The sequence below is a fragment of the Mesorhizobium sp. M0563 genome, assembly GCF_040321065.1.
In the GTDB taxonomy this organism is placed as follows: domain Bacteria; phylum Pseudomonadota; class Alphaproteobacteria; order Rhizobiales; family Rhizobiaceae; genus Mesorhizobium.
The window spans coordinates 1-111,436 of record NZ_JAMYQV010000021.1; the positions used below are offsets into that span (position 1 = coordinate 1).

Sequence of the window (111,436 nt, forward strand, 5' to 3'; positions counted from 1 at the left end):
ACGTCAAATCCCCCGCAAACAAGCGAACAACCGCCGCAACCCCGCCGCCGCAAGCTTTTGCTCATGACTGCGCAACAGGTCCACAGCGGGAGGGTAAGGCGTCCTAATGCCGGAAGTGCCTCACTCCGGTGAAGACCATGGCAATGCCGTGAGCGTCGGCGGCGGCGATGACGTCGTCGTCGCGCATCGAGCCGCCCGGCTGGATGACGGCGGTGGCGCCGGCTTCGATTGCCGACAAAAGCCCATCCGCGAACGGGAAAAAGGCATCCGAGGCGACGACCGAGCCCTTGGTCAAAGGCTCCGTCAGACCGGCGGCCTCGGTCGCGTCGAGCGCCTTGCGCGCGGCGATGCGCGAGGAATCGACCCGGCTCATCTGGCCGGCGCCGATGCCGACGGTGGCGCCGTCCCTGGCATAGACGATGGCGTTCGACTTGACGTGCTTTGCCACGCGAAAGGCGAATTTCAGATTGGCCATTTCGGCCGGCGTCGGCGCGCGCCGGGTCACCACTTTCAGCTCGAGGTCATCCACCACCGCATTGTCGCGGCCCTGGATGAGCAAGCCGCCAGCGACCGATTTTAAGCCAAAGCCCGCGGCGCGCGGGTCGGGCAGGCCGCCGGTGACCAGCAGGCGTAAATTCTTCTTGGCGCCAATGATGCGGATTGCATCATCGGACGCCTCCGGTGTGATGATCACTTCGGTAAAGGTCTTGACGATCTCTTCGGCGGTTGCGGCATCGAGGATGCGGTTCATGGCGACGATGCCGCCGTAGGCCGAGACCGGGTCGCAGGCCAGCGCCTTGGCATAGGCCGCTTGCAGCGAAGCGCCTTCGGCGACGCCGCACGGGTTGGCGTGCTTGATGATGGCTACCGCTGCGGAGCGGGTCGGATCGAACTCGCCGACCAGCTCGAAGGCGGCGTCGGTATCGTTGATGTTGTTGTAGGAAAGCTGCTTGCCCTGGAGCTGGCGTGCCGTGGCGACGCCCGGCCGCCTGTCACCATTGACATAGAAGCCGGCGCCCTGATGCGGGTTTTCGCCATAGCGCATCACCGATTGCAGCTTGCCGCCGAAGGCGCGCCATGTCGGATGCTCGATCTCAAGCGCCTCGGCGAACCATCCCGAGATCGCCGCATCGTAGCTGGCGGTGCGGGCAAAGGCCTTGGCTGCGAGCTTCTTGCGGAAATCCAGCGACAACGAGCCGAAATTCATCTCCAGCGCGTTGAGCACCGAGGCATAGTCGTCAGGGTCGGTGACGATGCCGACGTATGCGTGGTTCTTGGCCGAGGCACGGATCATCGCCGGGCCGCCGATGTCGATGTTTTCGACGATCGCGGCGTAGTCGGCGCCGGAGCGGCGCACCTCCTCGAATGGATAGAGATTGGAGACGACGAGATCGATCGGCTCAATGCCGTGGTCGCGCATCGCCGCGGCGTGCTCTGGATCGTCGCGCACGCCGAGCAGTGCACCATGCACCGACGGGTGCAGCGTCTTGACGCGCCCGTCCATGATCTCGGGAAAGCCAGTGAGCTCGGATACGTCGCGCACTGCCATGCCCGCATCGGCGAGGGCCTTTGCCGTGCCGCCGGTCGAGACCAGCTCGACGCCGGCCGAAGCCAGCGCCCTGGCGAAATCGATCAGGCCGGTCTTGTCGAAGACGGAGAGCAGCGCGCGACGGATGGGTACAAGGTCGGGCGCGGGAATATTCTTGGCGGCGACGGCCATGGGCTGGCGGCCTTTCCACGTGTGGTTGGAGAGCGTCCGCGGGCCGTAGCATATGAGGCCCGGAAATCAAGCCGCAAGGCTTGATCAGTGTCTGCCGTTGCCACCGGCATCAGCTTTGTCCTGACTGCCGGCGATAATTGTCCGCGTCAGTTGCCAATGGACCTCGGGAATCTCCGAGGCCTTGAAGGCAAGCACAATCTGGCGGCTGCGGCGTGGGCCGCCAAGCCCGGCGAAATAGATCGATTCCTCGACCTCGGGTGCCACTTCGGTGGAGGTAAACACCCAGGTGTCGGCGTGGTCGGCGGTCAGCACCAGACGGTCATGCTCATCCTGGAGCACGTTTATGTCGGGATGGACATGGAAACGCACTGTAACGAAATCACGGCCATTGTTGCGGATAGAAGCGCCGCCCGGCCGCAGGAAGCGGTCCCTGCCGGCAAGCACATTGCCCTCGGTCGACAATTTCAGCTCGCGCTCATGCAGGAAGCCGAAGCGCGCCACATAGCCGTCATGGCGGGCGATGAAGCCCTGGCTGCCCTTCTGGTCGGTGCGCTTGCAAGGCACATGCTGCGGCCCGCCTATCAAAGGCGTGCCGAGCAGGTCGTTGACGCGCAAGGAGTGGTTGAAGCGCGCCGACGACGTGTCGTTGATGGTAGCGGTGGAGTGGGCGGCGGTGGCGCGGGCAAGCGGCCGGAACTCGGCGGCACCATAGGTGTCTATGCCCGCATTGACGATATAATGCTGGCGGCCCGACGACAATTCGAAGGCGAGGCATCCGGCGTGAGCGGCATTGGACACGTCGACGGGCGGCGGCGGGCCGGTATCGGCGATCACCGTGACACCACCCATCGACAGGCGCTCATAACCCGAATGCGGCGCGTGCAGCAGTGGTGCGCCGGCGGTGTCGTCGTGATGCAGGATGCTGGCGATGCGGTCGTGGATGGTGGCGCCCATGCCGTTGAAGCGGGCAAGGCTGCCATCCTGATGGCGAAAGAAGCGCAGCGCCGGCAGCATCCGGTCGATGGCGCCGATCAGCGCGGCCGGCGGCGTCTCGGCCTGATTGGCGTATGTCTGGCGCAACGGCAGAAGGTCGGCGAGTATTTCAAGCACTGCCATCGGATTGCGCGAGATATGACCGCCGTCAGGCAGGATCTGGCGGTCGAGCTCCTCGGCGAGATTGCGGGTGGCACCGCGCAGCGCCGAGGCCGGCGCCGGCAGCGACAAAGCGGCAAAGGCCAGCGCAATGCGCGCGCGCAGCCTGTCCTTACCGTCCGGCATCTCGCGCGCCATGGCGCGCAAATAGCGGATCTGGACGGCAAGCGATTTCAGGAACGCGCGGTAGAACGGAAACTCGGCGCCCTGCAACACAATCGAGGAATGCTGCAGCCAGGCAATGGCGCGCTTGGCCGTCGTGCCGGGCTCCCAGGCGACGCCGGAAATATGGCTGCCATGGATTGCAATCCAGTCGGAAACCAACGCCCGCGCGTTGGCGGCGGCGAGTTCCGTACCCGCGGCACGCATATGGCGCAGCCAGCGAAAGCCGTGCAGCGTCTTTTGCCAGCCGGGGTTGGGCACGTCGATCTGGAAGGGCGATTTGCCGCCGGTCTCGACCAGATGCCCCGAAAGCGGATAGCGGCCGTAATAGATCTCGAGTGCGATCTGAGGATCGGCGAGTCGCAGGTCCGGCGGGGCAATCAGGACGCGCTCCGGCGTGCGGCCGGAGTAGCGCCAGCGATAGAGTGGCCCGGCACGCAAGCGCCGGCGCGTCTTGCGCCAGAACTCCCTCGCGACAAGCGTCCACAGACGCGTCGTGTTACCGGCAGCGATTGCCAAAACCCCTCCTGATCGTCCTCACCCAAGCACAAGTTTATATGATTCAAGAACTTGTGCGAAGGCGAATTCCGCGGCAGTGGGGCCGTTCAGCCTGTTTTCCATGCCTCCTCGCCCCAAGAAGTCGGATGGCGCTTCAAGATCGGCCCTTAGCCGGCTCTGCGCATGCGGGCGGCAAAGAAACCGTCCAGCCCGGAACGCGCCGGTGAGCCAAGCTCCAGATCGGCCGGCGTGGTGCGCAACGTGCCTTGCGGCGTCAGGAATGGGTCGATGCCGGCAATCTCGCCTGGCCGAAGCGGGTCGTCGATGATCTCCGCATTGCCGGCGAGAAAGTCGCGATAGAGCTCTTCGCCTTCCAGCGGATCGAGCGAACAGTTGGAAAAGACGATGCGACCGCCAGGCTTGACCAAGGTGACGGCGCGGGCAAGCAGCCGGCGTTGCAGGTCGGCCAATTTTTCGACGTCGGCCGCCGTCTTCGTCCAGGGAACGTCGGGATGCCGCCGCACCGTGCCGGTCGAAGAGCAAGGTGCGTCGAGGAGGACGGCGTCGAAGCGGTCCTTCGGCTCGTATTTGAGCAGATCGGCCTCGACGATCTCCGCAGCCAAGCCGAGCCGTTCAAGGTTCTGCGTCAGCCGTGTCAGCCGCGTTCTGGACATGTCGAGCGCGGTGACGTGGGCGCCAGCGAGGATCAGCTGGGCGGTCTTGCCGCCAGGGGCGGCACAGAGATCGGCGATTCGCAAACCATTGATGTCGCGGAACAGCCGGGCCGGCAGGCTGGCCGCTGCATCCTGAACCCACCAGGCGCCTTCCCCAAAGCCGGGCAGTTCGGTCACGGAAGCGCTGAGCTTTTCGACCCGCACCGTGCCGGTCGACAAGACGAAGCCGCCGAGCCGTTCGGCCCACAGCGCCGGGTCCGACTTGACCGAGAAGTCGACCGGCGCCTCATGGCGATGGGCGAGCAGTATCTGGCTGGCCTTGTCGGGGCCGTAGATCGTTTTCAAACGGTCGGAAAACCATTTCGGCGCCTCGTCGGTGGCGGCAAGTGCTGCCGCGAGCTCGTCCTGCTTGGACCGCGCCAGCGTACGCAGCACGCCGTTGACGAGGCCGGAAAAGCGCGCCGTGCGCGGATCGGACTTGGCGTGGGTGACGGCGAGGTCGACGGCGGCGCTGTCGGGAACATCGAGGAACAGGATCTGTGCCGCCGCCACGTGCAGGATGTGCGAAAGCGCCGTAGCGTTGGGCGGCAGCGGCTTTTCCAGGCGGCGGGCCAAAAGGCCTGATATGGTCATGCGGTAGCGCAGGGCGGTGACCAGAATGGCGCGCACCAGGGCGCGGTCGCGCAAGTCGAGCGCCTTGTATTGCGGATGGCCGTTCTGATGGTCGGTCAGCCCGTCGAGTGGCGTTCTCGCGTCGATGACTGCGGCAAGCAGGCGCGCGGCTGCCTTGCGCGCGGCGAGACCGGCTACGGCCTCGCTGCCCGAATTGTGCTCGCGATCACCTGGAATTGCGTGCCGGCGTTGTGCTGCGCTCACGACCACGGACCTTTGGGTCCGGTCGGATTGCGTCCCCAGGGATTGGGTCTCGGCTTGGCCGGCTCAACCGGCCCCTCGGGCCGGGCGGTCCTGTCCCACGGACCTGACGGCTGCTGCCCGGTCTCTTTCGGCGCCGGCTTTGGCGTCGCGGCCGCTTCGGGTGCGCCGGCCATCTCGCTCGCGATCCTCTGCAATGCGGCGATGCGGTTTTCTGTGCTCGGGTGAGTGGAAAACAAACTGTCCATGCGCTCGCCGGAAAGAGGATTGATGATGAAGAGATGGGCGGTTGCCGGATTGCGCTCGGCATCCGGGTTGCGGATGCGTTCGGCGCCCCGCGCGATCTTGTCAAGTGCCGAGGCGAGCCACAGCGGGTGTCCACAGATTTCGGCCCCGCGCCGGTCGGCCTCGTATTCGCGGGTGCGGCTCACCGCCATCTGCACGATCATGGCGGCCAGGGGCGCGACGATCATCGCCACCAGCACCCCGACGATGCCGAAGGAATTGTTGTTGTCGCGGTTGCCGCCGAAGAAGAAAGCGAAATTGCCGAGCATCGAAATTGCGCCGGCAAAGGTCGCGACGATCGTCATGGTCAGCGTGTCGCGGTGCTGCACATGGGCAAGCTCATGCGCCATCACCGCCGCGACTTCTTCATGTGAGAGCTGCTCGAGCAGGCCGGTGCTGGCGGCGACAGCGGCATTTTGCGGATTGCGGCCGGTGGCGAAGGCATTGGGCTGAGGATTGTCGATGAGATAGGTTCTCGGCATCGGCAGGCCGGCGCGTTGCGCGAGACCCTTCACGATGGCGTAATATTCGGGCGCGTTGCTTTCGTTGACCTCGATCGCACGGTGCATCGACAGCACCATCTTGTCGGCGTTCCAATAGCTGAACAAATTGGTGCCGGCGGCGATCAGCAAGGCGATCATCATGCCGCCGGATCCGCCGACCAGATAGCCGACACCCATGAACAGGGCCGTCATTGCGGCCAAAAGCATGGCGGTGCGAAGGGTGTTCATCGTCTGCTCCGTTCTGGCCCAACAAAGGGGTCGATCCTTGTGGGCCCATCGCTATATGATGGGAAACAGCGGTTCCCGTTTCAATCGGGGCCTGTTTCAATCTAGCGGAAGATCGCATGATCGACAAAACCAGCCAAACGCATGCTAACGGCTCGCCGCACAAGCCACTGACGCCGGCAGCCCGGCGCGCCTTGGCCGAGGCCGAGGCCCGGCGGGAGCAATATCGCGAGAAGGAAGCCACGCTGCCGAGGGAGATCGGTGGGCGCGGCGGCAAGGAACCCGGCCGCTACGGTGACTGGGAGGTCAAGGGCCTGACCAGCGACTTTTAGCCCAGGCAGGGTGCTGGCTAAGCAGGGTACCAGCTAAGCAGGCTGGGCGGCCCGCTCCGCTTCGATGGCAATCCAGCCGCTGGCATCGACGGCGACGCCGATCGCGTCATAGCCGGCGATGGCGGCATGCGGCGTCTCCAACGGATGCCGGTGCGTGGCGCTGATCACGACGACCGCGGCGCCCGCGGCCTCGGCTGCTGCTATGCCTGCCGGTGCGTCTTCGAAGACGAGGCAATCGCGCACGTCGACGCCGAGCCGTTCGGCCGCCAGCCGGAAGCAGTCGGGCGCCGGCTTGCCGCGGGAGACATCCTCTGCCGCAACGATCACGGCGGGAGCCGGAATGCCGGCGGCCTGCAGGCGCAGCAGAGCGAGTTCACGGGGCGCCGAAGTGGCGATCGCCCAGCTCCCGGGCGGCAGCGACGCCAGGAATGCCGCGGCGCCGGTAATCGGGTGGATGCCTTCGACGTCGGCTGCTTCGGCCTGCAAAAGCGCATCGGCTTCGCGGGCAGGATCGATCCCTGGGAGCGCCAGCCGGCCGATGGTCTCGATCGCCCGCACGCCGTGGATGGTCGGCAGGAATGCAGCGACGTCAAGACCTTGCCGGTGCGCCCAGGCTGCCCAGACCCTTTCCGCCGCGGCAATCGAATTGAGAATCGTGCCGTCCATATCGAACAGGAAGGCCGCGAATTTTCTGCCTGCAAACATCGGTTTTCCCGGGGTCATCTTGGAAGGATTATTTCGAAGGGAGCATATCGATCGACCGTAACGTTGCCGCGTCCGTATGGGAAGCCGCGAGACCTCGTTTTCGACGTTCGCAAGGAACCGCGCGCACTCTCCTGCGTTGACCAGCACTATCTTCCATGACGATCGCAGGGGAGGGCGATGCTGATTCGGCTCGGCTATGAAATTGGCATTGAATGCGTTGCACCAACGCCGGTCGTTTCATTGCTCGACATCCACGGGGATCGTCAGGCCGACATCAAGCGGCAGACGCGCGTACTGACGTCGCCATCCGTGCCGACCAGGGTCTACCACGATCTTTTCGGCAATAGCTGCCGCCGCTTCACGGCGCCGGCAGGAAGCTTTCGCATCCTCTATGACGCGGTGATCGAGGACGGTGGCGAGACGGACGAGGTCAACACGCTGGCCGGGGAAGTCCCGGTCGCGGAATTGCCGGACGAGGTGCTCGGCTATCTGCTTGGCAGCCGTTACTGCGAGACCGATCATCTCAGCGATCTCGCCTGGCAACTTTTCGGCCAGCTTCCGCCGGGTTGGGCGCGGGTGCAGGCGATCGTCGACTATGTCCACAACCGCCTGTCCTTTGGCTACGGCTATGCGCGCCCGACCCGCACGGCGGCGCAGGCGCATGAGGAGCGCGTCGGCGTCTGCCGCGACTTTGCCCATCTGGCGATCACGCTCTGCCGCTGCATGAATATCCCGGCCCGTTACGTGAACGGCTATCTTGGCGATATCGGCGTACCCGCCGATCCGGCGCCGATGGATTTCTCGGCGTGGGTGGAAGTGTTCCTCGACGGCAGATGGTACACGTTCGATCCTCGCCACAATGTGCCGAGGATCGGCCGCGTCGTCATAGCGCGCGGCCGCGATGCCACCGACGTGCCGCTGCTGCACAGTTTCGGCCCGCATCGGCTCAGCCGATTCAAGGTCTGGACGCACGAGCAGGAAGGCAATCTCTTCAAGCCGCCTTATCGCGGCGTCGACAAGACCATCAGCGCACGGATGCTGGCATAGTCCTTTCACAGTCAAGATTTCCATCTCCCGCCACCGCGTCGTGCTGATCCGGTTCGATACATCTCGTCTGTACCGGATTGGGACGCAGTCCAGCCGTCCTGAATTGCGAGCCTGATCGTGGTAAGCGCTTTGTCAACAATGCCGCGCTGACGCGGCTTTTATTTACCGGCTGTTTACCTTGCCGTCGCTCGAAACCGTTTGGAAACAATGGCCTGAGCGGGAGCCGCTCGCTTTCCCGCGCCTGGCGGCGCGATCCGGCCGGATTCCTGCAATGCGCCTTCGGACAGCTGCAGGCTGTGGCGAATGGAGGCGGAAGGAATGCAGCGTTTCGGGGGTCTTGTTCAGGCGATCGGCGGCTTTGCCGGGGATCGCAGCGGAAATTTCGCGGTGCTGTTTGGTATAATCGGCTCGGTGCTGGCGCTGAGTGTCGGCTTTGCCGTCAACGTGTCCCAACTCTACAATGTGAAATCGAGCCTGCAGGGCGTCGTCGACGCTGCGGTCACCTCGACGGCGCGGGACCTGACAACCGGCGTCATCAGCGAGGCCGACGCCAGCAAATCAGTGCAGGCCTTTCTCGATGCCAACAGCACGGCGGGTATCCTGCAGGACAACCAGATCGTTCTCGACAAGCTGACCGTCGACCGGACTGCAAACACGGTCCAGGCGGATGTCCATGTCAATGTCAGCTACTATTTCCCGCTTTTCGGCACGAGTGGCATGCAAAGCGTTCCCGCATCGACGATGGCGCTCTATTCGGACAAGCAGATCGAAGTCGCAATGATGCTCGATGTGACCGGGTCGATGGCCGGCCAGAAAATCATCGATCTGCGGACGGCTGCGGCGAATGCCGTCGACAGTTTCCTGGGCGGTCAGGACCCCTCCAAGCCACGAGTGCGGGTTGCCATCGTGCCTTACGCAAATTCGGTGAATGCGGGTACACTTGCGCCCAGCAGCGTCTATGTGGAAACCAGCACCAGCCAACGCAAACAGGCGCCGGCCAATGACGCCGTCCAATATATCTCGGGCTTCATCCGTCCGGACAATTGCGCCACCGAACGCAAGGGGATCTATCAATATTCGGACGCGGGCCCCGACGCCAGCATGGTCAACCGCGACTACCTGCTGTCGTCCTTCGCTTGGCAAACCGGCACCGCCGCCTGCCCGGCCGCCACGCTGATGCCGCTGACGGCGGATGCGACGGCGCTCAAGACGGTCATCAAGAATTTCGTCGCATCCGGCGGCACCGCCGGCCATATCGGCGTGCAGTGGACCTGGTACATGCTGTCGGAGAACTGGGGGAGCATCATGAGGACTTCGCAACGGCCGGCCAAGATGGATCCAAAAAAGGTCGCCAAAATCGCGATCCTGATGACCGACGGCGAATTCAACCTATCCTACTTCGATGCGAGCACGGTGAGCGACGTTTACAATGACGCCGGCAAGGAGCCGACCCGCACGGCCGCCAAGACACTCTGCGCTGCCATGCGCAACAAGGGCATTGAGGTCTTCACCATTGGGTTTGACCTAAACGAAACGAATGCCAAGGCGACGCTCCAGGATTGCGCCAGCCCGGACACCGCCAAGATCAAGCACTTTTATCAGGCGGCCAATGGAACCGAACTCAACCAGGCTTTCCAGGATATAGCGCGCAACGTCGAGATGTTGACCGTAACCAGATAGGGGACAACAGCCCAAAGGAAAAGGCCGCCGCTTCTTGCGAAGTCGGCGGCCTTCCGTGTTTCCGTCCATGGCGCGGCTCCTGGCGGCGACACTGGTCGCCAGCCGCGCATCTCGCGCCTTAACGGGAAGACTGCTTCCCGAAAGTGCAATCCGCTGAGGCCACGTTCTGGAAAACGAAATCACTCGACATCGGATCACCTCCTTTCGATTTGTTGAACACTCCCCCATGATGGGGTGTCACCCGGGAAATGGCAAGGCGCGGCATCCAAAAATCCTGAACAAGCGTGCTTGCGCACCCAGGCGGCTTGCGGCCGGCCGATCTGGCAGGCAAGATCGGGCCGCTATTGTTCCGGGCCACTATTTTGCCGGGTAAGGGAGGACGGGGATGGAGGCAGCCGAGAGAGCGGCCCGGATTGTTCGGACGGTCATCGAAACGATGAAGCCGGGTTTTGCGGTGAGGCTGTGGACGGGCGAGCGGATCGGCCCGGCTGCCGGCCCGGTGCTCACCATCAACGACCAGGACATCGTCTGGCAGATCGTACGTCGGCCCTCTTTATCGACGCTGATCGAGATGTGGATTGCCAAGGCGGTCGACGTCGCAGACGGATCGCTGTTCGATTTCTATGCCTTGCCCACGCACGGCAAGCTCAGGACGAAGCTCAAGACACTGCCGAAGCTGGCGATCCTGCGCGACCTGCCGGCGGTGCTGTTTTCGCGAAAACAGATGACGGCGCGAACCGATCTTTCCGGCCGCAATCCTTACGTCAGCGGTTCGAGCAAGGAGGCGATCCAGCATCACTACGACATTTCCAACGCATTCTACCGGCTCTTCCTCGACGAGCGCATGGTCTATAGCTGCGGCTACTTCAAGGACTTCGCCAACGATATCGATCAGGCGCAGAGAGACAAGCTCGACCATATCTGCCGCAAGCTTCGGCTGAAGCCCGGCGACAGATTGCTCGACATCGGCTGCGGCTGGGGAGCGATGCTCATCCATGCCGTGAAGAATTATGGCGTCGTCGGCCACGGCGTTTCGCTATCGGAGGCACAGACCGAGTTCGCCCGCGAACGCATCCGCGCTGAGGGGCTGGAGGATCGCATCACCATCGAGATAAAGTCCTATGCCGAGCTGTCCGGTTCCTTCGACAAGATCTCGTCGATCGGCATGTTCGAACATCTGGGGCTTGCCAACCATGCCGCCTATTTTTCGACCATCCATCGCCTGCTCAAACCCGGCGGCATCTATCTGCACCATGCCATCACCCGCCGCGACAAGGGCAGCATGAAGAAGACGCTGCGCAAAGGGCCGGAATTCAAAGCGCTGATCAAATACATTTTTCCGGGCGGCGAACTCGATACGATCGGCATGACGCTCGGCAATCTCGAGGCGCACGGCTTCCTCATCTATGACGTCGAAAACTTGCGCGAGCACTATGCGCGCACCTGCCGGCTATGGGCCGAGCGCCTCCACGCACGCTTTGACGAGGCCATCGCCGAGGTCGGCGAATCCAAGGCGCGGCTCTGGCTGCTTTATCTCACCGGCTGCTCGATTACCTTCGAACGCGCCTCGGCGCAGATTTTCCAGACCGTCGCCACCAGGCGCGCGCGCGGCCCAAGCGGCCTGCCGCCGACGCGGGCGGATTTATACTAATAGCTACAGACGCATCGTGGCGCCGATCTCGACGCGGGCCGGTCGATCGACAGTGCAGTAGACGCCGAAATTATGGGCGTTGTGGCGAACCAGGCTGCGCAGGATTGCCGGGTCGTGGTCGAACCCGTCCTGGCCAATGATGGTGAAGCCGCAGCGGCGGCACGGCTCGGAGATGGTCAGGAGCAGGTCGCCGATCGCCAGCTTGCGCCCGATCCATTCGGTTTCGGGGAATGACCCCTCGATCTTCGGCATGTCGACGACGATGTTGGGGCGGAAGCGGCGCGGGTCGGCGGTGCCGTCTGGATGCAGCAACTTCAACTGCGCCAGCGAAGCGGTGGTCAGCAGATGAATGGGGGCTTTGACATAGCGTTCCGTCAGCAGGGGACCGGCGTATCCCGGTGTAGTATTCTCGCGGCGGAACGGCCGGATGGAGGCCGCAAAGCCGAGATAGGCGGAAATGGCGCGGTCGCTATCAGCGCCCGGTGCGGCTAGCCAGTCGCCATCCGGGACCGCAACCTCCAGTGCGCCGGCCGGCGACAGCCGGGTTCGGATGCGGGGCACCTTGTGCCATTTCACTTCGCGGTCCGGCCGTGCGATTTCATTGTTCGACGTGTCGATAAGACCAAACAGGCGGTCGCCTTCAACGGTATGCCGGGCGACCGAGATCGCCTGCTGGCGCTCGCCGGCGAGCGAGCTCGCGGGATAGCGCCAAAGCTCGGTGACGGCACCCAATATGGCTTGCATCAGCTCTTCTTGTTCTGCCGATTGGCGATCAGGTCGTCGACGACCGCCGGATCGGCCAGCGTCGAGGTGTCGCCGAGCGCGGCAAAATCGTCCTCGGCGATCTTGCGCAGAATGCGCCGCATGATCTTGCCGGAACGGGTCTTCGGCAGGCCGGGCGCGAACTGGATCTTGTCGGGCGAAGCGATGGCGCCGATCTCCTTGCGGACATGGGCGACGAGCTCCTGGCGCAATTCCTCGCTTGGCGTCTCGCCGGCCATCAGCGTGACATAGCAGTAGATGCCCTGGCCCTTGATATCGTGCGGGTAGCCGACGACGGCCGCTTCCGAGACCTTCTCATGCGAAACCAGCGCCGATTCGACCTCGGCGGTGCCCATGCGGTGGCCGGAGACGTTGATGACGTCGTCGACGCGGCCGGTGATCCAGTAGTAGCCGTCAGCATCGCGGCGGCAGCCGTCGCCGGTGAAGTACCTGCCCTTGTAGGTCGAGAAATAGGTCTGCACGAAGCGGTCGTGATCGCCATAGACGGTGCGCATCTGGCCCGGCCATGAGTCGGCAATACAAAGATTGCCGCTGGCTTCACCCTCCAGCACCTTGCCGTCACCATCAACCAGCTGCGGGTTGACGCCAAAGAAGGGCCGCGTCGCCGAGCCCGCCTTGAGGTGGGTGGCGCCCGGAACCGGCGTGATCATGATGCCGCCGGTCTCGGTCTGCCACCAGGTATCGACGATCGGCACCTTGCCGTTGCCGACAACGTTGAAATACCATTCCCAGGCTTCTGGATTGATTGGCTCGCCGACGGTGCCGAGCACGCGCAGCGACTTGCGCGACGTCTTGGTGACATGGGCGTCGCCGGCGCCCATCAGCGCGCGCAGCGCCGTCGGCGCGGTGTAGAAGATGTTGACCTTGTGCTTGTCGATCACGTCCCAGAAACGCGACTGCGACGGGTAGTTCGGCACGCCTTCGAACATCAGCGTGGTGGCGCCGTTGGCGAGCGGCCCGTAGACGATGTAGCTGTGGCCGGTGACCCAGCCGACATCGGCGGTGCACCAGTAGACGTCCCCGTCGTGATAGTCGAAGACATATTGGTGGGTCATCGAGACATAGACGAGATAGCCGGCGGTGGTGTGCAGCACGCCTTTCGGCTTGCCGGTCGAGCCCGACGTGTAGAGGATGAACAGCGGATCCTCGGCGTTCATCTTCTCGGGCTTGCATTCGGCCTTAACCGTCGCGACCTCGTCATGGTACCAGACGTCGCGCCCGGCGGCCCAGCCGGTCTTGCCGCCGGTGCGGCGTATTACCAAGACCTTTTCGACTTTCGTTCCGGCCTTGGCGGCGATCTCGATCGCCTTGTCGGTGTTCTCCTTCAGCGGGATCGGCTTGCCGCCGCGCAGGCCTTCGTCGGCGGTGATGAGGAAGGTCGACTTGCAGTCGTCGATGCGTCCGGCCAGCGCGTCCGGCGAAAAGCCGCCGAAGACCACCGAATGAATGGCGCCGATGCGCGTGCAGGCGAGCATCGCATAGGCGGCCTCCGGGATCATCGGCATGTAGATGGTGACGCGGTCGCCCTTCTTGACGCCGTGCTTCTTCATCACATTGGCGAGGCGGCAGACATGTCCGTAAAGCTCGTTATAGGTGATCTTCCTGTCGTCGTAGGGATTGTCGCCTTCCCAGATGATGGCGGTCTGTTCGCCGCGCTTCTTCAGATGCCGGTCGATGCAGTTCCAGGAAACGTTGGTCTGGCCATCCTCGAACCATTTGATTGAGACCTTGCCGTCGAAGGACGTGTTCTTGACCTTGCTGTACGGCTTGAACCAGTCGATGCGCCTGCCGTGCTTGCCCCAGAACTTGTCCGGGCTCTTGACGCTGTCGGCGTACCATTTCAGGTAGGTGTCATTGTCGATCAGCGCGTTCTTCTTCCACGCCGGCTGGACGCGATGGACATGAACATCGGACATTTCTTCGCCTTCCTCCCGAAACCAAACCGCCGGCTTGACTGCCGGCAGGATCGCAGCGTTGCGGCCGCGAATTCGCGCGCATTATTAACAGTTCGGCGATGACGGCAACATTAGACGTTGGATTTGCGCGGCGGGATGCCGCAGGTCCCTTCCCGGGTGGTGTCAGCACTCTAGCGAGACGGCTGCTAACCGCATGTTTTTGCGGCAGAAATCTGGCTCGACCGCAGAAATATCAATAGACGATTAAGCAAATGGGGTGCACAATTTCAGGCTGGGAGGAAAGAGAATCAACCAGGGGACCGCAATGCGCGACCATTCCGAAATGGACCTGATGCTCAAGGGCTATGGCTTGACCACGGCCAAGATTCTTTATCACTTTCCCGATCATCCGCATCTGCTGCAGAGCTTCATCTGGCAGGATTACGACATCGCCCCGAAATTTCCGGTGCTTATCCGCTTCATCGAGTTCTGGCAGGCCAAGCTCGAAGGCCCGCTGCATTCAGTCAGCTACACGCACCAGAAGCTGATCGCGCCGAACGAATGGCGCAAGGTCGACGGCGAGTTCGTGCTGCATTAAAGCACGCGGGCGGCAGCCTGGGAGCCGCCGCCCAGCTTTTGGAGCGTCAGACGGCGGGCGGGTTCAGCCGGGCAAAACCCTCCTGCCGGCGATAGGGAAAATACGGGTAGGGTGCGGTGACCTCGCTTGCCGTGTCCAAGATTTTCATCTGATCCGGGGTCAGTGACCATCCGACGGCGCCGAGATTCTGGCGCAACTGCTCCTCGTTGCGCGCGCCGATGATGACGGAGGCGACAGTCGGCCGCTGCAGCAGCCAATTGATGGCGATCTGCGGTATGGTCTTCCCGGTTTCCTCGGCGACAACATCAAGCGCGTCGACGACCCGATGGAGATGCTCGTCGTCGACGGGCGGTCCGAAGCTTGCCGTGTCGTGCAGCCGGCTTTTCTCGGGCAGCTTCTGGCCACGGCGGATCTTGCCGGTCAGGCGGCCCCAGCCGAGCGGGCTCCACACCAGCGCACCGACGCCCTGGTCGAGGCCGAGCGGCATCAACTCCCATTCATAATCGCGCCCGACCAGCGAGTAATAGACCTGGTGGGCGACGTATCGGGGATAGCCGTATCTGTCCGCCAGGCCGAGCGACTTCATCACTTGCCAGCCGGAAAAATTGGAAACGCCGACATAACGCAGCTTTCCGGCGCGCACGAGCCTATCCAGCGTCGATAGCACCTCCTCGATCGGTGTTGCGGCGTCGAACGCGTGCAGCTGCAGCAGGTCGATGTAGTCGGTGCCAAGACGCCTCAGTGCGTCCTCGACGGCCTTGATGAGGCGCGAGCGGGACGAGCCGGCGTCGTTGGGACCGTCGCCCATCGGCAGCGAGGTCTTTGTCGAGATCAGTACGGCATCGCGGCGGCCCTTCATCGCTTCGCCGAGCACCTGTTCGGAAGCGCCATTCGAATAGACGTCGGCGGTGTCGAACAGGTTGACACCCGCCTCCAGGCAGATGTCGACCAGCCGCCGGGCTTCCGTCGCATCGCTGTTGCCCCAGGCGCCGAACAGCGGCCCTGACCCGCCGAAGGTTCCAGCGCCGAACGAGAGCGCCGGGACTTTCAGGCCCGATGCGCCAAGATTTCGATAATCCATCTGTTTCTCCTATGGTGTACAAGGGTTCTTCGAGTTGCTACGAGCGGGCGGGTGCCGGTTCACCGAGCGTTGGGCGATCGAGGCGTAGCGCCAGCGCTGCCACGGAAAGCGCCGAGAGCGGCAGCAGGGCCGCGACCCAGGTGACGGCGCCGAGGCCGGGGCCATGGGCGATGACCACGCCGCCGAGCCAGGCGCCGGCCGCATTGCCGAGATTGAAGGCGGCGATGTTGAAGGACGAGGCGAGGCTCTGGCCGGCGCCTTGTGCCTTTTCCAGTACCCACATCTGCAGCGGCGCCACGGTGGCGAAGGCGGCGGCGCCGAGCAGGCCGACATAGATGACGGCCATAACCTGGCTGTGCAGGGCGAAGGTCATGGTGCCGAGCACCAGCGCCAGCACGACGAGACTGCCGAGAACGGAAGGCACCAGCCAGCGGTCGGCGAACTTGCCGCCAGCGAGGTTGCCGGCGATGAGGCCGCCGCCGAAGACCAGCAGGATCGGCGACACCGCTGCTTCCTCAAAACCGGTGATCTCGGTCAGCAACGGGGCGATGTAGGTGAAGACGGCGAAGACGCCGGCATAGCCGAGCACGGTGGTGGCAAAGCCAAGCAGGACGGGCGTGCGGCCGAGCACGGCGAGATCGGCGCGCAAATTGCTTTGCTCAGGCGCTGTCTGGCTGCGCGGCACCAGCAGCAGGATGATGGCGAAAGCGACCATGCCGACCAGGGTCACCGCCCAGAAGGTCGCGCGCCAGCCGAAGGCCTGGCCGAGCCATGTTCCGAAGGGGACGCCGAGGATGTTGGCGATGGTCAGGCCGGTGAACATCAGGGCGATCGCCGATGCCTTCTTGTTGGGCGCCACCAGCCCGGTCGCCACGACCGAGCCGACGCCGAAGAAGGTGCCGTGGGCGAAGGCGGTGAGCACGCGCGCACCCATCAGCGTCCAGTAGTCTGGGGCCAGCGCGCACGCGAGGTTGCCTAGCGTGAAGATTGCCATCAGCGCCAGAAGCACGGTCTTGCGCGGCCACCGGCCGGTGGCGATCGTCAGCAGCGGCGCGCCGATGACGACGCCCAGCGCATAGCCGGAAATCAGTTGACCGGCAGCTGAGATCGAGACGCCGAGATCGGTGCTGACGTCGAGCAGCAGGCCCATGATGACGAATTCGGTGACGCCAATACCGAAGGCGCCGGCGGCAAGAGCGTAGAGAGCAAGAGGCATGGCGGTTCCCACTTCGATGACGGCCAGTTTCGACGACGGGCGCCGTGTCCTCTCACGCCCGGCCCGAAAGATCGTGATGCACCGAACTGTGAACCAGCCTTGCCTAGGGCACATTGCCTGTGAAATAGATTCACCAATGGCCAGGCCCGACATCAACCGCTCCGGCGAGATCGAAGTGTTCGTCCGCGTCGTCGAGGCCGGCAGCTTTTCGGCCGCTGCACGTGCGCTGCGCATGAGCCCGTCGGCGGTTAGCAAGCTGATCGCGCGGCTGGAGGGGCGTCTTGGCGCCCGGCTGGTCATCCGCTCGACGCGCAAGCTGCGACTGACCCCGGAAGGGGCGGCCTTCTTCGACAGCGGCGTGCGCATCCTGGCCGACATGGCGGTAGCCGAGCGCGAGGCAGCGGCGGGTGCCGCGCCGCGTGGCCGGCTGCGGATCAATAGCTACGTGCCTTTCGGGCAGCACCGGCTGATCCCGCTTTTGCCGCGTTTTCTAGAACGATACCCCGAAATCTCGGTCGATCTGGTGTTGACCGACAGTGTTATCGACCTGATGGAGGAGCGCGCCGACGTCGCCATACGTGCCGGCCCGCTCGGCGAATCACGGCTAGTGGCGCGCAAGCTCGGGCAGAGCCGGGTGGTCGTCGTTGCCGCGCCATCGTATCTCGAAGCGCGTGGCACACCCAAGACGCCCGCCGATCTCGATCGTCACAACCGGATGGGCTTCTGTTTCGTGCGCCACGTCGAGGGCTGGCCTTTTGTCGACGCGGCCGGCAAGCCGATCACCATATCGATCGTTGGAAACACGCTGGTCAGCGACGGCGAGGCGATGCGGTTGATGGCGCTCTCAGGGGCGGGCATCGCCCGGCTGGCACGCTGGCACGTGGAGGCCGACATTGCCGCCGGCCGGCTGCTGCCGCTGCTGGAAGAGTTCAACCCCGGCGACGAGGAACTGACCCATGCGGTTTATGTCGGCCAAGGCAAGCATTTGCCGGCGCGGGTACGGGCCATTTTAGATTTCCTGGCCGAAACCGCGCGGCTGGGCTGAAGCGGAAGGCATTCGGGAGCCACTTGGCTCCCGAATTTGGCTGCCGAAATGTCACGTCGACAAGGAACTACTTCTTTGGCGTGAACGGCGCCGGCCTGCGGCCCGCCGCCTGGCGTTCGAGCATCCAGCCCGGATATTCGGGCGGGAGCGCGCTGACTTCGTCGAGACGAGCAAGATCGTCGGCATCGAGCTTCAACTCGGTCGCCGCAAGGTTCTGTTCCAACTGGTCCATGCGGCTGGCGCCGATGATGACGCTCATCACGAACGGTTTGGCCAGGACAAAGCCGAGCGCCACCGTGGCGACGCTGACGCCGTGCTGGGCGGCGATCTCGCGCATGACGGCGACCGCTGCCCAGGCACGGTCCTCATTGACCGGCGGGAAATTGAAGCTGGCGCGGCGACCTTCGCCATTGCCGGGGGCACCGGGTCCGTACTTGCCCGAGAGCAGGCCGCCCGCCATCGGTGACCAGACCATCAGCCCGAGCTTCTCCTCGTTGAGCAGCGGCACGATCTCGCGCTCGAGATCGCGGCCAGCGATCGAGTAATACGATTGGACGGTTTCGAAACGGGCAAAGCCCTTGCGCTCGGCAATACCCAACGCCTTGGCGATGCGCCAGGCCTGCCAGTTCGAGACGCCGACATAGCGGACCTTGCCAGCGGCAACCAGGTCGTCGAGCGCCCGCAGCGTTTCGTCTATCGGCGTGACCGTGTCGGTGCCGTGCAGCTGATAGAGATCGATATGGTCCAGCTGCAGCCGTTCGAGGCTACCTTCGACCGAATCCATGATATGGCCGCGCGAAGAACCGCGCTGGTTCGGGCCGCCGCCCATGGCGCCGTGAACCTTGGTGGCGATGATCACGTCCTGCCGATTAACGCCGAGATTTCTCAGCGACTGGCCGAGAAGCCGTTCCGAGGCGCCGAAGGAATAGACATCCGCCGTGTCGAAGAAATTGACGCCGGCGGCGAGCGAGCGGGCGACGATCTCGTCGACGCCATCCTGGTCGAGGCTGGCGATCAGGCCCCATTGGGCATTCTCGCCGGCGGCGCCGAATGTCATCGTACCGAGGCAAAGTTCGGAGACGAACATCCCCGTATTTCCAAGTTGATTGTAACGCATGGTGGCTCCAGAGGCTTTGGGATAACTCGAACCATATAGGAACGAAACGTTCCGTTTCTATTGCTGGCATAGTCAGCGTCAGCCTGTGGCCTAAGGCCGGCTGCGCCTCATCTGGCGCCGAAAATCGCCGATCCAACCCTGACACTTGTCGCGCCGAAGGCGATCGCCGTTTCGTAGTCGCCGGACATGCCCATAGAGAGCTTGTCAACGCCGGCCTCAAGCCCAAGCTTTTCTAGCAGCGCGAAATGCGGACCGGGGTTCTCGTCCGCCGGCGGAATGCACATCAGCCCTTCGATGGCGAGGGCGTGAACCGAGCGGCAGCGGGCCACGAAGGCGACGGCCTCGCGCGGCTCGATGCCGGCCTTTTGCGGCTCCGAGCCGGTGTTGACCTGGACGTAGAGCCTTGGCGTCCTGCCCTGCCTGGCGATTTCCTTGCCGAGTTCGGCGGCGATCTTTTCACGGTCGACGGTTTCGATGACGTCGAACAGCGCCACCGCTTCCTTTGCCTTGTTCGATTGCAACGGCCCGATCAGGTGCAGCTCGATGTCGGGGAAAGCTTCCTTCAGCGCCGGCCACTTGGCTTGCGCCTCCTGGACGCGGTTCTCGCCGAAGACGCGCTGGCCGGCCTCGATAACCGGACGGATATCGGTGGCATCGAAGGTTTTCGAGACCGCAACCAGCGTCACCGCCCCGGCCTCGCGTCCGGCCTCGCGCTCGGCAGTGGCGATCCTTGCCTTGACGGTGAAAAGCTGTTCGACGGCGCTCGCCATGCCTATATCCTGCCTGTGTTTGGCTTTTCGCCGGATCGCCGCAGTTGACGGGTCCGGTAATCCATGGTGAACACCGCGACGACATTTCCTGAGCCGCCCGGGCATTGTCCGGCGGCTCGCGCATGCTTTTAAGTGAAAAACACCCGATGGCAACCGAACGATACAATCCGCGCGCGTCAGAGCTCAAATGGCAGAACGCCTGGGACGCCAAGAAGCTGTTCGAAGCCGACAACGATGACCCGCGCCCGAAATACTACGTGCTGGAGATGTTCCCCTATCCATCGGGGCGCATCCATATCGGCCATACCCGCAACTATACGATGGGCGACGTGGTGGCGCGCTACAAGCGGGCCAAGGGTTTCAACGTGCTGCACCCGATGGGCTGGGACGCCTTTGGCATGCCAGCCGAAAACGCAGCAATGCAGAGCAAGGTCCATCCCAAGGACTGGACCTATCAGAACATCGCTGCCATGCGCGAGCAACTCAAGGTCATGGGCCTGTCGCTCGATTGGGCACGCGAGTTCGCTACCTGCGATGTCGATTATTACCACCGCCAGCAGATGCTGTTCCTCGATTTCGTCGAGAAGGGCCTGGTGACGCGCAAATCCTCCAAGGTCAACTGGGATCCGGAGGACATGACGGTGCTTGCCAACGAGCAGGTCATCGACGGGCGCGGCTGGCGCTCGGGCGCGCTGGTGGAACAGCGCGAGCTGACGCAATGGTTCTTCAAGATCACCGACTATGCGCAGGATCTGCTGGATTCGCTCGACCAGCTCGACGACTGGCCGGAAAAAGTGAAGCTGATGCAGGCGAACTGGATCGGCCGTTCTGAAGGCCTGCTGATCCGCTGGCCGCTGGCCAAGCCAGTCGCCGGCGAGCATGAGCTCGAAGTCTATACGACAAGGCCCGACACCATCTTCGGCGCCTCCTTCATGGCGATTGCGGCCGACCATCCGCTGGCCAAAAAGGCGGCCGAAGACAATCCGGCGCTGGCAAAGTTCATCGACGAGGTCCGCCACATGGGCACGTCGGTGGCGGCCCTGGAGACGGCCGAGAAGAAGGGCTTCGATACCGGCATCCGCGTCGTCCATCCGTTCGACGAGAAGTGGACGCTGCCCGTCTACGTCGCCAATTTCGTGCTGATGGACTACGGCACCGGCGCCGTTTTCGGCTGCCCGTCCGGTGACCAGCGCGACCTCGACTTCGCCAACAAATACGGCCTGCCGGTCATTCCAGTGGTGATGCCGGAAGGCGAGAATCAAGGAAGCTTCCAGATCATCGACGAGGCCTATGTCGGCGACGGCGTGATGATCAATTCGCGCTTCCTCGACGGCATGAAGCCGGATCAGGCATTCGACGAGGTGGCGAAGCTGCTCGAACAGAAGACCATCGGCAACCGGCCGATGGCCGAGCGCAAGGTGAATTTCCGCCTGCGCGACTGGGGCATTTCGCGCCAGCGCTATTGGGGCTGCCCGATCCCGATGATCCATTGCGAGGATTGCGGCGTTGTGCCGGTGCCGAAAGCCGACCTGCCGGTCAGGCTGCCTGACGATATCGAGTTCGACCGGCCGGGCAATCCGCTCGACCGTCATTCGACATGGCGGCACGTCAAATGCCCGCGTTGCGGCAAGGATGCGCGGCGCGAAACCGACACGATGGACACGTTCGTCGATTCGTCGTGGTATTTCGCGCGCTTCACCGCGCCCTGGGCCAACGATCCGACCGATCCCAAGGCCGCGACTGAATGGCTGCCGGTCGACCAGTATATTGGCGGCATCGAGCACGCCATTTTGCACCTGCTCTATTCGCGCTTCTTCACCCGCGCCATGCGCGAGACCGGCCATGTCGATCTCGCCGAGCCGTTCAGGGGCCTGTTCACGCAAGGCATGGTGGTGCACGAGACGTATCGGGTTGGCGGCGCCTCGAACGGCCGCTGGCTTGCGCCCAGCGAGGTCAGGCTGGAGGACGCCGACGGCAAGCGCCGCGCCTTCGAAATCGCCACTGGCGAAGAGGCGGTGATCGGTCCGCTCGAAAAAATGTCGAAGTCGAAGAAGAATACCGTTAGCCCGGAAGAGATCACCGACGGCTACGGCGCCGATACGGCGCGCTGGTTCATGCTGTCGGACTCGCCGCCCGAACGCGATGTCGAATGGACCGACGAGGGTGCGGCCGGCGCGCATCGCTTCATCCAGCGCATCTGGCGGCTGGTGTTGACGGCTGCCGATTCGCTCGCCGGAGTTCGGCCAGAGGCGGCGAAGGACGGCGAGGCCGGAACAGTGTCCAAGGCCGCGCACAAGATCCTCAAGTCTGTCGGCGAGGATATTGAAAAGCTCGCCTTCAACCGTGCCATCGCCCGTATCTATGAGCTCGCCAATGCCTTGACCGTACCGCTCAACGAGGCAGCCGAAGGCAAGGCCGGTCCGGCGCTCCAAGCGGCCTGCCGTGAAGCCGTCGAGATCCTGGTGCACCTGATCGCGCCGGTCATGCCGCATCTGGCCGAGGAGTGCTGGCAGACGCTCGGCGGCACCGACCTTGTCGCCGAACGGCCCTGGCCGGACTACGATCCCTCGCTTGTCGTCGACGCCGAGATCGTGCTGCCGGTCCAGGTCAACGGCAAGAAGCGCGGCGATTTGACAATTGCCCGCGACGCGGACCAAGGTGCGGTCGAAAAAGCGGTTCTGGCTCTCGACTTCGTGCAGAAAGCGCTCGAAGGTAAGGCACCGCGCAAGGTGATCATCGTGCCGCAGAGGATCGTCAATGTTGTTGCCTGATCCGAAAAAAGCGGAGCTGACGCCGCGCCGTATCATGCTCTACGGGCTGCTCGCTTCGGTGGCGCTGGTTTCCGCCTGCACGGTGCGGCCGCTCTATTCAAGCGCGCCGCTGATCGCCGGCTCTCAGGTCGGCGCTGCTGCCGAACTGGCATCGATCTCGGTCAAGCCGGTCAAGACCCGCTACGCCCAGCAGGTCCGCAACAATCTGATCTTCGCGCTCGGCCAGGGCGCCGGCGAGCCTGCTTCGCCGGTCTATTCGCTTGATCTCGGCGTCTCCGAACTCGTCGAATCGGCGGCAATCGAGCAGGTCACGACCGACGAGGACGAGCCGACCGCCGGCACAGTGACGCTGACCGCCAACTATGTGCTGAGCGATGCCAAGACCGGCACGGTCATAGCGAGGGGCAAGCGCTCTATCCCGTCCTCATACGATAGGCCGCGCCAGGAATTCGCGTCGTATCGGGCGCAGATCGACGCCGAGAACCGCGCGGCGCGCGAACTGGCGGATGTGCTGCGGCTGTCGATCGCCCAAGATCTGATCAAGCACGGCAAGCCGGCGGCAAGCTAGGTCTCTCCATCCTGGATTGAAGCGCTCCGTCTGTGGCGGATTGCGCTGTCAGCAAGAGGCCGATTGCTCGGCCTTTTTTGTTCGACGTAGGATATTTCGCTTCAGCCGATCTTCTGGCCGGTCTTTGCCCAGTCGGCGAGAAACTGCTCCAGGCCCTTGTCGGTCAGCGGGTGCTTGACCAGCGCCTTGAGCGTCGCCGGCGGGGCGGTGATGACGTCGGCGCCGATCAGTGCCGCCTGTTTGACATGGTTCACCGTGCGCACAGAAGCGGTCAGGATTTCGGTCTGGAAATCATAATTGTCGTAGATGGTGCGGATATCGGCAATCAGTTCCATGCCGTCCCAACCGCTGTCGTCGATGCGGCCGACGAAGGGCGAGATGAAGGAGGCGCCGGCCTTGGCGGCGAGCAGCGCCTGGGTGGCCGAGAAGCACAGCGTGACGTTGACCATGCGGCCGTCCGACCGGATGTCCTTGCAGGCTCTCAGGCCGTCGAGCGTCAGCGGCACCTTGATGCAGACATTGTCGGCGATCCTGGCCAGGATCTTGGCCTCCGTCATCATATCCTTGTACTCGGTGGCAACGACTTCGGCTGAGACCGGTCCCTTGACGATCTCGCAGATCTCTCTGGTGACGTCGGCGATCTTGCCGCCCGATTTCAGGATCAGCGACGGATTGGTGGTTACGCCGTCGAGCAGCCCCAAATCGTTCAGCTCACGGATTTCCTTGACATCGGCGGTGTCGACAAAAAATTTCATGGCGGTCTCCTGAAGATTTTTCATGTGCAGGTCATGCACATTCGGGGTCGGACTTTGATCTAGACCAAAGTCGGGGCAAGGTCACGCCTCATGATCGAAGATTCGCCCTTTGTCGCGGCCGCACCGGTGCTGGTCCCAATGCCTGCTGAGCGCCCCTACACCTATGCTGTGCCGGCTGGCATGCGCGTGGTGCCGGGCTCGATCGTGCGCGTTCCGCTTGGGCCCCGCCAGGTCGCCGGCATCGTCTGGGACGGCGCCGTCGAAAAGGTCGACGCGAAGAAATTGCGGCCGATCGAGCAGGTTTTCGACTGCCCGCCGATCGACCGCGCGATGCGGCGTTTTGTCGATTGGGTGGCGCAGTACACGCTGTCGCCGCCCGGCATGGTGGCGCGCATGCTGCTCAGGGCGCCGGAGGCGTTCGATCAGGAGCCGTGGATCGAAGGGCTGCAGCGCACCTTCGCCAAGCCCGACCGGATGACGGAGGCGAGGACGCGCGTGCTGGAAACGGCCGAAGGTGGGCTCGCCTGGACGCGGTCGGGCCTGGCGCATGCGGCAGGCGTGTCGTCGACGGTGGTGGACGGGCTGAGGGCGCAGGGGGTATTCGAGACGGTGATGATCCCGCCGCGGCCGGTGGTCGCAGCACCCGATCCCGGCTACGCCGTGCCGGCACTGATGCCCGACCAGAGCGATGCCGCCGAGATGCTGCGCGCCAATGTCGCGGCCGGCATATTCGGCGTCACTCTGCTTGACGGTGTAACCGGATCCGGCAAGACGGAGGTCTATTTCGAGGCGGTTGCGGCCGCGCTCGATCGCGGCACGCAAGTGTTGATCCTGCTGCCGGAAATCGCGCTGACCCACGCCTTCCTCGAGCGCTTTCAGGAGCGGTTCGGCGCCAAGCCGGCTGAGTGGCACTCGGACCTGCCGCCAAGAATGCGCGAAAAGGTCTGGCGGCAGGTGGCGGAAGGCGGCGTGCGGGTGGTCGCAGGCGCGCGCTCGGCGCTGTTCCTGCCGTTCAGGGAGCTTGGGCTGATCGTCGTCGACGAAGAGCACGACCCCGCCTACAAGCAGGAGGATCGCGTCTTTTACAACGCGCGCGACATGGCCGTGGTGCGCGGCCATATCGGCGGGTTTCCGGTCGTGCTCGCCTCGGCGACACCGTCGGTCGAAAGCCGGGTCAATGCCAGCCAGGGCCGCTACAGCAGGGCGGTGCTTTCGGCGCGCTTTGCCGAGGCGGCACTTCCCGATCTCAAGACGATCGACATGCGCCGTGCGCCGCCTGCACGCGGCGGCTTCCTGTCGCCTGTACTGCTCGGCCATATACGGCAGACGCTGGAAAGAAAGGAACAGTCGCTGCTGTTTCTCAACCGGCGCGGCTATGCGCCGCTGACGCTCTGCCGGGTCTGTGGCCACCGCTTCGGCTGTCCGGTCTGCTCGGCCTGGCTGGTCGAGCACCGCTTTCGCGGTCAGCTCGTCTGCCACCATTGCGGGCACAATGAACGCCGGCCCGAGGCCTGCCCGGAATGTGGCACGCTCGATCATCTGGTCGCCTGCGGGCCGGGCGTAGAGCGCATCGCCGAGGAGGTCGTCGCGCATTTCCCTGATGCCCGCACCATCGTACTGTCGTCCGACCTGATGGGCGGCGTGCGGCGGCTGCGGCTCGAGCTCGAAGCCATAGCCAATGGCGAGGCCGACATCGTCATCGGCACGCAACTCGTCGCCAAGGGCCACAATTTCCCCAACATGACGCTCGTCGGTGTCGTCGATGCCGATCTCGGCCTGGCCAATGGCGACCCACGCGCCGCCGAGCGCACCTTCCAACTGCTCAGCCAGGTGACCGGCCGCGCCGGCCGCACCGGCAAGAAGAGCCTTGGCCTGCTGCAGACCTTCCAACCCGACCACCCGGTGATGCGGGCGATCGTCTCCGGCGATGCCGAGGCCTTCTACGAGCGCGAGATCGCCGAACGCGAGCGGGCGGGGCTGCCGCCCTTCGGCCGGCTCGCCGGCGTCATCGTCAGCGCGGCGACCCGGGCGGAAGCCGAAGGGCACGCCCGCGGCCTGCGCCGTGCCGCGCCGCAAGCCATCGATCTGTTCGTCCTCGGTCCGGCCGAGGCGCCGCTGTCATTGATCGGCGGCCGCCATCGCTTTCGCCTACTGATCCAGGGCGAGCGGCGCGCCGACATGCAAGGGTTCATCCGCACCATGCTGGCCGAGGGACCGAAGATAAGGGCCTCGGTGCGGGTCCAGGTCGATATCGACCCGCAAAGCTTTTTGTAAGGTGTCGATTACCCTTTCGAGACGCGTTCGGTGAATGGGTTCAGGTAAGGCACGTCGAGAATCGCAAAATGCCGGGTGTTGGCCGTCAAAACTGACAGGCCGTGCAAACGGGCGGTAGCTGCGATCAGAACGTCCGCCAGTCCCGGATTGGCGCCTCTGGCGATAGTGGCGTCTTCCAGTTTTCCGGCTTCTCGCGCGATTGCTAAATCGATGGGAAGGATGCGCTGGTTGAACTCTAGAAGCAACCTTTCGAACCACTCATTGATGCGCTCCGCCTTCATATGCCCGCCCGCCCGCTTCAGTTTCGCGATTCCTCGTTCCACCTCCAAGATGACGATCGACGAGAGCTGCCAAGAGCCGCGTTCTCCTTGTACAGCAACCCAGTTCTGCACGTGTGACGGAAGCAGAGGCCTACCAGGTGCAAATGCCGAGAGAAAAGACGTATCAAGCAGATAGCCGGTCAAAACTCCACTTCCCGCGACGGCGATTCGTTTCGCTCAAGCTCGATGCCGCCTGGATACCGAAGCAGGAAATCCACGAAGTCTTTTTGGCTGTTCTGCGGATAAAGTTTCCGTCCCTCACCGATTGGCACCACCATGACTGCGGGCTTGCCGTGCTTGGTGATAACCGTGGGCTCACCGTTCTCAGCGGCCTCCACGAGCGCGGAAAGGCTGGCCTTTGCCTCTCGCAGTTGCATCGTCTTCATGCGCGGAACCCCTTGTGGTCTCATGTAGTCACAATATAGGAATTGTGCAGAAAAAAACAGCCCATTGTTTAACGTCCTGTTAGCCCGGTCGAGACAACGGTCGCGCTCGCGTTGAGCTGACGCGCCCTGCAAATTGCCGACGGCCCATCTGGCGCATGTCAGTTGCTTCGCTAGAATGCCCGAAATTTTGAATATCCATTTACGAGGGGACAAGGATGGAATTTGCGTTTCCATGGCCGATGAGCCAGGGCGAGTGGCTGGCATGGTCGAGCGCGGTCGCGACTCTATTGCTCGGCCTGTTGCTATTCCTGGCTCCACAGCTGGCGTTCCGCATCCTGCGGCTGCAGGTCAGACCGGAGAAGGCAGCGGCGATCGCCGAGGGGCGCGGCCGGATGTCGGGCTTCTATCTCGGCGTCAGCCTGTGCTGCATCCTCTTGGCGCAGCCGCTGCTCTACATGGCGCTCGGCTTCTCCTGGCTATTCACCGCCTTCGGCCGGCTGCTGTCGATGATGTCGGACGGCGCCAATACGCCGTTCAACTGGGCATCCATCGTCGTCGAGCTGGTGCTGGCGGCGCTGCCGCTCGCGTTCGCCTTCGGCTTTTTGCCCTGAATCACAGAGCAATCCGGGGTTGGTTGCTGAACTCGGCGAGCGGATGCGACAATAGTGCCTGAAAACCATGCCGGACGACGCATTGCGGTCTGAAAATGCCTGTGCTAGACGGCAATCGACTTTCGACCGGGGATAGCGGAAGCCGCGCCTCCGTGCTTGGAAAAATGCAGTAAGGTCAAAGATTTAGCCAGAGTTTTTGCTCGCGCCAACAATCTGCGGCCTGTCAGACAAGAGAAAAGACGGTCCGTGGTCCAATCGTCATCGCCAATCTCAGGTGTCGCAGAACGCTATGCGGGTTCGCTGTTCGAACTCGCGCTGCAGGCCAATTCGGTGGCCAGCGTCGAGACCGACCTCAACAGTTTCGAAGCGATGCTCGAAGGCAGCGCTGACCTTTCGAGGCTGATCAGGAGCCCGGTTTTCTCCAGCGAAGACCAGGCCAAGGCGATCGCCGCGATCGCCGACAGAGCGGGGATCACGGGCCTCACTGGCAATTTCCTGCGCGTCGTTGCCCAGAACCGCCGGCTTTTCGCCGTGCCAGGAATGATCAAGGCGTTCCGCCAGATCGCCGCCGAACACCGCGGCGAGACCGCCGCCGAGGTCACCTCGGCGCATGCGCTGACGCCTGCCCAGGAAACCGAGCTGAAAGCGGCGCTGAAAAGCGTCGCCGGCAAGGATGTGGCGATCACCGTCACCGTCGATCCGTCGCTGCTCGGCGGGCTGGTGGTCAGGATCGGCTCGCGCCAGATCGATACGTCGCTCAAAACCAAACTCAATTCGCTCAAGCTTGCACTGAAAGAGGTCGGCTGATGGACATCCGCGCCGCGGAAATTTCCGCAATTCTGAAAGACCAGATCAAGAATTTCGGCAAGGAGGCCGAGGTCTCCGAAGTCGGCCAGGTGCTGTCCGTCGGTGACGGCATCGCCCGCGTCTATGGCCTCGACAATGTCCAGGCCGGCGAGATGGTCGAGTTCCCCGGCGGCATCCGCGGCATGGCCCTCAACCTCGAAGCCGACAATGTCGGCGTCGTTATCTTCGGCGCCGACCGTGACATCAAGGAAGGCGATACCGTCAAGCGCACCGGCGCCATCGTCGACGCGCCTGTCGGCATGGGCCTGCTCGGCCGCGTCGTCGATGCGCTCGGCAACCCGATCGACGGCAAGGGCCCGATCCAGGCCACCGAACGCAAGCGCGTCGACGTCAAGGCGCCCGGCATCATCCCGCGCAAATCGGTGAACGAGCCGATGTCGACCGGCCTCAAGGCCATCGACGCGCTGATCCCGGTCGGCCGCGGCCAGCGCGAGCTGGTCATCGGCGACCGCCAGACCGGCAAGACCGCGATCATCCTCGACACCATGCTCAACCAGAAATCGGTGCACGACAACGGCCCGGAGAAGGAAAAGCTGTACTGCGTCTATGTCGCCGTCGGCCAGAAGCGCTCGACCGTGGCGCAGTTCGTCAAGGTGCTGGAAGAGCGCGGCGCGCTCGACTATTCGATCATCATCGCTGCGACCGCATCTGATCCGGCGCCGATGCAGTTCCTGGCGCCGTTCACCGCCTGCACCATGGGCGAATATTTCCGCGACAACGGCATGCACGCGCTGATCAGCTATGACGATCTGTCGAAGCAGGCCGTCGCCTATCGCCAGATGTCGCTGCTGCTGCGCCGTCCTCCGGGCCGCGAGGCCTATCCGGGCGACGTTTTCTACCTGCACTCGCGCCTGCTCGAGCGCGCCGCCAAGCTCAACGACGACAATGGCGGCGGGTCGCTGACGGCGCTGCCGATCATCGAGACGCAGGCCAACGACGTGTCGGCCTATATCCCGACCAACGTCATCTCGATCACCGACGGCCAGATCTTCCTGGAAACCAATCTGTTCTTCCAGGGCGTCCGTCCTGCGGTCAATGTCGGTCTGTCGGTGTCGCGCGTCGGCTCTTCGGCGCAGATCAAGGCGATGAAGCAGGTTGCCGGGTCGATCAAGGGCGAGCTCGCGCAGTACCGCGAAATGGCTGCTTTCGCGCAGTTCGGCTCCGATCTCGACGCCGCCACGCAGCGCCTGCTCAATCGCGGCTCGCGCCTGACCGAGCTTTTGAAGCAGCCGCAATTCTCGCCGCTCAAGGTCGAGGAGCAGGTCGCGGTGATCTTCGCCGGCGTCAACGGCTATCTCGACAAGCTGGCGATCAACCAGGTCGGCAAGTTCGAGCAGGGGCTGTTGTCGCACATGCGCTCGGCCGGCAAGGACGTGCTCGACGGCATCCGCAAGGAGAAGGCGCTGTCCGACGATCTGCGCGCCAGGCTGAAGGCAGAGATCGACGCCTTCGCCAAGACCTTTGCTTGAGTGGACCGGACGGGATCAGGTTTGAAGCATGCCTTCGTTAAAAGACCTTCGTAACCGTATCGCCTCGGTCAAGGCGACGCAGAAGATCACCAAGGCGATGCAGATGGTCGCCGCGGCGAAGCTGCGCCGCGCGCAGGAAGCGGCTGAAGCGGCGCGTCCCTATTCGGAGCGCATGGGCGCGGTGCTGGCCAACATTACCCAGGCGATCGGCGGTGGCGGCGATGCCCCGGCGCTGATGACCGGCACCGGCAAGGACGACGTGCATCTGCTTGTCGTCTGCACGGCCGAACGCGGCCTGTGCGGTGGCTTCAATTCGCAGATCGCCCGCTTTGCCCGCGACCACATCCGCAAGCTTCTGGCCGACGGCAAGCAGGTCAAGATCATCTGCGTCGGCAAGAAGGGGTTCGACATATTGCGCCGCGACTACGGGGCGCTGATCATCGAGCGTGTCGATCTGCGCGAGGTCAAGACGCTGGGCTTCGTCAATGCCGATGCCATCGCCAAGAAGGTGATCCATCTGTTCAACGAAGGCGGCTTCGACATCTGCACGCTGTTCTATTCGCAGTTCAAGTCGGTGATCAGCCAGATCCCGACAGCGCAGCAAATTATCCCGGCGGGCGTGGTTTCGGATGCTGCTGAAGCGAAGGATGGTGGCAGCGCTGTCTACGAATACGAGCCGGAGCCGGGCGAAATCCTCTCCGATCTCATCCCGCGCAACATCTCCGTGCAGGTCTTCCGCGCGCTGCTCGAGAATGCGGCCGGCGAGATGGGCGCCAAGATGAGCGCCATGGACAATGCGACGCGCAATGCCGGCGACATGATCAACAAATTGTCGATCACCTACAACCGCCAGCGGCAGGCGCAGATCACCAAGGAATTGATCGAAATCATTTCGGGCGCCGAGGCGCTCTAGGCACGCTCCCAAGGAGGTCATCGACCTCAAGCGTGTGAGAAACAAAGAGACGAAAAGGGTAAAGACGATGGCGAAAGCAGCGACCCCGAAGACGGCAGCCCCTAAGGCCGCGGCACCAGCAAAGGCTCCGGCGGCAGCAAAGGCCGCTCCGGCCAAGAAGGCGGCAGCAATCAAGGCCGCCGCCGTGAATACGCCGGCCGCTACCATCAAGAAAACCGGCTTGGCGGGCAAGGTTCGCCAGGTCATCGGCGCTGTTGTCGACGTGCAGTTCGGCGAACATCTGCCGGCGATCCTGAACGCGATTGAGACGATCAATGTCGGCAATCGCCTGGTGCTCGAAGTGGCCCAGCATCTCGGCGAAAACACCGTACGCTGCATCGCCATGGACTCCACCGAAGGTCTGGTTCGCGGCCAGGACGTCTATGACACCGGCGCGCCGATCACCGTGCCGGTCGGCCCTGGCATGCTCGGTCGCATCATCAACGTCATCGGCGAGCCGATCGACGAGGCAGGCCCGGTCGACGGCATCGAGATGCGCTCGATCCACCAGCCGGCGCCGACCTATGTCGAGCAGTCGACGGAAGCGCAGATCCTGGTCACCGGCATCAAGGTGCTCGACCTGCTGGCCCCCTATGCCCGCGGCGGCAAGATCGGCCTGTTCGGCGGCGCCGGCGTCGGCAAGACGGTGCTGATCCAGGAACTGATCAACAACGTCGCCAAGGCGCATGGCGGCTTCTCGGTGTTCGCCGGCGTCGGCGAGCGCACCCGCGAAGGCAACGACCTCTATCACGAGTTCATCGAGTCCGGCGTCAACAAGAAGGGCGGCGGCGAAGGCTCCAAGGCCGCGCTCGTCTATGGCCAGATGAACGAGCCGCCGGGCGCGCGCGCGCGCGTCGGCCTGACCGGCCTGACGGTTGCCGAATACTTCCGCGACCAGGGCCAGGACGTGCTGTTCTTCGTCGACAACATCTTCCGCTTCACGCAGGCGGGCTCGGAAGTGTCGGCGCTGCTCGGCCGCATTCCTTCGGCCGTGGGCTACCAGCCGACGCTGGCCACCGACATGGGCGCGCTGCAGGAGCGTATCACCACGACGACCAAGGGTTCGATCACCTCGGTGCAGGCGATCTATGTGCCGGCCGACGATTTGACCGACCCGGCACCGGCGACTTCATTCGCCCACCTCGACGCGACGACCGTGCTCAACCGCGCGATTTCGGAAAAGGGCATCTATCCGGCGGTCGATCCGCTCGATTCGACTTCGCGCATGCTCGACCCGATGGTTGTCGGCGAGGAGCACTACCAGGTCGCGCGCCAGGTGCAGTCGATCCTTCAGCGTTACAAGTCGCTGCAGGACATCATCGCCATCCTGGGCATGGACGAGCTGTCGGAAGAGGACAAGCAGACGGTTGCCCGCGCCCGCAAGATCGAGCGCTTCCTGTCGCAGCCCTTCTTCGTCGCCGAAGTGTTCACCGGCGCGCCGGGCAAGTTGGTCGACCTCGCCGACACCATCAAGGGCTTCAAGGGCCTTTGCAACGGCGATTATGACCACCTGCCGGAGGCCGCCTTCTACATGGTCGGCGGCATCGAGGAAGCGGTCGAGAAGGCACAGCGCCTGGCGGCTGAAGCGGCGTAAGCCAAAGCGAATAGCGAATAGGGAGTAGCGAATAGGGGTTTATGAGCCGGACGAGTTTCTTCACTACTCGCTACTCACTATTCCCTATTCGCTAAATTGATCATGCCTGAAGCTTTCAAGTTCGAACTGGTCTCGCCGGAGCGCCTCTTGGTTTCCGAGCAGGTCGAATCCGTCGTCATCCCAGGCGCCGAGGGCGAAATGACCGTGATGGCGCATCACGCACCGGTCATGACCACGATCAAGCCGGGCGTCGTCACGTTGAAGACCGCTTCCGGCAAGGAAGAACGCTACGTGGTGTTCGGCGGCTTTGCCGACATCGTTCCGGCCGGCTGCACGCTGCTGGCGGAATCGGCTGTGGCCGTCGGCGACATCGACCGCGCCGAGCTTGCCCGCCGCATCCAGGAGGCGAGGGAAGACGCCGCCGACGCCAAGGACGACCAGACCCGCAGCAAGGCCGAGCAGTTCCTTAACCAGCTCACCACGCTTGAAGGCGCCATCCTGCCGGCTTAACGCGAAGGATCAGTTCGGCGTCGAGAAAGCGAGGCTTGCCTCGCTTTTTTATTTGGTGAACAGTCAGGCTGCCTTGGCGTGGGGGGCCGATGACAGAACAAACAGTGCAACAAGAAACAGTCTCGCGATCCAGATGGTCGACGGCCCTGGTGTCGGCCCTTGGCGGCCCGTTTGGCGGATTTCTATGGATTGGCGCTGGCAAACTGGCTGTCATAAGCCTGTTTGTGATCAGTGCTGTCAGCATCGCGCTTTGCTACATCGGAATTCCGGTGGTGCCGGGCATGGATCTTGCGGCGGCGGGCAACTTTTCAGGTATCGGCTTGATGATCCTGTGGGCGACGCTCGTTGTTCCCTTTGCGCATCGGTTCAAGCCGGACAAATGGTATGCGCAAGGGGTGTCGGTGTTCGTGTTGGCGTTTTACGCCTCCATCGTGGCTGCGTTTGTAATCCGCTCGTTGGTGTTCCAATCGTTTTCGATCTCGTCTGGCAGCATGACGCCGACGTTGCGGGAGGGCGACTATCTCTTCGTGTCCAAATCCGCATACGGCTACAGTCGCTACAGCGTGCCCTTCAACGTGCTCTCATTTGACGGGCGCCTATTGGGCGCGGAACCCAAAAGGGGAGATGTGGTGGCATTCAAGTTCCCGCCCGATCCGAGCGTGAACTACATCCAGCGGATCGTCGGCTTTCCGGGCGAAAAGATCCAGATCATCGACGGGATGCTTTACATCAACGAGGTAGCGGTGGGGCTCGAGGATATCGGCTCTTTTTCGTCCGAAGAGTTCCCCGATCCAGTCAAACTTCAACGTGAAACTTTGCCAGAGGGCGTGTCCTACACCGTTCTCAACCTGACAGATTCATCCATCGGGGACAACACGAACTCGTGGATCGTGCCCGCAGGCCACTATTTTGCACTTGGCGACAATCGGGACAATTCCTCCGACAGCCGATTCAGCGTCGGGTTTATTCCCAGTGAAAATCTGGTCGGCAAGGCCGTGCGGCTGTTCTGGAATTCTAAAGGCGTCGACTATTCTTCCCGGCAAGTATTGGATCCGTCAGGCAAATAGCTCACACCGTCAGCGCTTCCACGGCGCGCATGACGCCGCGCAGTTCGGCGAGGCCCTTCAGGCGGCCGATGCAGGAATAGCCGGGGTTCACCTTCTTGCCGATGTCGTCGACAATGGCATGGCCATGGTCCGGACGCATCGGAATCTGCCAGTCCGCCCTGCCTGCCGCCTTGCGCCGCCGCTCCTCGCCAATCAGCGCCGACACGACCGCCACCATGTCGGTGTCGCCGTCGAGGTGCTCGGCTTCGTGGAAGGAGCCGTCGGGCTCCTTGGTGACATTGCGCAGATGGGCGAAATGGATGTTCTCGGCGAAAGCCTTCGCCATTGCCGGCAGATCGTTCTGCGCGCTCGCGCCGTAGGAGCCGGTACACAGTGTCAGTCCGTTAGCCGGCGAAGCGACGGCGTCGAGCAGCGCGCGGGCATCGGCTGCCTTGGAAACGATGCGCGGCAGGCCGAACAACGAAAAAGGCGGATCGTCGGGGTGGATCGCCATCCTGACGCCGGCCTCTTCGGCAACCGGCACGATCTCGCGCAGGAAGGCAAACAGGTTTTCGCGCAGTCCTTCGGTAGAGACGTCCTTGTAGAGGTCGAGGGCGCGGCGGAAGCTCGCTCGATCGAAGATGAATTCGCGCGCCGGCACCCAGCCGATCAGGTTGAGCTCCAGTCTCGCCTTGTCGCTTTCGCTCATGCCTTGCAGCCGCACACGCGCCGCCTCGACACGGGCCGGCGGGTGATCGGCCTCCGCCCGTTTTCGCTCGAGGATGAAGACGTCATAGGCGCAGAGCTCGACGACATCGAAGCGCAGCGCAGTGCCGCCATGCGGCATCGGATAGTCGAGGTCGGTGCGCGTCCAGTCGGTGATCGCCATGAAATTATAGCAGATGGTGTTGATGCCGGCGGCAGCGACGGCGCGGATCGAGGCCTTATAATTGTCGATCAGGGTGCGCCAGTCGCCACTGCGGGTCTTGATGTCCTCATGGACGACGATGCTCTCGACCACGTCCCAGGTCAGGCCTGCTGCCTGGATCTCTGCCTTGCGCCTGGCGATCTCGTCCGCCGGCCAGGCGCGGCCGTCATTGAGGTGATGCAGCGCGCTGACGATGCCGACGGCGCCGGCCTGACGGACATGGGCAAGCGTCACCGGGTCGTCGGGCCCGAACCAGCGCCAAGTCTGTCTCATGGCTTCTCACTCCCTATGCCAAGCGCCGCCAAGGCAGCGGCAGGCCCGCCCCGCCGCAGGCGCTCGAGATGGGCTGTCGTCAGATCAATCAGTGTCATGCGCTGGGAATGGTCCCTGGCGAAGCCGGCGAGATCGAACATCGCTGTCACAGCTTCATCAGCCGGCCGGCTGCCGAGCGCCGTAAGCCGAGTGTCGATCGGGTCGGTGAAATGGGCTTCGGGCAAGGTCTTGCCGCGCGCCTCGCAAGCGGCCATCCAGGCGGCCACCACCAGCATCAGATGGGCTGGGGGATCACCGGCACTCAGCCGCTCGACGGCCGAGGCGACGATGCGCTGTGGCAGTTTCTGGCTGCCGTCATTGGCGATCTGCGCCGTGCGATGGGCCAGCGCCGTGTTCGAGTAACGTTCGGCGAGCTGGGCCGTGTAGCCGGCCGTATCGAGCCCGGCGTCCGGCGGCAGCGTCGGGATCGCCTCGGCCCACAAGCCGTCGACGAATTGCCGGATCGCCGGATCGGCAAAGGCGCGGTCGACCGTGTCGTAGCCGCTGAGCAGGCCGAGATAGGCGATTGCCGAATGCGAGCCGTTGAGCAGCCGCAGCTTCATGTCCTCGAACGGCCCGACGTCGCCGACCATGGTGACGCCGAACTTTTCCCAGGCCGGCCTGCCCGCCGGAAAGTCGTCCTCGACCACCCATTGGCAGAACGGCTCGGTCATCACCGGCCAGGCATCCTCGACGCCGAGCTCGACGGCGATACGCGCCCGGTCGGCATCGGTGGTCGCCGGCACGATGCGGTCGACCATGCTCGACGGAAAGGCGACGCCGTCGGCGATGTGTGCGGCGAGCCTGGCATCGCCTGAAGTGGCGAGCCTGGCATCGCGCAGTGCGGCGAATTCGACCAGCAGGCGGTGCAGCGTGGCGCCATTGGCCGGAAGGTTGTCGCAGCAGAGCACGGTGAAAGGCTGGATGCCGGTGGCACGGCGGCGCGACAGCGCCTCCGTCAGGAAACCATGCGCCGTTCGTGGCATTTGCGGGTTAGCCAGATCATGGACGATGTCGGGGTGGGTATTGTCCAGTCCGCCGCCGGCTGCCCTCAGATAGGCCTTTTCGGTGATCGTCAGCGTGACGATACGGGTGAGCGGATCGGTCAGAGCGGCGAGCACCGCAGCCGGATCTTCCGGCGCCACCAGCAGCGACAGGATCGAACCGACGACGCGCAGCTCTTCTTCGACGCTGCTCCTGATCGCCAGTGTGTAGAGGCCATCCTGCGGCGCCAGTGCGTCGCGCGTGTCTGGACTGCGCAAGGACACGCCGACAATGCCCCAGCCTGTCTCTCCAGCCGCCAGACAGTCGTCGACATAGGCCGCCTGGTGGGCGCGGTGGAACGCGCCGACGCCGAGATGGACGATGCCTGGCGCAATAGCGCCGCGGTCGTAGCGGGGAACCGCGACCGAAGCCGGCAGTGCCTTCAGCGTGCTGTTGGAAAGGCGTCTATTGGTCATTGCGCGGCGTGTCTGATCGAGGTTGCTGGGTCACTGTTGGCAGGCGGCGTAACACCCGTTGCCGTCACGCACAATGGGCAATGGCCGACGAAAAGTCATCATACAACAACCCATTTTTTGTATGTTGACATTATTTCTTTCCAACCCTACCGATGTCCGGATTGGGAGGATTTACGTGGCCGCATTGACGGATCCGGACTTGCTGTTTGCCGCCGAGGCGCGCCCGCTTTCGCTGGCCCGCGATCTCTACGCCGCGGTCAAGGACCTGCCGATCGTCAGCCCGCACGGCCACACCGATCCCCGCTGGTATGCGCTCAACGAGGCGTTTCCCGATCCGGCGCAGTTGCTGATCGTACCGGACCACTACATTTTCCGCATGCTGTTCAGCCAGGGCGTTCGGCTTGAGGAGCTTGGCGTGCCGACACTTGACGGTTCGCCGGTGGAAACCGACGGCAGAACGATCTGGCGGCGCTTCGCCGAGCATTATTACCTGTTCCGCGGCACGCCGACCCGGCTGTGGTTCGACCATGTGCTTGCCCATCTGTTCGGCATCGACGAGCCGCTGAATGCCAAGACGGCCGACCGCCACTACGACACGATCGCGACGCTGCTGCAGTGGGAGAATTTTCGCCCGCGAGCGCTGTTCGAGCGCTTCAACATTGAGGTCATCGCGACGACCGAAGGCGCGCTCGACGATCTCAGATGGCACCAGATGATCCGCGACAGCGGCTGGGACGGCCGCGTCGTCACCGCCTATCGGCCGGATGCGATCGTCGATCCCGACTTCGAAGGCTTTTCGGCCAATCTCGACCGGCTTGGCGAGATCACCGGCTGCGACACCGGCAATTGGGCCGGCTATCTCGATGCGCATCGCCAGCGGCGCGCCTTCTTCAAGAGCTTTGGCGCGACTTCCTCCGATCACGGCCATCCGACGGCCGAAACCGCCAATCTCTCGGATGCCGCCGCCGAGGAGCTGTTCAACCGCATCCGCCGGGGCTCGAACGACGAGCGCGAGCGAAAGCTGTTTCGCGCCCAGATGCTGACCGAGATGGCCAAGATGAGCCGTGACGACGGGCTGGTCCTGCAAATCCATCCCGGCTCCTGGCGCAATCATTCGCCGGCTGTCTTTCAGAAGTTCGGCAGGGACAAAGGCTTCGATATCCCGACTCGAACCGATTATGTGACGGCGTTGAAGCCGCTGCTCGACTGTGTCGGGCTGGAGCGCGATCTCACCATCATCCTGTTCACCCTCGACGAGACCAGCTATGCGCGCGAGCTGGCGCCGCTCGCCGGTGTCTACCCGGCATTGAAGCTCGGGCCGGCCTGGTGGTTCCACGACAGCCCCGAAGGCATGCGCCGGTTCCGCGAGATGACCACCGAAACGGCCGGTTTCTACAACACCGTCGGTTTCAACGACGACACCCGCGCCTTTCCATCCATACCGGCCCGCCATGATGTGGCGCGCCGGGTCGATTGCGCATATCTGGCGCGTCTCGTCGCCGAGCATCGGCTCGGCGAGGACGAGGCGCACGAGCTGGCGCAGGAACTTGCCTATACGCTCGCGAAAAAGGCGTACCGGCTCTAACGGCGCTTGCCGCCATCGTTCAAACGGGAGGAAACCAATGCTGCATTTTTCAAGACGGGCGGGAGCTACGCTACTTGCCGCCGCACTGCTGGCCGGAACGGCAAGCGCCCAGACGGTCCTGCGCTCGTCTGACACACACCCGGACGGCTATCCGACGGTCGAGGCGGTCAAATATTTCGGCGAGCTCGTGAAAGAGCGCACGGCCGGCCGCTATGTGGTCGAACTCTATCCTTCCGCGCAACTCGGCGAGGAAAAGGACACGATCGAGCAGGTGCGCACCGGCGTGATCGATCTCAACCGCGTCTCGATGGCGCCGTTCAACGGGCTCATCCCGGAGACCACCGTACCCTCGCTGCCCTACATCTTCCGTTCGGAAGACCATATGCACAAGGTCATGGACGGGGCGATCGGCGACCAGATCGCGGCGGCGTTCGACCAGGTCGGGCTGGTGCTGCTCGCCTTTTACGATGGCGGCTCGCGCTCCTTCTACAATTCGAAGAAGCCGATCAACACTGTAGCCGACATGGCCGGCATGAAGTTCCGCGTCATCCAGTCCGACATCTTCGTCGATATGGTGGCGGCACTCGGCGCCAACGCGACGCCGATGCCGTATGGCGAGGTGTATTCGGCGATCGAGACCGGGGTGATCGACGGTGCGGAGAACAATTTTCCGAGCTACGACACCGCCAAGCACGCGGAAGTCGCCAAATACTATTCGCTCGACGAGCACACGATGGTGCCGGAAGCCTTCGTCATGGCGAAGTCGAGCTGGGACAAGCTGACGCCGGAAGACCAGGCGATCTTCAAAGCGGCCGCCAAGGAGAGCGTCGCCAAGCAGCGCGAGCTGTGGACCGCCAAGGTCAAGGAATCGCGCGCCAAGGTCGAGGCGGCCGGTTCGCAGATCACGACGCCGGATAAGCAGCCCTTCATCGACGCGATGGGCCCGGTCTACGAGAAGCACGTCAAGGACGACAAGCTGAAGGCCATGGTCGAAGCCATCAAGGCCGTGCAGTGATCAAGCGGCGGCGCGGACATCCCGCGCCGCCGTCCTCTTGCGGAGAAAACCGGTGACTTCCAGCCTAAAACCAAGACCGCTCCTGTCCGGCGTCGCGCAAGTGATGTCGCGCGTCAGCACGGCGGCGCTGTCGATCGCCGGCATCGGGCTGGTGCTGATGACCGCCTTCGTCGCCTGGCAAGTGTTCGGCCGCTATGTTCTGAATCGTTCGCCGAGCTGGACCGAGCCGGGCTCGGTGATGCTGATGAGCTGGTTCATTTTCCTCGGCGCTGCCGTCGGCGTGCGCGAGAACTATCATCTCGGCTTCGACGTCCTGCTCTACGTGCTGCCAAAAGGCGGCAAGCGCTGGCTGCGGATGATTTCGGACCTCGTCGCGCTCGCCTTCGGCATCGGCATGATCTGGTATGGCAGCCAGCTGGTCGCATTGACCTGGGGCTCTGTCTTGCCGTCACTCGGCATATCGGGGGGCTGGGACTATGTCCCGCTTGTCGCGGGAGGCGCGCTCATCGTGCTCTTCACGCTGGAGCGCATCGTGCTTCGCCTCTCCGGCGCGCCGATCGACGATGCCCTCGATGAATTGCCGCCGGCCGAAGTCGCAGCCGAACTCGACACCGCCAACGTGAAGGTCTGACGCCATGGAACTGTGGATTCTCTTCGGCGTCTTCACCCTGCTGATGCTTATCGGCACGCCGATCGCTTTCTGCCTCGGCGTCGCAAGCCTGGCCACCGTCCTCTATATGGGCCTGCCGCCGCTGATCGTCTTCCAGCGCCTGAATTCCGGCATGAGCGTCTTTTCGCTGCTGGCCATTCCGTTTTTCATCTACGCCGGCGACTTGATGGTGCGCGGCGGCATCGCCAGCAAGATCGTTGCCTTCGCCGGCTCGCTCGTCGGCCATTTGCGCGGCGGCCTCGGGCAGGTCAACATCGCGACCGCTACACTATTCGGCGGCATTTCGGGCTCCGCGGTGGCGGAGGCAGCCGCGGTGGGCGGCCTGATGATCCCGCAGATGAAGGCGCGTGGATATGGAGCGGACTACGCCGTCAACGTCACGTCGATGGCGGCGCTGATCGCGCTGCTGCTGCCGCCGTCGCACAACATGATCATCTACGCGATCTCGGCAGGCGGAAAGATCTCCATCGCCGATCTGTTCACGGCCGGCATCATCCCGGGCCTGCTGCTGGCCCTGTCACTGATGGTCACCGCTTATTTCGTGGCGCGCTCCCGCGGCTATCCGACCGAGCCGTTTCCGGGCTTCACCGCGGTCGCGCATCTTTTCGCCGTCGCGGTGCCCGGCCTGCTGCTGATCGCGATCATCTTCGGCGGCGTACGATCGGGCGTCTTCACGGCCACCGAGAGTTCCTGTATCGCCGTCATCTATGCGCTGCTCGTGACCGTCTTCGTTTACCGGCAGATGACCTGGGAAGGGTTCGTTCATGCCACCCATGGCGCCGTGCGCACCACGGCCATGGTGCTGCTTATCATCGGCATGGCGGCGGCATTCTCGTGGCTGATGGCCTTCCTGAAAGTACCGGCAGCGCTGATAGCCTCCATGAACGCGATCTCGGACGATCCGCTGGTCGTGCTTCTGCTGCTCAACCTCTTGATGCTGTTCCTCGGCACGTTCATGGACATGGGGCCGACGATCATCATTTGCACGCCGATCTTCCTGCCCGTGGCGCAGGCCTACGGCGTCGATCCGGTGCATTTCGGCGTCATCATGATCCTCAATTTCGGCATCGGGCTGAACACGCCGCCGGTGGGCGCAGTGCAGTTCGTGGCGTGCGCAGTGGGCAAGATATCCGTCTGGGAATCGATGCGCTCGATCTGGCCGTTCTATGGCGCAGGCCTCGTGGTGCTGGCGCTCGTCACTTACATTCCAGCCATTTCGCTATGGCTGCCGAGCGTCTTCAAATAGGGGTTGCGACATGGCATCGGACACCGCAGTCGGGCTCCGCGTCGAACGAAGACCGAAGCTTTCGGAAACCGTCGTCGCCGCGATCCGCAAGCAGTTGCAGGCGGGCGAGATCCAGCCTGGGCAAAAGCTGCCGACCGAGGGCCAGTTGACTGAAACCTTCGGGGTCAGCCGCACCGTGATACGCGAGGCGCTGGCCAAGCTTGCCGCGGACGGCCTGGTCGAGCCGCGCCAAGGCGCCGGCGTCTTTGTCACCGAGCATATCTCGACAGCGTTCGGGGCTCTGGCAGCGGAGATGGGCAGCAAGGATTCAATTGCCCTCAACGTGCTCGAAGTCAGGTTGGCGATCGAGATCGAATCCGCCGGGCTCGCCGCCCTCCGCCGTAACGCCGCACAGGAAGCGGCGATCCAGGAAGCCTTCTTCGAGTTCGAACGGCTGCTCCTCAACAGCGAGCCGACGGGACCGGCCGACCTCGCCTTCCACCGCGCAATCGCCAGCGCCACCAACAATCCGTTCTATGTCGAGATGCTCGATGTGCTCGGCCGGCGCGCCATCCCTTGCGATGTGACCTCGCCCTGGTCGACCGAATTCGCGCAGTCCGACGCCTACCAGCGCGGCCTGCAGCGCGAACACCTGATGATCCTTAATGCCATCTCGGCAGGCGATGCCGAGGCGGCACGGGAGGCGATGCGCGCGCATCTCGGTGCCAGCCAGCAGCGGTATCGCGAACGCCTGCACGCGCGTCAGGTGTTTTATGCCGACTCGGTCAAGGCCGCGGCAACTGAATAAGCAATTGAGGCAGCTCCATGGGACAGCAATGAATCACACTGACAATCATACGGATTTCACCTCGCGCTTTGCCATCGATCCTGTTTCTGCCGCGGCGATGGGCACGGACGAACTGCGTCACAATTTTCTGATCGAGGACTTGTTCCAGCCCGGCCGTATCAGCCTGACCTACACCCATTACGACCGCATGATCGTCGGCGGTGCCATGCCCGCCGGCGCGCCGCTGCCGCTGCAGGCGATCAAGCCAACCGGGACCAAGAATTTTCTCGACCGCCGCGAGATGATCATCGTCAACATCGCCGGTGCAGGCGTCGTGAAAGCCAGCGGCCAATCCTACGAGCTGCAGGCGCGCGACATGCTCTATCTAGGCATGGGCACCGATGAGGTGTCGTTCGCTGCGACCAATCCGGCTGAGCCGGCTAAGTTCTACCTGCTAAGCGCGCCGGCGCATCAGAGCCATCCCAACCGGCTGATCCGCATCGGCGATGCCAAGCGGCTCGATCTCGGCAGCCAGGCGACCTCCAACGAGCGCTCGATCTTTCAGTTCATCCATGCCGACGGCGTGAAGACCTGTCAGCTGGTCGTCGGCATGACCCAGCTTGCCCCCGGTTCGGTCTGGAACACCATGCCGTGCCATGTGCATGACCGGCGCATGGAGGCCTATCTCTATTTCGACCTGCCGGAGACGGCGCGGGTGTTTCACTTCATGGGCGAACCGGACGAAACGCGTCATCTCGTCGTGCGCAACGAGGAGGCGGTGCTGTCGCCGGGATGGTCGATCCATTCGGGCGCCGGCACCTCGAACTACGCCTTCATCTGGGCGATGGCCGGCGACAATGTCGACTATACCGATGTCGACCTGGTGGCGATGGAGGAGCTCAAGTGAGCGACCTCTCGGCCTTCAGCCTTGCCGGCAAGCGTATCCTCGTCACCGGCGCCAATACCGGCATCGGCCAGGGCATCGCCGTGTCGATCGCGCGTGCCGGCGGCGCGGTCGTCGGCGTCGGTCGCTCGGCGATGGACGAGACGGCGGAGAAGATTGCGGCGGCCGGCGGACGCTTCGAGGCGGTCCGCTGCGACCTTGGCGATGATGCCGCCGCCCAGGCGATGCTTGACCGCGTCTGGGACGATACGGGGCCGCTCGACGGCCTGGTCAACAATGCCGGCATCATCCGGCGTGCCGATGCGGTCGACTTGACCGAAGCCGACTGGGACGACGTCATCGGCGTCAACCTCAAGACGGTGTTCTTCCTCAGCCAGAGTTTTGCCAGGCGCGTGCTTGCCGACCCGGGACGGCGTGGCAAGATCGTCAACATCGCTTCGGTGCTGAGTTTTCAGGGTGGCATCCGCGTCGCCTCCTACACCGCCTCCAAACATGGCGTGCTCGGCATCACCCGACTACTCGCCTGCGAATGGGCGGCAAAGGGCATCAACGTCAACGGCATTGCGCCAGGCTATATCGAGACCAACAACACCGAGGCGCTGCGTGCCGATCCCGACCGCAGCGCTTCGATCCTGGCGCGCATTCCGGCCGGGCGCTGGGGCGCGCCGGAAGACATCGGCGACGCAGCCGTCTTCCTGCTGGCGCCGGCGTCGAACTATATGCACGGCGCGGTGATGCCGGTGGACGGTGGCTGGCTGGCGCGATGAACAACAAAAGATGAGAGTTTGGCGATGACCGGAACCAAGATCTTCTCGCATGCCGGCGAGGGTGCGTGGACGCCGACGCCGGATGGCAACCGCAGGCGCGTGCTCCTGCACACGGACGAACTGATGATGGTCGAGTTCGCCTTCGACAAGGGCGGCGTCGGCGCGCTGCATTCGCATCCGCATGTCCAGGCGAGCTACGTCGCCGAAGGCCGCTTCGAGGTCACCATCGACGGCAGGACCGAGATCTTGGAAACCGGAAGCAGCTTCATCGTTCCTTCCAACCTGGTCCATGGCGTCAAGGCACTGGAGGCGGGACGACTGGTCGACAACTTTACGCCGCCCCGCGCCGATTTCCTCGACTGAGCTGCGGGCCCGAAGATCAGGCTGTCAGTTCTCGGAACGAAAAACCCGCGCCTCCGGAGAGACGCGGGCGTGTTGCCTGGGCGCTTGTGGCGCCGCGGTACTCAAAACATCACCGCAGAACCTGAACCTGCCGAATGATGGTGAAGATAGGATTAACCGCTCCGAGGCGGCGCGATATTCACAGCCAAGGCGAATAGGGGCTGGAACGACGGTCTGATATCGGCCAATGAGAGAGAAGTTCGCTTCAGGCGGTGCCGAGGACAGGACCAGAGGGGTCGATAAATGTTCGAATCTGCTGTCCAGGCAATCACCCGGCGATTCGCCGGGGAATTTCGGCAGGTCGTATCCGCGAAAGTTCTGTAATGCAGATTGCGGCGAGCATGCCGGCAGAGGATTCCAAGCGGCGCGTCCTGAAGGATGTCTTCGGCTTCGATGATTTTCGTCTCGGCCAGGCGGCCGTGATGGAGGCGCTGCTGGCCGGGCATCATGTACTGGCCGTCATGCCGACGGGTGCGGGCAAATCGCTCTGCTACCAGGTCCCGGCGCTGGTGCTGGGCGGGCTCACCATTGTCGTTTCGCCGCTGGTAGCGCTGATGCAGGACCAGGTCGCCGCATTGCGCCTTGCCGGTGTGGCGGCCGATACGATCAATTCCTCGCTCGATCGCGATGCCAATGTCGCTGCATGGCGCCGCGTCGCGGCAGGGCAGACACGGCTGCTCTATCTTGCGCCGGAGCGGCTGATGACCCCGCGGATGCTCGAGGCGTTGACCAAGCTCGATGTCCGGCTGATCGCCATCGACGAGGCACATTGCATCTCGCAATGGGGACCGGCGTTCCGGCGCGAATACGAAGAATTGTCGCGGCTGCGCGGCATCTTCCCCGATGTGCCGATCATTGCGCTGACGGCGACTGCGGACGAGACGACGCGCACCGACATTGCCGCGCAACTGTTCGACGGGCGCGTCGATACCGTGGTGCTCGGCTTCGACCGACCGAACATCAAGCTAAGCATCGAGCCCAAGCAGGACAGCAAGCGCCAATTGCTGAATTTCGTGCAGCGCCATGCCGGCCGAAGCGGGATCGTCTATTGCCTGTCGCGCAAAAAGACCGAAGAGATGGCGGCGTTCCTCGAGCGGAACGGCGTACGCGCGCTCGCCTATCATGCCGGCATGAGCAAGGACGCGCGTGAAGCGAATCAAAACGCTTTCATGACCTTGTCCGGGGTGGTGATGGTGGCGACCATCGCCTTCGGCATGGGGATCGACAAGCCGGACGTCGCCTATGTCTTCCACACCGACCTGCCGGGCAGCTTGGAAGCCTACTATCAGGAAATCGGGCGGGCGGGCCGCGACGGGCGGGCGGCCGAGGCGCATATGCTCTTCGGTCTCGGCGACATCCGTATGCGCCGGCTTTTCATCGACGACGAGGGCGCACCGGCGGAGCACAAGAGGCGCGCGCATGGCCGGCTCGATACGTTGATCGGCTATTGCGAGACGGCGCAGTGCCGCCGCCAGATCCTGCTTGGCTATTTCGGCGAAAGTGCTTCGCCTTGCGGCAATTGCGACAACTGCCTCGACCAGGCGCCGCATGCGGATGGCGACGCCGAGGCGCGGATCATCCTGGCAGCGATCACACAGACCGGCGAGCGCTTTGGCGCTGCCCATGTTGTCGATGTCCTGCTCGGCCATGAGACCGAGAAGGTCCTGGCCAGGAACCACCACAGGCTTGCCAGCTTCGGCACCGGTGTGGCGCATAAGAAGAGTCTCTTGCTGTCGCTGCTTCGCCAACTCGTCGCGGGAGGGTTCCTGACATTGGACTCAGCCGGCCATGGCGGCCTCGCCGTCGCCGAGAAAGGCCGTGAACTCGCCCGGGGCGAGGCTTCATTCCGGTATCGCGTGGACGCGCGCCAGTCATCGCGAGGCAAGATACGTCCTGTGGATACCGCAGCAGGCACGGAAGGTCTGGATTCGGCGCTGCTGGCCGCGCTCAAGGCGGTACGGCTGCGTCTTGCCCGGGAACGCCAAGTGCCGGCCTTCGTGATCTTTTCGGATCGTACGCTGATCGATATGGCTGAACGCTGCCCGCGTGATCTGGACGCCTTCGCCGCGGTCAACGGCGTCGGCGCCGCCAAGCTCAAGGATTTCGGCGAGATATTCCTCGGCGCGATCGCTGCGCATCAGTCCGGTCTCTCGGGTTGAAGACCCACTCCAGCGACGCAATCAGCACCTGCTTCGTCTCGCCGCTGCAATCGCAGCCTCCTGCTGCCGCAAGCGCTCGATCTTCGCGCTTTGGCGGGCAGCGACGGTCGAGGCGACACGCTGCCCTCCCCACAGCCAGTCCGGAATGTTGGTGTGGACGACTTTGCCGCGAGCGATGGCTGTTGCCGACATCTCGTCAGCGACCGTGCCGATCGCCACGTTGAGCTCGACGCAACTCATCTTGTCGTATTTCGCAGCATCAAAGGATGCAGGCAAAGGCGATGCACAACTTCCGACAAACATCAGGCTGCATATCACAGGCGTGGCCGTGGAGATCGGCTTCATTCTCTTATCAAGCACGTTGATGCCGGACAGACGAATATCGGAGGATTCTCGACCTCGGGCCGCTAAGCACTCCCGAGGTTCCGCGTAACTGAAGCATGTGACCTCTACAACCCTCTGTCCTGACCGTCCTATTTGTCCTCGAAGAATTCCGAGAGAACCGCTGCTATCGTGTCGGGGTGCTCTTCTGGGAAAAAGTGCCCGCCTTGGACAGCGCGTCCTTCCACTCTGTCAGCCCATTTCCTCCAGATAGCCAGCGGCCCGCCTTCTTGCGCATACCAGTTCTCCAGGGCGCCATCGCCACTCCATAGCGCCATTAGCGGGCACTCGATGCGACGACCGTTTGCGTGGTCCAGCGCGTCATGTTCACGATCGATCGTCGCAGCGGCGCGATACTCTTCGCATATCGCATGAATATGCGCGGGATCGCGAAGCGCATCAACATAGGCGTCCCTGACCTCTTTGGAGACCATTTTCGTCGACGATCCCCATTGCGTTATTGCATCGTCGACGACGGCATCGGGAGCCGCGCCAATCAGACGTTCCGGCAGGGGCTCCGGCTGGGCAAGCAGGCTCCAGGGCCAGAAGCCGAGCGCCAATCTGGCATCCGCCCGATCCCATGTTGCGGCGGTGGGGATGATGTCGAAGACGGCGATTTTGAGGACTTTGTCCGGATGGTCGAGCGCAAGGCGATAGGCAACCCGCCCGCCGCGATCATGTCCGGCAACCATGAATCGCTCAAACCCCAGTTGCTTCATGGCTTGAACCATGTCGCCGGCCATGGCGCGCTTGGCGTATTGGCTATGATCGGCAGAGGAAACCGGGCAGCCGCTTTGGCCATAGCCTCGAAGGTCGGCGGCGACCACCGTGAAGCGGGGCGCCAAGGCTGCGGCGATATCCCTCCACATCAGATGCGTCTCTGGAAAACCGTGAAGAAGCAGCAGCGGCGGACCGGTGCCACCGACCCTTGCGAAAATGGTCGTATCGTCCAGTCGCAAGCTGGTGGCTCTGAAACCTGCAAACACCGTCAGCCTCCTCCGGCGCCGTCAGACAAACTCTCTAAGGGCACTAACGGTCGCCTGAGGCGAAAACCCCGGCCGCGATGGCCAGGGTTCAAGCCGGCCAATTGCTAGAATCGAAACCAGACCCAGACGCGCCTGCGGAAGCACCGCCTGCGCCGATAGCCATTCCGCCAGTAAACGCGACAGACCCTTCTCCAAGCACGCCGGCGGCGCCGGCGCGGCCGGTGCCACCGGCGATGATAGACTGGTTGCAACTCTGCTTGAGTATCGTCGTCGAAGGTCTCGACGTCCGGCGCCTCGAGTTCATCGAGAATGCCGTTTCTGGCAGTTGGAACGCCGGCCACTGCGTTGATTGGCCGAACTGTGCTTGCAAGGGCCGCGGCCCCGGCAATGCCAAACATTCCTGTCAAAAATAGTCGCCGATCCATGGAAACCTCCCGATCTCAACCAGCGATAGAACAAGGCTAACGATGGGGAGATAGCGCAGTCGGTGCAAACGCCCAGAGCCGCGCGGCGATTAGCGGTGGTCCGGTCGGCCGGAGGGTGTTGCCTTCTCGTCGAAGTGGGACGGCTACTTCGATCGACAAACACCGGACGCTTTTTTGAATTGATGGCGGCCGAGACACAAGGAACATCGAATGACGTCTGCGCCATAGCCACCCAATTCCACGCTACTGCTCTCGCTTTGGTCGTTGCGTTGCAAGAGGGCTTGACTGCCATCCTACCAGAAGGTAGGTAGGGGCATGGGCAACGTGTCTACTACCTCCGACGACATCCTGGCTTGTGCGCGTTCTCTGATCGTCGCTGGCGGCTACAACGGTTTCAGTTATGCCGACATCGCTGATGTGGTCGGGATTCGTAAGGCGAGCATCCATCACCATTTCCCAAGCAAGGTCGATCTGGTCCGAACGCTGGTTGCGCGGTATCGGGAAGAAGCTGAAGCGGGGATGGCGAATCTCGAACTTCAGGTCTCCGATCCGCTCGAACAGCTTCAGGACTACGCTGGCTATTGGGAAGTCTGCATCGCGGATGCCAGCGCTCCGTTTTGTATCTGCGCGCTGTTGGCAAGCGAACTCCCCGTGCTGCCCGAGGAAGTTGGCCTTGAGGTCCGGGCGCATTTCCGCTCCCTGTCGGCTTGGCTGACATCCGTGCTGGAGCGCGGTGCGCGACTCGGCCGATTCCAACTGATGGGTACCCCTCGTGCCGAGGCTGAAGCGTTCATGGCGACTGTCCACGGCGCGATGCTTTCGGCACGGGCCTATGGTGATCCGAAGATATTCGCCGTCGTGACACGCCCGCTCCTGGAGCGGCTCGCTCCGCGTTCCCTCCAGATACAATCCTAAGATCTCAACTAACCATAGCCGTAACGGCTCTGCGACGTTCGTCGAGAGCCCTACCTACTAGTCGAAAGGACATCCAATGACGGTTCACAATAGCGATCTTTCCCGCGCCAGCCAGGAACAATGGCTCAAGCTCTATTACTTCGCACGGACGGCGGTCTCGGCTGTCTGGGTGGCGGCTGCCTTTACAGTGGGACAGAATTCCGGGGTGGCGGCGGCGGTTTTGCTCGTGGCTTATCCTGCATGGGATGCCCTCGCCAATTTTGTCGACGCATCGCGCAGCGGAGGATTGGGACAGAATCGCACCCAGACCATCAACGTCGTGGTCAGTGTGGCGACAACGCTCGCGGTCGTTGTTGCGCTGAAGATGAGCATGAATTGGGTGCTCGGGGTGTTCGGCCTATGGGCGATCCTGTCTGGCCTGCTTCAACTCGGCACCGCGGTCCGCCGTTGGAAGAGCTCTGGCGCGCAGTGGGCGATGATCCTGAGCGGAGGGCAATCAGCGCTGGCAGGCACGTTTTTCATCGCGCAGGCGCGGATGCCGATGCCGCCATCCATCACCAACGTGGCCGGCTATGCCGCAGTAGGCGCCCTCTACTTCCTGGTTTCGGCGGTGTGGCTGAGTGTGAGCCAATTGCGGCGGAAGGCTGCATAGTCTGCCATCTTGAGCCATCACCGACCCGATCAGAGGGCTGCCAGCTGCTAGTATCGGTTCGCCAAACACAACGACCCGCCCTTATCCTTAAGGACCGATATGTTTGGAATTTCACCACCCGGCTGGGGGCTAGCCGCTCATCCAAGGCATCTCGATCGCGCCGAACGATACAGCGATCCCGAGGGCCATCAGCGCAATGCCCAAAGCAACTTCGAAGCGGCGGCCGCGCTGCAGCAGCTTCTCGACGAAGACGACCAGCGTCAACAGCAGCATCCAGGCGACGCTCATGATGCCCACCGCGACCAGCACGGCAAACAGCGCCCAGCAGCAACCAAAGCAATAGAGCCCGTGCCGCAGCCCCATCTCGAGTGCGCCAACCCGCCCGTCGCGCCAATGCTGCGCAACGAAAGCGAGCGGCGAACGGCAATGGCTGAGGCAAATGTGCTTGAGGGTCGTGAATTGGTAGAGTCCGGCGACGCCAAGCGTGATACCGAGCGCGAGCGGCGCCCATTTCGAACGCTGAGGCGGATCGAGGCTGGTCGCAAACTCGCTTCCGAACTGGACCAGGACATACACGAGAAGGCCCGCCGCCGCCCAGACGAGCATGTAACCCGCGACGAATATCCACGTCGGGATGGCAACGTGCTGTTCGCGCCTGGCCTGCGCCGCCGCGAACATAAAGATCATGGGCGCGGCCGCCGGCAGCATCATGGCAGCCATCATCACCGTCCATACAGCAAGAAAGGCGGCGGCGCCGGCAAGTGACCAGCCGTCGGCGGCAATTCCTGCCATCGCCATGCCGGCCATGCCTTCCATACCCTCCATCCCGCCGCGCACCGCAATGCCCATAGGCATATCCATGCTGAGGGTCAGCGCCCACGCCGCCGCTGTTAGCACGACGAGCGATGCGAGAACACCGAGCGGCATGCCACGCAAATTCCGGAGCCGCGACGATTTCCCGGGGAACGCGTCAGGCATCGGCACGTCCTAGTTCGGGCCGGTCCAGTCGAACGGAATGTGTTTGCTCGAGCGCGCCGTGCCCGTCCAGTCGAGCCCGAAGCCTTTGGTGCTCACCTCGACCGAACGCCCCCAGGTGGCAACCTGGCCCGGGCCGACCTCCGAGCCCGGCGGGTTGATCGTCTGCACCCGCTTGCCGGGTGGTGTTGTGGGACCTGAAAGCGCTTCCGCATGCCCGACGACGAGGCCAGGAATCTCGACCCGCCAGGTGGCAAGGTCGCCCGCCACCTCGAAAGTGATCGGCACGAACTCCATGCCACGCATCTCGCCGATGTTGGCGGCAAAACCCGCCGGCCAGCCGCCAGCCTGCCCGCCGAAGATCGCCTGCAGGGCTTCACGTTGCCGCTCGTTCGCCTTCTCGTCGAGGTACATGCCCATCACGGCCTTTGCCTCGCCGGCCCATAGATTGCCTTCGAACTCGCCGAGCGCCACCAGCGACAGGCCGTCGAGCTTCACGTCGCCATACTGACCCTCGCGTACATGCCAGGCGAGCACGCCCTGGCAGTGATTGCCGGTCGGCCGCTGGGCGAACTCGCAAGGGCAAGGGATATCGCAGCTGCAGATGTCGAACCAGTCGCCTGCGAGCCGCCATTGAGGCACTGCATTCATGGCTCTTCCTCCCGGAATGTAGCGCCATTTATACGTCGAAGGCGGGGCGCACTCCAGCAGTTAGTGCATCGCTCGGTGATTTTTGGTGAACTTGCCGACCCAGACACAAGTCACCGCGTTGATCAGCAACTGCTCGCGACGGAACCCAGCCGCCATCCAATGCGACCACGAAAGTGGTTTCTTGCTCCGTTCCATGTGCTCGATGAGGTCGTGGGTAGGTTCGCGACGGGTCGATCACCAAATACACGATCCAGCTGACGCTCGCTTGACCCACATTGCGAACCGACAACCTTCCGCAACACCGCTCGGTTGCTTGGTCAACGACCTAGCGGGCCAAGGGTTAACGCCGGGCTGCAATTGAGCTCCGCGGCTTCACGAGCATTTATGGCTGAGTTCGGCAGGCAAAAATCAAAAAATGAAATTAGGATCACTGGCGGAGAGGGAGGGATTCGAACCCCCGATGGGCTTGCACCCATGCCGCATTTCGAGTGCGGTGCATTCGACCACTCTGCCACCTCTCCGCGGTCATGGTCCGCCGTTGCCGGCGCGGCGCACTAGATAACGGCTGGACAGGCAGGTTACAAGGGCCAATCTGCCCCGGCGCCGCAGGTTCCCGTCCGTGCTGCGTTCAAAGCTGCGGTGCCCGATGTTCCATGTTTGCCGGACTGGGCTCAGCCCATTCGCAGCTTGCCCGCGGCGCTTGCCTTGACTCAAGCCGAACCTTCGGTTAGGGACAGCGCGCAATCGGCGTGGAGGGATCTTCCGCGCCGCTTGTTTTTTGAACCCGCAGACTGACAAAAAGACGGCCGAACCGCCTCAGGCGGTTCATCAAGGCCGACCGAACAGCGAAAGGCAAAAAATGTTCGCAGTCATCAAAACGGGCGGCAAGCAGTATCGCGTTGCCGCCAACGATCTCCTGAAGATCGAAAAACTCGAAGCCAATGTCGGCGACATCGTCGAAATCGGCAATGTGCTCGCGCATGGCGAAGGCGAGAACGTCACGTTCGGCGCGCCGTTCGTCGATGGTGCGATGGTCACCGCCGAAGTCGTCGAGCAGGGCAAGAACCGCACGGTCATCGCCTTCAAGAAGCGTCGCCGGCAGAATTCGCGCCGCAAGATCGGCCATCGCCAGCTTTTGACCACCGTCAGGATCGCCGAGATCCTGCTGGGTGGCGCCAAGCCGGCGAAGAAGGCCGCCGCCAAGACCGAAGCGAAGGCAGAGGTTGCCGCCAAGACCGAGGCGAAGGCTGAAGCTGCGCCGAAGGCCGCAGCCAAGGCAGAGGCTCCGCCGAAGAAGGAAGCCAAGGCCGAGATGACCGAGGACAAGGCTGCCGAAGCCGCCGCGCCGTTGTTCAAGGCGCCGAAGGGCGAGCCGGACGATCTGACGGTGATCAAGGGCATCGGCCCGGTTGCCGCCGGCCAGCTCAACGAACAGGGCATCACCACCTTCGCCCAGATCGCCAAGCTGTCCGACAAGGATGTCGCCAAGATCGACGAGCACATGCCGTTCAGCGCCGACCAGATCAAGGACTGGCGCGAGCAGGCAAAGGAATTGGCGAAGAAGTAGAACGAACCGGCGCAATCGTCGCCGGATCGGACTTGAAACGGAACGCGAACGCGTTCATAAGACCTTTTAGGCGCCTCGCGGCGCATCGGAGTAGTTAGATGGCACACAAGAAAGCTGGCGGATCGTCGCGCAATGGTCGCGACTCCCATTCCAAGCGGCTCGGCGTGAAGAAGTTCGGCGGCGAAGCCGTGATTCCGGGCAACATCATCATTCGTCAGCGTGGCACGACGTGGCATCCCGGCACCAATGTCGGCATTGGCACGGACCACACGCTGTTTGCGCTCGAAGCTGGCGCAGTCACCTTCAACAAAAAAGCCAATGGCCGAACCTACGTATCGGTGAACCCGATGACGAAGGCAGCGGAGTAGCCGGTTCCGCAAGAGAACACCGGCACCCATCTCGGGACCGGTGTCTGGCCAAGCCAGGAAATGGATCAGGGGAGATGGGTTTCCATCTCCCCTTTTTCTTGCCTGGAGGACTGACATGGTTGCCGAAGCGGAAGCGACAGACGACGAAAGTTACGCGATAGATTGCCCGGTGCTCGCGACCGAGCGGCTGATCATGCGGGCCCCGCGTGAAAGCGACATCGAGCAATTGGTGGCGCTCGCCGACAACCGCCATGTCGCGGAAATGCTGGCCCGCATGCCGCATCCCTATGGCGAGGCCGAGGCACGCGCTTTCCTGGCCATGACGGCATCGCGCCGGGCCGGAATCGCCTATGCGTTGACGCTGGCCGGCACCGAGACCTTCGTCGGCTGTGCCGGGCTCAACACCACGGATCGCGGGCTGGAGCTCGGCTACTGGATCGGCGAGCCGTACTGGAAACGCGGCTACGCGACGGAGGCAGCGCACGCACTGGTCGACCTTGCCTTCCAGAGAACCACGATCCAGGTGCTGCACGCCTCGACGCGGGTGATCAATCCGGCCTCGCGCCGGGTCATCCACAAATGCGGCTTCCAGTATGCCGGCCAGGGCATGCTGAATTCGATCGTTGCCGGCCAGGTGCCGGTCGAGCGCTACCGCCTCGATCGCAAGACCTGGACCAGCCTCAGGAACTGGGTGCATTTTTGAGGCATGTCGATATTCAGGTGATGCCGGCCTGCGAATGGCGGCTTCCTGCGCTTCCGGTGCTCGCGTACTTTAAGTACGCTCCGCTCCGGTTCTCGGAAGCCACCACTCTCGGCACGGCCTGACCTGAATCTCGACACACCTCGGCGCCAAAGATTGCGGGCCAACGTTGACGTCACGCCATCTCGACCCAGACCGGCAAGTGATCCGAACCGGCCGCTTGCCGGTCGACCCACAGGCGCCTCAGCGATTTGGTAAGCGAGGCGCTGGTGAAGATGTAGTCGATGCGCTTGTGGCGGCTGGCATCGCCCGGCCGCTTGGGGTCGACCCAGGTGACGAGATCGGCGCCGGCCGCGCCGAGGCGCGCGGCGGCATCGACGGCGAGGTCGGCGGTCACCGGCATGCCGAATTCATGGTCAGGCTGGCCGGCGAGTTCGACGTGTTCCGGCGATCCGGCGAGCATGTTGAAGTCGCCCATGACGACGAAGGCTTCGGGACAAGGCAAGTCCGGTAAGCCGATCTCGGCGACGCCGGAGAGCCCACCGCCCTCGAGCGGGTAGTTCAACAGGCGTTCGCGCAGAAAGCGGATCTGGCTCAGGCGTTCGACCGGGCTGCGATGGTCGAGATGAGTGGAATAGAAGCGGACGAAGCCAAGCGGCGTTTCGATCAGCGCCTCCAGCGCGCCGCGCTGGAAGTTCATCGCCTCGAAACTGCGGCTGCGCGGCAAAAGGAGATTGCGCGACAGATGGATCGGCGTTCTCGACAGCACCATGTTGCCGAGCTGGAAGGTGGTCGTGATGGCGCGGCCGTTCTCCAGGCGCGATCCGGCGTCGGCTTCGAAATTGCTGCCGTAGACGGCAAAATAGTCGGGCAGCGCCTCGCCGAGCTCGGCCACCATGTCGCGGCCGCCATTCTTCGGGTTGGCGCGGGTGACCTCCTGCAGCGCGATCACGTCGGCGCCGCGCACCGCATCGGCGATGCGACCGACATCATAGCGGCCGTCGAGGCCGATGCCGTAGTGGATATTGTAAGTTACCAGCTTCATTCCGACATCTCGCGCTTGGAAAGCCGAAGATCGATTTTCGGCAAGGGTCAACCAAATGCTACGCGTCCAGAGATACGCGCGACGTTACAGTAGCAAAAACGGCCCTCGCCCTTCGACCCGCCTTGCTTTAGAGCAATCCCGCAAAGCCAATAGCAGAAACCATACAATCCGATGAAATTTCTCGATCAAGCCAAGGTCTACATCCGCTCCGGCGACGGCGGCGCCGGTTCGGTGTCGTTCCGGCGCGAAAAGTTCATCGAGTTCGGCGGCCCGGACGGCGGCGACGGCGGCCGCGGCGGCGATGTCTGGGTGGAGGCGGTCGACGGACTAAACACGCTGATCGACTATCGCTACCAGCAGCATTTCAAGGCCAAGACCGGGACGCACGGCATGGGCCGCAACATGACCGGCGCCAAGGGTGCCGACGTGACGCTGAAAGTGCCGGCCGGAACACAGGTCTTTGCCGAGGACAATGAGACGCTGATCTGCGATCTGACGGTCGTCGGCCAGCGCTTCCTGTTGGCCAAGGGCGGCAATGGCGGCTTCGGCAACCAGCATTTCAAGACCTCGACCAACCAGGCGCCGCGCCGCGCCAACCCCGGACTGCCGGGCGAAGAGCTCAATATCTGGCTCAGGCTGAAGCTGATCGCCGATGCCGGCCTGGTCGGGCTGCCCAATGCCGGCAAGTCGACCTTCCTGGCGGCCGTCACCGCGGCCAAGCCGAAGATCGCCGACTATCCCTTCACCACGCTGCATCCGGGCCTTGGCGTGGCCCGCATCGACGGGCGCGAATTCGTCATTGCCGACATTCCCGGCCTGATCGAAGGCGCGCATGAAGGCGTCGGCATCGGTGACCGCTTTCTCGGCCATGTCGAACGCACGCGCGTCCTTCTGCACCTCGTCTCGGCGCAGGAAGAAAATCCGGGCAAGGCCTACAAGACCGTGCGCGCCGAACTCGACGCCTATGGCAACGGGCTGACCGACAAGGTCGAGATCGTCGCTCTTTCGCAGGTCGACATACTCGATGCCGACGCACGCAAAAAGAAGGCCGCCTCGCTGAAACGCGCCGCCGGCCGCGCGCCGATGCTGCTTTCGGCGGTCACCGGCGAGGGCGTCGAGGCGGTGTTGCGCGCGCTGATGGCTGTGGTGGCGGAGGCGCGCGAAGCTGTCGCTGCGCCGGTCGAGACGCGCTGGAACGCATAGCCATGGCCGCGCAATCGCTGAAAAATTATCGGCGCATTGCCGTCAAGATCGGCTCGGCGCTGCTTGTCGATCGCACGACGGGCCTGAAGCGCGACTGGCTGGCCTCGCTTGCCGACGACATCGCCGTGCTGGCCAATGGCGGCGCCGAAATTCTCGTTGTGTCTTCCGGTGCGATTGCACTTGGCCGCACCATCCTCGGCCTCGGCAAGCGGGCGCTGAAGCTCGAGGAGAGCCAGGCGGCGGCCGCCGTCGGGCAGATCGCCTTGGCCGGCGCCTGGTCGGATGCGCTCGGCAAGAATGGTTTGAAATCGGGCCAGATCCTGTTGACGCTCGGCGACACGGAAGAGCGCCGCCGTTATCTCAACGCGCGGGCGACGATCTCGACGCTGCTCAAGATGAAGGCGGTGCCGGTCATCAACGAGAACGATACGGTGGCCACCTCCGAAATCCGTTATGGCGATAACGACCGGCTGGCGGCGCGCGTCGCCACCATGATGGGCGCCGACCTTTTGGTGCTGCTCTCCGACATTGACGGGCTCTACACGGCACCGCCTGCGCGTGACCCGCACGCTCGGTTCATTCCGATCGTCGACCGCATCACCCCCGACATCGAGGCGATGGCGGGTGCCGCCGCTTCGGAATTGTCGCGCGGCGGCATGCGCACCAAGCTCGATGCCGGCAAGATTGCAACCGCCGCCGGCACCGCCATGATCATCACATCAGGCACGCGGCTGTCGCCGCTGCTGGCAATCGAGCGCGGCGAGCGCGCCACCTTCTTCCGGCCGAGCAGCAGCCCGGTCAAAGGTTACAAGACCTGGATCGCCGGGCAGCTCGAACCGGCTGGCCGGCTGACCGTCGATGCCGGCGCCATCGGCGCGCTGCTCTCCGGCAAGTCGCTGCTGCCGGCCGGCGTCAAATTGGTCAGCGGCAATTTTGCGCGTGGCGACACGGTGGCGATCCTGTCGCCCGAGGGCCGCGAGATAGCGCGCGGGCTGGTTGCCTATGATGCCGCCGATGCCGTAAGGATCGCTGGGCTGAAGACGACCGAGATCGAAACCGTGCTCGGCTACGAGGCGCGTTCGGCGATGATCCACCGCGACGACCTTGTGGTGAGCCATGCCGGTGGTGAGCAAGTAGTCGGTGACCAGGTTACATAGCGGAGGATGAGCCATGCTGACGCTGCATGAAAAATCCCGGGATGACACCGTCGCGCTGATGGCCGATATCGGCCGCCGCGCGCATGCCGCGGCCCGACCGCTGGCCATCGCAGCGGCCGAGCGCAAGCACAAGGCGCTGGTCGGCATGGCTCAGGCGATCCTTCGGCATGAGCAGGATATCCTCGACGCCAACGCAATCGACATCAGAAATGGCGAGGAGGCTGGCCTATCGGCAGCGTCGATGGATCGGCTGAAGCTCGATCCCGTCCGCATCCGCGCCATGGCAGACGGCATCAGCGAGATCGCCGAGTTGCGCGACCCAATCGGCGAAATCATTGCTGGATGGGACCGGCCGAACGGGTTGCACATCGAACGGGTGCGCACGCCGCTAGGCGTCATCGGCGTCATCTATGAGAGCCGGCCGAACGTGACCGCCGATGCCGGTTCGCTCTGCCTCAAGGCGGGCAATCCGGTGATCCTGCGCGGCGGCTCGGATTCAGCGAATTCTTCCGCCGCGATCCATGCCTGCCTGGTCGAGGGGCTGAAGGCAGCCGGGCTGCCGGAGGATGCCATACAATTGGTGCCGACCACCGATCGCGCCGCCGTCGGCGAAATGCTGAAAGGGCTTTCCGGCAATCTCGAGGTCATCATTCCGCGCGGCGGCCGCAGCCTGGTCGAGCGTGTGCAGAAGGAGGCGCGGGTGCCGGTCTTCGCCCATCTCGAGGGCATCTGCCATCTCTATATCGACCGATCGGCTGATCTCGACATGGCGGTCAAGATCGCGGTCAATGCCAAGATGCGGCGCACCGGGGTGTGCGGCGCTGCCGAGACGCTGCTGGTCGACCGTGCCGTCGCCGTCACGCACCTGGTGCCGATCCTGGAGGCCCTACGGGCGGCAGGATGCGAGATCCATGCCGATGCCGAGGTGCTGAGGCTTTATGCCGATGCCCAGCCCGCGACCGATGCAGACTGGGTGACCGAATATCTCGACGCGATCATCGCTGTGAAGCTGGTCGACGGCATTGGCGGCGCGATCGAGCATATCGAGACGTTCTCCTCGCATCACACCGAGGCGATCGTCGCCGAGGACGCCACAGCGGTCGACCGGTTCTTCAACGAGGTCGATTCGGCGATCCTTCTGCACAACGCCTCGACCCAGTTTGCCGATGGCGGCGAATTCGGCATGGGCGCCGAAATCGGCATCGCCACCGGCAAGATGCATGCCCGCGGACCGGTCGGCGTCGAGCAACTGACGTCGTTCAAATATCGTGTACGCGGGTCGGGACAGGTGAGGCCTTGAAGCTTTGTGTTCAAAGAACCTGAAGCCTTGCGCCCAGCCACCCCCCTCTGTCCTGCCGGACATCTCCCCCTCAAGGGGGGAGATCAGCTCTCGTTCGCGATTTCGCCAATTGCCGGGCGGGCAGAATTCAAGCTGTCATTGAAGCTGACAATCTCCCCCCTTGAGGGGGAGATGCCCGGCGGGGCAGAGGGGGGTGCCTGACGCATGCTTGCCTTGTCCGAACATGCCATATCCTCCCGTTACCTCAAGATGCCGCATGCCGGGAAAGGCGTGGCGGTCGGGCTGTTTGGCGGTTCGTTCAATCCGCCGCACGCCGGGCATGCGCTGGTCGCCGAGATCGCACTCAGACGCCTTGCTCTCGACCAGCTGTGGTGGATGGTGACGCCCGGCAATCCGCTCAAGAACGCTGGTGAACTTGCGCCGCTGGCCGAGCGGCTGCAGCTGTCTGAAAAGATCGCCAAGAACCCGAAGATCAAGGTCACCGCCTTCGAGGCGGCCCACCACGTCCGCTTCACCGCCGACACGCTGGCGTTGGTCAAGGCGCGTAACCCCGGCGTCGATTTCGTCTGGATCATGGGGGCCGATTCGCTTCGCGACTTCCACCGCTGGCAGCGCTGGCGCCGTATCGTGATGACGTTCCCGATCGCGGTGGTCGACCGGCCAGGTGCGACGCTGTCGTTCCTGTCGTCCGTGGTCGCCAAGACTTTCGACTATGCCCGCGTCGACGAAGGCGACGCACCGCGGCTCGCCCGCATGAACGCGCCGGCCTGGACCTTCATCCACGGCCCGCGTTCGTCGCTGTCGTCGAGCGCGATCCGCAATGTGGCAAAGGGCTGAGCGGGCGGAAGGCAAGTCCAGCCATGTCGCATTTGCCGCTGCCTTGACCTGCTTGATGGGCGATCCTCGGTCATGACGATTCTCGAGCGCGACCAGGACAAGAACGGTCTAGGGCAGCCGGCGCCCTCGATCGCCATTGCCAGCATCCTCTTGTCGATGGCGCTGATCGCCGTCGGCAATGGGCTCATGTTCGCCTATATCCCAGTCCGGCTCGGCGCCGAGGGCTTCGATCCGACTTGGGCGGGGCTGATCGTCACCGGCCTTTCGGCTGGCGGCCTCGCTGGCTGCATCCTGACCGGGCCGCTGGTGCGGCGTGTCGGCCATGCCCGCGTGTTCATGGTACTGTCGGCGCTGATCGTGCTGTCCAACGCCGCGGTCGGCGCCGGGCCGCACCCATTGCCATGGATCGCTGCACGGGCGCTCTACGGCTTTGCCATATGCGGCCTGTTCATTGTCGCGCAGAGCTGGCTGAACGATGTCGTCGCAAACGCCATCCGCGGCCGGGTCATGGCTATCTTCTACGTTGCCTATGTCGCCGGACTCGGCGTCGGCTATTCGACGCTGGCGTTGATCGATATCCGCGCGGCCGATGCGCCGCTGATCGGCATTGCCTTCACCGCGCTGTCGATCCTTCCCGTCGGGCTGACGCGGCTCGCGCAGCCACCGGCGCCGCAAGCGGCGTCGGTGGCGCTCGGCCGCGCCTGGCGAATCTCGCCGGTCGGCGTTGCCGGCATGCTTGCCGTCGGCGGCCTGTCGATGACGATTTCGGGTTTTGCGCCAATCCATGCCACCGCCAGAGGCTACAGCCAGGCCGACGTCGCCTTGCTGCTTTCGGCAATGCCGGTCGGCACGCTGATCCTGCAGATTCCCCTCGGCTGGATTTCCGACCGCACCGACCGGCGCTTTGTGCTGATCGCGGCGTCGGCGCTTGCCGCCGCGGCGGGCCTGTTTGCACTGGGTTTCGACGGTGGCGCTCTGGCGACGCTGCTCGTCATCTACGTGGTCTGGGACGGCGCCTCGGAATCGATCTATTCGCTGGCCAGCGCCCATGCTGGCGACCGCGCCGGCAAGGACGACATGGTGGCGCTGTCGAGCTCGCTCTTGTTTGCCTGGTCGCTGTCCGGCTTCGTCGTGCCCGGCATTGTGACCGGGCTTTCCGCCATCTATGGCACGCAGGCCTTCATCTATGTGGCAATCGTCATTGCCGCCGCCTACTGCTTGTTCGTTCTCTGGCGCGTCGGCATGGTGCGGCCCGTGCCCGCCACCGAGACCGGCAGTTTCGCGCCGATGACGGCGCAGGCGCCGTTGCCTGTCGATCTCGCCTTCGCGCCCGAAGATCAGCGCGGGCGCGGAGAGCTTTGAGGGCCCTCTGCGGGCTGGCTTCAAATGCTCTATTGCTGCGTGGCTGAGGCCTCCGGCTGCGGCGCTTGCGGCGCCGGCGCCGGAATTGAAAGGCCTTCGGCATCGAACGCCTGCTTGACACTCTTGGTGAGGTCGATCTGGGCGGCGAAGAAATCGGCAGCCGCCGTCCAGTAGCGCAAGGTGATGGCGACAGTGCTGTCCCCGACAGTCGCGACAAAGGCGATCGGCGCCGGCTGCCGCCTGACGCGCCGGTCGGCGGCGGCGACACCGAGCATGGTCTTTTGCGCGAAATCGATGTCGTTCCACGAGCCGATGCTGAGCGTGATGTCGCCGCGGCGCACACCATTGCGGGTGAAATTGCGGACCGGCTGGTTCCACAGGGTCGAGTTAGGTGCAAGCACGTATACACCTTCGACCGTCCTCAGCGTTGTTGCAAACAGCCCGATCTCCTCGACGGTACCGGATATGGCGCCGACCTCGACATATTCGCCGATGCGGAACGGCCGCAGCGCCAGCAGCATGATGCCAGCGGCAATGTTCTGCAGCGTGCCTTGCAGCGCCAGACCGATGGCCAGGCCGGCGGCACCGATGGCGGCAATGATCGAAGCCGTCTGCACGCCGAACTGGCCGAGAACCATGATCATGACAAGCCCGAGGATGGCGTAGCGGACGACCTGCGAGAAGAAATGGCGGAGCGTTTCGTCGAAGCCGTGAACGTGGCCGAGGCCGGCATAGATCGAACGCTCGGCGAGGCCGGCGACGATGTAGCCGATGACCAGCAGGATGACGGCGCCGACCGCCGAAAGCGAGTAGGAGACGATCAGCGTGCTGAGTTGCGCCAGGCCGGATTGCACGGTGAGGAGGGCGTTCTGAGGATCGATCGGCATGTCGGGATTCCGGTTCGTGGATGAGCCGATAACCGCTGCGGGGCGAGGCGGTTCCGAATTTCTGGCCCGGAAAAGCCGCATATTCGGCCGCTACAGGGCGTCTGCTTGCGAGCGGTGTCTTGAAACTGCAACCTAACTCTGCCTATCTAAGCAGTGTCACCTGATTTGAAAGGTGATTTGGTTGTTCTTGCTGCGAAAGGAAATACACTGAGAACAGCACTGCGGAAGAAGGCCGACATCGTGCCTTCGCCGGCCGGGATCAGCGTAAACGACGCCGTGTCCCGCGCCATCAAGACAGTCCTTGCCAGTCTGGAAGACTCCAAGGCCGAAAACATCGTCTCAATCGACATTCAGGGGAAATCGAGCCTCGGCGACTACATGGTCGTCGCGTCGGGCCGATCGCACCGTCATGTCTCGGCTGTCGCCGATCATCTCCTCAAGGCGCTCAAGGATGCCGGGCTCGGCACGGCGCGCGTCGAGGGGCTGGCTGGCGCCGACTGGGTCCTGATCGATTCGGGCGACATCATCGTCCATGTCTTCCGTCCCGAGGTCCGCGACTTCTACAATCTCGAAAAGATGTGGCAGGCGCCGGATCTTGAGGAAGAGACCCTCCACTGAGCCGTATTCGTCTTGATGCATGTCGTTGTGCGACACGCATCAGCGGCTCTCCGAGGCAGGGATGAAGATTACCGTTCATGCCGTGGGCCGAATGAAAGCCGGCCCCGAGAAGCAGTTGGCCGACCGCTATTTCGAGCGTTTCGCCAAGAGCGGCCCTGCCGTAGGCCTCGAATTCGCCGGGATCGCCGAGATTGCCGAAGGCCGCGCGCAGACGGCCAATGAGCGCCGGCGCGAGGAAGGCCAGAAGCTGCAGACCCACTTGCAACCGGGCACGGCGCTGATGCTGCTGGATGAGCGCGGCAAGAACCTTTCCTCCGAGGATTTCGCCGGCCGCATAAGCTTGCTGCGCGATGGCGGGCGCAAGGCGCTGGTGATCGCCATTGGCGGCGCCGACGGCCATGACCAGTCGCTGCGTGACTTGGCTGATCTGACGGTGTCGCTCGGCGCGCTGACCTGGCCGCATCAGCTGGTCCGCGTCATGCTGGGCGAGCAGCTTTACAGGGCGGCCACGATCCTTTCCGGCCACCCCTACCATCGTTCATGAAGCCGGTTCGATCAGCGAATTGACGCCAGCCGCCCGGATTTCTGCCCCAATGCTCATCGACAGTTTGGGCTCATAGGGGTTTGCGGATGGCGGCCGGGCTCGAACATGGTTGATGGTTCGTTAACGAAGCCGCGCATAGAGTTGGGCTTCAATGTCTGAAGACTGGAAATCACGAACGGGCTCCTGGCGCGTGCGCTACGGCATCGCAGCGGCGGTGATCGTGGTTTCGCTCGGGATCGCGCGGGCTGAGAACACGCTCGACCTGGCGCCGGACCCGGACCAGAGCCGCGCCGAATACGAAAAGGTATCGAAAGAGATCACGCTGTCGTCCGAGCGGCTGGCCAAGCTCGCCGCCGACATAGCGGCGGTCAAGAAGGACCATGCCTCGATCACCGCGGCACTGATCCAGTCGGCGATGACCGAGCAGAAGCTCGGCCAGGACATCGAGGACATTGGCGGCAAGCTGGAAGGGCTGAAGGCGCAGGAGCAGAAGATACGCGCCTCACTGGCCGCCAGACGTGACGTTCTGGCCGAAGTGCTCGGCGCGCTGCAGCGCATGGGGCTCAATCCGCCGCCGGCGATCCTGGTCAAGCCGGAGGACGCATTGTCGTCGGTGCGCAGCGCCATCCTGCTCGGTGCCGTGGTGCCGGAACTGCGCCAGCAGACCGACATGTTGCTGGCCGATCTCAAAGAGCAGTCGCGGGTGACGGCCTCGATCGAGGCCGAGCGGGCGCGGCTGACGGCAGCGGTCGGCGAGCAGGCGGCGGAAAAAAAGCGGCTCGGCATGCTGCTCGAAGCCAAGCAGAAGCTCGCCGCCGATACGCAAACCGCGCTGGCCGCCGAAAAGCAACGGTCCGCGACGCTGGCGGCCAAGGCCGGCAGCCTGAAAGAGCTGATCGCATCGCTCGAGGCCGACAGGGCCCGCAAGGCGGCGGATGCGGCCAAGGCAGCCGAGCAAAAGACGGTGGACGCCGACAAGGGCCCGGCATCGGCCCCGGCGCCAACGGAACTGGCCTCGCTGCCGGTGCCAGAGAGCAACAGGCTCACCGCTGCTGCGCCGTTTTCCGCGCTTCAAGGGCAGATCGCGCTGCCGGTCACCGGCAGGATCAAGCGGCGCTTCGGGGCCAACGACGGTAACGGCGCGGTGATGCTCGGTGACATGGTTGCGACACAATCGGGAGCCATCGTCACAGCGCCGGCGGATGGAAACGTGCTTTATGCGGGGCCTTTCCGCTCTTACGGTCAACTCTTGATCCTGAATGCGGGTGACGGCTATCATGTCGTCCTAGCGGGGATGAGCAGAATCAGCGTCGCGTCTGGCCAGTCGGTGCTCGCAGGTGAGCCGGTCGGCGCGATGGGAGAGGCCCGGGTGGCGAGCACCTCGGCATCGAAGAATGGAAATGCCACGCCGGAGCTCTATGTCGAGTTCCGCAAGGATGGAAAACCCGTCGATCCGGCCCCATGGTGGGCGGACCGTTTTTCTGGAAGGACGTGAATGATGCGGAAACTGTCGCTTCTGTTTGCCGGTGCGCTGATGGGTGCATCGGCGATGAGCCTGGTCTATGGCGCGCCCGGCTCGACGGCGAAGGCTGCGGGCTCCGAGACCTATAAGCAACTGGCGATCTTCGGCGATATCTTCGAGCGGGTGCGGGCGAATTATGTGACGCCGCCCGACGACAAATCGCTGGTCGAAAATGCCATTAACGGCATGCTGTCCTCGCTCGACCCGCACTCCTCCTACATGAATGCCGAAGAAGCGCAGGACATGCGCGTGCAGACCAAGGGCGAGTTCGGCGGCCTCGGCATCGAGGTCACCATGGAGAACGACCTGGTCAAGGTGATCACGCCGATCGACGATACGCCGGCCGCCAAGGCAGGCGTGCTCGCCGGCGACTATATCGCCAAGATCGATGGCGAGGAGGTTCGCGGCCTGACGCTCAACGACGCCGTCGAGAAGATGCGCGGGCTGGTCAACACACCGATCAAGCTCACCATCCTGCGCCAGGGCGCCGACAAGCCGATCGAACTGACGGTCGTGCGCGACATCATCAAAGTCAAGGCGGTGAAGTTCCGGGTCGAAAACGACATCGGCTACATGAAGATCACCTCCTTTACCGAAAAGACCTATGACGACCTCGAGAATGCCATCGACACCATCAAGAAGCAGGTGCCGAACGACAAGCTCAAGGGCTATGTGCTCGACCTGCGCCTCAATCCGGGCGGTTTGCTCGACCAGGCGGTGAGTGTGTCGGATGCCTTCCTCGACCGTGGCGAGATCGTCTCGACGCGCGGCCGCGATCCGAAGGACGTCACCCGCTTCGACGCGCGGGCCGGCGACGACATCGGCGGCAAGCCGCTGATCGTGCTCGTCAATGGCGGCTCGGCCAGTGCCTCGGAAATCGTTGCCGGCGCGCTGCAGGATCTGCGCCGCGCCACGGTGGTCGGCACGCAGTCCTTCGGCAAGGGTTCGGTGCAGACCATCATTCCGCTTGGCGAGAACGGGGCGCTGCGGTTGACGACGGCGCTCTATTACACACCGTCCGGCAAGTCGATCCAGGGCAAGGGCATCACGCCCGATATCAAGGTTGACCAGCCGCTGCCGGCGGAACTGCAGGGCAGGGACCTGACGCGCGGCGAATCCGACCTCAAGGGCCATATCAAGGGCGCCGACGAAGGCACGACCGGTTCGGGCTCGGCAGCCTATGTGCCGCCGGAACCGAAGGACGATTTGCAGCTCATCTATGCCGAGCAGCTGCTGCGCGGCCAGAAGACCGATCCGGCGTTCCCACCGAATCCGCAGAAGGCCGTGTTGAACCAATAAGGGCAGGCAAGCCGGGCCAAACAGGTCTGGCTGCCTGAGCGAAGCGATGCGATGCTGCCGGGGCCGCGAGGCTCCGGCAGTTTGATTCGGGGCCGCGGCCGGCATGCTGCGCGTCCAGTGAAGCGAGGGGACGCGCCGACATTTTGGATTTGCGCCTCCGGAGGTTTCACTTCGGAGATGCGCGCCGGGGGTGCGGGCTTGGCTGATATCGGCAAGGACATAGAACGACCTCTCGGACAGGCGATCCGGGCGCCGCGCGCAGACAGCAGGATCAGCGCCGGTGCAGTCGCGGCCGCGCTTGTCGTGCTGGCCGTGGTCGGCGTTTCCGGCGCGATCGCCTTGCGCGACAAGCCGTTCCGCAAGCCGCAAGAAGTCGCCGTTTCGACGCCGAAGATGCCGGCAGCGGCGGATCCCGCCGCGGCGCCGGCCAAGGCGACGCCCGCAACGGAAGCGCCAAGCAACGCAAGCGAACAGAAGACGGGCGAACAAACGACAAGCGGGAAGATGGGCGGTCCGCAGATCATCCATGTCCAGACCGAAGAGGGCGACGGTCCGCCCAAGGCGGCCATTGTCATCCGCGACCCTTCGACGATCGGCCAGAACCTCAGGATCGCGCACATTCCCGACAAGGCGCTGATCGAGGCCAGCGAGACCGGTCCGCTGCCGATCCGCGCCGCCGACGGCCGGCGCCCGTTCGATGTCTATGCGCGGCCGTGGTCCGGCGCACGCGGTGCACGCGTGGCGCTCGTCATCGGCGGGCTTGCCGTGTCGCAGACCGGCACGCAGGCAGCCATCGCCAAGCTGCCGGCGGAAGTGACGCTGGCCTTCGCGCCGCAAGGCAACAGCATCGGCCGCTGGATGCAGGTGGCGCGGCAAGGCGGCCATGAGGTCATCATGCAGGTGCCGCTCGAGCCGTTCGACTATCCGAACGTCAACCCCGGCCGTAACACGCTGACAGTGGCAGCGGCGCCGGACGTGAATTTGAAGAATTTACGCTGGGCGCTGTCGCGAACGACCAACTACACCGGCGTCATGAACTATATGGGCGCCCGCTTTTCGGCCGACGCGACGGCGATGGGGCCGTTGATGGCCGAGCTTGGCAAGCGTGGTCTGGCCTATGTCGACGACGGTTCGTCGGCGCGCAGCCTGGCATCCGAATTGGCGCTGAAGGACGGCGTGCCGTTCGTCGGCGGCGATACGGCGATCGACGCGGTGCAGGACCGCGGCGCCATATTGAAGAAACTGGATGGGCTGGAAGCGACGGCACGGGCGAAAGGCTTTGCCGTCGGCATCGGCTCGGCCTTCGACCTGACAGTCGATACCGTGTCGTCCTGGGTGACCGAGGCCAAGAAGCGCGGCATCGAGATCGTGCCGATTTCGGCGGTGGCCATAGATCCGGAAAAAGGCTGACATGGCAAAGAACAAGCTCGTTGACGCCGAGACACTGCCCTACCGGCCCTGCGTAGGGGTGATGGTCCTCAATGGCGATGGCATGGTCTGGGTCGGCCATCGCATTGCCGAGCCGGACAGCGAATTCGCTGGAACCACGCAGCTCTGGCAGATGCCACAGGGCGGCATAGACGATGGCGAGGAGCCGCTGCCCGCGGCGGAGCGCGAGCTTTACGAAGAGACCGGCATGCGCTCGGTGTCGCTGCTGGCCGAGGCGCCGCACTGGATCAAATACGACCTGCCGGCCCATCTGGTCGGCGTCGCCTTCAAGGGACGATATCGCGGCCAAACGCAGAAATGGTTTGCCTTCCGCTTCCACGGTGACGAAAGCGAGATCGAAATCAATCCGCCGCCGGGTGGCCACAAGGCCGAGTTCGACCGGTGGGCGTGGCGGCCGATGCTGGAACTGCCCGGTCTGATCGTGCCGTTCAAGCGCAAGGTCTACAAAGACGTGGTGGCAGCGTTCCGGCACCTGGTGGCGTAGCCGCCGGCCTTCCGCTAAAACAGGTCGGCATGACCGACATCTCCAGCAAATCCCTTCCGCAGACCGTCTCTCTACCGCAGGCCGGCGCCCCGAGTGAGCCGATCAGCGAAGCGGCGGCGGGGGCGATCCTGACCGTCGATCTTGGCGCCGTCCGTGAGAATTACCGGCGGCTGAAGGCGCGTCTGGGCGGCGTCAGCTGTGCCGGAGTGGTCAAGGCCGACGGTTACGGGATTGGCGCGGCGCCGGTGGCGGCGGCGCTGATGGCTGAAGGCTGTGATATTTTCTTCGTCGCGCATTTGGCCGGCGGCGTCTTGCTGCGCAAGGCGCTCGGCTCAGACCCGGCCATCTACGTGCTGAACGGCATTCCGCCAGGTGCGGAACGGGAAGCGGTTGCGGCGGGGCTTTGCACTGTCGTCAACAGCGCCAGCCAACTTGCGGCATGGCGCGAGATGGCCGGGCGGGTGGGCCATAAATTGCCTGCCGCCGTCCAGGTCGACAGCGGCATGTCGCGGCTCGGCATGGCGCCCGAGGAGGTGAAAGCCATCGCGCAGGATCCGCAGGCTTTCGATGGTGTCGAACTGACCTTCGTGATGAGCCATCTCGCCTGCGCCGACGAACCCGAGCAACCGGCCAACGAGCAGCAACGGCTGGAATTCGAACGGCTGCGCCGGATGCTGCCGGGAGCGCCGGCGTCGCTTGCAAATTCATCAGGCATTTTTCTCGGGCAGCGCTATCACTACGACCTCGTTCGTCCGGGTGCCGCTCTCTATGGCATCAATCCGACGCCGGCGAAGGACAACCCGATGCTGCCGGTGGTGCGATTGCAAGCCAAGGTCATCCAGACGCGGATGCTGGAGGCCGGCGCCGGTGTCGGCTACGGCCACACTTTCCACACCAAGGCCCCGCTTGCCGCGGCGACGATTTCGCTCGGCTACGGCGATGGCTGGCATCGACGCGCCGCTTCCGCTGCCTGGTTCGAAAATGTGCGGCTGCCCTTCATCGGCCGGGTTTCGATGGATTCGATCATCCTTGACATTTCCGCATTGCCGCCCGGCAAGCTGAAGGCCGGCGACCTCGTCGAACTGATCGGGCCGTCGTCGCAGACCGTGGACCAGGTAGCCGGCCAGGCCGGCACCATCGGCTATGAGGTCTTGACCAGCCTCGGCCACCGCTTCCACCGGCGCTATGTGAATGGCTAGGACGCAAGCTTGTTGTCCTCACGCATGTCGTTTCCCTCAGCATCGGCACTTGGCGGACGCCGCAGAATCCGGCAGACAGAAGGCGGCGATGATCCCGGACCCGAACCCTGACGAGACGCCGTTGCGGAGAACTAAGCGATGAAGATCTTCGTGCTGGGCGGCGGTGTGATCGGGGTCACCACCGCCTATTTTCTTGCCGAGGCCGGCCATCAGGTGACGGTGATCGACCGCCAGAAAGGCCCGGCGCTGGAAACCAGCTTTGCCAATGCCGGCGAGATCTCGCCCGGCTATGCCTCGCCCTGGGCCGGGCCCGGCGTTCCGCTGAAGGCCGTCAAATGGCTGTTGATGAAGCATGGTCCGCTGGTGGTGCGGCCGGCGCTCGATCCGCATATGTGGATATGGCTGGTCAAGATGCTGCGCAATTGCACGGCTGAACGCTACGCGCTGAACAAGGCGCGCATGGTGCCGCTGGCCGAATACAGCCGCGACACGCTGAAGGCGCTGCGCGAGGCGACCGGCATCGCCTATGACGAGCGCGCCAAGGGTACGCTGCAGCTTTTCCGAACGCAAAAGCAGCTCGATGGCGTCGGCGGCGATGTCGAGGTGCTGAAGACCTATGGCGTCCCTTATGAGGTCCTCGACCCCGACGGCTGCATTGCTGCCGAGCCCGCGCTGGCTGGCGTGCGCGAGAAATTCGTCGGTGGCCTGCGGTTGCCCGGCGACGAAACCGGCGACTGCAAGATGTTCACCGACAGGCTTGCGGAGCTTTGCGCGGCACGCGGCGTCACCTTCGAATACGACACGGAGATACGGCGCGTCGTCAAGAAGCGCGATCGCATCACCAACATCAGCACCAGCAAGGGCTGGATGGTCGCTGACGCCTATGTGATGGCGATGGGCAGCTATTCGGCGCGGTTCATGCGCATGCTGAAGCGGCCCATCCCGGTCTACCCGGTCAAGGGCTATTCGATCACCCTGCCGATCAAGGACGCCGCCGCCGCGCCGGTGTCGACGGTGATGGACGAGAGCTACAAGGTGGCGATCACCCGCCTCGGCGACCGTATCCGGGTCGGCGGCACGGCGGAAATCTCCGGCTTCGACATGCGGCTGCACGAATCGCGGCGCCGCACGCTCGAACATTCGGTCGGCGACCTTTTCGCGGGCGGCGGCGACATGCGGTCGGCCACCTTCTGGTGCGGGCTGCGGCCGATGACGCCGGACGGGCCGCCGCTGATCGGGCGCACCGATTTCTCCAATCTCTATCTCAATACCGGCCACGGCACGCTCGGCTGGACCATGGCCTGCGGCTCGGCCAAGGTTCTGGCCGACATCATCTCCAGCCGGGTGCCAGACATCGACGTCGGCGATCTCGGGCCGGGACGATACGCCAAGTAAGACCCCCAGCAGCTTAAGACAGCCGCCGGCCGGTAGGCTTCACGCGAACAAACCCCGGTCCCGTTCGACGGCCTTGGTGATGAAGCTCGCGGCGATCTGGACGCGGCGCAGTGGCCTGACCGATTCATGATAGACCAGCCAGTAGGCGCGGCGGATGGGTGCGACGATATCGAGAGGCACCAGCTCCGGCATCGAGCGGGCAACGAAGGTGTGCAGGATGCCGATGCCGGCGCCGGAACGCACCGCTTCGGCCTGGCCGAGCGCTGAGGAAATGGCGAAGCTGGTGCGCCAGTCGGCGCTGAATTCGGCCGCGTAGTCGAGCGAGGGACTGACGATCAGGTCCGGCACGTAGCCGATCAGCGTGTGCTGGCCCAGCTCGGCGGCGGTTCCGGGCAGGCCATGCGTGTCGGCGTAGGCCCGCGACGCGAACAGGCCGAGCGTGTAGTCGACGAGCTTTCCCGCCACCAGACGGCCTTCCGTCGGCCGTTCGACGGTGATGGCAATGTCGGCCTCGCGGCGGGACAAAGAGAAGGAGCGCGGTACCGGCACCAGCTGGATGGTGAGCTCGCGGTGCAAAGCGGTCAGCGCGCCGAGGCGCCTGGCCAGGAAGGCGACGCCAAAACCGTCCGGCGCGCCGATGCGCACGGTGCCCGAGACGTCGTCGCCTTCGCCTGAAACGGTCGAGCGCGCGGCGATCATGTCGCCCTCCATGCGTTCGGCGATTTCGAGGAAACGTTCGCCTGCCGGCGTCAGCTCGCTGCCGGTGGTAAGCCGGCGAAACAGTTTTGTCCTGAATGCATCCTCGAGGGCGGCAATGCGGCGCGAGACGGTCGCGTGATTGAGCTCCAACCGCCTGGCGGCGCCGAGGATCTGGCCGGCGCGCGCCACGGCAAGGAAGATGCGAACGTCATCCCAGTTCATCGGGATGGTCCGTTTCGATAGAGAGCGCCGTGTTCCCGCCCACCCCCCTCTGGCCTGCCGGCCATCTCCCCCGCAAGGGGGGAGATCGGATGTCCGGTCGGCTTTCGCCAATCTCCAACGTCGCAAAAAGGGCGGTAAGGCCGAAGCCGCCAATCTCCCCCCTTGCGGGGGAGATGTCCGGCAGGACAGAGGGGGGTGTGAAGAAACTCAACTCAGCAATCCAAGCGATAGGAGTACACTCCCTACCATTTGCGCCATTTGATGCACAATCGCGCGCCGCTATCTATTTTCTGCACAACGGTTGCGTTTTCACTCGCGTTGCCATCGCTCCCGCAAAGGCGGACAATGCCTCATCACGAACCAAGGAGAGAAACCATGATCGAATACGGTCATTTCATTGGCGGCAAGCGTGTCGCCGGGACCAGCGGCCGCAAGCAGGACGTCATGCAGCCGATGGACGGCACGGTGCGTGGCACGGTGGCGTTGGCTTCGCAGGCGGAATTGCGCGCAGCGGTCGAAAACGCCAAGGCGGCACAGCCCGGCTGGGCGGCGACCAATCCTCAGCGGCGCGTACGCGTCCTGATGCGGTTCCTCGAGCTGGTCGCCAAGGAGTATGACGCGCTGGCCGAGATGTTGGCGCGCGAACACGGCAAGACCATCGCCGACGCCAAGGGCGACATCCAGCGTGGCCTCGAAGTGGTCGAGGTCTGCATCGGTGCGCCGCATATGATGAAGGGCGAGTTCACCGATGGCGCCGGCCCCGGCATCGACGTCTATTCGATGCGCCAGCCGCTCGGCGTCGTCGCCGGCATCACGCCGTTCAATTTTCCAGCGATGATCCCGTTATGGAAGATCGCGCCGGCCATCGCCTGCGGCAATGCCTACATCCTCAAGCCGTCGGAGCGCGATCCGGGCGTGCCGATGCGGATTGCCGAACTGTTCATCGAGGCCGGCCTGCCGGCGGGCATCCTCAATGTCGTCAACGGCGACAAGGAAGTGGTCGACGCCATCCTCGACGATCCCGACATCAAGGCTATCGGTTTCGTCGGCTCGACACCGATCGCCCAGTACATCTATTCGCGCGGCTGCGCGGCCGGCAAGCGCGTGCAGTGCTTCGGCGGCGCCAAGAACCACATGATCATCATGCCCGATGCCGACATGGACCAGACCGTCGACGCGCTGATCGGCGCCGGCTACGGCTCGGCCGGCGAGCGCTGCATGGCGATCTCGGTGGCCGTCCCGGTCGGCAACGACACCGCCAACCGGCTAATGGAAAAACTGGTGCCGCGCGTCGAGAGCCTGAAGGTCGGTCCGTCGACGGATTCTTCCGCCGATTTCGGCCCTCTGGTCACGGCGCAGGCGCTGGAGCGGGTCAAATCCTATGTCGACACCGGCGTCAAGGAAGGCGCCAAGCTGGTGGTCGATGGCCGCGGCTTTTCCATGCAGGGCTACGAGAACGGCTACTATATGGGCGGCTGCCTGTTCGACAACGTGACTGCCGACATGCGCATTTACAAGGAAGAGATCTTTGGGCCGGTGCTGTCGGTGGTGCGCGCGCCGACTTACGAAAACGCCATCAAGCTTGCCAACGAGCACGAGATGGGCAATGGCGTCGCCATCTTCACCCGCGACGGCGATGCGGCGCGGGACTTCGCCTCACGAGTCCAGGTCGGCATGGTCGGCATCAACGTGCCGATCCCGGTGCCGATCGCCTACTATACGTTTGGCGGCTGGAAGGCGTCCTCGTTCGGCGACCTCAACCAGCACGGGCCGGACGCGTTCCGCTTCTACACCAAGACCAAGACTGTGACGTCGCGCTGGCCGTCCGGCGTGAAGGACGGCGCCGAGTTCGTCATCCCGACGATGAATTAGCCGGACGGTTTCCTGTCTGCGCGTCCTCGCTTCGGCTGCGGGCGCGCGGGCCGGTGTGAAGGACGGCGCCGAGTTCGTCATCCCGACGATGAACTGATCCAAATCGCAGAAAGCAAGAAAAGGCCCGGGCTTGGAGCCCGTGCCTTTTTTGTCGCCGTCTTCATCGGCATGAACACGAATGTGATGGAACCAAGAAGGCAGCAATCCTCTTAGGTTGCAGTCCTGCCGCGAAGGAGGAGCTGGCAGATCAACCAACGGCGCTGGTGACGGCTCCGGGGGATATCGTCCGGCGCAAAGGAGATGTCAGATGACACGTCTCATGGCGATCATAGCTTGCGCGGCAACGGCGGCGCTTTCCGCCATCCCGGCAATGGCTGCCGAGCAATGCGCGGCACGCGCCGATATGGTCAAGGCGCTCGGCGAGAAGTTTCATGAAAACCCGAGCGCGGTTGGCGTCGTCAATCCGAATGTGGTGCTTGAAGTCTTCGTTTCCGACAAGGGCACCTGGACCATCCTCGCCAGCGATACAAAAGGTCAAAGCTGCGTGATTTCAGTCGGCGAAGGCTGGGAGAGCGCGATGACGATAGCGGCGCTGCCCGGTACCTGAAGTAGGCCTTTCCTATTCACCTGGCCGCAGCCTCGGCACGACAGCCGGGCTGCGGCCCTGTTCTCGGCGACCTTGAAACGGATCTCCCCGCGCCCACTTGAGGCGCGCACGGCTTGCTATTTTTCGTTAGCGATACCATATATGGAACATAGCGAGAACATCCAGAATCGTTCCCGCTGGCGGCAGACCGGAACACGGAAAGGAGCGACGCGATGATGACGTCGGAACCGGCCTGGATCGCTCCGGCAAAATGAGGCCGTCAATCACCTCCCTTTGCCGGATCGTGATGGCAAAGGAGGTGCCCTATGGCACGCAAATCGCTGTTAGGATGGGTGAAGACCGTAGCTTTTGCTGGCTTATTCGCGGTGGGTACGAATGCCGCAAGCGCCCAATATCAATACTGCGTTGAACATGGCGACCTCGTCGCCCACCTGGCCGAGAATTTCCAGGAAAGACAGTTTGCTCTCGGACTGATCGGTCAGGAGGCGGTCATGGAAGTTTTTGTCGCCGATAGCGGAAGCTGGACGGTCATCGTGACCGACGTCGCCGGCAGAAGCTGCATTGTCGCAGCCGGCGAAAATTGGGAAAGCGTGGACGCCCTGCCCGGCCAAAACTCATGAGGGAGCGGGCGGCGTCAGCGCGTAGCAGCTGCCTCAGCGTGGCCGCGCAGCAACGCCATCAGCCGCTTGGCGTCCTTGGCCGCGGCCTCTTCGTCGCCGGCGAGGATCGAGCGGATCAATGCGACATGGTGCTCGGCGGATTCGGCCAAGCCGGTATCGGCCTTGTAGCGGAACCAGAAGCGGCGGCTGTGGGTTTGCAAGGGCGCCGCCAGGCGCGCCGCGAACGGGTTGTCTGCAGCCAGCGCCAGCGCCTCATCAAGCGCCTTGTCGGCTTGGATGAAGCAAAGAACATTTTCCGAAATCACGGCCTTTTGCATGGCCAGCGCTGCGTCATGAAACAGGTCGGCGGCCTCGCGGGTGACGAAGCGGGCGGCCGAGCGGGCAAGCACGACCTCGACGCCGCGGCGGGCGTCGAGGACGCGCAGCCAGTCGCCAGGGTGAAGCGGGGCAATGGCAATGCCGGCACGCGGCCGGACCTCGAGCAGCCCCTCCCAGGCCAGCCGCTGGATCGCTTCGCGCACCGGGGTGCGGCCGAGGCCGAGCCTGTCGATCAGCGCCCCCTCGGTGATGAAGCTCGCGGGCGCCAGTTCGAGCGTCACGATCATATGCTCGAGCCTGCGGTAGGCCTTCGCAGTCGCCGGCTCGGAGCCTGGGTTGTCATATACCAATGCGGCGTCTCCTGATATATTTTTGATATATCATATCAGATTCAACGTTGACAGCCGGCGTCTTAAGAAATATACGACTGATATATCAGATGGAGCGACCGACATGTGGGCCGGAGTTTTCCCCGCCGTTACGACCAAATTCACCGAGGATGATCGCCTCGACCATGCCGAGATGGAGCGCTGCTTTGCGCTGCAGATGGAGGCCGGCTGCGACGGCATCATCGTCTGTGGCTCGCTTGGCGAAGGACCGATGCTGTCGCATGACGAAAAGATCGAGGTGCTGAAGACCGCGCAGAAGATCGCCGGCAACAAACCGGTGCTGTTGACGGTCAACGAAGCCGGCACACGCGAGGCGGCGACGATCGCGCGCCGCGCCGCAAAAGAAGGCGCCAACGGTTTGATGGTGGTGCCGAGCCCGATCTACCATACCAATACCGAGGAGACGGTCGCGGCACTCAGCGCCGTCGCCGCGGCCGGCGACCTGCCGGTGATGATCTATTCCAACCGGCTTGCCTACCGCGTCGACGTCACTGTCGACCAGATGGAGGAACTGGCGAAGGACCAGCGCTTCGTTGCCATCAAGGAGTCCTCCGACGACATCCGCCGCTCGACCGAGATCATCAACCGCCTCGGCGACCGCTATGACCTGTTCACCGGCGTCGACAATCTTGCCTTCGAGGCGCTGTCGGTCGGCGCCATTGGCTGGGTGGCGGGCCTGGTCACCGCGTTCCCGCGCGAGACAGTCGCCATCTATCAATTGATGAGACAGGGCCGCCGCGAGGAGGCGTTGAAAATCTACCGCTGGTTCCGGCCGCTGCTCGACCTCGACGTCTCGACCTATCTGGTGCAGAACATCAAGCTCGCGGAGGTCTTCGCCATCGATACCAATGACCGGGTGCGCATGCCGCGTCAGCCGTTGGCGGGCGAGCGGCGCAAGGCTGTCGAAAAGACCGTCAGGGACGCGCTGGCGGTGCGGCCAGAGCTGCCGGCATTCTGATCCAGTCCCTTCGAGGGTATTTGCAGATGTGCAGCGCGGCGCATGGCAATGAATGATAATGCTACGCTCGATGTTGCCATCATTGGTGGCGGCATTATCGGCATCTGCGCCGCCGGCTTTCTGGCCGAGGCGGGGCGAAACGTCACGATTTTCGATCGGACGGGGATCTGCGAGGAAACCAGCTCCGGCAATGCCGCTGCCTTGGCGTTCTCCGATGTGCTGCCGCTGGCTCACAAGGGCATGATCAGGCAGTTGCCGAAATGGCTCGCCGACCCGCTAGGCCCGCTCAGCATTCCGCCCGCCTATCTGCCGAAGCTGTTGCCCTGGCTGGTCCGCTTCTGGCGGGCCGGCCGAAGCGACCGCTATGAAGCCGGCCTTGCCGCGCAGGCCGGGATGATGAAGCTCGCCGAGGCGGAATGGATGGGCTTGCTCGACCGTTCCGGCACACGGCCGATGCTGCACGAGGACGGCTCGCTCGAACTCTACGAAAGCGAGGCCGAGTTCAAGGCGTCGCTGCCCGGCTGGGCGGCAAGGCAGCGCTTCGGCATCGGCTTCAACCATGTCGAAGGCAGCGCTCTCGCCGCCTTGCAGCCCGGCCTGTCGCCGCGCTTCGCCAGGGGCACGTTCGTGCCGGGGTGGAAGACCGTCGCCGACCCCAAGCTGCTTGGAAAGGCCTTATGGGCCTATGCCGAGAGGTTGGGCGCGGGGTTCGAAAAGGCCCGGATCGAGCGTATCGAGGCGGGACAGGGCGACGCGATCCTGACCATGGCCGACGGTACGACGCGTCGGGCAAAGCATGTCGTCATCGCTGCCGGGGCCTGGTCGCATCTGCTGGCAAGACATCTCGGCGACGGCATCCCGCTGGAGACCGAGCGTGGCTACAACACGACGCTGCCGAAGACTGCGTTCGACGTAAAGCGGCAATTGATCTTCTCCGGGCATGGCTTTGTCATCACGCCGCTCGAGACCGGCCTGCGCGTCGGTGGCGCGGTCGAGCTCGGCGGCCTCGAAAGGCCGCCCAATTATGCGCGCTCGAAAGCACTGCTCGAAAAGGCGCAAAAATTCCTGCCAGGGCTGGATCCGGCCAATGGCCGCGAATGGATGGGGTTCCGGCCGTCGCTGCCGGATTCGTTGTCGGTGATCGGGCGGTCGCAAAAAACGCCGTCGGTGGTGTATGGCTTCGGCCATGGTCATCTCGGCCTGACCCAGGCCGCGGCGACCGGACGCTTGATCCGTGAGCTCGTTCTCGGGCAGGGTCCATCGCTTGATCTCGGTCCGTTCAGTCCGCAACGGTTTTGAGATCGAAGACATTCAGTTGGGAGCCGGCATGGCCAAGAATTCCTTCTTCTGCATAGACGGCCACACCTGCGGCAATCCGGTGCGGCTGGTCGCCGGCGGCGGACCGCTGCTCAACGGCTCGACGATGATGGAGCGGCGAGCGCATTTCCTGGCCGAATATGACTGGATCCGCACCGGGCTGATGTTCGAGCCGCGCGGCCATGACGTGATGTCCGGCTCGATCCTCTATCCGCCGACGCGCGAGGATTGCGACATCGCCATCCTGTTCATCGAAACCTCCGGCTGTCTGCCGATGTGCGGCCACGGCACAATCGGCACTGTGACCTTTGCCGTCGAACATGGGCTGATCAAGCCGAAGACGCCGGGCGTGCTCAGGCTGGATACGCCGGCGGGCCTGGTCGTCGCCGAGTACAAGCAGGTCGGCGACTATGTCGAGGAGGTGCGCATCACCAATGTGCCGTCCTTCCTCTATGCCGAGGGACTGACGGTCGAATGCCCCGGGCTCGGCGAGATCAGCGTCGATGTCGCCTATGGCGGCAATTTCTACGCCATCGTCGAACCGCAAACGAACTATCGCGACATGGCCGACCATTCGGCGGGCGAGCTGATCGCCTGGAGCCCGGTGGTGCGGCAGCGGCTCAACGAGAAATATTCCTTCGTCCACCCGGAGAATCCCGGCATCGACAAGCTGTCGCACATATTGTGGACCGGTGCGCCGACCAACCCGCAAGCCGATGCCCGCAACGCCGTCTTCTACGGCGACAAGGCGATCGACCGCTCGCCCTGCGGCACCGGCACCTCGGCGCGGATGGCGCAGCTTCACGCCAAGGGCAAGCTTGGGGTTGGCGACGACTTCGTCCATGAATCGATCATCGGCTCGCTGTTCAAGGGCAGGGTGGAAAAAGAGGTCACCGTCGCCGGCAAGCCGGCGATCATTCCGTCGATCGGCGGCTGGGCACGGATGACCGGATTGAACACGATCTTCATCGACGACCGCGACCCGTTCGCGCACGGCTTCGTCGTCAAATAGAAAAAACGCTGACGCAGGGGAAGAAAGAGAGCGTAAACGGATTGCGATCAACGACGCAACGATCCCGCTCATCAACTTATTTTGACGGCGATTTCTTCGAAACGAGGCGCATGGTGCGGTTGAATCGTCAAAGACATTGCGTTAGGCCAATGGTAGGGTCCGCGATGGTCCAGGGGCCGGACGGGAATAAAACGGGCAATCGGACGGCGTGCGGCGAAAACACGCATAGCCATCGAAAAATCACGTTGCAATCCGGGCTCGAAACTTTACGACTAGGGGAAATACGAAAAGGAATGCGTCTGCATGGGCGACATTCCAGGGGAGCCACGACAGCATGCAGTATTTTGTCCAGCAGCTTATCAATGGGCTGACGCTGGGATCGATCTATGGGCTGATAGCGATCGGCTATACGATGGTCTACGGCATCATCGGCATGATCAATTTTGCCCATGGCGACATCTTCATGGTCGGGGCATTCACCGCCCTCATCGTTTTCCTCATTCTCGGCGCATTGTTCTATTCCTTGCCGGTGGTGATCGCGCTGCTGATCATGATGATCGTCGCGATGCTGCTGACCAGTCTGTATAATTGGACGATCGAGAAGGTGGCCTACCGGCCTTTGCGCGGTTCGTTCCGGCTGGCCCCGCTGATCACCGCGATCGGCATGTCGATCGCCCTGTCGAACTTCGTCCAGGTGACGCAAGGGCCGCGCAACAAGCCGATCCCGCCGATGGTGTCCACGGTCTACAACATCGAGGGCATCAGCGTATCGCTGAAGCAGATCATCATCGTCATCGTCACCGCGCTGCTGCTGGCGCTGTTCTGGTATTTGGTCAACAAGACCTCACTGGGCCGGGCGCAAAGGGCATGCGAGCAGGACCGCAAGATGGCGGCGTTGCTTGGCATCGACGTCGACCGCACCATCTCGATCACCTTCGTCATGGGTGCGGCCCTTGCTGCCGTCGCCGGCACGCTGTTCCTGATGTATTACGGCGTCATCGCCTTCTCCGACGGTTTCACGCCCGGCGTGAAGGCGTTCACCGCGGCGGTGCTCGGCGGCATCGGCTCGCTGCCCGGCGCCGTGCTCGGCGGGCTGATGATCGGCTTCATCGAAAGCATGTGGTCGGCTTATTTCTCGATCGACTACAAGGACGTCGCCGCCTTCTCCATCCTGGCGATCGTCCTGATCTTCCTGCCTTCCGGCATATTGGGCCGGCCAGAAGTCGAAAAGGTCTGAGGTCATGGCGGTCACTGTATCTCCGGAGCGCGGCGTCGTCGCCACCCCAGTGCAACGCGCCACGCGCGAGGCGCTTTATGCTGGTGCCATCGCGCTCGGCCTGTTCGTGCTGTTCATCGGCCTGCGGACCGATCAGAACATCTCCAACGAGCTGATCCTCGTACAGCGCTGGGGCCTGCTCGCCGCCGTGGTGATCGCCACCATGCTCGGCCGCTTTCTCTACGTTGCCTACGGCCAGCCCTTCCTGGCCAACCAGAAGATTGCCGACATCGCCACGGGGCTGTTGCCGGAAAGCGTGGCGACGCGGTTCTTCCGGTTGCCGTATTTCATTGCTGCCGTCGTCGTAGTGGCTGTGCTGGCGCTGCTGGCCGGCTCGCTCGATGGTTTGCTGGGGCCGGGTCTCGCCGGTTATGCGCGCTTCGCGCGGGCGCTGGCGATCATCTATGCGCTGGCCTCGGTGCTGTTCTATTTCCGCACCTTCATCCTCGCCCATTTCTCGGCGTTGGGCATAACCGCACTGGCGCTCTACCCGATCATCGTCGTGGCGGTGCTTGCCGTGTACGCAGGGTCGATGGCCGGCGGGTTCCAGGGTTCACTGAAATGGGTCGACAATTTCGGCATCCAGATCCTGATCTATGTGATGCTGGCCTGGGGGCTGAACATCGTCGTCGGCCTCGCCGGCCTGCTCGATCTCGGCTACGTCGCCTTCTACGCGGTCGGCGCCTATGCCTATGCGCTGCTCGGCACGCATTTTGGCCTGTCGTTCTGGATCCTGCTGCCCGCCGCCGGCGCCATGGCCGCCTTCTGGGGGGTATTGCTCGGGTTTCCGGTGCTGCGTCTGCGCGGCGATTATCTGGCGATCGTGACGCTTGCCTTCGGCGAGATCATTCGTCTCGTGCTGATCAATTGGCGCGAGGTTACGAACGGCTCGGCCGGCATCTCCGGCATCCCCAAGGTCACCTTTTTCGGCCTGATGACGTTCAACGTTTCGGATCCGAATTATATCGCCAAGGTGTTGGATATCGCCACATCGAGCGCCTACTACAAGATATTCCTCTACTATCTGATCCTGGGGCTCTGCCTGCTCACCGCCTTCGTCACGATAAGGCTAAGGCGCATGCCTGTCGGCCGCGCCTGGGAAGCGCTGCGCGAGGATGAGATCGCCTGCCGCTCGCTCGGCATCAACACCACCACCACCAAGCTCACTGCCTTTGCCACCGGCGCCATGTTCGGCGGCTTCGCCGGCTCGTTCTTCGCGGCACGGCAAGGTTTCGTCAGCCCCGAATCCTTCATCTTCCTGGAGTCGGCCATCATTCTGGCTATGGTCGTGCTTGGCGGCATGGGTTCGCTGGTTGGCATCGCCGTCGCCGCCATGGTGATGATCGGCGGCACGGAGGTGCTGCGCGAACTCGATTTCCTGAAGCAGGTCTTCGGCCCCGACTTCACCCCGGAACTCTACCGCATGCTTTTATTCGGCATGGCCATGGTCATCGTCATGCTGTGGAAGCCGCGCGGCTTCGTCGGCAGCCGTGAACCGACAGCCTTCCTCAAGAAGAGCAAGGCCGTATCCGGCTCCTTCACCAAGGAAGGCCACGGCTGATGAGTGATACGAACCCATCTCCCATGAACGATGCCATCCTGCAGGTCGACCATCTGTCGATGAAATTCGGCGGTCTGGTCGCCATCGGCGATCTCTCCTTCCAGGCCAAGCGCGGCGAGATCACCGCGCTGATCGGACCGAACGGCGCCGGCAAGACCACGGTGTTCAATTGCATCACCGGTTTCTACAAACCGTCGGAAGGCATGCTCACGCTCAATAGGCGCGACGGCTCGAGCTATCTGCTCGAACGCCTGCCGAACCATGAAATCCCGGCACGCGCCAAGGTGGCGCGCACCTTTCAGAACATCCGCCTGTTCTCGGGCATGACGCTGCTCGAGAACCTGCTGGTAGCCCAGCACAACAAGCTGATGAAGGCGTCCGGCTACACCGTGCTCGGCCTGTTCGGCTTCAGCGGCTACCGGAAGGCATCGGCCGAGTCGGTCGAACTGGCCAGGCACTGGCTGGAGAAGGCCGATCTCGTCGACCGTGCCGACGACCCGGCCGGCGACCTGCCCTATGGCGCGCAACGACGCCTCGAGATCGCGCGGGCGATGTGCACGGGTCCGGAGTTGCTCTGCCTCGACGAGCCGGCTGCCGGCCTCAATCCGAAAGAATCAATGGCGCTCAACGCGCTGCTGATGGACATCAAAGACAACACCGGCACCTCGATCCTGCTGATCGAGCACGACATGGCGGTGGTCATGCAGATTTCCGACCACGTCGTGGTGCTCGAATACGGGCGCAAGATATCGGACGGCAGCCCGCATTCGGTACGCACGGACCCGCGCGTCATCGCTGCCTATCTCGGCGTCGAAGACGAGGAAGTCGAGACGGTACTGACCGAAGTCGGCGACGAGGACGTCATCGAGCAATTGGACACCGGTCCCGATTCCGCGCACGGCCCAGGCACATCGTCTTCGTATCTCGCCGGACCGGTGACCGATACGATCGGCCACAGCGAGGGCGAGCGCGTGACCGTGTCGAAAGGCGCCTCGAAAGCCGGGCAGTTCGATGCAAAGTCGAGTGCCGCGGCAAGCAAGGCAGCAGCGCAAGCCGCCGCTCCCCCGGCCAAGGCGGAACCCGCTGCAGCTAAGCCGACCGCGAAACCCTCCACGGCTAAGGCGCCGGCCAAGTCGAAGGTCGCGGGCGTTTCGAACCGGCTCACAGCGCCACGTGGCGGCGAGGCCGACAATCTGACCCGCATCAAGGGCATCGGCACGGTCAACGAGAAGAAGCTTAACCAGCACGGCATCTTCCATTTCGACCAGATCGCGGCATGGAAGAAAGCCGACGTCGCGGCCGTCGAGGCCTATCTCGCCTTCGACGGACGCATCGCCCGTGAGGACTGGGTTGGTCAGGCCAAGCTTCTCGCCGCCGGCAAGGAGACGGAATTTTCGCGCCGCGTCGACGCCGGGAAAGTGGAAACGAGCCACGCTTCCGGGAAAACTGCGAAAACAGTTGCCGGCAAGACTGCTGCCGCACCTGCGGGCAAGCGCGGAGGGCGCAAGTGATGGCCGGCACAACGCTGCTCGATATCAAAGGCGTCCAGACCTACTACGGCAACATCAGGGCGCTGAACGGTGTCGACGTCACCGTCAGGCAGGGCGAGATCGTGGCGCTGATCGGCGCCAACGGCGCCGGCAAGTCGACGCTGATGATGACCATTTTTGGTGCTCCGCGGGCCCGGGCGGGCACGATCACCTTCGCCGGCACCGATATTACCCAGATGCCAACGCATGAGATCGCGCGCATGCGGATCGCCCAGTCGCCGGAGGGCCGGCGCATCTTCCCGCGCATGACGGTGATGGAAAACCTGCAGATGGGCGCCAGCCTCGACGGCCTCAAGCATTACGACGAGGACGTCGAGAAGGTGTTCACGCTGTTTCCGCGCCTGAAGGAACGCATCGCCCAGCGCGGCGGCACCCTGTCGGGCGGCGAACAGCAGATGCTGTCGATCGGGCGTGCGCTGATGGCACGGCCGAAGCTGCTCCTGCTCGACGAGCCGTCGCTCGGCCTGGCGCCGCTGATCGTGAAGCAGATCTTCGACGCCATCCGCGAGTTGAACCGGACCCAAGGGCTGACAGTGTTCCTGGTCGAGCAGAACGCCTTCGGCGCGCTGAAGCTCGCGACGCGCGGCTATGTCATGGTCAACGGCAATGTGACGATGAGCGGCACCGGCAAGGAGCTGCTCGCCAATCCGGAAGTGCGCGCCGCCTATCTCGAAGGCGGCCACCACTGAGTTCAGGAGACTTCATCATGCAGGGCATTCTCTACGAGGAACCCTCGATCTGGCAGTTCTTCTTCGTCACCTGCCTGCTCGGCGGCTGGGCGGCATGGATGACCGGCAAGGCCAGCGCCCAGACATGGCGCAGCTTCCTCCAATTGTTCGCCTACATGCTCGGCCTTGGCATTGGCGTAAGGTTCATTCATCACGCGCTGTTCGGCGGCACGATGTTCTCGCTGCATTACTATATCGTGGATACGATCGTACTGATGATATTGGGCTTCATCGGCTATCAATACACGCGCACAAACCAGATGGTGACACAGTATAATTGGCTCTATGAAAGAGCATCGGTTTTGAGCTGGAAGCCGAAAGGTTGACGTTCATGATTAACGCCGTTTCGGGGATGAATCGGCGTGACAAGTGCCTGAAAATCGGCAAAGTACGTTTTCTGCGAGTAAAAGTGGGCATCGCATGAAAGCATCATCCAACGCCCACTCCGTAAATGGGAGCGTTTTACATGAAAAAATCACTTTTGTCCGCCGTCGCCCTGACCGCGCTGATCGCGTTCAGCGGCAGCGCGTGGGCTGACGTCCTGGTTGGCGTCGCCGGTCCGATCACCGGTCCGAATGCCGCCTTCGGCGCGCAGCTGCAGAAGGGTGCCGAACAGGCCGTCGCCGACATCAATGCGGCCGGTGGCATCAATGGCGAGCAGATCAAGCTCTCGGTCGGCGACGACGTCTCCGATCCGAAGCAGGGCATCTCGGTCGCCAACAAGTTCGTCGGCGACGGCGTCAAGTTCGTGGTTGGCCACTTCAACTCGGGCGTCTCGATCCCGGCGTCGGAAGTCTACGCGGAAAACGGCATCCTCGAGATCACGCCGGCCGCGACCAATCCGAAGTTCACCGAACGCGGCATGTGGAACACGTTCCGCACCTGCGGACGTGACGACCAGCAGGGCAGCATCGCCGGCGCCTATCTCGCGGCGAACTTCAAGGATGCCAAGATCGCGGTCATCCACGACAAGACGACCTACGGCCAGGGCCTTGCCGATGAGACCAAGAAGGCGATGAACGCAGCCGGCCTGACGGAAGTCATGTACGAAGGCGTCAATGTCGGCGACAAGGACTTCTCGGCGCTGATCGCCAAGATGAAGGAAGCCGGCGTTTCCATCATCTATTGGGGTGGCCTGCACACCGAAGCCGGCCTGATCATCCGCCAGGCGGCTGACCAGGGCCTCAAGGCGACGCTGGTTTCCGGCGACGGCATCGTGTCGAACGAGCTGGCCTCGATCGCTGGCGACGCAGTTGCGGGCACGCTGAACACGTTCGGCCCGGATCCGCGTCTGATCCCGACGAACAAGGAACTCGTCGAGAAGTTCCGCGCGCAGGGCTTCGAACCGGAGGCCTACACGCTTTACTCCTACGCCGCCATGCAGGCGATCGCCGAAGCAGCCACCGTTGCCAAGTCGAACGACCCGCAGGAAGTTGCCAAGGCGCTGCATGAGAAGGGTCCGTTCAAGACCGTTCTGGGCGACCTCTCCTATGACGCGAAGGGCGATCCGACGTTGCCCGGCTACGTCATGTACGAGTGGAAGAAGGGCGACGACGGCAAGTACACCTACATCCAGAAGATGTAAGCCTGTCGACGACGATAATTTTGGAGATGCCCGGCGCTTGCGCCGGGCATTTCCGTTTTGACGGCATCGAGTGGATTTAAATCGGTTTAGCCGCTGCCCGATTTTGTTTGCACTGCAGCATTTTCGCGCTAATCATGTCCGGCAGTTCCCTTCCCCGTGTCCGGAGCCCTGTCCTTGGCAATCTCGAAGATCCTTGTCGCCAACCGCTCCGAAATTGCCATCCGCGTCTTCCGCGCGGCTAATGAACTCGGCCTCAAAACCGTGGCGATCTGGGCGGAGGAAGACAAATACTCCCTGCATCGCTTCAAGGCCGACGAAAGCTACCAGGTCGGGCGCGGGCCGCACCTGACCAGGGATATGGGGCCGATCGAAAGCTATCTGTCGATCGAGGAGGTTATCCGCGTCGCCAGGCTTTCGGGCGCCGATGCCATCCATCCAGGCTACGGCCTGCTGTCGGAGAGCCCGGAATTCGCCGAGGCCTGCGCCACGGCCGGCATCATCTTCATCGGGCCAAAGCCGGATACGATGCGCAGGCTGGGCAACAAGGTCGCCGCCCGCAATCTCGCAATCGAAGTCGGTGTGCCGGTAATTCCCGCCACCGATCCCTTGCCGGACGACATGGCGGCGGTGAAGGAACTCGCCAGGACGATCGGCTACCCGGTGATGCTCAAGGCGTCCTGGGGCGGCGGCGGCCGCGGCATGCGCGCCATCCGCTCCGAGGCCGATCTCGCCCGCGAGGTGATGGAAGGCAAGCGTGAGGCGAAGGCGGCTTTCGGCAAGGACGAGGTCTATCTCGAGAAGCTGATCGAGCGCGCCCGCCATGTCGAGGTGCAGGTGCTGGGCGACACGCATGGCAACGCCGTGCACCTATTCGAGCGCGATTGTTCGATCCAGCGCCGCAACCAGAAAGTGGTCGAGCGGGCGCCGGCGCCCTATCTCGAAATGTCGCAGCGCGAGGAGCTTTGCGGCTACGCGCTGAGGATCGCGCGCGAAACCAGCTATATCGGCGCCGGCACGGTCGAGTTCCTGCAGGATGCCGATACCGGAAAATTCTATTTCATCGAGGTCAATCCGCGCATCCAGGTCGAGCACACCGTCACCGAACAAGTGACCGGCATCGACATCGTCAAAGCACAGATCCACATACTCGACGGCTTTGCCATCGGCACGGCGGAATCGGGCGTGCCGACGCAGAAGGACATCAGGCTCAACGGGCACGCGCTGCAGTGCCGCATCACCACTGAAGACCCCGAGCATAATTTCATCCCCGACTATGGCCGCATCACCGCCTATCGCGGCGCCACCGGCTTCGGCATCCGCCTTGATGGGGGCACCGCCTATTCGGGCGCGGTCATCACCCGCTTCTACGATCCATTGCTGGAAAAGGTGACGGCGTGGGCGCCGACGCCGGCCGAGACCATCGCCCGCATGAACCGGGCGTTGCGCGAATTCCGAATCCGGGGCGTGGCGACCAATCTCACCTTTCTCGAGGCGATCATCAATCACCGGAGCTTCGCCGACAATTCCTACACCACCAAGTTCATCGACACGACGCCGGAACTGTTCGCCAGCGTGAAGCGGCAGGACCGCGCGACCAAGCTGCTCAACTATCTTGCCGACGTTTCGGTCAATGGCCATCCCGAGACGCGCGGCCGGCCGCAGCCAAAAGCAGATGCGGCGCCACCGGTGGTGCCATATCTCAACGGCAATGTGCCTGACGGCAGCAAGCAGAAGCTCGACGTGCTCGGGCCGGAGAAATTCGCGGCGTGGATGCGCGAGCAAAAAGAGGTGCTGGTCACCGACACGACAATGCGCGACGGGCATCAATCCTTGCTCGCGACGCGTGTGCGCACCTATGACATCGCCGGCATCGCCGGCACCTATGCGCGCGCTCTGCCGCAGCTTTTGTCACTCGAATGCTGGGGCGGCGCAACATTCGACGTCGCCATGCGCTTCCTCACCGAAGATCCATGGGAGCGGCTGTCGCTGGTGCGCGAGGCAGCACCCAATCTTCTGCTGCAGATGCTTCTGCGTGGCGCCAACGGCGTTGGCTATACTAACTATCCCGACAATGTCGTCCAGCATTTCGTCCACCAGGCCGCTGCTGGCGGCATCGACCTGTTCCGCGTCTTCGACTGCCTGAACTGGGTCGAGAACATGCGTGTGGCCATGGATGCGGTCGGCGCCGAGGGCAAGCTGATCGAAGCGGCGATCTGCTATACCGGCGACATACTCGATCCGGCGCGGGCGAAATACGATCTGAAATACTATGTCGGCCTGGCCAGCGAATTGCAGGCGGCGGGCGCCCATATCATTGCCGTCAAGGACATGGCGGGGCTTCTAAAGCCGAGTGCTGCCCGCGTGCTGTTCAAGGCACTGCGCGAGGCGACAGACCTGCCGATCCACTTCCACACGCACGACACATCCGGCCTGTCGGCGGCCACCGTGCTGGCAGCGGTGGAGAGCGGTGTCGACGGCATCGACGCGGCGATGGATTCGCTATCTGGCAACACCTCGCAGCCATGCCTGGGTTCCATCGTCGAGGCGCTGAAGGGCACCGAGCGCGATCCGGGCCTCGACCCGCAATGGATCAGGAATATCTCGTTCTACTGGGAGGCGGTGCGCAACCAGTACGCCGCCTTCGAAAGCGACCTGAAGGGGCCAGCATCGGAGGTCTATCTGCACGAAATGCCTGGCGGGCAGTTCACCAACCTCAAGGAACAGGCGCGCTCGCTTGGGCTGGAGACGCGCTGGCACGAAGTGGCGCAGACCTATCACGACGTCAATCTGATGTTCGGCGATATCGTCAAGGTGACGCCGTCGTCCAAGGTCGTCGGCGACATGGCGCTGATGATGGTCAGCCAGGACCTGACCGTCGCCGACGTCGAGAATCCGGCGCGGGACATCGCCTTCCCGGATTCTGTGGTGTCGATGTTGCGCGGCGACCTCGGCCAGTCGCCGGGCGGCTGGCCAAAGCCATTGCAGAAGAAGGTGCTGAAGGGCGAAAAGCCGATCACGGTGCGGCCGGGTTCGCTGCTCAAGGCGGCGGACCTCACGGCCAGCCGCAGGGAGGTCGAGGAAAAGCTCGAGCGCAAGCTCAGTGAGTTCGAGTTCGCGTCGTGGCTGATGTATCCGAAGGTGTTTTCGGATTTCGCCGCCGCGCAGGAGACCTACGGCCCGGTCAGCGTGCTGCCGACACCGACCTATTTCTACGGCATGAAGCCGGAAGACGAGATTTTCGTCGACATCGAGAAAGGCAAGACGCTGGTGGTGCGCTGCCTTGCCATGGGCGATGTCGACGAAAAGGGCATGGTCACCGTGTTCTTCGAGCTCAACGGCCAGCCGCGCCGCGTGAAGGTACCGGACCGGGCGCATGGCGCGTCCGCTGCCAAGGCACGGCGCAAGGCGGAGCCGGGCAATGAGGCGCATGTCGGCGCGCCGATGCCCGGCGTCGTCTCGGCGCTTGCGGTCGCTGCCGGCCAGGCGGTGAAGGCCGGCGACGTGCTGCTGTCGATCGAAGCGATGAAGATGGAAACGGCGCTGCATGCCGAGCGCGACGGCACCATCGCCGAGGTGCTCGTCAAGGCCGGCGACCAGATTGATGCCAAGGATCTGCTGATCGCATTCGGGTGAAATAGGCCGGCATCAGACAGCCTTGTCGGCGCCTGGCAGCAGCCCTTCATGCCGCATCGATAGCACCTTGACCCGCCGCGCCCGGTCGGGCATCGAACCGCTGCAATTCGCCGCTCGGGTCACCCCGAGTCGCGGTGAGAAAACGACGCGGAGAGAAGAATATGGCCGACGACATCACCGAGACCAGCCAGACTGTTGCCGCCGGCCAGTTGCGCGCCTTCATCGAGCGTATCGAGCGGCTCGAGGAAGAGAAGAAGACGATTGCCGACGACATCAAGGAAGTGTTCGCCGAGGCCAAGGGCACCGGCTTCGACACTAAGGCGATGCGGTCGATCATCCGGCTGCGCAAGAAGGACCAGGCCGAGCGGCAGGAAGAGGAGTCCATCCTCGATCTGTACAAGGCCGCGCTTGGAATGGTGTAGGCCGGTAATAGCCTTGGGCGCCGGTTGCGGCGCCCCTCAACGGTTCGAACATGAGCGAATTCGATTTTGGCGCCCGCCGCGCCTCTGAATTCCGCCAACGCAGCTTCTGGACGCTGTTCGCGGAACGGCATCCGGATGAAAGGGCTCTGCTGGCGAGGCGTGGACCGTGGTTCTGGCAGCGTGGGCTGCCCGACTTCGCATTGGTCCTTTCCATGTACGTCGCGCCTGCGCAGAATCATGTCGGCGTCTTCTTCGGCCGCAACGAGAAGTTCGGTGCCACGCAAGCCTGGTCGCGGCTGAAGCCGTTCCAGCCGGCCATCGAAGACAGGCTGAAGCTCAGGCCAGAACAAAGTTGCGACGGCCTCGGCATCAATTCGATGTGGCGGGTGAATTGTTTTGCCGAAGACAATTGGCCGGCGATGACCGACTGGCTGGTGACGGAAGCCTCGCGTTTCGAGCGCGCGATTGCCGAAGTTCTGGGTCAGGAATAAAGCAGGGTTTCCAGACGCAATCCTTGTGGAAGGGTTGCGCTGGTGAGCAGAGCGAGGAGCCGGTCGATCGATGACGATCATGTCGCGCGTTGCCGCCTTCTTCCGCTCACGCTGGCTCGGCGGCGTGCCGCTCGATCGGCTGTTCTGGCGCGACCTGGTCGTTGTCGGCACAGCGATCAACGTCGCGTCATCGGTGGCGGCGCTCATTCTGCTCGGGCTGAAGTTGCCGCTTGCGCTGGTTCTGGCGGTGCATTTCGCGCCGGTGCCCTACAACATCTTCCTGACTTTTGCCGTTTGGCGAACTGCCGGAAAATCAAGTGGCGCCAAGGCCTCGCTGATGACGCTTGGCGCCACGTTGTGGCTGATCCTGGTGGTCGTGGCCTGACGATCAGGCGGCCGGCTCGAATTTGAGCGCCACGCCGTTGATGCAATAGCGCAGGCCGGTCGGCGGCGGGCCGTCCTCGAAGACGTGGCCGAGATGGCTGCCGCAGCGGGCGCAATGGCATTCGGTGCGGACCATGCCGTAGCTGCGGTCGACAGTAGTCTCGAGCGAACCCGGCACCGGGTCGTTGAAGCTCGGCCAGCCGGTGCCGCTCTCGAATTTCAGCTTGGATTCAAACAAGGGTTGGTCGCAGCCGACGCAGGAGAAGGTGCCGGCGCGCTTCTCGTGCAGCAGGGCGCAGCTTCCCGGCCGCTCGGTGCCGTGGTTGCGCATCACCGCATATTGCTCAGGCGTCAGCCGGGCGCGCCATTCGGCGTCGGTGCGGGTAACGGGGTAGGTGTGGCTGTCCATTTTTTCCTCTTAGCTTAGGTCGCTATTTGGGTTGCCTTCCCAACTTCGCCTGAAATAGGGATTTGTTACCGCGTTTGCCCGTATTTCTATCCTGTCGCGAAGAATTCCTCAGGCGATGGCGGCGAGATAGCGCGCAACCGATGCTGAAAATGCCGCCTTTGCATCTCCGATGACGTTCTGGTTCCACCACGCGCCATAGATATGGTCGAACGCGAAAGGCTCCAGCGCGGCCTTGATGCCGAGCACTTTCGAAGCGTTGAGCGGGATGTAGTTCGGGTAGCTGTACATGAAGCTGAGATGGCGGCGAGTCGGCGTCACCTGCACGATGTCGCCGGCCAGGATGGCATTGCCGCCGTCGCGCTTCCAGTGCAGCACCTGGCCACCGGCAAAGTGGCCGCCGCAGCGGATGAGCGTCAGCGACGGGTTTATGGCGCGCGTCTCGCCTTGCCAGCTGATGATCGCCGGATGCGGCCGCATGATCCACTGACGATCATCGGCGTGCAGATAAATCGGCACGCCGCCAAACGCCTCGCTCCACTCGACCATTGCCGAATAATAATGGCAGTGCGAAATGGCGATCGCGGCCAGGCCGCCCCGGCGGTTGATCTCGGCCACCGCCTCGTCGCTGACCATCGAAATGCAGTCCCACAGCACATTGCCGTGCGGCGTTTGCGCCAGCAATGCCCGCTGGCCGATGGCGAAGCGCGGCTCGATGCCGAAGGCGAGCACGCCGGCGTCGTCTCTCATCGCGAGCCGATGGCCGGCGGCGAGCTCTTCCGGCGTGATCCAGGCCTGGCCCTCCCAGCGCACATATTGCCGCTCGTCCTCGCAGATCGGGCAATGTCGCGACGGCGTCGCTGTCGCCGCGAACTGGACACCGCATTGCAGGCAAAGGAAACAGGTCGACCTTCCTGTTTTGCGTGGATCCATTCAGTGCTTCCTTGAAAGTTGCTTCGTCGCGGCTTCGAGGCCGGCGAGCGTCAGTGGAAACATGCGGCCGTCAAAAATATCGCGGATCATGGCAATCGAATGGGTAAAACCCCAGTTCTTCTCGGCTTCCGGGTTGAGCCATATGGCATTTGGCCATTGCTGCAGCAACCGGCCAAGCCAGACGGCGCCGGCCTCCTTGTTCCAATGCTCGACCGAGCCGCCGGGATGGGCGATCTCGTAGGGGCTCATCGAGGCGTCGCCGACGACGATCACCTTGTAGTCGGGGCCATATTTATGCAGGAGATCGAAGGTCGGAATCACCTCGGCATGGCGGCGGCGATTGTCCTTCCACACGCCCTCGTAGAGGCAGTTGTGGAAGTAGAAATATTCGAGCTGGCGGAATTCGGCGCGGGCAGCCGAAAATAGCTCCTCGAGGCTCCTGATGTGGTCGTCCATCGAGCCGCCGACATCGAAGAACATCAGCAGCTTGACCGCATTGCGACGTTCGGGTTGTGTCTTAACGTCGAGATATCCGTGCTCGGCGGTGGCGTGGATGGTGCCTGGCAGGTCGAATTCCTCTTCGGCACCTTCGCGCACCCAGCGGCGCAGGCGTTTCAGCGCGACCTTGATATTGCGGGTGCCGAGCTCGACGGCATCATCGAAATTCCTGAACTCGCGTTTGTCCCAGACTTTTACCGCGCGGCGGTTGCGGCTTTCGTGCTGGCCGATGCGCACGCCTTCGGGATTGTAGCCATAGGCGCCGAAGGGCGAGGTGCCGCCGGTGCCGATCCATTTCGAACCGCCCTGATGCCGGCCCTTTTGCTCCTCCAGCCGCTTCTTCAGCCTCGCCATCAGCTTTTCGAAGCCGCCCAGCGCCTCGACCAGCTTCTTCTCCTCATCGGTCAGGTGCTTTTCGGCGAGCCTCCGCAGCCATTCCTCCGGGATGTTTGCGACATCGACCGGGTTTTCGCCAGCCCGCGCCTCGACACCTTTGAAGATGTGCGAAAAGACCTGGTCGAAGCGGTCGATGTGGCGCTCGTCCTTCACCAGAGCGGCGCGGGCGAGATAGTAAAAGCCCTCGACATCATAGTCGACCAGCCCGGCCTCCAGCCCCTCCAGCAGCGACAGATATTCGCGGAGCGAGACCGGAACCCGCGCTGCCTTCAGTTCGAGGAAGAAGGGGATGAACATCTCACGGTCTACAGCAGATCATACTCGATGAAGCCGGTCCTGCGCGCCACATGGTCGTAGAGCTTGCGTGCGGTGGTGTTGGTCTCGTGCGTCATCCAGTAGACGTTCTTGACGCCGATCTTGCCGGCTTCCTGCCTGACCGCTTCGATCAGGGCGGCGCCGACGCCCTTGCCGCGCACATCGGGGTCGGCAAACAGGTCCTGCAGATAGCAGTTGTTTATCTCCGACCAGCAGGAGCGATGGTAGAGATAGTGCGTCAGGCCGACGGCCTTGCCGTCGAGGGTGGCGATGAAGCCTTTCGGCTCGAACTCGCCCGCCGTGAACAGCCGCTTCCAGGTGACGGCGTAAACCGCTTCCGGCAACTTGGTTTCGTAGAAGGTGAGATAGGCGGTCCACAGACGCCGCCAATCGGCATGGTCGGATTGCGCCAATGGGCGGACGGTGATCTCGGTCATTTCATTTCCCTCTGAACTCGGCAACCCGAAGCTGCCTCCGTCCCTGACCAAGGGCAACGGTCCAGCGACGGGAAACCGCTGTCCGAGGGCTTTCGTCGGCTTCCGACTGACCAGCCCCTCACCCCTGCCGTCTCGCCATGAAGGCCAGGCGCTCGAACAGATGCACGTCCTGTTCGTTCTTCAGCAACGCGCCATGCAGTTTCGGCAACGCATTCTTCGGGTCGGCGCGCAGGTCCTCGGGCGCGATGTCGTCGGCGACCAGCAGGCGGATCCAGTCGAGTGCCTCGGAGGTCGACGGCTTCTTCTTCAGGCCGGGCACATCGCGGATCTCATAGAACTGGGTCAATGCCGCTCGCACCAGTTTCTGCTTGATGCCGGGATAATGCACGTCGACGATTTTGTGCAAAGTGTCGACGTCGGGGAAGCGGATGTAGTGGAAGAAGCAGCGGCGCAGGAAGGCGTCCGGCAATTCCTTCTCGTTGTTGGAGGTGATGATGACGATCGGCCGGACGGTGGCGCGGATGGTCTCGCCGGTCTCGTAGACGAAGAACTCCATCCTATCCAATTCCTGCAACAGATCGTTGGGGAACTCGATATCGGCCTTGTCGATCTCGTCGATCAGAAGCACGACTTTCTTGCCGGCCGCAAAGGCATTCCATAATTTGCCGCGCTTGATGTAATTGCGAATGTCGTTGAAGCGCTCGTCGCCGAGCTGGCTGTCGCGCAGCCGCGAGACGGCATCGTATTCATAGAGACCCTGCTGCGCCCGCGTGGTCGATTTGACGTGCCATTCGATCAGATCCAGACCGAGCGCTGCCGCCACCTGGCGGGCAAGTTCGGTCTTGCCGGTGCCGGGCTCGCCCTTGACCAGCAACGGCCGCTCCAGCGCGATCGCCGCGTTGACCGCCACCATCAGATCCTTGTCGGCAACATAGGCTGCCGTGCCTTCGAAACGCATTTTTGCTCCCGGGTTCATCGCGCGACCCTAAGGACGCGGCCTTCGCTGTGCAAGGCGCTGCTGGCGAAGCGGGGATCTTGCCGGCGCTGACCTCGTTGAGGGGTTCTGCGTCGATTTAAGACTCGAAGCGTGTCGTCTCTCTGGCGCTGGGCCTGCCGTCTGCCTATATTGGCGGGGACGGTCTGCGCTTCCCGGCAGGAGAACATTTTCCCCGGGGCCTTAATGATCCCTAGGGAGCTGTCCCTGGGAAGACCCGTGGGTTTTCTCATACGGCGCCCACCTACTTTGTAGGTTCCCGGGATCGCTCTCTCCACCGGTTGTGTGGATCGTCACTCACATTTCAGTGGGCCATGCGGTAGGAAACGTCGCTCCCAAAACCCCGTCCAGATCCGACTTTTTCTATCTTGACTCCATGACCTTCCGAAAAGACCTGAAAAAAAATCTCCGCAACGAAGCCCTCGGCCGCCGCGATGCGCTCGATCCGTTCTGGCGGGTAGAGGCAGCACTCGAAATGGCCGAGACGGCGCGCGACTGGATCACCGTCGAGCCGGGCCAGATCGTCTCAGGCTTCTGGCCGATGCGCTCGGAAGTCGACGTCCGGCCGCTGATGTTTGCCTTGCGCGAAAAGGGCGCGAGGCTCTGCCTGCCGGCCATTCTCGACAAGACCACCATCGTTTTTCGCGAACTGGTGCGCGGCGCGCCAATGATCGACATGGGCTTCGGCACCGTCGGGCCGCATGAGGAAGCCGAGGTACTCGATCCGCAGGTGATGCTGGTGCCGCTTGCCGCCTTCGATGCGCGCGGCCACCGCATCGGTTACGGCGCCGGCTATTACGACCGGGCGATCGCGCGGCTGGCCGACAACGGACAGCAGCCGCGGCTGATCGGCATTGCCTTCGACTGCCAGGAGGTGGCCCTGGTGCCGGACGAGCCGCATGACGTGATCATTCCGGAAATACTCACCGAGAGCGGGTTGCGCCTGTTCGCGCCGAAATTGTAGATAAGTTCCTGGACGCATGGTCTTTTCCGAAAGTCATGCAGCTTTTTGCTTCGCTGACCTTCAGTTCAGGATCACGCTTATATGAGACTTCTCTTTCTCGGCGACATGGTCGGCAAGACAGGACGTACGGCGGTGTGGGAACAACTGCCCGGCCTGATCTCGGATTTCAAACTCGACTTCGTCATCGTCAATGGCGAGAACGCCGCCGGCGGCTTCGGCATCACCGAGGAGATTTTTCGCGAGACGATCTCGGCCGGCGCCGATGTCGTCACCACCGGCAACCATGTCTGGGACCAACGCGATGCGCTGATTTTCGCGCCGCGCGAGGAACGCTTCCTGCGTCCGTCCAACTTCCCGAAAGGCACGCCGGGGCGCGGCTCAGGCGTCTACATCGCCAGGAACGGCGCGCGCGTGCTGGTCGCCAACATCATGGGCCGGGTGTTCATGCATCCCGAGCTCGACGATCCGTTCCAGGCCGGCGAGCGCGAACTTGCCGCTTGTCCGCTTGGCGAGCAGGCCGATGCGATCGTCATCGATTTCCATGCCGAGGCGACCTCGGAAAAAATGTGCTTCGCCCATTTCGTCGACGGCCGTGCCAGCCTTGTTGTCGGCACCCACACGCATCAGCCGACCGGCGATCACCAGATCCTCAATGGCGGCACCGGTTATATTTCCGATGCCGGCATGTGCGGCGATTACGATTCCTCGCTCGGCATGGACAAGGAGGAGCCGCTCAACCGGTTTTTGTCCAAGGTGCCGAAAGGCCGTTTCGAGGCGTCGACCGGACCGGCGACATTGTGCGGCGTCGGCGTCGACATTTCCGACCGTAGCGGCCTGACTGAACGGATCGCGCCGTTTCGCCGCGGCCCGCGGCTGGAGGAAACGGCTCCTTCCTTCTGGTCGTGACATTGATATGGACGCTTGCAATACCCAATTGCCGGCGAAACTGCTCTAGATCGTAGAGGGGACGACCTCCATGCAGCTAGTCGAATTCCTGGCGCCGCATTTCGCCTTTGTCTCCGACCCGACGGCATGGGTCGCGCTGCTGACGCTGATCGTGCTGGAGGTCGTGCTCGGCATCGACAATCTGATCTTCATCTCGATTTTGACCAACAAATTGCCGGTAGCGCAGCGAGCCCGCGCCCGGCGGCTCGGCATCTCCGCCGCGCTGGTGATGCGGCTGATCCTGCTGGCCACCATCTCGATCATCGTCCAGTTGACGATGCCGATATTCACCGCCTTCGGCCACGGCTTTTCATGGCGCGACCTGATCCTGATTGCCGGCGGCCTGTTCCTCGTCTGGAAGGCGACCAAGGAGATCCACCACACGGTCGATCTCGATGATCACCAGGACACGATGATGGGCGAAACACTGCAGCTGTCGCTGGCCGGCGCCATTTTCCAGATATTGCTGCTCGACCTCGTCTTCTCGATCGACTCGATCATCACCGCCGTCGGCATGACCGACGAAATCGCGATCATGTACATCGCGGTGATCGTGGCGGTGAGCGTGATGATGCTGGCGGCCGGGCCGCTGGCCGATTTCATCGCCAGGAACCCCAGCATCGTCATGCTGGCGCTAGGGTTCCTGCTGATGATCGGCATGACGCTGATCGCCGACGGCATGGGTTACCACGTTCCGAAGGGCTACATCTACGCTGCCATGGGTTTTTCGGCACTGGTCGAAGGGCTCAACATGCTGGCCCGGCGGCGGAAGAAGGCAAAGGGCGGCGGGCACTGAGGATGGCCCACCGCGGTTGACCTAATGCCCCGGCAAACCCTTCGGATGGCGGTCGCCGGTCAGGCCAAGCGTCAGGCCTTGCTCGAGCCACGCCTTGGCGCCGGCGAGCACCAGCGCAAAACCGCCGGTCGAGTCGATCGCCTGCTTGACCTGCTCATCGGGGCTGCCGGCAAAGCCGAAATTGTGGACCTCGAGAAAGGTCGTGCCGCCCGGCATCTCGGTAAAGGTCCACACCACCGTGGTCGGCGGATCGCTCCATTGCATGACGATCTTCTCGTTCGGCACGATCTCGCTGACCGTTACCGTCGTCGAGACGCCATACATGCGCCATTCCCAATGGATTTCCTTGCCGCTGTCCAGCCTGTCGCTGCCGTGGGTGAACCAGAATTTTGTCGTGATCGCCGGATCAACGATAGCTTCGAACACGTCGGCGACCGGCCGCCTTATCAGCATGCCGGCTTCGGCGGTCGGTGTTTCACGGATTTCCATAGCGTCCTCCTTTCCACGGCGCCGCCCCGGTTCACCAAGCATCGGGTTCGCGCACGAGGTGAATGATGTTGGCCGGGTTGGTGATCCAGCCGCCGCGAAAGCCTTCACCCAGTGCCTCGATGGCGTCGCAGCGCACGACGCCGGCCTTGGCGAGATGGTCCGCCGCGCCTGGAAAATCATCGGTGAACAGTTCCAGCCAGACCTCGGCCTGACTAAGCATCGGCGCCTCGTCGATCCACAGGCGATTGGGACCGAGTTCAAAGCCGATAGCGGGCGCCTTGGCCGTGAATGGCTTCAGGCCGATGACGTCGCGATAGAAGGCGATCGTTGCCTGGTATTGATGTGGCGGCACTTTCATGGCGATGTTGATGCCGCCGCTGATCTTCGCGGTCATTTGCTGGCTCCATTCCCGTGTTCAGGTTCGATTGGCCGGTTCGGTCCAGAACCCGCTATGCCAAATTGATTTGCCAGGAGACTCCGAACCTGTCGTTGAGCCATGCAAACCGGCGGCTGAAACCATAATTGTCCAGCGGCATCAGAAATTTGCCGTCCTTGGCCAGGGCCTCGACAATGCCGTTCAGCTCTGCCTCCGTGGAGCAATCCACATACAGCGAGACCGACGGCGTGAATGTGAAGGCATGGTGCACGGGGCTGTTGTAGACCATCACTTCCAGACCGCTTATGGACACGCGCGCCAGCTTGACCGTCCCTTCCGGGCCGTCTTCGCCGGAGCCGTAACGTGTGACGTCAAGGACGCTGCTGTCGGGGATCGTCTCGCAATAGAAGGTCATTGCCTCTTCGGCCTTGCCCTCGAACATCAGAAATGGCGTCACTTGCTTCATCGCAGGCCTCCGTCATCTTGGGGGTTTTTCAGATGTTGTTCTCGTTGGCCGGCTCGCCCTTCATCTCGCTGCGGTAATAGCCGTCGCGCAGATTGATGCCGTATTCGACATAGGCCTTCATGCAGGCCAGCATCTGCGACCAGCCCTCGCAATTGAGATAGGACTTCTTCAGGCCGACCGCGTCCTCGCGCCAGCCGGTCTCGGCGATGGTGACAAAGGTGCCGCCATCATCGAGCGGTTCGAAATTCATCTCGATGCGGGTCTTGTAGGCTGGCTTGCCGTCGGCATCGGAGGCGTCCCAGTGCAGCACCATGCGGCTGTCCTTGATCACTTCGTCGACCTCGACGGGGACCTTGCCCCACCAGACAACACCGGCACCAGCCACCAGCGGCGCGCTGGCGCCGCCGATCGTAGTGAAATAGCCGCTAAGCTTCTTCGGATTGACGACCGCGTCGAAGACTTCGGCGACAGGTTTGCCGATGCGGCCCGAAACCCTGAATCCAAGAGACATATCCACAGCTCCTTCCTTGAATGGCTCAACGATATGTTATAGAAAAATAACATGTCAAGCCATTCGCAGGACGACAATGTTTTCAAGGCGCTGGCGCATCCGCGCCGGCGTGAGTTGCTGGACCGGCTGAAGGATGCGCCGCAGACCACCGGCATGTTGTGCGATGCCTTCCCCGACATGGACCGCTGCACGATCATGCTGCATCTGAAAGTGCTGGAGGAGGCAGACATGGTCGTGGCGCGGCGCGAGGGCCGCGAGCGTTGGAACCATCTCAACGCCCTGCCGATCAAGCACATCCACGACCGCTGGATCAGCCAATATGCCACGCACGCGATCAGCATTCTCGACCGGCTGGAGTCCGATCTGGAGGGGTGAACGGCCGCCGAAGCCTGCCTTTTCGGGTCTCAAGCCCTTGCGTGTCGTCTGCCACGGCGCGGCTGGACGAATTGAGCCGATTTATCTATAAGCCGGCCATTCCGACATAGAGCGCCGTACGTCCGTCCGGACGCAGCAGGACGTTCTGAGATTTTGAATTCGAGCACTTTGCAAGGCGCCGGGTGGTTCACCAGGCCGCGGATGCTCTAGCCGAGAAGACGACAGGGGTGCCATGGCTGGCCATTCACAGTTCAAGAACATCATGCACCGCAAGGGCCGTCAGGATGCGGTGCGATCGAAAATGTTTTCCAAGCTGGCGCGCGAAATCACCGTCGCCGCCAAGAGCGGCACGCCCGATCCATCGATGAACCCTCGCCTGCGCCTTGCGGTGCAGAACGCCAAGGCGGTGTCGATGCCGAAGGACAACATCCAGCGCGCCATCAACAAGGCGTCGATGGGCGATGCCGAGACCTACGAGGCCGTGCGCTACGAGGGTTATGGGCCGGGCGGCGTCGCGCTAATCGTCGAGGCGCTGACCGATAACCGCAACCGCTCGGCGTCGAATGTGCGCGCTGCCTTCACCAAGGCCGGCGGGGCGATGGGCGAGACCGGCTCGGTGTCGTTCATGTGGGACCGCGTCGGTGAGATCTACTATCCGGCATCGGCCGGCAGCGCCGAAAAGGTGATGGACGCGGCGATCGAGGCCGGCGCCGACGACGTCCAGTCGGACGAGGAAGGCCACACGATCTACTGCGCCTTCGAGAACCTCGGCGAGGTGTCGAAGGCGCTGGAAGGCGCGCTCGGCGAGGCTGAATCGGTGAAGCCGATCTGGAAGCCGCAGACCAATATCGCGGTCGACGAGGAGCGGGCACAATCGCTGATGAAGCTGGTCGCGACGCTTGAAGATGACGACGACGTGCAGAGCGTCTACGCCAATTTCGAGGTCGACGAGGAGACCTTGGCGAAGCTCAGCGCGGCATGACCCAACACGCGCTGCCTACAGTCCGCATCACCTATTGCACGCAGTGCCTGTGGCTGCTCAGGGCCGGCTGGATGGCGCAGGAGCTGCTGTCCACCTTCGGCACCGATCTCGGCGAAGTGACGCTGGTGCCCGGTACCGGCGGCATCTTCACCATTTCCTGCAATGACACGCTGGTCTGGGACCGCAAACGTGACGGCGGTTTTCCCGACGCCGCAAAGCTCAAGCAACTGGTTCGCGACGTCATCGATCCGGATCGCGATCTCGGCCATGCCGATCGCAAGGGTCATAAGTCGAAGGACCCTGCCTGAGGGTCTTCTTGCCCCGGCATTCACCGCCACGCGAAGATAAAGCAGCCCAGCGCCACGATGGCGGTGATGGTGCGGACATGGTTCCACATCACCCAGTCCTTGAGATAAGTGGCCCATACCGCGGCGCCGTTGGCGCTTGCCGGATCGACTGCGGCCAGGGCGTTGTTGAGCGGCACGTTGAACATCATCGTCACTATCGGGTTGCCGACGAGATAGATCAGGGCGCCGGCGAGAAGCCAGAACGCGCCCGGCTGGCTCCAGCCGATAAGAGCGCCGGCGGCAAGCACAAGACAGACCAGCCCGGTGCCGAATAGCGCGGTCATGAATGCCGGCGTAATCACGGTGATGTTGATCGAATTCATGGCGGCGATGCCGCCTCCGGCAGGCAAGCGGGCGAGCGCCGGCATGATAAAGTTGGAGAAGGCGAAGAAAACGCCGCCGACAACGCCTGAGCCAATGGCAGCGACGAAGGTGAGGGTGGGAAGCAGTTTCATGATCATGTCAGTTCCTCCAGATGCCCGTGGCGGCGGTTTCGGTTGCGTAGGTGGAAAAGTCTTTTGGGGCGCGGCCGAGCACGCGCTGGACGCCGTCGGTCAGCGTTTCGTTGCGGCCGTCGAGCACTTCGGTGAACAGCTCGTTGAGCAGCCAGGCGAACTCGGCCGGCAACTCGTGCTCGGCTATGGCGGCGGTGAACTCGGCATGGGAAACCCGCTTGAAACGGATGTCGCGGCCTGCGGCCCTGCCGATCTCGGCGACCGCGTCGGCAAAGCTCAGCAGCCGCGGCCCGGTCAGCTCATAGAGCTCTCCGACATGTCCTTGCCGGGTTAGTACGGTAAAGGCGGCCTCCGCGATATCGTCGGCATCCACAAATGGTTCGCCCACACTGCCGACCGGCAACGCCACCTCGCCCTCCTGCAAAGATTCGACGAGGAAGCCTTCGCTGAAGTTCTGGGAAAACCAGGCGCAGCGCAGGATCGTCCAATCGGCGCCTGAAGCTTTGAGCATCTCTTCGGCGCGCTGTGCTTCCGTTTCGCCGCGCCCCGACAGCAGTACCAGCCGGCGCACACCACACTCCACGGCAAGACGAGAGAAGGCGCCGACGGTGTCGGCCGCGCCGGGCACCGCAAGATCAGGATAGTAGCTGATGTAGACGGCGCCGACACCATCAAGCGCGGGTTCCCAGGTCGTGCTATTTTCCCAGTCGAAGGGCGGCGTACCCGAGCGCGAGCCGATCTGCACCGGCAGGCCCCGCGCCGTCAGCCGCTCGGCGAGACGGCGGCCGGTCTTGCCGGTGCCGCCGAGGATCAAAGTTGGTTTCGTTACAGTAGGGTTCATGTCGATTTTCCTCAGTTTGCAAATGTGAGCAATCCTCACATTTGCCAAACGTGATAAACCCTCGTATTTTGCGAGTCAAGCCAATTTGTTGATTGTTCGCCTGGAGACAGTGATGGAAGGCTCTGCCGTATCGGATTCACAGGATGGCCAGATCGCATCGCCGCGCCGAACGCCGAGCCAGCAGCGTAGCCGCGAGCGGGTCGAGCGCATGCTGGCCGCAGCGTCGGCGCTGATCGCCGAGCAAGGCAGCGATGCGATGCGCATGGGCGAGGTGGCCGAGAGGGCTGGCGTGTCGATCGGCTCGCTCTACCAGTTCTTCCCGGACAAGCGGGCAATCATTTGGGCGCTGGCCGAACGCTACACCGCCGAAAGCCAGGCCTGCATCGCGGCGGCACTTGCCGACGTCAGTGACGCCGACGGCTTGCGCCAGGCGTTTTCGGAGCTGGTGGATATCTACTACCGGTTATTCCTGGCCGAGCCGGTGATGCGCGACATCTGGTCGGGGACACAGGCCGACAAAGCATTGCGCGAGCTTGAGCTTGCCGACAGCCGGGCCAACGCCGAATTCCTCACCACGGTGCTGAAGCGGTTGCGGCCGTCCGCCGATCCGGAAGCGCTGGAAACCACGGCATTTCTCATCTGGCAGATGGGCGAGGCCGCAATGCGGCTTGCGATTTCGGTCGACCGGCAAGAGGGTGACAGGCTGGTTGCGGCCTACAAGCGGATGGCTCTGCGAGAGTTGCTCGGCGCCTGACCGGCGCCGCGCGCATTCATTTTCCCTTGCCTGGCAAGGAGATGGCCGGCATCGTGCCCTTCGGCGGCCGATACTTCCGCCGCCATGCCTTCGGGCTCAGGCCGGTGATGCGCAGGAACTCACGGTTGAAGTTCGATTTGCTGAGGAAACCGGCGTCGAGCATGATGCGGGTGATCGGTTCGTCGGTCGCCGCGAGCAAGCGGCGGGCCTCATCGATCCTCCTGCCGTTGACGTATTGGGATACGCTCGATCCGTGGACGCGATTGACCGCCGATGACACTTGCCGTGCGGGGAGGCCGAGCCGCCTGGCGATGCGCCCGAGGTTGAGATCGACATCCTTGTAGAGATATTTCGATGTCATCAGCGCGTCGACCGCCGCCGCGACCGCGGAATCTTCGCTGGTCACCCGTGGCGTGGTTTGGGCGTGCGACACATCCACTTCCTCTTCGTCGGAAGCAGCGGTTTCGCTGGCAACAGCGGCCGCGCTGCCGAGCAGCATCAGCGCTAGGACGTTGGCGGCGGCAATCACCGCGCCGGAATGAGTGCCACCTGTCCATTCGAGGTCGAAGCTGATGATGATGTCGGTGACCGGCGATGCAAGGATCGCCAGCGCCGTCACCAACAGCGATCGGTAGGACCGCAAGACGCCGTCGAGACGCGATTCGACAAGAACATCCGGACCGGCCAGCGCCAGCCAAAGAAGGGCGGCGCCATAGGACAGGAAAACGAGGATGATCACCGGCCCGACCGGCTCGCGCCAGAAGATCAGGAGCAGGACAACCAGGCAGGCCGGCAGCAAATGCGGCCAGAGTGATGCCAGGCGATGCGCGGACGGTTCCTTCGTCAAACCGCTGAAGGCTATCCAGGCAAGGGGTGCGATCAGTGTCGCCAGGACCGACTGGAACGGCATGATTGCCCTGACATCATAACCCCAGCGAATGCCGATCAGCACCGACTGCAAGGCATAGGCGGCGATCAGCAGCATGAAGGCGATGTTTTCACGCAGATCGGCCTCGTTTCGGCGGACCATCTGCACGAGCAGGATGACCAGCAACAGGGCAACGACGAATGGCAGGGGAATGAAGATCATGATCGCAAGCGTGGTTCCAAAGCGGGCAGCGGCCGACAATGACCCGGATTGCGTTCGCGGTCGTCCCGGATCGCGATCAAGGTCGCGGAAATCGACGTTTCAGATCATCTCGACAACGCCACGGTCCAGTCGCGACCGCCCAACATGATCGGAGACAATGATGAAATCCGCAATTCTCGTCTTGCTGCCTTTTGCCGGCGTTGCCCTGGCATCGCCGGCGACCGGTGAGGCCTCCAAGACGCTCGATCTCGTCGGGGTGAGCGCCGTCGTCATCACCGGCGAAGCCAGTTCCGTCAAGCTCACCACTTCGTCCGCGGCACCCTACCACGCGACGATCAGCGGCCGCCGTGAAGGCTGGTTTGCGAGCTGGTATTCGAGTTGGTTCGCCAGTGACTGCCGTTCCGCCAGCGACATGAAGCTGGTGGCCTCGACGCTACGCATCGATGTTGCTCCCTCCTCGTGGCTGGATCCTTCGGACTGCGTGGTCGAGATCAACGCCAACATCCAACCCGAGAGTTCCGTGTCGATCGACCAAGCGGCGCTGCAAGCCAACATGGCGGGGAATTTCTCTACTATCGCCATCGCGGGCAAGGCCGCCGATGTTTCACTCGACGGGCATGCTTCGAGCATCGATCTCAAGGGCGAGGCGCTGAAGGTCAATCTCTTCTATGGCAGCATCCGGCAGGACGAAAACATCGCGATTGCCGGCAAGGCGCTGGATGCCACGCTGTCCTTCGGCCAGCAGGTTCCGATCAGCTATTCGGTGACAGCATTGGCGTCCTTCGTCGACAGTTCGCTTCCCAACACCGCCGGCGCCAAACCCTCGATCGTCATCAAGGGCGATTTCGTTCGCGCGACGATCCGCTGAATAAAAAACCCGCCACAAGGGCGGGTTTTTTATCTGCAGGCAGCCAATGCGGCTTGAGCGTTCTTCGACCTTACAGGCCAAAACCTTCGAAGCGCTTCTTGAACTTCGACAGGCGGCCGCCGCGGTCGAGCAGGGTCTGCTGGCCGCCGGTCCAGGCCGGATGGGTCGTCGGGTCGATATCGAGGTTCATCGTATCGCCTTCCTTGCCCCAGGTCGAACGGGTCATGTATTCGGTGCCGTCGGTCATGACGACCTTGATGGTGTGGTAGTCGGGATGGATGTCGGTCTTCATGGTTCTGTTCCTGGCTTGCCGGGTGCTGCCGACGGGCTGAAGCCTGCGTCGATGCGCCCCTTTTTAAAACTCGAAGCCGCAGCTATTGAGGAGCCACGGCTTCTAAAACGGTCGGCGAGCCTATACATCAGCCGGAATTGAATCACAAGGCCGCGGCAAGCGCATATTGATGGCGCAAACCTCAAAAGGCCAAAGGACACGGTCATGGCGAACATCAGCGGCGATGCAGACGAGCGCAGGCGCTCGCTGAGGCCGCTGCAGCGCCTGTTTCCCTACATCACCCATTACCGCAAAATGGTCATCGGCGCGATCATCTCGCTGGCCGTCGCGGCGGCGACGACGCTGGCGCTGCCACTGGCCGTGCGGCGGATGATCGATCACGGCTTTTCCGCTTCCGATTCCAGCTTCATTGCCGAATATTTCGCCATGCTGGTGGTGATGGCCGCCGTGCTGGCGGCGGCGTCTGCCAGCCGCTACTATTTCGTCATCACGCTGGGCGAGCGCGTCGTTGCCGATATCCGCCGCGATGTCTTTGCCCACGTCACGACGCTGTCGCCCTCCTTCTTCGACACGGCCCAGTCGGGCGAGATCGTCTCGCGGCTCGCCGCCGACACGACACAGGTCAAATCGGCCGTGGGTGCTACCGCCTCGGTGGCTTTGCGCAACGTCATCCTCGGCCTTGGCGCCGTGGCGATGATGGTCTTCACCAGCCCAAAACTGTCCGGCCTGGTCATCGCGGCCATTCCGTTAATCGTGCTGCCGCTGGTCGCCTTCGGCCGCTCGGTGCGGCGCAAGTCACGGCTGGCGCAGGATACTCTGGCCAATGCCACCGCCTATGCCAGCGAGCAGATCGGCGCGGTCCGCACCCTGCAGGCCTTCACCAACGAGAAGCTTGTCACCGGGTATTTTTCATCCGCCGTGGAAGCAGCGTTCGAAGCGGCGCGGGCCTCGATCTTTGCCCGCTCCTTTCTCACCTTCTTCGCCATCTTCATGATCTTTTCCTCGGTGGTGGCGGTGCTGTGGTTCGGTTCGCGCGACGTGCTCGACGGCACGCTGTCGCCAGGTACGCTTGGCCAATTCCTGCTCTATTCGGTGTTCGCTGCTGGCGCGCTCGGCGCCTTGTCGGAGGTCTGGGGCGAACTGTCCCAGGCAGCAGGCGCTGCCGAACGGCTGACCGAGATCCTGGCCGAGAAACCCGCGATCCAGGCGCCCGCCGATCCGAAGCCGCTGCCGGCAAAGGCGAGAGGCGCGATCAGCTTCGACGATGTCTCCTTCTCCTATCCGGCCCGGCCCGACCGCGCCGCCGTCCATGGCCTCAGCTTTCAGGTCAAACCCGGCGAGACGGTGGCGATCGTCGGACCATCCGGCGCCGGCAAGAGCACCGTGTTTTCGCTGCTTCTGCGCTTCTACGATCCGGAAGCCGGCAGGATCGTCATCGACGGAGTCGATCTGCGCGAGGCCGATCCGGCCGCGATCCGCGCGCGCATAGCCATCGTGCCGCAGGATGTCACCATCTTTGCCGCAAGCGCGCGCGACAATATCGGCTTTGGCCGGCCTGGCGCCAGCCAGGCCGAGATCGAGGCGGCGGCGAAAGACGCGCTTGCCGACGAGTTCATCCTGAAACTCGAAAAGGGCTATGACAGCCAGGTCGGCGAGCGCGGGGTGACGCTGTCGGGCGGCCAGCGCCAGCGCGTGGCGATCGCCCGCGCCATTTTGCGCGATGCGCCGATCCTTCTGCTCGACGAGGCGACCTCGGCACTCGATGCCGAAAGCGAGACGCTGGTGCAGACGGCGCTCGACCGGCTGATGCAGGGGCGTACCACGATCGTCATCGCCCATCGGCTGGCAACCGTGCTGAAGGCCGATCGCATCCTGGTCATGGATGGCGGCCGCATCGTCGAGGAAGGCACGCATCAGAGCCTGGTCGCCAAGGGCGGCATCTATGCGCGGCTGGCCAAGCTGCAGTTCGAAACCGGGGCGAATGCCTTCAGGGGCGCGGCCGAGTAGGTCCCCCAGCGACCGCTGGGATTCTTCAGCTACCGAAAGCTCGGCGTTTGCCGCGTCGATAGGCGATGAACAGGGGAACGCCGACAAGCAACGACAACAAAAGCATGCTGGCGACGGTCTGGCGCTGCTCCTTTGCCGGATCGCTGAGCTGCACATCGGCAGGCGGCTCTTCATAGGTAAAATCGTACTGCCACCGGATTTCGTCCGCGACGTCATCGACGGTTTTCAGATAGTCGGCAATCGCCTTGGCCGGCACTTCAGTTGCCAGGCTCTGAAAGTTCCATTCGACTTGAAATTCGGTGGGCGTGTTGGACCAGGACGCCTTGAGAGACAGATAGGGCGTCACGACGTTTTTCATCGACTCGCCGGAAAACCTCGCCTTGAGGTTGCGCACCGTTATCTTGTGACGCCGGTAGAACTGGGGGCCGATGGAGACGGGCCCGGTTCGGTCGACGATTGTCGGGGCTGGAAGAGAGTTGTTGCCGAGATCGGCCGCGCGGATCGGGAAATTCTTTGCCAGATCGTTGGCCGCCAGCGCCTCTGCCGGCAAGCGATAACTTTCCTTCACGCTCACTATGTTGTCGTCGCGGCGATCCACGATTTCCGGCTTGGCGACGGTTTGGATGCCCGGATATTGCTTGTTGTAGTATTTCAGGTAGGCGTCCGACACCTCGCTCAGCGACCGGCTGGCCAAATTGCCGCGCATCCAATCGGCATCGGCGTCCTGATATGTCGAGAAGACCGTCAGCACGAGGGGATCGCCCGGTTTCCGCGGAAAATCGAAGTCCTCGGCGATCTGGATCGATGGGCTGGTAAGCACAGGACTCGGCATCTTCTCCAATCCGCCGGTGCTGGAAAGCGGCAGCGCGAAGCCGTAGTCCGACTGTGCGAGATTGGGCGCCTTGCCGCCCTGAAGATAGTCGGTAGCATCCAGCCAATATGTCTTTGTTCCGATCCTCGCCTTGACGATGGCATGGTCGAAATCGCGAAGCGCCGGCAGATGCTGGTCCAGGGCCCGCCCTTCGTCGAGATCGGCCAGGGCAACCTCGGCAGCAATGCCAAGCCGCACAAGCGAAGAAACCAGCAGCAGTGCCTTGTCCTTGCAGTCACCAAACCCGCTCAGGATGACGGTCGCGGGATCACGCGGAATGTAGGAACCGGCACCCATCGACAGGCTTACATAGCGGATCTGGTCCTGCACCAACCGCATTGCCTCGACCATCCGGTCTTCGGGCACTGGATGCCGCAGTGCGATGTCGTCGAGCTTTGCGGCAAAAGCCGAGGGAAAAACGGTCGCTGGCTTGTAATAGGGCGCAACAGCATCGACCACACTTTGCCAATTCGCGGTCGATGCGACATCGATAGAGCCCCAGCCTGGATATGTCACGGGCAGGTTGTCCTCGACATTGACCGGTTTCGGGTTTGGAATTTCCCACAGATAGGTCGTGTCCGGCCCTGTCGACGAGATCGAAGGCTTGAGTTGGGTCCCCCTTGTCTTGGTCTCGAGCGGCTGGCCCGAAGGCCAAATGATGCTCGTGCGGATAAGCGCTACCGGCTCTTCCCATTCGGTGGAGAAATTCTTGAAGAAGAGATCCTTGCCAACGAGCGGCGTTATCTCATAGGTCGATCCGTAATCAACGATGTCGCCGGCGCGCACGTCATCGATGTTGACATGTGCTGTCAGCCAGCCGTCGAAGACGCCTTTCTCGGCATCTCTTTCCCTGCGGAAGATGTCGAATTCGACGTCTTCCAGCCGGTCCAAAACGGCGCCGTCGCGGATGATGTGAAGATGGTTGAGCGTGACCTTGTGCCGGGACGGATCGAATTGCAGATCGATACTCGCGCCCCGATCCAGCCCGGGACGGTCAACGATTTTATAGACTGTGCGCGAGTACTCGACATAGCCGCCGGCGCGATGCTTGATCTGGTCGTCCGAGAGCAGCCATGAAACGCCATTCTTGATTTGATCCGATCGGGTGGGATCGGCAGCCGGAATATCAACCTGCATTACCCAGCTTTCCGCGGGGCCCTTGAGAACCATGTCGTCGGACATGGCCGGAGAACTCAGGCCGATCAACAAGATGAAAAATACCAAGCGGGGCCAGAAAGACTTCATCCTACGAAAACTGTAACAGGCAGACATCTACGCTCGCCCAACTTGGAAGAACTCCTTTTTCAGAGGCTTTCCTGCCAAAGTAAAGGCCAGTTTCGCGGATTTCTGCAGTCACCGCAGCAAGAACCAGGAACAGACGAAGCGACTCAGTTACCGTACCGCTTCTTCAGATGATCGGTGAAATGCACGGCATTGAGCTTTTCGCCCGTGGCGCGTTCGAGCAGTTCCGGCGTCGACCAGCGCGAGCCTTGCGACCAGATCCTTTTGCGGCGCCAGTCGTTGATCGCGGCGAAATCTCCCTTGGCGAGGTCTTCGTCGGCTGAAGGATGATCTCTGGTCAGTGCCGCCCATTGCTGCGCCGCCATCATGGCGCCCAGCGTATAGGAAGGGAAATAGCCAAAGGCGGCGCCCGGCCAGTGGACGTCCTGCATCGGACCATCAGCCGGATTGTCTGATGTCGACAGGCCGAGATAATCGCGCATCTTGGCATCCCAGGCCTCGGGCAGGTCGGCTGCCTCAAGCCGCCCCGAGACAAGCTCCTGCTCCAGCTCGTAGCGCAGGATGATGTGCAGCGGATAGGTGACCTCGTCGGCATCGACGCGGATCAGGCCGCGCTCGACCCGGTGCACATGCGGCAGGATGTCGTCGATCGTCCAGCTCTCGCCGAGGTGCCTTTCGACCACCGGCAGCGCCCAGCGCCAGAATTCTGGATTGCGGCCGATCTGCTTTTCGACGAACAGGCTCTGGCTTTCATGCACCGCCATGCCGCGCGCTCTGCCGAGCGGCCAGTGTGCCCACGCCTTCGGCAGGTTCTGCTCGTACAGCGCATGGCCGGTCTCGTGCAGCACGCCCATCAACGCCGACAGGAAATCCGAGGTCTTGTAGCGGGTGGTGATGCGCACGTCGCTCGGCACGCCGCCGCAGAAGGGATGGTGCGAAACCGACAGCGAGCCGTGGGTGAGGTCGAAGCCGACTGCCGCCATCATGGCGAGGCCAAGCTCGCGCTGCTTGTCCAAGGGGTAGCTGCCGGAAAGCGGCTTTAGCGGATGTTTCGCCAGCCGCTCTTCCTGCACGGCCAGTGCCTCCGGTACGAAGCCTTTCAGGAAGGCCTTCAACTCGGCAAACACCGGCGTGATGTCGGCGGTGCGATTGCCCGGGTCATATTGCTCCATCAGCGCGTCGTAAGGCTCGAGCCCGAGCACCTCGGCGCGAAGTGTCGCCTCCTCGCGGACCAGCGCCACGACGCCTTCGAGTGCCGGCAGGAAGCCGGCCCAGTCGTTCTTGGCGCGCAGGTCGCGCCAGAGCTGCTCGGAGCGCATGCGTACAGTCGTCTGGCGCTCGACGAACTCGACCGGCAGGCAGGTCAGGTTGGTGTACTGCCGGCGGAATTCCCTGACCGCGGCCTGCTGCTCTTCGTTCAACGCCTCCTGCTCGGCCGCCGCGATCCAGTCGGCAATCTCCGGCGCAGTCGCCTGGGTGTGGTGCATGCCGGCAAGCGCCGACATCGCCTCGGCGCGCTTCTCGCCGCCGCCGACCGCCATATGGGTCGCCTCGTCGGCGCCGAGAATGGCGAGGGCATGTTCCAGCGCTTCGAGCTTGTGGCCGAGGTCGTCGAGTTTTTGAAAGGACATGGTGGGTTCCGCTGATTTGACGGCGGGAAAAGATACCAACGCAAAAGTGTTGGCAACCCCTGAAGACCGTCTGCGACCGATGCATTGACTGCCGGCCGCAACGGCCGAACGGCATCTTGCGGAAGCGTGGCGTGCGTGATCAATGTCGTCGGCGGCGGCAGACCGCAATGGGGGAGACGAGATATGATCGCCAATGTGCTGGTCGGGCTGGTGGCCGTGATCCACCTCTGCATCGTCTATCTGGAGACGGTGCTGTGGGACACGCCGCGCGGCCACATGGTATTCAAGCTGACGCCGGAATTCGCCAGTGCCTCGAAAGTGCTTGCGGCCAATCAGGGACTTTACAACGGTTTTCTCGCAGCCGGGCTGATCTGGGGGCTTTACCTCGGCGAAGCCGGTTTCCAGTTCAAAGTCTTCTTCCTGCTCTGCGTCGCCGTCGCCGGTCTCTACGGCGCGGCGACGGTGGGCCGTAAAATCCTGTTCATCCAGACAGTGCCGGCAATGCTGGCGCTGATTGCGCTGGCGTTGGGCTAGCGCATGATCCCTGAACCGAAAACTGGAAAAGGATCATACGCAAAATCAATTGCCACAGCGCCGGGCGCTGCGGCCGATCTCAGCCGCCTGGATAGTTTGGGCCGTAGCCGTTAGGATAGTATCCGCCATCGCCGCCGTTGCCGATGAGGAAGGCACTGCCGGTATCAGCGCGTAGCTTTTGGCTGACATCGTCGAGCTGCGCCAGCAACTGCTGATATTGCGTGCTCGGCATCGTTCCATCGCGCGCGGCCCTCTGGGCGGCCCGATCGAGTTGAGCGACCTGCGTGCGCAAGTCACGCGCCTCGCCCGGCTCGAGCTTGTTCGCCCGGATGGCGCCCTGGATACCCGTCTCCACGCTCTGGATCTGATTGATCAAGGCCGTCACACGCGGGCCGGCGTAAGCGCCAGCAAACGGAACGGCGAGGAGAAGTGTGGCGAGCGTAGCAGTCCTGAGGTTCCCGGGAGCGAAGAAGCGCATGGTTGCGTCTCCTTTACTGGGGAAGGCGGTGGTTGGGAGGGGCCCGCCTTCCGGCCGCGGGCCGTCAGGTTCCGTCGCGTCGCGATGAGCGGTTCCACCGCCGGCGGTTCTCGGCCCATGACCAAGGCTAAAAGGTGGTGGTGGCAAAGTGTAATTAAAAAAAGGTAATTTTTTCAGCTCTTGCCGCTGCCGCACCAGTGCCCTAGATGCCGCCGACTTGAGCCGGCTC

109 protein-coding genes, 1 tRNA gene and 1 other RNA gene are annotated in these 111,436 nt (G+C 63.2%); 70 read left to right on the forward strand and 41 right to left on the reverse strand.

Annotation, left to right across the window (positions count from 1 at the left end; all coding sequences use genetic code 11):
• Positions 1–103: 103 nt before the first annotated feature.
• From purH to htpX, 4 genes are all read right to left on the reverse strand, one after another.
• Entirely contained in the window at positions 104–1,720 is a 1,617-nt protein-coding gene (purH, locus tag NKI50_RS23590; RefSeq protein WP_352640095.1) for a bifunctional phosphoribosylaminoimidazolecarboxamide formyltransferase/IMP cyclohydrolase, read from the reverse strand.
• An 84-nt stretch (positions 1,721–1,804) separates the two neighbouring features.
• Positions 1,805–3,553 (reverse strand): heparinase II/III family protein, encoded by a 1,749-nt coding sequence (locus NKI50_RS23595; protein WP_352640096.1) that lies wholly within the window; start codon positions 3,551–3,553, stop codon positions 1,805–1,807.
• 146 nt (positions 3,554–3,699) lie between these two features.
• Positions 3,700–5,088: an RsmB/NOP family class I SAM-dependent RNA methyltransferase gene (locus tag NKI50_RS23600; RefSeq protein ID WP_352717776.1), complete on the reverse strand. Its 1,389-nt coding sequence runs from the start codon at positions 5,086–5,088 to the stop codon at positions 3,700–3,702.
• Complete coding sequence (htpX, locus tag NKI50_RS23605) at positions 5,079–6,095, reverse strand: zinc metalloprotease HtpX (RefSeq protein ID WP_352640098.1); 1,017 nt, start codon at positions 6,093–6,095, stop codon at positions 5,079–5,081. The genes NKI50_RS23600 and htpX overlap by 10 nt, the downstream gene beginning before the upstream one ends.
• 116 nt (positions 6,096–6,211) lie before the next feature.
• On the opposite strand from htpX, the gene NKI50_RS23610 reads away from it, so the two are divergent.
• Positions 6,212–6,424: a DUF1674 domain-containing protein gene (locus NKI50_RS23610; protein WP_023719727.1), complete on the forward strand. Its 213-nt coding sequence runs from the start codon at positions 6,212–6,214 to the stop codon at positions 6,422–6,424.
• Between the two features lie 33 nt (positions 6,425–6,457).
• Here NKI50_RS23610 and NKI50_RS23615 read toward each other — a convergent pair whose 3' ends face one another.
• Positions 6,458–7,129 (reverse strand): HAD-IA family hydrolase, encoded by a 672-nt coding sequence (locus tag NKI50_RS23615; RefSeq protein WP_023719726.1) that lies wholly within the window; start codon positions 7,127–7,129, stop codon positions 6,458–6,460.
• A 177-nt stretch (positions 7,130–7,306) separates the two neighbouring features.
• On the opposite strand from NKI50_RS23615, the gene NKI50_RS23620 reads away from it, so the two are divergent.
• The 3 genes from NKI50_RS23620 to NKI50_RS23630 all read left to right on the forward strand — a co-directional run bounded on the left by NKI50_RS23620 (position 7,307) and on the right by NKI50_RS23630 (position 11,507).
• Positions 7,307–8,176 carry a transglutaminase-like domain-containing protein gene (locus NKI50_RS23620; RefSeq protein ID WP_352494118.1) on the forward strand — a complete coding sequence of 290 codons (870 nt, stop codon included), beginning with the start codon at positions 7,307–7,309 and terminating at the stop codon, positions 8,174–8,176.
• Positions 8,177–8,494: 318 nt separating this feature from the next.
• A complete protein-coding gene (locus NKI50_RS23625; RefSeq protein ID WP_352494119.1) occupies positions 8,495–9,856 on the forward strand; it encodes a pilus assembly protein TadG-related protein in 1,362 nt (453 codons plus the stop codon).
• A 385-nt stretch (positions 9,857–10,241) separates the two neighbouring features.
• Positions 10,242–11,507, forward strand: a complete 1,266-nt coding sequence (locus NKI50_RS23630; protein WP_352640100.1) for a class I SAM-dependent methyltransferase — start codon at positions 10,242–10,244, stop codon at positions 11,505–11,507.
• A 3-nt stretch (positions 11,508–11,510) separates the two neighbouring features.
• On the opposite strand, the gene NKI50_RS23635 is transcribed toward NKI50_RS23630, so the two are convergent.
• Both NKI50_RS23635 and acs read right to left on the reverse strand, forming a co-directional pair.
• Positions 11,511–12,251 carry an MOSC domain-containing protein gene (locus NKI50_RS23635; RefSeq protein ID WP_352640101.1) on the reverse strand — a complete coding sequence of 247 codons (741 nt, stop codon included), beginning with the start codon at positions 12,249–12,251 and terminating at the stop codon, positions 11,511–11,513.
• Positions 12,251–14,206, reverse strand: coding sequence for an acetate--CoA ligase (gene acs / locus NKI50_RS23640; RefSeq protein ID WP_352717779.1), 1,956 nt, complete (start codon positions 14,204–14,206; stop codon positions 12,251–12,253). Before acs ends, NKI50_RS23635 begins: the two co-directional genes overlap by 1 nt.
• 304 nt (positions 14,207–14,510) lie before the next feature.
• Between acs and NKI50_RS23645 the strand changes: the two genes are divergently transcribed.
• Positions 14,511–14,783: an usg protein gene (locus NKI50_RS23645; RefSeq protein ID WP_023719720.1), complete on the forward strand. Its 273-nt coding sequence runs from the start codon at positions 14,511–14,513 to the stop codon at positions 14,781–14,783.
• Positions 14,784–14,829: 46 nt separating this feature from the next.
• Here the strand turns inward: NKI50_RS23645 and NKI50_RS23650 are convergent, their stop codons facing one another.
• Together NKI50_RS23650 and NKI50_RS23655 are read right to left on the reverse strand one after the other, a co-directional pair.
• Positions 14,830–15,864: an aldo/keto reductase gene (locus NKI50_RS23650; protein ID WP_352640103.1), complete on the reverse strand. Its 1,035-nt coding sequence runs from the start codon at positions 15,862–15,864 to the stop codon at positions 14,830–14,832.
• Between the two features lie 37 nt (positions 15,865–15,901).
• Positions 15,902–17,080 (reverse strand): MFS transporter, encoded by a 1,179-nt coding sequence (locus tag NKI50_RS23655; protein ID WP_352480967.1) that lies wholly within the window; start codon positions 17,078–17,080, stop codon positions 15,902–15,904.
• Positions 17,081–17,216: 136 nt separating this feature from the next.
• Here NKI50_RS23655 and NKI50_RS23660 point away from each other — a divergent pair, with 136 nt between their 5' ends.
• On the forward strand, positions 17,217–18,125 hold the full coding sequence (locus tag NKI50_RS23660) for a LysR family transcriptional regulator (RefSeq protein ID WP_023719717.1): 909 nt from the start codon (positions 17,217–17,219) through the stop codon (positions 18,123–18,125).
• A 67-nt stretch (positions 18,126–18,192) separates the two neighbouring features.
• On the opposite strand, the gene NKI50_RS23665 is transcribed toward NKI50_RS23660, so the two are convergent.
• Complete coding sequence (locus NKI50_RS23665; RefSeq protein ID WP_352480966.1) at positions 18,193–19,242, reverse strand: aldo/keto reductase; 1,050 nt, start codon at positions 19,240–19,242, stop codon at positions 18,193–18,195.
• Positions 19,243–19,349: 107 nt separating this feature from the next.
• Positions 19,350–20,012 carry a YggS family pyridoxal phosphate-dependent enzyme gene (locus NKI50_RS23670; protein ID WP_023719715.1) on the reverse strand — a complete coding sequence of 221 codons (663 nt, stop codon included), beginning with the start codon at positions 20,010–20,012 and terminating at the stop codon, positions 19,350–19,352.
• Positions 20,013–20,158: 146 nt separating this feature from the next.
• Between NKI50_RS23670 and leuS the strand changes: the two genes are divergently transcribed.
• Together leuS and NKI50_RS23680 are read left to right on the forward strand one after the other, a co-directional pair.
• Complete coding sequence (leuS, locus tag NKI50_RS23675) at positions 20,159–22,783, forward strand: leucine--tRNA ligase (protein ID WP_352640104.1); 2,625 nt, start codon at positions 20,159–20,161, stop codon at positions 22,781–22,783.
• Positions 22,770–23,351, forward strand: coding sequence for an LPS assembly lipoprotein LptE (locus tag NKI50_RS23680; protein WP_023719713.1), 582 nt, complete (start codon positions 22,770–22,772; stop codon positions 23,349–23,351). Before leuS ends, NKI50_RS23680 begins: the two co-directional genes overlap by 14 nt.
• A 101-nt stretch (positions 23,352–23,452) precedes the next feature.
• Here NKI50_RS23680 and fsa read toward each other — a convergent pair whose 3' ends face one another.
• Positions 23,453–24,106 (reverse strand): fructose-6-phosphate aldolase, encoded by a 654-nt coding sequence (gene fsa, locus NKI50_RS23685; RefSeq protein WP_352640105.1) that lies wholly within the window; start codon positions 24,104–24,106, stop codon positions 23,453–23,455.
• Between the two features lie 90 nt (positions 24,107–24,196).
• On the opposite strand from fsa, the gene NKI50_RS23690 reads away from it, so the two are divergent.
• Entirely contained in the window at positions 24,197–26,380 is a 2,184-nt protein-coding gene (locus NKI50_RS23690) for a primosomal protein N' (protein WP_352640106.1), read from the forward strand.
• 8 nt (positions 26,381–26,388) lie between these two features.
• On the opposite strand, the gene NKI50_RS23695 is transcribed toward NKI50_RS23690, so the two are convergent.
• Entirely contained in the window at positions 26,389–26,844 is a 456-nt protein-coding gene (locus tag NKI50_RS23695) for a type II toxin-antitoxin system VapC family toxin (protein WP_352640107.1), read from the reverse strand.
• The gene (locus tag NKI50_RS23700) at positions 26,841–27,086 is read right to left on the reverse strand and encodes a type II toxin-antitoxin system Phd/YefM family antitoxin (protein ID WP_023719709.1); all 246 of its coding nucleotides are present in this window, start codon (positions 27,084–27,086) and stop codon (positions 26,841–26,843) included. Before NKI50_RS23700 ends, NKI50_RS23695 begins: the two co-directional genes overlap by 4 nt.
• 215 nt (positions 27,087–27,301) lie before the next feature.
• Between NKI50_RS23700 and NKI50_RS23705 the strand changes: the two genes are divergently transcribed.
• The 7 genes from NKI50_RS23705 (at position 27,302) to lepB (ending at position 34,156) form a co-directional block, all read left to right on the forward strand.
• Complete coding sequence (locus tag NKI50_RS23705; RefSeq protein ID WP_023719708.1) at positions 27,302–27,697, forward strand: AGROH133_08824 family phage infection protein; 396 nt, start codon at positions 27,302–27,304, stop codon at positions 27,695–27,697.
• Positions 27,698–27,943: 246 nt separating this feature from the next.
• Positions 27,944–28,504 carry a F0F1 ATP synthase subunit delta gene (locus NKI50_RS23710; protein ID WP_352640109.1) on the forward strand — a complete coding sequence of 187 codons (561 nt, stop codon included), beginning with the start codon at positions 27,944–27,946 and terminating at the stop codon, positions 28,502–28,504.
• Positions 28,504–30,033, forward strand: coding sequence for a F0F1 ATP synthase subunit alpha (gene atpA, locus NKI50_RS23715; protein ID WP_023719706.1), 1,530 nt, complete (start codon positions 28,504–28,506; stop codon positions 30,031–30,033). Before NKI50_RS23710 ends, atpA begins: the two co-directional genes overlap by 1 nt.
• Before the next feature lie 28 nt (positions 30,034–30,061).
• Entirely contained in the window at positions 30,062–30,946 is an 885-nt protein-coding gene (locus NKI50_RS23720) for a F0F1 ATP synthase subunit gamma (RefSeq protein WP_023719705.1), read from the forward strand.
• A 67-nt stretch (positions 30,947–31,013) separates the two neighbouring features.
• Positions 31,014–32,579: a F0F1 ATP synthase subunit beta gene (gene atpD / locus NKI50_RS23725; RefSeq protein ID WP_352717783.1), complete on the forward strand. Its 1,566-nt coding sequence runs from the start codon at positions 31,014–31,016 to the stop codon at positions 32,577–32,579.
• A gap of 102 nt (positions 32,580–32,681) precedes the next feature.
• A complete protein-coding gene (locus NKI50_RS23730) occupies positions 32,682–33,089 on the forward strand; it encodes a F0F1 ATP synthase subunit epsilon (RefSeq protein ID WP_023719703.1) in 408 nt (135 codons plus the stop codon).
• 89 nt (positions 33,090–33,178) lie between these two features.
• Positions 33,179–34,156, forward strand: a complete 978-nt coding sequence (gene lepB, locus NKI50_RS23735) for a signal peptidase I (protein ID WP_502895829.1) — start codon at positions 33,179–33,181, stop codon at positions 34,154–34,156.
• A 1-nt stretch (position 34,157) separates the two neighbouring features.
• Here the strand turns inward: lepB and uxuA are convergent, their stop codons facing one another.
• Both uxuA and NKI50_RS23745 read right to left on the reverse strand, forming a co-directional pair.
• Positions 34,158–35,336, reverse strand: a complete 1,179-nt coding sequence (uxuA, locus tag NKI50_RS23740) for a mannonate dehydratase (RefSeq protein ID WP_352480964.1) — start codon at positions 35,334–35,336, stop codon at positions 34,158–34,160.
• Positions 35,333–36,835, reverse strand: a complete 1,503-nt coding sequence (locus NKI50_RS23745) for a mannitol dehydrogenase family protein (protein WP_352640112.1) — start codon at positions 36,833–36,835, stop codon at positions 35,333–35,335. The genes uxuA and NKI50_RS23745 overlap by 4 nt, the downstream gene beginning before the upstream one ends.
• A 175-nt stretch (positions 36,836–37,010) precedes the next feature.
• Here NKI50_RS23745 and uxaC point away from each other — a divergent pair, with 175 nt between their 5' ends.
• The 9 genes from uxaC to recQ all read left to right on the forward strand — a co-directional run bounded on the left by uxaC (position 37,011) and on the right by recQ (position 46,349).
• On the forward strand, positions 37,011–38,420 hold the full coding sequence (gene uxaC, locus NKI50_RS23750; protein ID WP_023719699.1) for a glucuronate isomerase: 1,410 nt from the start codon (positions 37,011–37,013) through the stop codon (positions 38,418–38,420).
• A gap of 37 nt (positions 38,421–38,457) precedes the next feature.
• Complete coding sequence (locus tag NKI50_RS23755) at positions 38,458–39,435, forward strand: TRAP transporter substrate-binding protein (RefSeq protein ID WP_023719698.1); 978 nt, start codon at positions 38,458–38,460, stop codon at positions 39,433–39,435.
• 103 nt (positions 39,436–39,538) lie between these two features.
• Positions 39,539–40,066, forward strand: coding sequence for a TRAP transporter small permease (locus tag NKI50_RS23760; protein ID WP_023719697.1), 528 nt, complete (start codon positions 39,539–39,541; stop codon positions 40,064–40,066).
• A 4-nt stretch (positions 40,067–40,070) separates the two neighbouring features.
• On the forward strand, positions 40,071–41,351 hold the full coding sequence (locus tag NKI50_RS23765) for a TRAP transporter large permease (RefSeq protein WP_023719696.1): 1,281 nt from the start codon (positions 40,071–40,073) through the stop codon (positions 41,349–41,351).
• 10 nt (positions 41,352–41,361) lie between these two features.
• On the forward strand, positions 41,362–42,138 hold the full coding sequence (locus NKI50_RS23770; protein ID WP_352480962.1) for a FadR/GntR family transcriptional regulator: 777 nt from the start codon (positions 41,362–41,364) through the stop codon (positions 42,136–42,138).
• A gap of 28 nt (positions 42,139–42,166) precedes the next feature.
• The gene (kduI, locus tag NKI50_RS23775) at positions 42,167–43,024 is read left to right on the forward strand and encodes a 5-dehydro-4-deoxy-D-glucuronate isomerase (protein ID WP_023719694.1); all 858 of its coding nucleotides are present in this window, start codon (positions 42,167–42,169) and stop codon (positions 43,022–43,024) included.
• Positions 43,021–43,788: a 2-dehydro-3-deoxy-D-gluconate 5-dehydrogenase KduD gene (gene kduD, locus NKI50_RS23780; protein WP_352480961.1), complete on the forward strand. Its 768-nt coding sequence runs from the start codon at positions 43,021–43,023 to the stop codon at positions 43,786–43,788. Before kduI ends, kduD begins: the two co-directional genes overlap by 4 nt.
• 24 nt (positions 43,789–43,812) lie before the next feature.
• Positions 43,813–44,151, forward strand: a complete 339-nt coding sequence (locus NKI50_RS23785) for a cupin domain-containing protein (protein WP_023719692.1) — start codon at positions 43,813–43,815, stop codon at positions 44,149–44,151.
• 362 nt (positions 44,152–44,513) lie between these two features.
• Positions 44,514–46,349, forward strand: coding sequence for a DNA helicase RecQ (gene recQ, locus NKI50_RS23790; RefSeq protein ID WP_352717786.1), 1,836 nt, complete (start codon positions 44,514–44,516; stop codon positions 46,347–46,349).
• Between the two features lie 21 nt (positions 46,350–46,370).
• Here the strand turns inward: recQ and NKI50_RS23795 are convergent, their stop codons facing one another.
• Together NKI50_RS23795 and NKI50_RS23800 are read right to left on the reverse strand one after the other, a co-directional pair.
• A complete protein-coding gene (locus NKI50_RS23795; protein WP_245278615.1) occupies positions 46,371–46,625 on the reverse strand; it encodes a hypothetical protein in 255 nt (84 codons plus the stop codon).
• Between the two features lie 197 nt (positions 46,626–46,822).
• Positions 46,823–47,716: an alpha/beta fold hydrolase gene (locus NKI50_RS23800; RefSeq protein WP_352640114.1), complete on the reverse strand. Its 894-nt coding sequence runs from the start codon at positions 47,714–47,716 to the stop codon at positions 46,823–46,825.
• Between the two features lie 740 nt (positions 47,717–48,456).
• Between NKI50_RS23800 and NKI50_RS23805 the strand changes: the two genes are divergently transcribed.
• Both NKI50_RS23805 and NKI50_RS23810 read left to right on the forward strand, forming a co-directional pair.
• On the forward strand, positions 48,457–49,056 hold the full coding sequence (locus tag NKI50_RS23805) for a TetR/AcrR family transcriptional regulator (RefSeq protein WP_023719688.1): 600 nt from the start codon (positions 48,457–48,459) through the stop codon (positions 49,054–49,056).
• A 76-nt stretch (positions 49,057–49,132) separates the two neighbouring features.
• Complete coding sequence (locus tag NKI50_RS23810; protein WP_023719687.1) at positions 49,133–49,708, forward strand: DUF308 domain-containing protein; 576 nt, start codon at positions 49,133–49,135, stop codon at positions 49,706–49,708.
• A gap of 129 nt (positions 49,709–49,837) precedes the next feature.
• Here the strand turns inward: NKI50_RS23810 and NKI50_RS23815 are convergent, their stop codons facing one another.
• From NKI50_RS23815 to NKI50_RS23825, 3 genes are all read right to left on the reverse strand, one after another.
• Entirely contained in the window at positions 49,838–50,635 is a 798-nt protein-coding gene (locus tag NKI50_RS23815) for a DUF2182 domain-containing protein (RefSeq protein ID WP_245278614.1), read from the reverse strand.
• Between the two features lie 60 nt (positions 50,636–50,695).
• Complete coding sequence (locus tag NKI50_RS23820; protein WP_023719685.1) at positions 50,696–51,334, reverse strand: DUF1326 domain-containing protein; 639 nt, start codon at positions 51,332–51,334, stop codon at positions 50,696–50,698.
• Between the two features lie 431 nt (positions 51,335–51,765).
• Positions 51,766–51,855 (reverse strand) — tRNA-Ser (locus tag NKI50_RS23825).
• 338 nt (positions 51,856–52,193) lie between these two features.
• On the opposite strand from NKI50_RS23825, the gene NKI50_RS23830 reads away from it, so the two are divergent.
• From NKI50_RS23830 to NKI50_RS23840, 3 genes are all read left to right on the forward strand, one after another.
• Complete coding sequence (locus tag NKI50_RS23830; protein WP_352640115.1) at positions 52,194–52,901, forward strand: 50S ribosomal protein L21; 708 nt, start codon at positions 52,194–52,196, stop codon at positions 52,899–52,901.
• A 98-nt stretch (positions 52,902–52,999) separates the two neighbouring features.
• A complete protein-coding gene (gene rpmA, locus NKI50_RS23835; RefSeq protein ID WP_023678077.1) occupies positions 53,000–53,269 on the forward strand; it encodes a 50S ribosomal protein L27 in 270 nt (89 codons plus the stop codon).
• A gap of 115 nt (positions 53,270–53,384) precedes the next feature.
• Positions 53,385–53,972 (forward strand): GNAT family N-acetyltransferase, encoded by a 588-nt coding sequence (locus tag NKI50_RS23840; RefSeq protein WP_352640116.1) that lies wholly within the window; start codon positions 53,385–53,387, stop codon positions 53,970–53,972.
• A gap of 172 nt (positions 53,973–54,144) precedes the next feature.
• Here the strand turns inward: NKI50_RS23840 and NKI50_RS23845 are convergent, their stop codons facing one another.
• Positions 54,145–55,014: an endonuclease/exonuclease/phosphatase family protein gene (locus NKI50_RS23845; protein WP_352588214.1), complete on the reverse strand. Its 870-nt coding sequence runs from the start codon at positions 55,012–55,014 to the stop codon at positions 54,145–54,147.
• Between the two features lie 171 nt (positions 55,015–55,185).
• Here NKI50_RS23845 and obgE point away from each other — a divergent pair, with 171 nt between their 5' ends.
• The 5 genes from obgE to NKI50_RS23870 all read left to right on the forward strand — a co-directional run bounded on the left by obgE (position 55,186) and on the right by NKI50_RS23870 (position 60,873).
• The gene (gene obgE, locus NKI50_RS23850; protein ID WP_023719681.1) at positions 55,186–56,217 is read left to right on the forward strand and encodes a GTPase ObgE; all 1,032 of its coding nucleotides are present in this window, start codon (positions 55,186–55,188) and stop codon (positions 56,215–56,217) included.
• Between the two features lie 2 nt (positions 56,218–56,219).
• Positions 56,220–57,374: a glutamate 5-kinase gene (proB, locus tag NKI50_RS23855; protein ID WP_023719680.1), complete on the forward strand. Its 1,155-nt coding sequence runs from the start codon at positions 56,220–56,222 to the stop codon at positions 57,372–57,374.
• A 13-nt stretch (positions 57,375–57,387) separates the two neighbouring features.
• Complete coding sequence (locus NKI50_RS23860) at positions 57,388–58,674, forward strand: glutamate-5-semialdehyde dehydrogenase (RefSeq protein WP_352640118.1); 1,287 nt, start codon at positions 57,388–57,390, stop codon at positions 58,672–58,674.
• Positions 58,675–58,923: 249 nt separating this feature from the next.
• Positions 58,924–59,511, forward strand: coding sequence for a nicotinate-nucleotide adenylyltransferase (locus NKI50_RS23865; protein WP_031194203.1), 588 nt, complete (start codon positions 58,924–58,926; stop codon positions 59,509–59,511).
• A gap of 72 nt (positions 59,512–59,583) precedes the next feature.
• Positions 59,584–60,873, forward strand: coding sequence for an MFS transporter (locus tag NKI50_RS23870; RefSeq protein ID WP_023719677.1), 1,290 nt, complete (start codon positions 59,584–59,586; stop codon positions 60,871–60,873).
• A gap of 29 nt (positions 60,874–60,902) precedes the next feature.
• On the opposite strand, the gene NKI50_RS23875 is transcribed toward NKI50_RS23870, so the two are convergent.
• On the reverse strand, positions 60,903–61,760 hold the full coding sequence (locus tag NKI50_RS23875) for a mechanosensitive ion channel family protein (protein WP_352717790.1): 858 nt from the start codon (positions 61,758–61,760) through the stop codon (positions 60,903–60,905).
• Between the two features lie 240 nt (positions 61,761–62,000).
• Between NKI50_RS23875 and rsfS the strand changes: the two genes are divergently transcribed.
• The 8 genes from rsfS to NKI50_RS23915 all read left to right on the forward strand — a co-directional run bounded on the left by rsfS (position 62,001) and on the right by NKI50_RS23915 (position 70,270).
• Positions 62,001–62,378, forward strand: coding sequence for a ribosome silencing factor (gene rsfS, locus NKI50_RS23880; protein ID WP_023678068.1), 378 nt, complete (start codon positions 62,001–62,003; stop codon positions 62,376–62,378).
• A gap of 61 nt (positions 62,379–62,439) precedes the next feature.
• Complete coding sequence (rlmH, locus tag NKI50_RS23885; protein ID WP_023719675.1) at positions 62,440–62,922, forward strand: 23S rRNA (pseudouridine(1915)-N(3))-methyltransferase RlmH; 483 nt, start codon at positions 62,440–62,442, stop codon at positions 62,920–62,922.
• Between the two features lie 151 nt (positions 62,923–63,073).
• Positions 63,074–64,417: a murein hydrolase activator EnvC family protein gene (locus tag NKI50_RS23890; RefSeq protein ID WP_352494137.1), complete on the forward strand. Its 1,344-nt coding sequence runs from the start codon at positions 63,074–63,076 to the stop codon at positions 64,415–64,417.
• Entirely contained in the window at positions 64,418–65,743 is a 1,326-nt protein-coding gene (locus tag NKI50_RS23895) for a S41 family peptidase (RefSeq protein WP_023719673.1), read from the forward strand.
• A 198-nt stretch (positions 65,744–65,941) separates the two neighbouring features.
• A complete protein-coding gene (locus tag NKI50_RS23900) occupies positions 65,942–67,153 on the forward strand; it encodes a divergent polysaccharide deacetylase family protein (protein WP_352480952.1) in 1,212 nt (403 codons plus the stop codon).
• A 1-nt stretch (position 67,154) separates the two neighbouring features.
• The gene (locus tag NKI50_RS23905; RefSeq protein WP_023719671.1) at positions 67,155–67,676 is read left to right on the forward strand and encodes an RNA pyrophosphohydrolase; all 522 of its coding nucleotides are present in this window, start codon (positions 67,155–67,157) and stop codon (positions 67,674–67,676) included.
• Between the two features lie 29 nt (positions 67,677–67,705).
• A complete protein-coding gene (gene alr / locus NKI50_RS23910; protein WP_023719670.1) occupies positions 67,706–68,875 on the forward strand; it encodes an alanine racemase in 1,170 nt (389 codons plus the stop codon).
• A 138-nt stretch (positions 68,876–69,013) separates the two neighbouring features.
• A complete protein-coding gene (locus NKI50_RS23915) occupies positions 69,014–70,270 on the forward strand; it encodes a D-amino acid dehydrogenase (protein WP_352494141.1) in 1,257 nt (418 codons plus the stop codon).
• Positions 70,271–70,309: 39 nt separating this feature from the next.
• On the opposite strand, the gene NKI50_RS23920 is transcribed toward NKI50_RS23915, so the two are convergent.
• Positions 70,310–71,191 carry a LysR family transcriptional regulator gene (locus NKI50_RS23920; RefSeq protein WP_023719668.1) on the reverse strand — a complete coding sequence of 294 codons (882 nt, stop codon included), beginning with the start codon at positions 71,189–71,191 and terminating at the stop codon, positions 70,310–70,312.
• Positions 71,192–71,566: 375 nt separating this feature from the next.
• Between NKI50_RS23920 and NKI50_RS23925 the strand changes: the two genes are divergently transcribed.
• The 3 genes from NKI50_RS23925 (at position 71,567) to NKI50_RS23935 (ending at position 74,290) form a co-directional block, all read left to right on the forward strand.
• On the forward strand, positions 71,567–73,063 hold the full coding sequence (locus NKI50_RS23925) for a CoA-acylating methylmalonate-semialdehyde dehydrogenase (RefSeq protein ID WP_352588226.1): 1,497 nt from the start codon (positions 71,567–71,569) through the stop codon (positions 73,061–73,063).
• 307 nt (positions 73,064–73,370) lie between these two features.
• Entirely contained in the window at positions 73,371–73,670 is a 300-nt protein-coding gene (locus NKI50_RS23930) for a hypothetical protein (protein WP_023719666.1), read from the forward strand.
• A 305-nt stretch (positions 73,671–73,975) separates the two neighbouring features.
• On the forward strand, positions 73,976–74,290 hold the full coding sequence (locus tag NKI50_RS23935) for a hypothetical protein (RefSeq protein WP_023719665.1): 315 nt from the start codon (positions 73,976–73,978) through the stop codon (positions 74,288–74,290).
• 14 nt (positions 74,291–74,304) lie between these two features.
• Here the strand turns inward: NKI50_RS23935 and NKI50_RS23940 are convergent, their stop codons facing one another.
• Positions 74,305–74,958 carry a GntR family transcriptional regulator gene (locus NKI50_RS23940; RefSeq protein ID WP_023719664.1) on the reverse strand — a complete coding sequence of 218 codons (654 nt, stop codon included), beginning with the start codon at positions 74,956–74,958 and terminating at the stop codon, positions 74,305–74,307.
• A gap of 103 nt (positions 74,959–75,061) precedes the next feature.
• Between NKI50_RS23940 and NKI50_RS23945 the strand changes: the two genes are divergently transcribed.
• The 13 genes from NKI50_RS23945 to NKI50_RS24005 all read left to right on the forward strand — a co-directional run bounded on the left by NKI50_RS23945 (position 75,062) and on the right by NKI50_RS24005 (position 89,915).
• The gene (locus NKI50_RS23945) at positions 75,062–75,955 is read left to right on the forward strand and encodes a dihydrodipicolinate synthase family protein (RefSeq protein WP_352494143.1); all 894 of its coding nucleotides are present in this window, start codon (positions 75,062–75,064) and stop codon (positions 75,953–75,955) included.
• 48 nt (positions 75,956–76,003) lie between these two features.
• Entirely contained in the window at positions 76,004–77,254 is a 1,251-nt protein-coding gene (locus NKI50_RS23950; protein WP_352494144.1) for an NAD(P)/FAD-dependent oxidoreductase, read from the forward strand.
• A gap of 28 nt (positions 77,255–77,282) precedes the next feature.
• Complete coding sequence (locus NKI50_RS23955; RefSeq protein WP_023719661.1) at positions 77,283–78,284, forward strand: 4-hydroxyproline epimerase; 1,002 nt, start codon at positions 77,283–77,285, stop codon at positions 78,282–78,284.
• Positions 78,285–78,618: 334 nt separating this feature from the next.
• On the forward strand, positions 78,619–79,521 hold the full coding sequence (locus tag NKI50_RS23960) for a branched-chain amino acid ABC transporter permease (protein WP_023719660.1): 903 nt from the start codon (positions 78,619–78,621) through the stop codon (positions 79,519–79,521).
• A gap of 4 nt (positions 79,522–79,525) precedes the next feature.
• On the forward strand, positions 79,526–81,121 hold the full coding sequence (gene livM / locus NKI50_RS23965; RefSeq protein ID WP_352480943.1) for a high-affinity branched-chain amino acid ABC transporter permease LivM: 1,596 nt from the start codon (positions 79,526–79,528) through the stop codon (positions 81,119–81,121).
• The gene (locus NKI50_RS23970; protein ID WP_023719658.1) at positions 81,121–82,632 is read left to right on the forward strand and encodes an ATP-binding cassette domain-containing protein; all 1,512 of its coding nucleotides are present in this window, start codon (positions 81,121–81,123) and stop codon (positions 82,630–82,632) included. The genes livM and NKI50_RS23970 overlap by 1 nt, the downstream gene beginning before the upstream one ends.
• Positions 82,632–83,360, forward strand: a complete 729-nt coding sequence (locus tag NKI50_RS23975; RefSeq protein ID WP_023719657.1) for an ABC transporter ATP-binding protein — start codon at positions 82,632–82,634, stop codon at positions 83,358–83,360. The genes NKI50_RS23970 and NKI50_RS23975 overlap by 1 nt, the downstream gene beginning before the upstream one ends.
• 17 nt (positions 83,361–83,377) lie before the next feature.
• Positions 83,378–83,725, forward strand: coding sequence for a DUF6867 family protein (locus NKI50_RS23980; protein ID WP_023719656.1), 348 nt, complete (start codon positions 83,378–83,380; stop codon positions 83,723–83,725).
• A gap of 140 nt (positions 83,726–83,865) precedes the next feature.
• Positions 83,866–84,984 (forward strand): branched-chain amino acid ABC transporter substrate-binding protein, encoded by a 1,119-nt coding sequence (locus NKI50_RS23985; RefSeq protein WP_023719655.1) that lies wholly within the window; start codon positions 83,866–83,868, stop codon positions 84,982–84,984.
• 174 nt (positions 84,985–85,158) lie between these two features.
• Positions 85,159–88,617 carry a pyruvate carboxylase gene (pyc, locus tag NKI50_RS23990; RefSeq protein WP_352717794.1) on the forward strand — a complete coding sequence of 1,153 codons (3,459 nt, stop codon included), beginning with the start codon at positions 85,159–85,161 and terminating at the stop codon, positions 88,615–88,617.
• 161 nt (positions 88,618–88,778) lie between these two features.
• Complete coding sequence (locus tag NKI50_RS23995) at positions 88,779–89,039, forward strand: DUF2312 domain-containing protein (protein WP_023719653.1); 261 nt, start codon at positions 88,779–88,781, stop codon at positions 89,037–89,039.
• A gap of 50 nt (positions 89,040–89,089) precedes the next feature.
• Positions 89,090–89,530 carry a hypothetical protein gene (locus NKI50_RS24000; protein ID WP_023719652.1) on the forward strand — a complete coding sequence of 147 codons (441 nt, stop codon included), beginning with the start codon at positions 89,090–89,092 and terminating at the stop codon, positions 89,528–89,530.
• A 70-nt stretch (positions 89,531–89,600) separates the two neighbouring features.
• Complete coding sequence (locus NKI50_RS24005; RefSeq protein ID WP_352480941.1) at positions 89,601–89,915, forward strand: hypothetical protein; 315 nt, start codon at positions 89,601–89,603, stop codon at positions 89,913–89,915.
• Positions 89,916–89,918: 3 nt separating this feature from the next.
• Here NKI50_RS24005 and msrB read toward each other — a convergent pair whose 3' ends face one another.
• The 5 genes from msrB to NKI50_RS24030 all read right to left on the reverse strand — a co-directional run bounded on the left by msrB (position 89,919) and on the right by NKI50_RS24030 (position 93,857).
• A complete protein-coding gene (gene msrB, locus NKI50_RS24010) occupies positions 89,919–90,323 on the reverse strand; it encodes a peptide-methionine (R)-S-oxide reductase MsrB (protein WP_023719650.1) in 405 nt (134 codons plus the stop codon).
• Between the two features lie 108 nt (positions 90,324–90,431).
• The gene (locus NKI50_RS24015; protein ID WP_352640124.1) at positions 90,432–91,253 is read right to left on the reverse strand and encodes an MBL fold metallo-hydrolase; all 822 of its coding nucleotides are present in this window, start codon (positions 91,251–91,253) and stop codon (positions 90,432–90,434) included.
• Positions 91,254–92,444, reverse strand: a complete 1,191-nt coding sequence (locus NKI50_RS24020; RefSeq protein ID WP_352640125.1) for a vWA domain-containing protein — start codon at positions 92,442–92,444, stop codon at positions 91,254–91,256.
• An 8-nt stretch (positions 92,445–92,452) separates the two neighbouring features.
• Entirely contained in the window at positions 92,453–92,899 is a 447-nt protein-coding gene (locus NKI50_RS24025; RefSeq protein WP_023719647.1) for a GNAT family N-acetyltransferase, read from the reverse strand.
• A gap of 118 nt (positions 92,900–93,017) precedes the next feature.
• Positions 93,018–93,857, reverse strand: coding sequence for an AAA family ATPase (locus NKI50_RS24030; protein ID WP_023719646.1), 840 nt, complete (start codon positions 93,855–93,857; stop codon positions 93,018–93,020).
• A 176-nt stretch (positions 93,858–94,033) separates the two neighbouring features.
• On the opposite strand from NKI50_RS24030, the gene ssrS reads away from it, so the two are divergent.
• From ssrS to NKI50_RS24050, 4 genes are all read left to right on the forward strand, one after another.
• A non-coding RNA gene (gene ssrS, locus NKI50_RS24035) (6S RNA) lies at positions 94,034–94,189 on the forward strand.
• A gap of 80 nt (positions 94,190–94,269) precedes the next feature.
• Positions 94,270–94,857, forward strand: a complete 588-nt coding sequence (locus NKI50_RS24040) for a 5-formyltetrahydrofolate cyclo-ligase (protein WP_352640126.1) — start codon at positions 94,270–94,272, stop codon at positions 94,855–94,857.
• A gap of 81 nt (positions 94,858–94,938) precedes the next feature.
• A complete protein-coding gene (locus NKI50_RS24045) occupies positions 94,939–95,763 on the forward strand; it encodes a TIGR00282 family metallophosphoesterase (RefSeq protein WP_023678036.1) in 825 nt (274 codons plus the stop codon).
• A gap of 70 nt (positions 95,764–95,833) precedes the next feature.
• Positions 95,834–96,598, forward strand: coding sequence for a TerC family protein (locus tag NKI50_RS24050; RefSeq protein WP_352494148.1), 765 nt, complete (start codon positions 95,834–95,836; stop codon positions 96,596–96,598).
• Positions 96,599–96,619: 21 nt separating this feature from the next.
• Here NKI50_RS24050 and NKI50_RS24055 read toward each other — a convergent pair whose 3' ends face one another.
• Genes NKI50_RS24055 through NKI50_RS24070 form a run of 4 tightly spaced genes read right to left on the reverse strand, consistent with a single transcriptional unit; the run spans position 96,620 to position 98,440 of the window.
• Positions 96,620–97,087 (reverse strand): SRPBCC family protein, encoded by a 468-nt coding sequence (locus NKI50_RS24055; RefSeq protein ID WP_352640127.1) that lies wholly within the window; start codon positions 97,085–97,087, stop codon positions 96,620–96,622.
• A gap of 31 nt (positions 97,088–97,118) precedes the next feature.
• The gene (locus NKI50_RS24060; RefSeq protein ID WP_352640128.1) at positions 97,119–97,481 is read right to left on the reverse strand and encodes a hypothetical protein; all 363 of its coding nucleotides are present in this window, start codon (positions 97,479–97,481) and stop codon (positions 97,119–97,121) included.
• A 55-nt stretch (positions 97,482–97,536) separates the two neighbouring features.
• Positions 97,537–97,929 (reverse strand): VOC family protein, encoded by a 393-nt coding sequence (locus tag NKI50_RS24065; RefSeq protein WP_352640129.1) that lies wholly within the window; start codon positions 97,927–97,929, stop codon positions 97,537–97,539.
• Positions 97,930–97,957: 28 nt separating this feature from the next.
• Positions 97,958–98,440, reverse strand: a complete 483-nt coding sequence (locus NKI50_RS24070; RefSeq protein ID WP_352640130.1) for an SRPBCC domain-containing protein — start codon at positions 98,438–98,440, stop codon at positions 97,958–97,960.
• A gap of 51 nt (positions 98,441–98,491) precedes the next feature.
• Between NKI50_RS24070 and NKI50_RS24075 the strand changes: the two genes are divergently transcribed.
• The 3 genes from NKI50_RS24075 to NKI50_RS24085 all read left to right on the forward strand — a co-directional run bounded on the left by NKI50_RS24075 (position 98,492) and on the right by NKI50_RS24085 (position 100,105).
• On the forward strand, positions 98,492–98,815 hold the full coding sequence (locus NKI50_RS24075; protein ID WP_352640131.1) for an ArsR/SmtB family transcription factor: 324 nt from the start codon (positions 98,492–98,494) through the stop codon (positions 98,813–98,815).
• 232 nt (positions 98,816–99,047) lie between these two features.
• Entirely contained in the window at positions 99,048–99,797 is a 750-nt protein-coding gene (locus tag NKI50_RS24080; protein WP_023678028.1) for a YebC/PmpR family DNA-binding transcriptional regulator, read from the forward strand.
• Positions 99,794–100,105, forward strand: a complete 312-nt coding sequence (locus NKI50_RS24085; protein WP_023719638.1) for an Rdx family protein — start codon at positions 99,794–99,796, stop codon at positions 100,103–100,105. The genes NKI50_RS24080 and NKI50_RS24085 overlap by 4 nt, the downstream gene beginning before the upstream one ends.
• A 20-nt stretch (positions 100,106–100,125) precedes the next feature.
• Here the strand turns inward: NKI50_RS24085 and NKI50_RS24090 are convergent, their stop codons facing one another.
• Positions 100,126–100,605: an anthrone oxygenase family protein gene (locus tag NKI50_RS24090; RefSeq protein WP_352480934.1), complete on the reverse strand. Its 480-nt coding sequence runs from the start codon at positions 100,603–100,605 to the stop codon at positions 100,126–100,128.
• Between the two features lies 1 nt (position 100,606).
• On the reverse strand, positions 100,607–101,440 hold the full coding sequence (locus NKI50_RS24095) for a Rossmann-fold NAD(P)-binding domain-containing protein (RefSeq protein WP_352640132.1): 834 nt from the start codon (positions 101,438–101,440) through the stop codon (positions 100,607–100,609).
• 112 nt (positions 101,441–101,552) lie between these two features.
• Between NKI50_RS24095 and NKI50_RS24100 the strand changes: the two genes are divergently transcribed.
• Positions 101,553–102,194, forward strand: coding sequence for a TetR/AcrR family transcriptional regulator (locus NKI50_RS24100; protein WP_352480932.1), 642 nt, complete (start codon positions 101,553–101,555; stop codon positions 102,192–102,194).
• Positions 102,195–102,210: 16 nt separating this feature from the next.
• Here NKI50_RS24100 and NKI50_RS24105 read toward each other — a convergent pair whose 3' ends face one another.
• On the reverse strand, positions 102,211–103,284 hold the full coding sequence (locus NKI50_RS24105) for a helix-turn-helix domain-containing protein (RefSeq protein WP_352640133.1): 1,074 nt from the start codon (positions 103,282–103,284) through the stop codon (positions 102,211–102,213).
• 157 nt (positions 103,285–103,441) lie between these two features.
• Between NKI50_RS24105 and NKI50_RS24110 the strand changes: the two genes are divergently transcribed.
• Complete coding sequence (locus NKI50_RS24110) at positions 103,442–104,152, forward strand: hypothetical protein (protein ID WP_352717799.1); 711 nt, start codon at positions 103,442–103,444, stop codon at positions 104,150–104,152.
• 70 nt (positions 104,153–104,222) lie between these two features.
• Here NKI50_RS24110 and rpmE read toward each other — a convergent pair whose 3' ends face one another.
• Complete coding sequence (gene rpmE, locus NKI50_RS24115) at positions 104,223–104,444, reverse strand: 50S ribosomal protein L31 (RefSeq protein WP_006327661.1); 222 nt, start codon at positions 104,442–104,444, stop codon at positions 104,223–104,225.
• Between the two features lie 204 nt (positions 104,445–104,648).
• On the opposite strand from rpmE, the gene NKI50_RS24120 reads away from it, so the two are divergent.
• Positions 104,649–106,451 carry an ABC transporter transmembrane domain-containing protein gene (locus NKI50_RS24120; protein ID WP_352480929.1) on the forward strand — a complete coding sequence of 601 codons (1,803 nt, stop codon included), beginning with the start codon at positions 104,649–104,651 and terminating at the stop codon, positions 106,449–106,451.
• A 25-nt stretch (positions 106,452–106,476) separates the two neighbouring features.
• Here the strand turns inward: NKI50_RS24120 and NKI50_RS24125 are convergent, their stop codons facing one another.
• Together NKI50_RS24125 and NKI50_RS24130 are read right to left on the reverse strand one after the other, a co-directional pair.
• Positions 106,477–108,459 carry a DUF3857 domain-containing protein gene (locus NKI50_RS24125; RefSeq protein ID WP_352717801.1) on the reverse strand — a complete coding sequence of 661 codons (1,983 nt, stop codon included), beginning with the start codon at positions 108,457–108,459 and terminating at the stop codon, positions 106,477–106,479.
• A 251-nt stretch (positions 108,460–108,710) separates the two neighbouring features.
• Positions 108,711–110,195 (reverse strand): carboxypeptidase M32, encoded by a 1,485-nt coding sequence (locus NKI50_RS24130; RefSeq protein WP_352480927.1) that lies wholly within the window; start codon positions 110,193–110,195, stop codon positions 108,711–108,713.
• A gap of 183 nt (positions 110,196–110,378) precedes the next feature.
• Between NKI50_RS24130 and NKI50_RS24135 the strand changes: the two genes are divergently transcribed.
• On the forward strand, positions 110,379–110,729 hold the full coding sequence (locus tag NKI50_RS24135; RefSeq protein WP_352480926.1) for a DUF1304 domain-containing protein: 351 nt from the start codon (positions 110,379–110,381) through the stop codon (positions 110,727–110,729).
• A 79-nt stretch (positions 110,730–110,808) separates the two neighbouring features.
• Here the strand turns inward: NKI50_RS24135 and NKI50_RS24140 are convergent, their stop codons facing one another.
• The gene (locus NKI50_RS24140) at positions 110,809–111,207 is read right to left on the reverse strand and encodes a hypothetical protein (RefSeq protein ID WP_352717803.1); all 399 of its coding nucleotides are present in this window, start codon (positions 111,205–111,207) and stop codon (positions 110,809–110,811) included.
• Positions 111,208–111,436: the final 229 nt, after the last annotated feature.

Excerpts from the sequence above, each read along its gene's own strand:
- purH (WP_352640095.1), bottom strand. The coding sequence starts at position 1,720 with ATGGCCGTCGCCGCCAAGAATATTCCCGCGCCCGACCTTGTACCCATC.
- htpX (WP_352640098.1), bottom strand. The coding sequence starts at position 6,095 with ATGAACACCCTTCGCACCGCCATGCTTTTGGCCGCAATGACGGCCCTG.
- NKI50_RS23610 (WP_023719727.1), top strand. The coding sequence starts at position 6,212 with ATGATCGACAAAACCAGCCAAACGCATGCTAACGGCTCGCCGCACAAG.
- NKI50_RS23615 (WP_023719726.1), bottom strand. The coding sequence starts at position 7,129 with ATGTTTGCAGGCAGAAAATTCGCGGCCTTCCTGTTCGATATGGACGGC.
- NKI50_RS23620 (WP_352494118.1), top strand. The coding sequence starts at position 7,307 with ATGCTGATTCGGCTCGGCTATGAAATTGGCATTGAATGCGTTGCACCA.
- NKI50_RS23625 (WP_352494119.1), top strand. The coding sequence starts at position 8,495 with ATGCAGCGTTTCGGGGGTCTTGTTCAGGCGATCGGCGGCTTTGCCGGG.
- NKI50_RS23630 (WP_352640100.1), top strand. The coding sequence starts at position 10,242 with ATGGAGGCAGCCGAGAGAGCGGCCCGGATTGTTCGGACGGTCATCGAA.
- NKI50_RS23635 (WP_352640101.1), bottom strand. The coding sequence starts at position 12,251 with ATGCAAGCCATATTGGGTGCCGTCACCGAGCTTTGGCGCTATCCCGCG.
- acs (WP_352717779.1), bottom strand. The coding sequence starts at position 14,206 with ATGTCCGATGTTCATGTCCATCGCGTCCAGCCGGCGTGGAAGAAGAAC.
- NKI50_RS23645 (WP_023719720.1), top strand. The coding sequence starts at position 14,511 with ATGCGCGACCATTCCGAAATGGACCTGATGCTCAAGGGCTATGGCTTG.
- NKI50_RS23650 (WP_352640103.1), bottom strand. The coding sequence starts at position 15,864 with ATGGATTATCGAAATCTTGGCGCATCGGGCCTGAAAGTCCCGGCGCTC.
- NKI50_RS23655 (WP_352480967.1), bottom strand. The coding sequence starts at position 17,080 with ATGCCTCTTGCTCTCTACGCTCTTGCCGCCGGCGCCTTCGGTATTGGC.
- NKI50_RS23660 (WP_023719717.1), top strand. The coding sequence starts at position 17,217 with ATGGCCAGGCCCGACATCAACCGCTCCGGCGAGATCGAAGTGTTCGTC.
- NKI50_RS23665 (WP_352480966.1), bottom strand. The coding sequence starts at position 19,242 with ATGCGTTACAATCAACTTGGAAATACGGGGATGTTCGTCTCCGAACTT.
- NKI50_RS23670 (WP_023719715.1), bottom strand. The coding sequence starts at position 20,012 with ATGGCGAGCGCCGTCGAACAGCTTTTCACCGTCAAGGCAAGGATCGCC.
- leuS (WP_352640104.1), top strand. The coding sequence starts at position 20,159 with ATGGCAACCGAACGATACAATCCGCGCGCGTCAGAGCTCAAATGGCAG.
- NKI50_RS23680 (WP_023719713.1), top strand. The coding sequence starts at position 22,770 with ATGTTGTTGCCTGATCCGAAAAAAGCGGAGCTGACGCCGCGCCGTATC.
- fsa (WP_352640105.1), bottom strand. The coding sequence starts at position 24,106 with ATGAAATTTTTTGTCGACACCGCCGATGTCAAGGAAATCCGTGAGCTG.
- NKI50_RS23690 (WP_352640106.1), top strand. The coding sequence starts at position 24,197 with ATGATCGAAGATTCGCCCTTTGTCGCGGCCGCACCGGTGCTGGTCCCA.
- NKI50_RS23700 (WP_023719709.1), bottom strand. The coding sequence starts at position 27,086 with ATGAAGACGATGCAACTGCGAGAGGCAAAGGCCAGCCTTTCCGCGCTC.
- NKI50_RS23705 (WP_023719708.1), top strand. The coding sequence starts at position 27,302 with ATGGAATTTGCGTTTCCATGGCCGATGAGCCAGGGCGAGTGGCTGGCA.
- atpA (WP_023719706.1), top strand. The coding sequence starts at position 28,504 with ATGGACATCCGCGCCGCGGAAATTTCCGCAATTCTGAAAGACCAGATC.
- NKI50_RS23720 (WP_023719705.1), top strand. The coding sequence starts at position 30,062 with ATGCCTTCGTTAAAAGACCTTCGTAACCGTATCGCCTCGGTCAAGGCG.
- atpD (WP_352717783.1), top strand. The coding sequence starts at position 31,014 with ATGGCGAAAGCAGCGACCCCGAAGACGGCAGCCCCTAAGGCCGCGGCA.
- NKI50_RS23730 (WP_023719703.1), top strand. The coding sequence starts at position 32,682 with ATGCCTGAAGCTTTCAAGTTCGAACTGGTCTCGCCGGAGCGCCTCTTG.
- lepB (WP_502895829.1), top strand. The coding sequence starts at position 33,179 with ATGACAGAACAAACAGTGCAACAAGAAACAGTCTCGCGATCCAGATGG.
- uxuA (WP_352480964.1), bottom strand. The coding sequence starts at position 35,336 with ATGAGACAGACTTGGCGCTGGTTCGGGCCCGACGACCCGGTGACGCTT.
- NKI50_RS23745 (WP_352640112.1), bottom strand. The coding sequence starts at position 36,835 with ATGACCAATAGACGCCTTTCCAACAGCACGCTGAAGGCACTGCCGGCT.
- NKI50_RS23755 (WP_023719698.1), top strand. The coding sequence starts at position 38,458 with ATGCTGCATTTTTCAAGACGGGCGGGAGCTACGCTACTTGCCGCCGCA.
- NKI50_RS23760 (WP_023719697.1), top strand. The coding sequence starts at position 39,539 with ATGTCGCGCGTCAGCACGGCGGCGCTGTCGATCGCCGGCATCGGGCTG.
- NKI50_RS23765 (WP_023719696.1), top strand. The coding sequence starts at position 40,071 with ATGGAACTGTGGATTCTCTTCGGCGTCTTCACCCTGCTGATGCTTATC.
- NKI50_RS23770 (WP_352480962.1), top strand. The coding sequence starts at position 41,362 with ATGGCATCGGACACCGCAGTCGGGCTCCGCGTCGAACGAAGACCGAAG.
- kduI (WP_023719694.1), top strand. The coding sequence starts at position 42,167 with ATGAATCACACTGACAATCATACGGATTTCACCTCGCGCTTTGCCATC.
- NKI50_RS23785 (WP_023719692.1), top strand. The coding sequence starts at position 43,813 with ATGACCGGAACCAAGATCTTCTCGCATGCCGGCGAGGGTGCGTGGACG.
- recQ (WP_352717786.1), top strand. The coding sequence starts at position 44,514 with ATGCAGATTGCGGCGAGCATGCCGGCAGAGGATTCCAAGCGGCGCGTC.
- NKI50_RS23805 (WP_023719688.1), top strand. The coding sequence starts at position 48,457 with ATGGGCAACGTGTCTACTACCTCCGACGACATCCTGGCTTGTGCGCGT.
- NKI50_RS23810 (WP_023719687.1), top strand. The coding sequence starts at position 49,133 with ATGACGGTTCACAATAGCGATCTTTCCCGCGCCAGCCAGGAACAATGG.
- NKI50_RS23815 (WP_245278614.1), bottom strand. The coding sequence starts at position 50,635 with ATGCCGCTCGGTGTTCTCGCATCGCTCGTCGTGCTAACAGCGGCGGCG.
- NKI50_RS23820 (WP_023719685.1), bottom strand. The coding sequence starts at position 51,334 with ATGAATGCAGTGCCTCAATGGCGGCTCGCAGGCGACTGGTTCGACATC.
- NKI50_RS23830 (WP_352640115.1), top strand. The coding sequence starts at position 52,194 with ATGTTCGCAGTCATCAAAACGGGCGGCAAGCAGTATCGCGTTGCCGCC.
- rpmA (WP_023678077.1), top strand. The coding sequence starts at position 53,000 with ATGGCACACAAGAAAGCTGGCGGATCGTCGCGCAATGGTCGCGACTCC.
- NKI50_RS23840 (WP_352640116.1), top strand. The coding sequence starts at position 53,385 with ATGGTTGCCGAAGCGGAAGCGACAGACGACGAAAGTTACGCGATAGAT.
- NKI50_RS23845 (WP_352588214.1), bottom strand. The coding sequence starts at position 55,014 with ATGAAGCTGGTAACTTACAATATCCACTACGGCATCGGCCTCGACGGC.
- obgE (WP_023719681.1), top strand. The coding sequence starts at position 55,186 with ATGAAATTTCTCGATCAAGCCAAGGTCTACATCCGCTCCGGCGACGGC.
- proB (WP_023719680.1), top strand. The coding sequence starts at position 56,220 with ATGGCCGCGCAATCGCTGAAAAATTATCGGCGCATTGCCGTCAAGATC.
- NKI50_RS23860 (WP_352640118.1), top strand. The coding sequence starts at position 57,388 with ATGCTGACGCTGCATGAAAAATCCCGGGATGACACCGTCGCGCTGATG.
- NKI50_RS23865 (WP_031194203.1), top strand. The coding sequence starts at position 58,924 with ATGCCGCATGCCGGGAAAGGCGTGGCGGTCGGGCTGTTTGGCGGTTCG.
- NKI50_RS23870 (WP_023719677.1), top strand. The coding sequence starts at position 59,584 with ATGACGATTCTCGAGCGCGACCAGGACAAGAACGGTCTAGGGCAGCCG.
- NKI50_RS23875 (WP_352717790.1), bottom strand. The coding sequence starts at position 61,760 with ATGCCGATCGATCCTCAGAACGCCCTCCTCACCGTGCAATCCGGCCTG.
- rlmH (WP_023719675.1), top strand. The coding sequence starts at position 62,440 with ATGAAGATTACCGTTCATGCCGTGGGCCGAATGAAAGCCGGCCCCGAG.
- NKI50_RS23890 (WP_352494137.1), top strand. The coding sequence starts at position 63,074 with ATGTCTGAAGACTGGAAATCACGAACGGGCTCCTGGCGCGTGCGCTAC.
- NKI50_RS23895 (WP_023719673.1), top strand. The coding sequence starts at position 64,418 with ATGATGCGGAAACTGTCGCTTCTGTTTGCCGGTGCGCTGATGGGTGCA.
- NKI50_RS23905 (WP_023719671.1), top strand. The coding sequence starts at position 67,155 with ATGGCAAAGAACAAGCTCGTTGACGCCGAGACACTGCCCTACCGGCCC.
- alr (WP_023719670.1), top strand. The coding sequence starts at position 67,706 with ATGACCGACATCTCCAGCAAATCCCTTCCGCAGACCGTCTCTCTACCG.
- NKI50_RS23915 (WP_352494141.1), top strand. The coding sequence starts at position 69,014 with ATGAAGATCTTCGTGCTGGGCGGCGGTGTGATCGGGGTCACCACCGCC.
- NKI50_RS23920 (WP_023719668.1), bottom strand. The coding sequence starts at position 71,191 with ATGAACTGGGATGACGTTCGCATCTTCCTTGCCGTGGCGCGCGCCGGC.
- NKI50_RS23925 (WP_352588226.1), top strand. The coding sequence starts at position 71,567 with ATGATCGAATACGGTCATTTCATTGGCGGCAAGCGTGTCGCCGGGACC.
- NKI50_RS23930 (WP_023719666.1), top strand. The coding sequence starts at position 73,371 with ATGACACGTCTCATGGCGATCATAGCTTGCGCGGCAACGGCGGCGCTT.
- NKI50_RS23935 (WP_023719665.1), top strand. The coding sequence starts at position 73,976 with ATGGCACGCAAATCGCTGTTAGGATGGGTGAAGACCGTAGCTTTTGCT.
- NKI50_RS23945 (WP_352494143.1), top strand. The coding sequence starts at position 75,062 with ATGTGGGCCGGAGTTTTCCCCGCCGTTACGACCAAATTCACCGAGGAT.
- NKI50_RS23950 (WP_352494144.1), top strand. The coding sequence starts at position 76,004 with ATGAATGATAATGCTACGCTCGATGTTGCCATCATTGGTGGCGGCATT.
- NKI50_RS23955 (WP_023719661.1), top strand. The coding sequence starts at position 77,283 with ATGGCCAAGAATTCCTTCTTCTGCATAGACGGCCACACCTGCGGCAAT.
- NKI50_RS23960 (WP_023719660.1), top strand. The coding sequence starts at position 78,619 with ATGCAGTATTTTGTCCAGCAGCTTATCAATGGGCTGACGCTGGGATCG.
- livM (WP_352480943.1), top strand. The coding sequence starts at position 79,526 with ATGGCGGTCACTGTATCTCCGGAGCGCGGCGTCGTCGCCACCCCAGTG.
- NKI50_RS23970 (WP_023719658.1), top strand. The coding sequence starts at position 81,121 with ATGAGTGATACGAACCCATCTCCCATGAACGATGCCATCCTGCAGGTC.
- NKI50_RS23975 (WP_023719657.1), top strand. The coding sequence starts at position 82,632 with ATGGCCGGCACAACGCTGCTCGATATCAAAGGCGTCCAGACCTACTAC.
- NKI50_RS23980 (WP_023719656.1), top strand. The coding sequence starts at position 83,378 with ATGCAGGGCATTCTCTACGAGGAACCCTCGATCTGGCAGTTCTTCTTC.
- NKI50_RS23985 (WP_023719655.1), top strand. The coding sequence starts at position 83,866 with ATGAAAAAATCACTTTTGTCCGCCGTCGCCCTGACCGCGCTGATCGCG.
- NKI50_RS23995 (WP_023719653.1), top strand. The coding sequence starts at position 88,779 with ATGGCCGACGACATCACCGAGACCAGCCAGACTGTTGCCGCCGGCCAG.
- NKI50_RS24000 (WP_023719652.1), top strand. The coding sequence starts at position 89,090 with ATGAGCGAATTCGATTTTGGCGCCCGCCGCGCCTCTGAATTCCGCCAA.
- NKI50_RS24005 (WP_352480941.1), top strand. The coding sequence starts at position 89,601 with ATGACGATCATGTCGCGCGTTGCCGCCTTCTTCCGCTCACGCTGGCTC.
- msrB (WP_023719650.1), bottom strand. The coding sequence starts at position 90,323 with ATGGACAGCCACACCTACCCCGTTACCCGCACCGACGCCGAATGGCGC.
- NKI50_RS24015 (WP_352640124.1), bottom strand. The coding sequence starts at position 91,253 with ATGGATCCACGCAAAACAGGAAGGTCGACCTGTTTCCTTTGCCTGCAA.
- NKI50_RS24020 (WP_352640125.1), bottom strand. The coding sequence starts at position 92,444 with ATGTTCATCCCCTTCTTCCTCGAACTGAAGGCAGCGCGGGTTCCGGTC.
- NKI50_RS24025 (WP_023719647.1), bottom strand. The coding sequence starts at position 92,899 with ATGACCGAGATCACCGTCCGCCCATTGGCGCAATCCGACCATGCCGAT.
- NKI50_RS24030 (WP_023719646.1), bottom strand. The coding sequence starts at position 93,857 with ATGCGTTTCGAAGGCACGGCAGCCTATGTTGCCGACAAGGATCTGATG.
- NKI50_RS24040 (WP_352640126.1), top strand. The coding sequence starts at position 94,270 with ATGACCTTCCGAAAAGACCTGAAAAAAAATCTCCGCAACGAAGCCCTC.
- NKI50_RS24045 (WP_023678036.1), top strand. The coding sequence starts at position 94,939 with ATGAGACTTCTCTTTCTCGGCGACATGGTCGGCAAGACAGGACGTACG.
- NKI50_RS24050 (WP_352494148.1), top strand. The coding sequence starts at position 95,834 with ATGCAGCTAGTCGAATTCCTGGCGCCGCATTTCGCCTTTGTCTCCGAC.
- NKI50_RS24055 (WP_352640127.1), bottom strand. The coding sequence starts at position 97,087 with ATGGAAATCCGTGAAACACCGACCGCCGAAGCCGGCATGCTGATAAGG.
- NKI50_RS24060 (WP_352640128.1), bottom strand. The coding sequence starts at position 97,481 with ATGACCGCGAAGATCAGCGGCGGCATCAACATCGCCATGAAAGTGCCG.
- NKI50_RS24065 (WP_352640129.1), bottom strand. The coding sequence starts at position 97,929 with ATGAAGCAAGTGACGCCATTTCTGATGTTCGAGGGCAAGGCCGAAGAG.
- NKI50_RS24070 (WP_352640130.1), bottom strand. The coding sequence starts at position 98,440 with ATGTCTCTTGGATTCAGGGTTTCGGGCCGCATCGGCAAACCTGTCGCC.
- NKI50_RS24075 (WP_352640131.1), top strand. The coding sequence starts at position 98,492 with ATGTCAAGCCATTCGCAGGACGACAATGTTTTCAAGGCGCTGGCGCAT.
- NKI50_RS24080 (WP_023678028.1), top strand. The coding sequence starts at position 99,048 with ATGGCTGGCCATTCACAGTTCAAGAACATCATGCACCGCAAGGGCCGT.
- NKI50_RS24085 (WP_023719638.1), top strand. The coding sequence starts at position 99,794 with ATGACCCAACACGCGCTGCCTACAGTCCGCATCACCTATTGCACGCAG.
- NKI50_RS24090 (WP_352480934.1), bottom strand. The coding sequence starts at position 100,605 with ATGATCATGAAACTGCTTCCCACCCTCACCTTCGTCGCTGCCATTGGC.
- NKI50_RS24095 (WP_352640132.1), bottom strand. The coding sequence starts at position 101,440 with ATGAACCCTACTGTAACGAAACCAACTTTGATCCTCGGCGGCACCGGC.
- NKI50_RS24100 (WP_352480932.1), top strand. The coding sequence starts at position 101,553 with ATGGAAGGCTCTGCCGTATCGGATTCACAGGATGGCCAGATCGCATCG.
- NKI50_RS24105 (WP_352640133.1), bottom strand. The coding sequence starts at position 103,284 with ATGATCTTCATTCCCCTGCCATTCGTCGTTGCCCTGTTGCTGGTCATC.
- NKI50_RS24110 (WP_352717799.1), top strand. The coding sequence starts at position 103,442 with ATGATGAAATCCGCAATTCTCGTCTTGCTGCCTTTTGCCGGCGTTGCC.
- rpmE (WP_006327661.1), bottom strand. The coding sequence starts at position 104,444 with ATGAAGACCGACATCCATCCCGACTACCACACCATCAAGGTCGTCATG.
- NKI50_RS24120 (WP_352480929.1), top strand. The coding sequence starts at position 104,649 with ATGGCGAACATCAGCGGCGATGCAGACGAGCGCAGGCGCTCGCTGAGG.
- NKI50_RS24125 (WP_352717801.1), bottom strand. The coding sequence starts at position 108,459 with ATGCAGGTTGATATTCCGGCTGCCGATCCCACCCGATCGGATCAAATC.
- NKI50_RS24130 (WP_352480927.1), bottom strand. The coding sequence starts at position 110,195 with ATGTCCTTTCAAAAACTCGACGACCTCGGCCACAAGCTCGAAGCGCTG.
- NKI50_RS24135 (WP_352480926.1), top strand. The coding sequence starts at position 110,379 with ATGATCGCCAATGTGCTGGTCGGGCTGGTGGCCGTGATCCACCTCTGC.
- NKI50_RS24140 (WP_352717803.1), bottom strand. The coding sequence starts at position 111,207 with ATGCGCTTCTTCGCTCCCGGGAACCTCAGGACTGCTACGCTCGCCACA.